Origin of the sequence: Nocardioides sp. NPDC057767 (assembly GCF_042798275.1) — a bacterium.
GTDB lineage: Bacteria > Actinomycetota > Actinomycetes > Propionibacteriales > Nocardioidaceae > Nocardioides.
This window is the reverse complement of record NZ_JBHVKJ010000003.1, coordinates 56067-169171: the sequence shown is the minus strand read 5'-3', so window position 1 is coordinate 169171 and position 113105 is coordinate 56067. Positions and strand designations below refer to the sequence as shown.

At 70.7% G+C, this 113105-nt stretch carries 106 protein-coding genes and 1 pseudogene (2 of these 107 cut by a window edge); 43 read left to right on the top strand and 64 right to left on the bottom strand.

Going from position 1 to position 113105, the window contains the following annotated elements:
• From ACFVDI_RS03155 to ACFVDI_RS03125, 7 genes are all read right to left on the bottom strand, one after another.
• Positions 1-800, bottom strand: the 5' portion of a protein-coding gene (locus tag ACFVDI_RS03155) for an AAA family ATPase (RefSeq protein WP_378900362.1). The gene continues 718 nt to the left of window position 1, outside the view; 800 of the gene's 1518 nt are visible here — the first part of the coding sequence; the start codon lies at positions 798-800; its stop codon lies beyond the left edge, outside the window.
• Entirely contained in the window at positions 797-1819 is a 1023-nt protein-coding gene (locus ACFVDI_RS03150) for a zinc-dependent alcohol dehydrogenase family protein (RefSeq protein WP_378900359.1), read from the bottom strand. Before ACFVDI_RS03150 ends, ACFVDI_RS03155 begins: the two co-directional genes overlap by 4 nt.
• A complete protein-coding gene (locus ACFVDI_RS03145) occupies positions 1819-4572 on the bottom strand; it encodes a GNAT family N-acetyltransferase (RefSeq protein ID WP_378900356.1) in 2754 nt (917 codons plus the stop codon). Before ACFVDI_RS03145 ends, ACFVDI_RS03150 begins: the two co-directional genes overlap by 1 nt.
• 126 nt (positions 4573-4698) lie before the next feature.
• Complete coding sequence (locus tag ACFVDI_RS03140; protein ID WP_378900353.1) at positions 4699-5862, bottom strand: ABC transporter permease; 1164 nt, start codon at positions 5860-5862, stop codon at positions 4699-4701.
• The gene (locus tag ACFVDI_RS03135) at positions 5859-7034 is read right to left on the bottom strand and encodes an ABC transporter permease (protein WP_378900350.1); all 1176 of its coding nucleotides are present in this window, start codon (positions 7032-7034) and stop codon (positions 5859-5861) included. Before ACFVDI_RS03135 ends, ACFVDI_RS03140 begins: the two co-directional genes overlap by 4 nt.
• Before the next feature lie 2 nt (positions 7035-7036).
• Positions 7037-8023: an ATP-binding cassette domain-containing protein gene (locus tag ACFVDI_RS03130; protein WP_378900347.1), complete on the bottom strand. Its 987-nt coding sequence runs from the start codon at positions 8021-8023 to the stop codon at positions 7037-7039.
• Entirely contained in the window at positions 8020-8913 is an 894-nt protein-coding gene (locus tag ACFVDI_RS03125) for a universal stress protein (protein WP_378900344.1), read from the bottom strand. The genes ACFVDI_RS03130 and ACFVDI_RS03125 overlap by 4 nt, the downstream gene beginning before the upstream one ends.
• Before the next feature lie 247 nt (positions 8914-9160).
• Between ACFVDI_RS03125 and ACFVDI_RS03120 the strand changes: the two genes are divergently transcribed.
• On the top strand, positions 9161-11755 hold the full coding sequence (locus tag ACFVDI_RS03120; protein WP_378900341.1) for a cation-translocating P-type ATPase: 2595 nt from the start codon (positions 9161-9163) through the stop codon (positions 11753-11755).
• Positions 11756-11777: 22 nt separating this feature from the next.
• Here ACFVDI_RS03120 and ACFVDI_RS03115 read toward each other — a convergent pair whose 3' ends face one another.
• From ACFVDI_RS03115 to ACFVDI_RS03095, 5 genes are read right to left on the bottom strand one after another with little or no spacing between them, the layout of a single operon-like run.
• Positions 11778-14267, bottom strand: coding sequence for a cation-translocating P-type ATPase (locus tag ACFVDI_RS03115; RefSeq protein ID WP_378900338.1), 2490 nt, complete (start codon positions 14265-14267; stop codon positions 11778-11780).
• A 5-nt stretch (positions 14268-14272) separates the two neighbouring features.
• Positions 14273-15172 (bottom strand): carbamate kinase, encoded by a 900-nt coding sequence (locus ACFVDI_RS03110; RefSeq protein WP_378900335.1) that lies wholly within the window; start codon positions 15170-15172, stop codon positions 14273-14275.
• 24 nt (positions 15173-15196) lie between these two features.
• The gene (argF, locus tag ACFVDI_RS03105; protein ID WP_378900447.1) at positions 15197-16198 is read right to left on the bottom strand and encodes an ornithine carbamoyltransferase; all 1002 of its coding nucleotides are present in this window, start codon (positions 16196-16198) and stop codon (positions 15197-15199) included.
• A gap of 20 nt (positions 16199-16218) precedes the next feature.
• Positions 16219-17448 carry an arginine deiminase gene (locus ACFVDI_RS03100; RefSeq protein ID WP_378900332.1) on the bottom strand — a complete coding sequence of 410 codons (1230 nt, stop codon included), beginning with the start codon at positions 17446-17448 and terminating at the stop codon, positions 16219-16221.
• Positions 17445-18935 (bottom strand): amino acid permease, encoded by a 1491-nt coding sequence (locus tag ACFVDI_RS03095; RefSeq protein ID WP_378900325.1) that lies wholly within the window; start codon positions 18933-18935, stop codon positions 17445-17447. The genes ACFVDI_RS03100 and ACFVDI_RS03095 overlap by 4 nt, the downstream gene beginning before the upstream one ends.
• Before the next feature lie 249 nt (positions 18936-19184).
• On the opposite strand from ACFVDI_RS03095, the gene ACFVDI_RS03090 reads away from it, so the two are divergent.
• The 9 genes from ACFVDI_RS03090 (at position 19185) to ACFVDI_RS03050 (ending at position 26984) form a co-directional block, all read left to right on the top strand.
• Complete coding sequence (locus tag ACFVDI_RS03090; protein WP_378900322.1) at positions 19185-19796, top strand: CBS domain-containing protein; 612 nt, start codon at positions 19185-19187, stop codon at positions 19794-19796.
• A complete protein-coding gene (locus tag ACFVDI_RS03085) occupies positions 19793-19996 on the top strand; it encodes a hypothetical protein (RefSeq protein ID WP_378900319.1) in 204 nt (67 codons plus the stop codon). Before ACFVDI_RS03090 ends, ACFVDI_RS03085 begins: the two co-directional genes overlap by 4 nt.
• The gene (locus ACFVDI_RS03080; protein WP_378900316.1) at positions 19993-20916 is read left to right on the top strand and encodes a universal stress protein; all 924 of its coding nucleotides are present in this window, start codon (positions 19993-19995) and stop codon (positions 20914-20916) included. Before ACFVDI_RS03085 ends, ACFVDI_RS03080 begins: the two co-directional genes overlap by 4 nt.
• Before the next feature lie 59 nt (positions 20917-20975).
• Positions 20976-21665: a FadR/GntR family transcriptional regulator gene (locus tag ACFVDI_RS03075; RefSeq protein ID WP_378900313.1), complete on the top strand. Its 690-nt coding sequence runs from the start codon at positions 20976-20978 to the stop codon at positions 21663-21665.
• A 17-nt stretch (positions 21666-21682) separates the two neighbouring features.
• A complete protein-coding gene (locus tag ACFVDI_RS03070) occupies positions 21683-22423 on the top strand; it encodes a creatininase family protein (RefSeq protein ID WP_378900310.1) in 741 nt (246 codons plus the stop codon).
• Positions 22424-22543: 120 nt separating this feature from the next.
• Positions 22544-23518 carry an alpha/beta hydrolase family esterase gene (locus tag ACFVDI_RS03065; RefSeq protein ID WP_378900307.1) on the top strand — a complete coding sequence of 325 codons (975 nt, stop codon included), beginning with the start codon at positions 22544-22546 and terminating at the stop codon, positions 23516-23518.
• A gap of 5 nt (positions 23519-23523) precedes the next feature.
• Positions 23524-25065 carry an AbgT family transporter gene (locus ACFVDI_RS03060; RefSeq protein WP_378900304.1) on the top strand — a complete coding sequence of 514 codons (1542 nt, stop codon included), beginning with the start codon at positions 23524-23526 and terminating at the stop codon, positions 25063-25065.
• A gap of 132 nt (positions 25066-25197) precedes the next feature.
• Entirely contained in the window at positions 25198-26019 is an 822-nt protein-coding gene (locus tag ACFVDI_RS03055) for a sulfurtransferase (RefSeq protein ID WP_378900301.1), read from the top strand.
• Between the two features lie 83 nt (positions 26020-26102).
• Complete coding sequence (locus ACFVDI_RS03050) at positions 26103-26984, top strand: NAD(P)-dependent oxidoreductase (RefSeq protein WP_378900298.1); 882 nt, start codon at positions 26103-26105, stop codon at positions 26982-26984.
• Here ACFVDI_RS03050 and ACFVDI_RS03045 read toward each other — a convergent pair.
• Together ACFVDI_RS03045 and ACFVDI_RS03040 are read right to left on the bottom strand one after the other, a co-directional pair.
• A complete protein-coding gene (locus tag ACFVDI_RS03045; protein ID WP_378900295.1) occupies positions 26973-27401 on the bottom strand; it encodes a VOC family protein in 429 nt (142 codons plus the stop codon). The genes ACFVDI_RS03050 and ACFVDI_RS03045 overlap by 12 nt on opposite strands.
• Before the next feature lie 32 nt (positions 27402-27433).
• Positions 27434-28147, bottom strand: coding sequence for a TetR/AcrR family transcriptional regulator (locus tag ACFVDI_RS03040; protein ID WP_378900292.1), 714 nt, complete (start codon positions 28145-28147; stop codon positions 27434-27436).
• Positions 28148-28528: 381 nt separating this feature from the next.
• On the opposite strand from ACFVDI_RS03040, the gene nhaA reads away from it, so the two are divergent.
• Entirely contained in the window at positions 28529-30412 is a 1884-nt protein-coding gene (nhaA, locus tag ACFVDI_RS03035; RefSeq protein WP_378900289.1) for a Na+/H+ antiporter NhaA, read from the top strand.
• A gap of 80 nt (positions 30413-30492) precedes the next feature.
• Here nhaA and ACFVDI_RS03030 read toward each other — a convergent pair whose 3' ends face one another.
• The gene (locus ACFVDI_RS03030) at positions 30493-31008 is read right to left on the bottom strand and encodes a DoxX family protein (RefSeq protein WP_378900286.1); all 516 of its coding nucleotides are present in this window, start codon (positions 31006-31008) and stop codon (positions 30493-30495) included.
• 91 nt (positions 31009-31099) lie between these two features.
• On the opposite strand from ACFVDI_RS03030, the gene ACFVDI_RS03025 reads away from it, so the two are divergent.
• On the top strand, positions 31100-31966 hold the full coding sequence (locus ACFVDI_RS03025; protein ID WP_378900283.1) for a hypothetical protein: 867 nt from the start codon (positions 31100-31102) through the stop codon (positions 31964-31966).
• Positions 31967-31969: 3 nt separating this feature from the next.
• On the opposite strand, the gene ACFVDI_RS03020 is transcribed toward ACFVDI_RS03025, so the two are convergent.
• Positions 31970-32095: a hypothetical protein gene (locus ACFVDI_RS03020; RefSeq protein WP_378900280.1), complete on the bottom strand. Its 126-nt coding sequence runs from the start codon at positions 32093-32095 to the stop codon at positions 31970-31972.
• On the opposite strand from ACFVDI_RS03020, the gene ACFVDI_RS03015 reads away from it, so the two are divergent.
• The gene (locus ACFVDI_RS03015; protein ID WP_378900277.1) at positions 32082-32294 is read left to right on the top strand and encodes a hypothetical protein; all 213 of its coding nucleotides are present in this window, start codon (positions 32082-32084) and stop codon (positions 32292-32294) included. The genes ACFVDI_RS03020 and ACFVDI_RS03015 overlap by 14 nt on opposite strands.
• A gap of 18 nt (positions 32295-32312) precedes the next feature.
• On the opposite strand, the gene ACFVDI_RS03010 is transcribed toward ACFVDI_RS03015, so the two are convergent.
• From ACFVDI_RS03010 to ACFVDI_RS03000, 3 genes are all read right to left on the bottom strand, one after another.
• Positions 32313-32564, bottom strand: a complete 252-nt coding sequence (locus ACFVDI_RS03010) for a hypothetical protein (RefSeq protein ID WP_378900274.1) — start codon at positions 32562-32564, stop codon at positions 32313-32315.
• 101 nt (positions 32565-32665) lie between these two features.
• Entirely contained in the window at positions 32666-33187 is a 522-nt protein-coding gene (locus ACFVDI_RS03005; RefSeq protein ID WP_378900271.1) for a pyridoxamine 5'-phosphate oxidase family protein, read from the bottom strand.
• A 49-nt stretch (positions 33188-33236) separates the two neighbouring features.
• Positions 33237-33749 carry an acyl-CoA thioesterase gene (locus tag ACFVDI_RS03000; protein ID WP_378900268.1) on the bottom strand — a complete coding sequence of 171 codons (513 nt, stop codon included), beginning with the start codon at positions 33747-33749 and terminating at the stop codon, positions 33237-33239.
• 127 nt (positions 33750-33876) lie between these two features.
• On the opposite strand from ACFVDI_RS03000, the gene ACFVDI_RS02995 reads away from it, so the two are divergent.
• On the top strand, positions 33877-34272 hold the full coding sequence (locus tag ACFVDI_RS02995; protein ID WP_378900265.1) for a hypothetical protein: 396 nt from the start codon (positions 33877-33879) through the stop codon (positions 34270-34272).
• A 21-nt stretch (positions 34273-34293) separates the two neighbouring features.
• On the opposite strand, the gene ACFVDI_RS02990 is transcribed toward ACFVDI_RS02995, so the two are convergent.
• The gene (locus ACFVDI_RS02990) at positions 34294-34647 is read right to left on the bottom strand and encodes a type II toxin-antitoxin system PemK/MazF family toxin (protein ID WP_378900262.1); all 354 of its coding nucleotides are present in this window, start codon (positions 34645-34647) and stop codon (positions 34294-34296) included.
• 39 nt (positions 34648-34686) lie between these two features.
• On the opposite strand from ACFVDI_RS02990, the gene ACFVDI_RS02985 reads away from it, so the two are divergent.
• Positions 34687-35256: a Uma2 family endonuclease gene (locus tag ACFVDI_RS02985; protein ID WP_378900259.1), complete on the top strand. Its 570-nt coding sequence runs from the start codon at positions 34687-34689 to the stop codon at positions 35254-35256.
• Here the strand turns inward: ACFVDI_RS02985 and betT are convergent.
• The 3 genes from betT to ACFVDI_RS02970 form a co-directional block, all read right to left on the bottom strand.
• Positions 35237-37378 carry a choline BCCT transporter BetT gene (betT, locus tag ACFVDI_RS02980; RefSeq protein ID WP_378900256.1) on the bottom strand — a complete coding sequence of 714 codons (2142 nt, stop codon included), beginning with the start codon at positions 37376-37378 and terminating at the stop codon, positions 35237-35239. The two genes, ACFVDI_RS02985 and betT, sit on opposite strands and share 20 nt — an antisense overlap.
• Before the next feature lie 70 nt (positions 37379-37448).
• On the bottom strand, positions 37449-39185 hold the full coding sequence (betA, locus tag ACFVDI_RS02975; protein ID WP_378900444.1) for a choline dehydrogenase: 1737 nt from the start codon (positions 39183-39185) through the stop codon (positions 37449-37451).
• Between the two features lie 5 nt (positions 39186-39190).
• Positions 39191-40693, bottom strand: coding sequence for an aldehyde dehydrogenase family protein (locus tag ACFVDI_RS02970; RefSeq protein WP_378900253.1), 1503 nt, complete (start codon positions 40691-40693; stop codon positions 39191-39193).
• 167 nt (positions 40694-40860) lie between these two features.
• Here ACFVDI_RS02970 and ACFVDI_RS02965 point away from each other — a divergent pair, with 167 nt between their 5' ends.
• The 5 genes from ACFVDI_RS02965 to ACFVDI_RS02945 all read left to right on the top strand — a co-directional run bounded on the left by ACFVDI_RS02965 (position 40861) and on the right by ACFVDI_RS02945 (position 46224).
• A complete protein-coding gene (locus tag ACFVDI_RS02965) occupies positions 40861-41433 on the top strand; it encodes a TetR/AcrR family transcriptional regulator (RefSeq protein ID WP_378900250.1) in 573 nt (190 codons plus the stop codon).
• A gap of 78 nt (positions 41434-41511) precedes the next feature.
• Positions 41512-43590, top strand: coding sequence for a family 20 glycosylhydrolase (locus tag ACFVDI_RS02960; protein ID WP_378900246.1), 2079 nt, complete (start codon positions 41512-41514; stop codon positions 43588-43590).
• Between the two features lie 98 nt (positions 43591-43688).
• On the top strand, positions 43689-44891 hold the full coding sequence (locus ACFVDI_RS02955; protein ID WP_378900244.1) for an NAD(P)/FAD-dependent oxidoreductase: 1203 nt from the start codon (positions 43689-43691) through the stop codon (positions 44889-44891).
• Complete coding sequence (locus ACFVDI_RS02950) at positions 44888-45259, top strand: hypothetical protein (RefSeq protein WP_378900242.1); 372 nt, start codon at positions 44888-44890, stop codon at positions 45257-45259. The genes ACFVDI_RS02955 and ACFVDI_RS02950 overlap by 4 nt, the downstream gene beginning before the upstream one ends.
• A 110-nt stretch (positions 45260-45369) precedes the next feature.
• Entirely contained in the window at positions 45370-46224 is an 855-nt protein-coding gene (locus ACFVDI_RS02945; RefSeq protein ID WP_378900240.1) for a phosphatidylinositol-specific phospholipase C/glycerophosphodiester phosphodiesterase family protein, read from the top strand.
• Between the two features lie 8 nt (positions 46225-46232).
• Here ACFVDI_RS02945 and ACFVDI_RS02940 read toward each other — a convergent pair whose 3' ends face one another.
• A complete protein-coding gene (locus ACFVDI_RS02940) occupies positions 46233-47072 on the bottom strand; it encodes an RCC1 domain-containing protein (RefSeq protein WP_378900238.1) in 840 nt (279 codons plus the stop codon).
• Positions 47073-47163: 91 nt separating this feature from the next.
• Here ACFVDI_RS02940 and ACFVDI_RS02935 point away from each other — a divergent pair, with 91 nt between their 5' ends.
• A complete protein-coding gene (locus ACFVDI_RS02935) occupies positions 47164-48111 on the top strand; it encodes an RNA polymerase sigma-70 factor (RefSeq protein WP_378900236.1) in 948 nt (315 codons plus the stop codon).
• A gap of 151 nt (positions 48112-48262) precedes the next feature.
• Here the strand turns inward: ACFVDI_RS02935 and ACFVDI_RS02930 are convergent, their stop codons facing one another.
• The 3 genes from ACFVDI_RS02930 to ACFVDI_RS02920 all read right to left on the bottom strand — a co-directional run bounded on the left by ACFVDI_RS02930 (position 48263) and on the right by ACFVDI_RS02920 (position 51329).
• The gene (locus ACFVDI_RS02930; RefSeq protein WP_378900233.1) at positions 48263-49603 is read right to left on the bottom strand and encodes an MFS transporter; all 1341 of its coding nucleotides are present in this window, start codon (positions 49601-49603) and stop codon (positions 48263-48265) included.
• A gap of 73 nt (positions 49604-49676) precedes the next feature.
• Positions 49677-50573 carry a shikimate dehydrogenase gene (locus tag ACFVDI_RS02925; protein WP_378900230.1) on the bottom strand — a complete coding sequence of 299 codons (897 nt, stop codon included), beginning with the start codon at positions 50571-50573 and terminating at the stop codon, positions 49677-49679.
• Positions 50574-50705: 132 nt separating this feature from the next.
• Positions 50706-51329: a TetR/AcrR family transcriptional regulator gene (locus ACFVDI_RS02920; protein ID WP_378900227.1), complete on the bottom strand. Its 624-nt coding sequence runs from the start codon at positions 51327-51329 to the stop codon at positions 50706-50708.
• An 82-nt stretch (positions 51330-51411) separates the two neighbouring features.
• On the opposite strand from ACFVDI_RS02920, the gene ACFVDI_RS02915 reads away from it, so the two are divergent.
• Positions 51412-53184 (top strand): bifunctional sugar phosphate isomerase/epimerase/4-hydroxyphenylpyruvate dioxygenase family protein, encoded by a 1773-nt coding sequence (locus tag ACFVDI_RS02915; RefSeq protein WP_378900224.1) that lies wholly within the window; start codon positions 51412-51414, stop codon positions 53182-53184.
• 126 nt (positions 53185-53310) lie between these two features.
• Here the strand turns inward: ACFVDI_RS02915 and hppD are convergent, their stop codons facing one another.
• Positions 53311-54516 (bottom strand): 4-hydroxyphenylpyruvate dioxygenase, encoded by a 1206-nt coding sequence (gene hppD / locus ACFVDI_RS02910; RefSeq protein ID WP_328531168.1) that lies wholly within the window; start codon positions 54514-54516, stop codon positions 53311-53313.
• A 119-nt stretch (positions 54517-54635) separates the two neighbouring features.
• Here hppD and ACFVDI_RS02905 point away from each other — a divergent pair, with 119 nt between their 5' ends.
• A complete protein-coding gene (locus ACFVDI_RS02905; protein ID WP_378900220.1) occupies positions 54636-55106 on the top strand; it encodes an Lrp/AsnC family transcriptional regulator in 471 nt (156 codons plus the stop codon).
• 11 nt (positions 55107-55117) lie between these two features.
• Here ACFVDI_RS02905 and ACFVDI_RS02900 read toward each other — a convergent pair whose 3' ends face one another.
• Positions 55118-56203: a sensor histidine kinase gene (locus ACFVDI_RS02900; protein WP_378900217.1), complete on the bottom strand. Its 1086-nt coding sequence runs from the start codon at positions 56201-56203 to the stop codon at positions 55118-55120.
• Positions 56204-56213: 10 nt separating this feature from the next.
• Entirely contained in the window at positions 56214-56879 is a 666-nt protein-coding gene (locus tag ACFVDI_RS02895) for a response regulator transcription factor (protein ID WP_378900214.1), read from the bottom strand.
• 85 nt (positions 56880-56964) lie between these two features.
• On the opposite strand from ACFVDI_RS02895, the gene ACFVDI_RS02890 reads away from it, so the two are divergent.
• Together ACFVDI_RS02890 and ACFVDI_RS02885 are read left to right on the top strand one after the other, a co-directional pair.
• Positions 56965-58110, top strand: a complete 1146-nt coding sequence (locus tag ACFVDI_RS02890) for a lipid II:glycine glycyltransferase FemX (protein WP_378900211.1) — start codon at positions 56965-56967, stop codon at positions 58108-58110.
• A gap of 28 nt (positions 58111-58138) precedes the next feature.
• Positions 58139-58714 carry a VanZ family protein gene (locus tag ACFVDI_RS02885; RefSeq protein ID WP_378900208.1) on the top strand — a complete coding sequence of 192 codons (576 nt, stop codon included), beginning with the start codon at positions 58139-58141 and terminating at the stop codon, positions 58712-58714.
• Between the two features lie 39 nt (positions 58715-58753).
• Here the strand turns inward: ACFVDI_RS02885 and ACFVDI_RS02880 are convergent, their stop codons facing one another.
• Positions 58754-59236: a DUF6194 family protein gene (locus ACFVDI_RS02880; RefSeq protein WP_378900205.1), complete on the bottom strand. Its 483-nt coding sequence runs from the start codon at positions 59234-59236 to the stop codon at positions 58754-58756.
• Between the two features lie 39 nt (positions 59237-59275).
• On the opposite strand from ACFVDI_RS02880, the gene ACFVDI_RS02875 reads away from it, so the two are divergent.
• Positions 59276-60049: a MerR family transcriptional regulator gene (locus tag ACFVDI_RS02875; RefSeq protein WP_378900202.1), complete on the top strand. Its 774-nt coding sequence runs from the start codon at positions 59276-59278 to the stop codon at positions 60047-60049.
• Here ACFVDI_RS02875 and murF read toward each other — a convergent pair.
• On the bottom strand, positions 59999-61348 hold the full coding sequence (murF, locus tag ACFVDI_RS02870; protein ID WP_378900199.1) for a UDP-N-acetylmuramoyl-tripeptide--D-alanyl-D-alanine ligase: 1350 nt from the start codon (positions 61346-61348) through the stop codon (positions 59999-60001). The two genes, ACFVDI_RS02875 and murF, sit on opposite strands and share 51 nt — an antisense overlap.
• Positions 61349-61498: 150 nt before the next feature.
• Here murF and ACFVDI_RS02865 point away from each other — a divergent pair, with 150 nt between their 5' ends.
• From ACFVDI_RS02865 to vanX, 3 genes are read left to right on the top strand one after another with little or no spacing between them, the layout of a single operon-like run.
• Positions 61499-62536 carry a D-isomer specific 2-hydroxyacid dehydrogenase family protein gene (locus ACFVDI_RS02865; protein WP_378900196.1) on the top strand — a complete coding sequence of 346 codons (1038 nt, stop codon included), beginning with the start codon at positions 61499-61501 and terminating at the stop codon, positions 62534-62536.
• Positions 62529-63593: a D-alanine--(R)-lactate ligase gene (gene vanA, locus ACFVDI_RS02860; RefSeq protein WP_378900193.1), complete on the top strand. Its 1065-nt coding sequence runs from the start codon at positions 62529-62531 to the stop codon at positions 63591-63593. The genes ACFVDI_RS02865 and vanA overlap by 8 nt, the downstream gene beginning before the upstream one ends.
• The gene (gene vanX / locus ACFVDI_RS02855; protein ID WP_378900190.1) at positions 63590-64204 is read left to right on the top strand and encodes a D-Ala-D-Ala dipeptidase VanX; all 615 of its coding nucleotides are present in this window, start codon (positions 63590-63592) and stop codon (positions 64202-64204) included. Before vanA ends, vanX begins: the two co-directional genes overlap by 4 nt.
• Here vanX and ACFVDI_RS02850 read toward each other — a convergent pair.
• Together ACFVDI_RS02850 and ACFVDI_RS02845 are read right to left on the bottom strand one after the other, a co-directional pair.
• The gene (locus ACFVDI_RS02850; RefSeq protein ID WP_378900187.1) at positions 64180-65046 is read right to left on the bottom strand and encodes a CHAD domain-containing protein; all 867 of its coding nucleotides are present in this window, start codon (positions 65044-65046) and stop codon (positions 64180-64182) included. The genes vanX and ACFVDI_RS02850 overlap by 25 nt on opposite strands.
• Before the next feature lie 10 nt (positions 65047-65056).
• On the bottom strand, positions 65057-66052 hold the full coding sequence (locus tag ACFVDI_RS02845; RefSeq protein ID WP_378900184.1) for a hypothetical protein: 996 nt from the start codon (positions 66050-66052) through the stop codon (positions 65057-65059).
• 112 nt (positions 66053-66164) lie between these two features.
• On the opposite strand from ACFVDI_RS02845, the gene ACFVDI_RS02840 reads away from it, so the two are divergent.
• The gene (locus tag ACFVDI_RS02840; RefSeq protein ID WP_378900181.1) at positions 66165-66803 is read left to right on the top strand and encodes a TetR/AcrR family transcriptional regulator; all 639 of its coding nucleotides are present in this window, start codon (positions 66165-66167) and stop codon (positions 66801-66803) included.
• Here the strand turns inward: ACFVDI_RS02840 and ACFVDI_RS02835 are convergent.
• The 6 genes from ACFVDI_RS02835 to ACFVDI_RS02810 form a co-directional block, all read right to left on the bottom strand.
• Positions 66767-67273 (bottom strand): hypothetical protein, encoded by a 507-nt coding sequence (locus ACFVDI_RS02835; protein ID WP_378900178.1) that lies wholly within the window; start codon positions 67271-67273, stop codon positions 66767-66769. The two genes, ACFVDI_RS02840 and ACFVDI_RS02835, sit on opposite strands and share 37 nt — an antisense overlap.
• The gene (gene folP / locus ACFVDI_RS02830) at positions 67270-68130 is read right to left on the bottom strand and encodes a dihydropteroate synthase (RefSeq protein ID WP_378900175.1); all 861 of its coding nucleotides are present in this window, start codon (positions 68128-68130) and stop codon (positions 67270-67272) included. The genes ACFVDI_RS02835 and folP overlap by 4 nt, the downstream gene beginning before the upstream one ends.
• A complete protein-coding gene (locus ACFVDI_RS02825; protein ID WP_378900172.1) occupies positions 68130-69047 on the bottom strand; it encodes a glucosyl-3-phosphoglycerate synthase in 918 nt (305 codons plus the stop codon). Before ACFVDI_RS02825 ends, folP begins: the two co-directional genes overlap by 1 nt.
• A gap of 66 nt (positions 69048-69113) precedes the next feature.
• Complete coding sequence (locus tag ACFVDI_RS02820; protein WP_378900169.1) at positions 69114-69626, bottom strand: DUF3830 family protein; 513 nt, start codon at positions 69624-69626, stop codon at positions 69114-69116.
• Positions 69623-71044 (bottom strand): amidase, encoded by a 1422-nt coding sequence (locus ACFVDI_RS02815; RefSeq protein WP_378900166.1) that lies wholly within the window; start codon positions 71042-71044, stop codon positions 69623-69625. The genes ACFVDI_RS02820 and ACFVDI_RS02815 overlap by 4 nt, the downstream gene beginning before the upstream one ends.
• Complete coding sequence (locus ACFVDI_RS02810; protein ID WP_378900163.1) at positions 71041-72036, bottom strand: D-2-hydroxyacid dehydrogenase; 996 nt, start codon at positions 72034-72036, stop codon at positions 71041-71043. The genes ACFVDI_RS02815 and ACFVDI_RS02810 overlap by 4 nt, the downstream gene beginning before the upstream one ends.
• A 95-nt stretch (positions 72037-72131) precedes the next feature.
• Here ACFVDI_RS02810 and ACFVDI_RS02805 point away from each other — a divergent pair, with 95 nt between their 5' ends.
• The 4 genes from ACFVDI_RS02805 to ACFVDI_RS02790 all read left to right on the top strand — a co-directional run bounded on the left by ACFVDI_RS02805 (position 72132) and on the right by ACFVDI_RS02790 (position 75921).
• Positions 72132-72842: an Asp/Glu/hydantoin racemase gene (locus ACFVDI_RS02805; protein WP_378900160.1), complete on the top strand. Its 711-nt coding sequence runs from the start codon at positions 72132-72134 to the stop codon at positions 72840-72842.
• Positions 72839-73558 (top strand): maleate cis-trans isomerase, encoded by a 720-nt coding sequence (locus tag ACFVDI_RS02800; RefSeq protein ID WP_378900157.1) that lies wholly within the window; start codon positions 72839-72841, stop codon positions 73556-73558. Before ACFVDI_RS02805 ends, ACFVDI_RS02800 begins: the two co-directional genes overlap by 4 nt.
• Before the next feature lie 170 nt (positions 73559-73728).
• Positions 73729-75099 (top strand): MFS transporter, encoded by a 1371-nt coding sequence (locus ACFVDI_RS02795; protein WP_378900154.1) that lies wholly within the window; start codon positions 73729-73731, stop codon positions 75097-75099.
• A 165-nt stretch (positions 75100-75264) separates the two neighbouring features.
• Complete coding sequence (locus ACFVDI_RS02790) at positions 75265-75921, top strand: GntR family transcriptional regulator (RefSeq protein WP_378900151.1); 657 nt, start codon at positions 75265-75267, stop codon at positions 75919-75921.
• Positions 75922-75941: 20 nt separating this feature from the next.
• On the opposite strand, the gene ACFVDI_RS02785 is transcribed toward ACFVDI_RS02790, so the two are convergent.
• On the bottom strand, positions 75942-77408 hold the full coding sequence (locus ACFVDI_RS02785) for an NAD-dependent succinate-semialdehyde dehydrogenase (RefSeq protein WP_378900148.1): 1467 nt from the start codon (positions 77406-77408) through the stop codon (positions 75942-75944).
• A gap of 107 nt (positions 77409-77515) precedes the next feature.
• Between ACFVDI_RS02785 and ACFVDI_RS02780 the strand changes: the two genes are divergently transcribed.
• Together ACFVDI_RS02780 and ACFVDI_RS02775 are read left to right on the top strand one after the other, a co-directional pair.
• On the top strand, positions 77516-78769 hold the full coding sequence (locus ACFVDI_RS02780) for an aspartate aminotransferase family protein (protein WP_378900145.1): 1254 nt from the start codon (positions 77516-77518) through the stop codon (positions 78767-78769).
• An 18-nt stretch (positions 78770-78787) separates the two neighbouring features.
• Positions 78788-78982 (top strand): hypothetical protein, encoded by a 195-nt coding sequence (locus ACFVDI_RS02775; RefSeq protein WP_378900142.1) that lies wholly within the window; start codon positions 78788-78790, stop codon positions 78980-78982.
• Positions 78983-79057: 75 nt separating this feature from the next.
• Here the strand turns inward: ACFVDI_RS02775 and ACFVDI_RS02770 are convergent, their stop codons facing one another.
• Both ACFVDI_RS02770 and ACFVDI_RS02765 read right to left on the bottom strand, forming a co-directional pair.
• Positions 79058-79810, bottom strand: coding sequence for a DoxX family protein (locus tag ACFVDI_RS02770; protein ID WP_378900139.1), 753 nt, complete (start codon positions 79808-79810; stop codon positions 79058-79060).
• Positions 79811-79841: 31 nt separating this feature from the next.
• Positions 79842-80954, bottom strand: a complete 1113-nt coding sequence (locus ACFVDI_RS02765) for an FAD-dependent oxidoreductase (RefSeq protein WP_378900136.1) — start codon at positions 80952-80954, stop codon at positions 79842-79844.
• 101 nt (positions 80955-81055) lie between these two features.
• Between ACFVDI_RS02765 and ACFVDI_RS02760 the strand changes: the two genes are divergently transcribed.
• Positions 81056-82339 carry an endo-1,4-beta-xylanase gene (locus tag ACFVDI_RS02760; RefSeq protein WP_378900133.1) on the top strand — a complete coding sequence of 428 codons (1284 nt, stop codon included), beginning with the start codon at positions 81056-81058 and terminating at the stop codon, positions 82337-82339.
• 12 nt (positions 82340-82351) lie between these two features.
• On the opposite strand, the gene ACFVDI_RS02755 is transcribed toward ACFVDI_RS02760, so the two are convergent.
• A complete protein-coding gene (locus ACFVDI_RS02755; RefSeq protein ID WP_378900130.1) occupies positions 82352-83065 on the bottom strand; it encodes a polysaccharide deacetylase family protein in 714 nt (237 codons plus the stop codon).
• 109 nt (positions 83066-83174) lie between these two features.
• On the opposite strand from ACFVDI_RS02755, the gene ACFVDI_RS02750 reads away from it, so the two are divergent.
• Positions 83175-83594, top strand: coding sequence for a hypothetical protein (locus ACFVDI_RS02750; protein ID WP_378900127.1), 420 nt, complete (start codon positions 83175-83177; stop codon positions 83592-83594).
• A gap of 35 nt (positions 83595-83629) precedes the next feature.
• Entirely contained in the window at positions 83630-84016 is a 387-nt protein-coding gene (locus ACFVDI_RS02745) for a nuclear transport factor 2 family protein (RefSeq protein ID WP_378900124.1), read from the top strand.
• Positions 84017-84031: 15 nt separating this feature from the next.
• Here the strand turns inward: ACFVDI_RS02745 and ACFVDI_RS02740 are convergent, their stop codons facing one another.
• The 10 genes and pseudogenes from ACFVDI_RS02740 to ACFVDI_RS02695 form a co-directional block, all read right to left on the bottom strand.
• Complete coding sequence (locus ACFVDI_RS02740) at positions 84032-84343, bottom strand: hypothetical protein (RefSeq protein WP_378900121.1); 312 nt, start codon at positions 84341-84343, stop codon at positions 84032-84034.
• Positions 84344-84379: 36 nt separating this feature from the next.
• Positions 84380-85639 (bottom strand): alpha/beta hydrolase family esterase, encoded by a 1260-nt coding sequence (locus ACFVDI_RS02735; RefSeq protein WP_378900118.1) that lies wholly within the window; start codon positions 85637-85639, stop codon positions 84380-84382.
• Positions 85640-85770: 131 nt separating this feature from the next.
• On the bottom strand, positions 85771-86394 hold the full coding sequence (locus ACFVDI_RS02730) for a flavin reductase family protein (RefSeq protein WP_378900115.1): 624 nt from the start codon (positions 86392-86394) through the stop codon (positions 85771-85773).
• A gap of 55 nt (positions 86395-86449) precedes the next feature.
• Positions 86450-87628 (bottom strand): DUF222 domain-containing protein, encoded by a 1179-nt coding sequence (locus ACFVDI_RS02725; RefSeq protein WP_378900112.1) that lies wholly within the window; start codon positions 87626-87628, stop codon positions 86450-86452.
• Positions 87629-88570: 942 nt separating this feature from the next.
• Positions 88571-88954, bottom strand: coding sequence for a DUF6508 domain-containing protein (locus tag ACFVDI_RS02720; RefSeq protein ID WP_378900441.1), 384 nt, complete (start codon positions 88952-88954; stop codon positions 88571-88573).
• A 39-nt stretch (positions 88955-88993) separates the two neighbouring features.
• Positions 88994-89503, bottom strand: a pseudogene (locus tag ACFVDI_RS02715) (O-acetyl-ADP-ribose deacetylase); the annotation flags it as partial.
• Positions 89500-91959: a non-ribosomal peptide synthetase gene (locus ACFVDI_RS02710; protein WP_378900109.1), complete on the bottom strand. Its 2460-nt coding sequence runs from the start codon at positions 91957-91959 to the stop codon at positions 89500-89502. The pseudogene ACFVDI_RS02715 and the gene ACFVDI_RS02710, both read right to left, overlap by 4 nt.
• The gene (locus ACFVDI_RS02705) at positions 91956-92993 is read right to left on the bottom strand and encodes an ABC transporter ATP-binding protein (protein WP_378900106.1); all 1038 of its coding nucleotides are present in this window, start codon (positions 92991-92993) and stop codon (positions 91956-91958) included. The genes ACFVDI_RS02710 and ACFVDI_RS02705 overlap by 4 nt, the downstream gene beginning before the upstream one ends.
• On the bottom strand, positions 92990-94531 hold the full coding sequence (locus ACFVDI_RS02700) for an ABC transporter permease (protein WP_378900103.1): 1542 nt from the start codon (positions 94529-94531) through the stop codon (positions 92990-92992). Before ACFVDI_RS02700 ends, ACFVDI_RS02705 begins: the two co-directional genes overlap by 4 nt.
• 5 nt (positions 94532-94536) lie before the next feature.
• Positions 94537-95547, bottom strand: a complete 1011-nt coding sequence (locus ACFVDI_RS02695; protein WP_378900100.1) for an iron ABC transporter substrate-binding protein — start codon at positions 95545-95547, stop codon at positions 94537-94539.
• Positions 95548-95748: 201 nt separating this feature from the next.
• On the opposite strand from ACFVDI_RS02695, the gene ACFVDI_RS02690 reads away from it, so the two are divergent.
• On the top strand, positions 95749-97140 hold the full coding sequence (locus tag ACFVDI_RS02690) for a purine-cytosine permease family protein (protein ID WP_378900097.1): 1392 nt from the start codon (positions 95749-95751) through the stop codon (positions 97138-97140).
• 33 nt (positions 97141-97173) lie between these two features.
• Here ACFVDI_RS02690 and ACFVDI_RS02685 read toward each other — a convergent pair whose 3' ends face one another.
• Genes ACFVDI_RS02685 through ACFVDI_RS02665 form a run of 5 tightly spaced genes read right to left on the bottom strand, consistent with a single transcriptional unit; the run spans position 97174 to position 101819 of the window.
• On the bottom strand, positions 97174-98091 hold the full coding sequence (locus ACFVDI_RS02685; RefSeq protein WP_378900094.1) for a LysR family transcriptional regulator: 918 nt from the start codon (positions 98089-98091) through the stop codon (positions 97174-97176).
• A gap of 20 nt (positions 98092-98111) precedes the next feature.
• Entirely contained in the window at positions 98112-99560 is a 1449-nt protein-coding gene (locus ACFVDI_RS02680; protein WP_378900091.1) for an aspartate ammonia-lyase, read from the bottom strand.
• Entirely contained in the window at positions 99557-100699 is a 1143-nt protein-coding gene (locus ACFVDI_RS02675) for a M20 family metallopeptidase (RefSeq protein WP_378900088.1), read from the bottom strand. The genes ACFVDI_RS02680 and ACFVDI_RS02675 overlap by 4 nt, the downstream gene beginning before the upstream one ends.
• 5 nt (positions 100700-100704) lie before the next feature.
• Complete coding sequence (locus ACFVDI_RS02670) at positions 100705-101373, bottom strand: DUF1028 domain-containing protein (RefSeq protein ID WP_378900085.1); 669 nt, start codon at positions 101371-101373, stop codon at positions 100705-100707.
• Positions 101370-101819, bottom strand: a complete 450-nt coding sequence (locus ACFVDI_RS02665; protein WP_378900082.1) for a RidA family protein — start codon at positions 101817-101819, stop codon at positions 101370-101372. The genes ACFVDI_RS02670 and ACFVDI_RS02665 overlap by 4 nt, the downstream gene beginning before the upstream one ends.
• A 169-nt stretch (positions 101820-101988) precedes the next feature.
• Between ACFVDI_RS02665 and ACFVDI_RS02660 the strand changes: the two genes are divergently transcribed.
• Complete coding sequence (locus ACFVDI_RS02660) at positions 101989-103248, top strand: flavin-containing monooxygenase (protein WP_378900079.1); 1260 nt, start codon at positions 101989-101991, stop codon at positions 103246-103248.
• Positions 103248-104366, top strand: coding sequence for a class II histone deacetylase (locus ACFVDI_RS02655; RefSeq protein WP_378900076.1), 1119 nt, complete (start codon positions 103248-103250; stop codon positions 104364-104366). Before ACFVDI_RS02660 ends, ACFVDI_RS02655 begins: the two co-directional genes overlap by 1 nt.
• A 4-nt stretch (positions 104367-104370) precedes the next feature.
• Here the strand turns inward: ACFVDI_RS02655 and ACFVDI_RS02650 are convergent, their stop codons facing one another.
• Positions 104371-105906 carry a GMC family oxidoreductase gene (locus ACFVDI_RS02650; RefSeq protein ID WP_378900073.1) on the bottom strand — a complete coding sequence of 512 codons (1536 nt, stop codon included), beginning with the start codon at positions 105904-105906 and terminating at the stop codon, positions 104371-104373.
• Positions 105903-107312, bottom strand: coding sequence for a purine-cytosine permease family protein (locus ACFVDI_RS02645; protein WP_378900070.1), 1410 nt, complete (start codon positions 107310-107312; stop codon positions 105903-105905). Before ACFVDI_RS02645 ends, ACFVDI_RS02650 begins: the two co-directional genes overlap by 4 nt.
• A 189-nt stretch (positions 107313-107501) precedes the next feature.
• Here ACFVDI_RS02645 and ACFVDI_RS02640 point away from each other — a divergent pair, with 189 nt between their 5' ends.
• Positions 107502-108308, top strand: coding sequence for an endonuclease/exonuclease/phosphatase family protein (locus ACFVDI_RS02640; RefSeq protein WP_378900067.1), 807 nt, complete (start codon positions 107502-107504; stop codon positions 108306-108308).
• On the opposite strand, the gene ACFVDI_RS02635 is transcribed toward ACFVDI_RS02640, so the two are convergent.
• The 3 genes in view from ACFVDI_RS02635 to ACFVDI_RS02625 are tightly spaced (at most 29 nt apart) and all read right to left on the bottom strand, a layout consistent with a single transcriptional unit that may run on beyond the window.
• Entirely contained in the window at positions 108292-110361 is a 2070-nt protein-coding gene (locus ACFVDI_RS02635) for an NAD(P)-binding protein (protein WP_378900064.1), read from the bottom strand. The two genes, ACFVDI_RS02640 and ACFVDI_RS02635, sit on opposite strands and share 17 nt — an antisense overlap.
• Complete coding sequence (locus tag ACFVDI_RS02630; protein WP_378900061.1) at positions 110358-111872, bottom strand: APC family permease; 1515 nt, start codon at positions 111870-111872, stop codon at positions 110358-110360. The genes ACFVDI_RS02635 and ACFVDI_RS02630 overlap by 4 nt, the downstream gene beginning before the upstream one ends.
• Positions 111873-111901: 29 nt before the next feature.
• Positions 111902-113105, bottom strand: the 3' portion of a protein-coding gene (locus ACFVDI_RS02625) for an aldehyde dehydrogenase family protein (RefSeq protein WP_378900058.1). Its footprint extends 281 nt past the window's final position; 1204 of the gene's 1485 nt are visible here — the last part of the coding sequence; the start codon falls outside the window, past its right edge — the gene reads right to left on this strand; its stop codon occupies positions 111902-111904.

Here is a 113105-nt window from a genome sequence, read left to right as displayed (position 1 = left end):
GGGTAGGTGTCCGCCCCGAACTCACGGTAGGCGGTCATCAGCTCCGCCGCGAGACCGGAGCCGCCGAGCCGCTCGAGATCCATCGCCAGGCAGGCGACGTCATCGAGGCCGTCGAGACGACGCAGGCTGTCGTCGAACTCGAGGCAGTCGAGGATGCGTGGACCGTCGGGCAGACAGAAGATGTCCTCGGCGAGGAGGTCGCCGTGGCCGTCGACGACGCGGCCGGTGCCGACCCGCTCGGCCAGCAGTGGCTCGCGGCCGTCGATGTAGCGGCTGCTGAGCAGCTCGACCTCGTCGACGAGAGCCGCGTCGAGAAGCCCGCCTCGGAACCGGGCGACCTCGTCCAGATTGTGCCGCCACCGCAACCGGAGCGCCGGCGCGCCACCCTCGGCCGCGATCTCAGGCCCTCGCTCGGCACGGGCGTGGAAGGCGGCGACGACCCGCGCGATCCTGTGCACCTCCGCCGCGACGGGCTCCCCGCGGCGCACCAGCGTGGCGAGACGCCGGTCGTCGGGCATACGCCGCATCACGATCGCAGGCTCGGAGGAACCGTCGGCCAGCGGCAGCTCGGCCAGGCCCATGTACACGTCGGCTGCGAGCCGGCGGTTGAGCTCCAGCTCCCGGCGACAGACCTGGCGCCTGACCTCCGGCTCGCGAAAGTCCAGGAACGCCAGGTCGACGGGCTTCTTCAGCTTGTACGCGGTCTGCCCGACGAACACGACGAGCCCCGAGTGGGTCTCCCGCAGCCCTCCGTACGCCTCGCCGTCGACACCCACCGGCATCGGTCCGATCTCGGTCACGACGGCACCGAGGTTCTGGTCAGGCCGTTCATCTCGAGGACCGCGACGCCTCGTACCCGGTCCTGGGCCAGGTCGGCGATCGCCTGGTCGGCGTAGCCCATCGGGTAGCGGGTGACCTCCGCGTGGAGACCCAGCCGGCCGGCGAGCCTGAAGAGCTCGACCCCGTCGGCCCGGGTGTTCGAGGTGACGCTGGTGAGCGTGCGCTCGCGAAACAGATCGTGCTCGTAGTCCAGAGGCGGGATGTCGGAGAGGTGGATACCTGCGACCGCACAGGTGCCGCCGGCTTCGAGCCCGGCGAGCGCCTCGCGTACGACCTCACCGGCGGGCGCGAACACGATCGCCGAGTCGAGCGGTGGGACGACATCACCAGGCTCGGCCGCGGTGACCGCACCGAGGTCGAGCGCGAGCCGACGCGCCTCCTCACCGCGGGTGACGACGTGCACCTCCGCGCCTTGATGGATCGCGATCTGCGCGGTCAGATGGGCACTCGCCCCGAACCCGTACAGTCCGAGCCGGCCACCGGGTGGCAGCGAGGAGCGTCGCAGCGCCCGATAGCCGATGATGCCCGCGCACAACAGCGGCGCCGCCTGGAGCGGGGTCAGCGACTCCGGGATGACATAGGTGTAGTCGATCGGTGCGACGGCGTACTCGGCATAGCCACCGTCGGCATCCCATCCGGTGTAGCGAGACTGCTCGCAGAGGTTCTCGGCTCCGCTGCGGCACCATCGGCACCGACCGCAGGTCGAGCGCAACCACGGCACTCCGACCCGGGCGCCGACCTCCGGCGCACCCACCTCGTGGTCGCCGCGGGCCAGCACCCGCCCCACGATCTCGTGTCCCGGCACCACCGGGCTGCGGTGGCGCGGAAGATCACCGTCGACGACATGCAGGTCCGTCCGGCACACGCCGCACGCCTCCACCGCGATCAGGACCTCCCCAGGAGCGGGCTCGGGAACCTGGATCTGACCTGCCGACAGGCTGCCCCCGCCGACCGTCCTCCACCCGAGCATCTTCGCCATCAGGTGTCCCCATCCGGCCCGATCGGCCCGATCGGAGGGCGCAGTCGCCTCACGTTCGGGTCGGGTGCCTGCGCGGCCGGGTGCAGCCGGATCTTCGCGTCGACGACCGAGACACCGCGCTCGTGCACGATCACGGGATTGAGGTCGATCTCGGCGACCTCCGGGAGATCGTCGGCGAGTCGACCGAGACAGACGAGGAGGTGCTCGACGGCGGCGGCGTCAGCCGGCGGCGCGCCACGGTAGCCGGCGAGCAGCGGCGCGGTGCGCAGCTCCGCGATCGCAGCGGCGGCGTCGGCACGGTTGAGCGGGGTCAGCCGGAAGCTCCGGTCCTCGATCAGCTCGGTGTACGTGCCGCCGTACCCCACCATCACCAGGGGCCCGAAGACCTTGTCCTGGGTGACGCCGGCGATCAGCTCGACGCCCGCGGGTACCTGACGCTGGACGAGGAGGCCCGGACGCTCGACCGCGATGCCGAGGAGCTCGTGCGCCGCGAGACGCACCTCGTCGGGACTCCGCAGTCCGACGCGTACGCCCCCGACGTCGGTGCGGTGCGCGACCGGGGCGGCGACCTTGACCACGACCGGGTAGCCCACCCACTCCGCGGCGTCGACCGCTTCCTCCGCACCGTCGGCCAGGACGCTCGGCAACACCCCGATCCCGTACGCAGCGAGCAGCTGCCGCGCATCCGGCTCCGGGAGCCGGCACCCCTCCGGGGCCGCCCGTAGCGTGCGCGCGACCACATCTCGAGCGGTCGCCCGGCTCCCGGCGGGCGCCTCGGCGACCGGGTTGTGGGGCTCGGCGCGCCACTCGGCGTAGCGGGCGATCGGGCCGAGGGCGCGAGCGGCGTCCTCGGGGAACGAGAACACGGGCACACGATGGTCACCGGCGCTGATCGGCCGGCTCGGGCCGTGCGGGTCGAGCATCACGGCGACGGTCGCGACCGGCGGCGCGGCCTCTTCCGGGCCGGCTCGCAACGCGGTGCGCAGCGCGCGGGTGAAGGATGCGTAGGAGAGACCGGGCAGCGGGGTGCGCAGCGCGATCAGCATGTCGATCTCGCCGCTGCGGGCGATGGCCGAGACCACCGCGGAGTAGGCCTCCCAGCCGACGTCGGAGCCGAGGTCGACGGGCATCTGCACGGAGGAGGCGTCCGGGACGATCTCCCGGATCGCGGCCATGGTCTCGGCGCTCAGCGTGGTGAGTCGCAGCCCCTCGCTCTCGCAGGCGTCGGCGGCCAGGATCGCCGGGCCGCCGGCATTGCTGACGATCCCGACCCGGTGGCCGGCGGGCAGCGGCTGGTTCACGAGCACGCTGGTGGTCTGCAGCAGCTCCTCGAGACCGTGCACGCCGATCACCCCGCACTGCCGGAAGAGCGCGTCCACCGCGTCCGCTGACGTCATCGCCGATGCGGTGTGGCCGAGCGCCCCCTGCCGGCCGCCACGGCTGCTGCCGCCGACCAGGGCGACGACCGGCTTGCGGGCGCTCAACCGCCTGGCCAGACGGGAGAACTTGCGCGGGTTGCCGAACGACTCCAGGTAGAGCGCGACCACCTCGGTGGCGTGGTCCTCGGCGGCGTACATGAGGAGGTCGTTGCAGCTGACGTCGGCCTTGTTGCCGGAGGAGATGAACGCCGACAGGCCCAGGCCGAGCTCCTCGGCGCGCTGCAGCGCCGCGATGCCCACCGCGCCGGACTGGGTCATCATCGCCACCCGTCCGCGTCCTGCGCTCATGGGCGAGAAGGTGGCGTCCAGCCGGATGTCGGGGTCGGTGTTGGCGACACCGAGGCAGTTGGGACCCACCACGCGCATGCCCGCCGCGCGGGCGATCGCCAGGACCTCGTCCTGCAGACGCCGACCCTCCGGGCCCGCTTCGGCGAAGCCGCTGGAGAGGATCACCACGTCGCGTACGCCGCCTCGAGCGCACTCCCGTACGACCTTCGGCACCTCGGCGGCCGGCACCGCGATGACCGCCAGGTCCACGGGTGCCACATCGAGGATCGAGGAGCAGCAACGCATCCCCAGCAGGTAGTCGCAGTGGGGGTTGACGGGATGGACGGTGCCGGTGAACCGCGCCCGCAGCAGGTTGCGTACGACCTGGTGGCCGGGGTGGGACTCGCGCCGGCTCGCACCGATCACGGCCACCGAGCGCGGCCGCAGCAGCAGGCTGATCGAGTCGGCGTCCGCCCGTTGTTCACGAGCGGCCATCGCTGCCAGCACGTGCTCGGTGAGCCGCACCGGGAAACGCACCTCGACGGTCTCCCGGTGCGGAGAGGAGGTGAGCTCGAACCCAGCATGGCGGAGGACGTCGAACGCCGCGGCGTTGTCAGCCATCACGTACGTCACGAGATCGGTCACGCCCGCATCGGCCGCCGCGACGGCCAGATGCTCCAGGAGCAGGGTGGCGACGCCGCGGTGGACGTACCGGTCGGCGACGACCAGCGCCAGCTCGGCCTCCCCGTCTCCTGCCGCCTTCGTGCAGCTCGCCAGTCCGGCGATGTGACCGTCGACGACCGCGACCTTCGCGACGGCCTCGCCGCCGGCCAGCCGGGGCAGCAGGCTCTCGACGAACCGGGCCGCGTCGAGGTCGCCGACGTGGAAGAACCTCTCGTAGCGATGCCGGTCGGAGAGCTCCTCGTGGAGCTGGACCAGCCGGTTGCGGTCCGCGGTCACCGCGTCGCGTACGCGGGCGATCGTGCCGTCGCGCAGGAGCACGTCCGCGCCCGTCGGCCCGGTGCCCGCCTCCGACCGTCCGATCACCCTGCCGCCTCCTGCTGTCGATCTCTCTGCTGCCGATCTCTGCGTCATGACCACCAGCCAACCGCCGGCACTCCTCGACCGTGAGAGAAGTGAGTCCGGAGGCGCGGGGCCCTTCGTCCCGGACGCTCACCCGGTGAGGATCCGGCGGCGGAGCGCCCAGGAGCCGATGCCGAAGAGGGCCGCGGCGAAGGACGCGAGCACGCCCAGCTGGGGCAGGATGTCGAGGACGGTGCCGTCGTGGCGTACCAGCGTCGCGAAGCCGTCGGCGGCCCACGCGTGCGGCGTCAGGTGGGCGATGGTGAGCATCGTGGGCGAGTAGAACTCCAGCGGCATCATCGAGCCGCCCAGGGCAGAGATGCCGAGCCCGGCGAGGAGGCCGACCGCGATGGACTGCTGGGCGTTCGTGGCGGCGGCCCCGAGCACCATGCCCGCTCCGCCGGCGACGGTCGCGAACAGCAGCATCATCAGCGCGGCGGCGATCGGGTTGCCCCACGAGACGCCGAACAGCAGGGCGGCACCGATCATGATGACGAGGCCCTGGACGACCGCGATCGCCACCCGTCCGAGGGCTTCCCCCGCCACGATCGTGGCGACCCTGGTGGGGGTGGCGAACATTCGCCGGGCCACGCCGAGCCGTCTGGTCTCGATCAGCGAGGCCGCCGTCGTCATCGAGGTGACGAAGATGAACAGCAGCAGCTGGCTGCTCGCGCCGAGATCGAAGCGGCCGAGATCCTCGGGGAGCGGCGCGGACCCGACCGTGGTGGTCGACACCGCGACGTCGGCGACCCGGCCGGCGAAGGCGTCCCCGCGGACGAGATTCGGCCGGAACTCGCCGCCCAGCTCACGCTGCAGGGTCCTGGCCACCCGGTATCGCCCCGCCTCGTCGTCGACGACGGCCCGGACGATCATGCCGATCTGCTGGGCGCTCCGGTCGGACCGCGAGAGGTACTCGACCGTGGTGTCCCGCCCGCCCTCGAGCCGGTCGTCGTACGTCGCCGGGACGACGACCGCTGCTTCGAGGCCGCCCTCCTCGACCGCTTCGACCGCCTCGGCGCGGCTCTCGAAGTGACGTACGTCGATGCCTTCGGCGTCCTCGAGGGCGGCCACCAGGTCGCCGGAGAGCGCGCCCGCGACGGGCTGCACGACCCCGACCCGGGGCTCGTAGGAGCCGCCGAAAGCGATGCCCAGCACCGTGATCATGAGCAGCGGGAAGAGCACGAAGAAGAATGCGTTGGTGCGGTCCTTCAGGGACCGGCGCAGGTTCGTCCAGGCGATCGTGATCGCGGTCATGGCGCCACCACCTTTCTGATCCGCAGCAGCGCGATCCCCATCGTGACCGCGGCCATCCCCAGCAGCGCCGCAACCGACGGGAGTGCCCGAACCGCTCCGCCACCGCCGGCGAGGTCACCCAGACCACCCAGGAACCAGGCGTGCGGCGTCACCAGGCTGAGGGTCGCGATCACCTCGCCTCCTTGCTGCACCGGGAAGAAGGATCCACCGAGAAGGCCCAGGGTGACCGCGACGACGGCCTGCCAGGTTCCCGCCTGCTCGGAGGTTCTCGCCAGCGACGCGATGACGGAGGTGATGCCGGTGCCGGCCAGCACGCCGGCGACGACCAGGAGCCCCACGCCGAGCGGGTCACCCCAGTCGGCGCCCAGCATCAGTGCGCTGGCCACCATCAGGACGGTGAGGCTGACGATGCCGAGGACGACGCTGGTGAGCAGCTTCCCGACGAGGATCGCCCACCGCGGAACCGGTGCCGCCAGCAGGCGGGCCAGGGTGCCCTCGCCCCGCTCGTCGATCAGCGAGGAGACGCCGAACTGCACCGTGAACAGCAGGAAGAAGACCGCCATAGCAGCCGCGAAGTACGTCTTGACGTCGAGCACGCGCGCGGCCGCCGAGGCATCCTCGAGCGCCACCGGCGGGACGCCGTGCACCGTCTCCTGCGCGACCCGCTCGATCTCGGCGGCGGTCAGTCCCGGCCGGGACGCTCCGACCGCAGCCACCGCCACGCGTGCCGCGTCGAGGCCTCCGACGTAGGACCGGGCGACCGAGCGCGCCACCGCGGTCGCCGTCGGCGCGTCGGCACTGCCCACCACCCGCAGCTCGGCGGGACGGGGGCTCGCGACGTCCGCGGCGAAACCCCGCGGCAGCACGAACGCCGCATCCAGGTCGCCGTCACGGACACCGGTCCTGGCCTGCTCCTCGTCGAGCTCGCTCACCTCGGCGACACCCTGCTCCTGCAAGGCGCCGAGGACCTCCTCGGTGAAGGCCAGCGAGACGGCGGTGCGGTCCTGGTCGACGACGGCGTACTCGAAGGCTCGCGGTGTCGCCGCGGGCCCGAACAGCAGACTGAAGATGGCGGCGAGCGTGAACGGCACCACGATCGCGAGCAGGAAGGCGGAGCGGTCGCGGGCGCGCTGTCTCAGGTCCTTGGCCGCGATCTGCAGGCTGGGATGCATGATCAGTCTCGCAGCCGCTTGCCGGTGAGACGGAGGAAGACCGTCTCGAGGTCAGGTTCCTCCACGGTCACCGAGCGCACCGTGCCGTGGCCGGCGGCGACCTGGATCACCCGCGGCAGCGACGACTCGGCGTCGGGCACGAGCACGTCGACCATGTCGCCCGTCCCGGTCACACCGGTGACGTCCGGCAGCTCACGCAGCGCCGCGACCGTGCGGGCCGGGTCGCCGTCGAGGGTGAGACGGATGTGCTCGGCGTCGCCGAGCTGTGCGGTCAGCTGCCTCGGCGTACCTTCGGCGATCATTCGCCCGAGATCCATGATCGCGACCCGGTCGCAGAGTCGCTCCGCCTCCTCCATGTAGTGGGTCGTGTAGAGCACCCCCATGCCTTCGGTGCTGAGCCGCTCGACGCTGCCGAGGATCGCGTTCCGGCTCTGCGGGTCGACACCCACCGTGGGCTCGTCGAGCACCAGCAGGCGGGGCCGGTGGATCAGGCCGACCGCGATGTTGAGCCGGCGCTTCATGCCGCCCGAGTACTTCTCGACGCGTTCGCCCGCGCGGTCGGTCAACCCGACGATGTCGAGGACCTCCGCGACCCGGTCGCGGGCCTGACGTCGGCCGATCCGGTACAGGGACGCGAAGAAGAGCAGGTTCTCCCGACCGGTCAGATCGGGGTAGAGCGCGACGTCCTGGGGGACGTACCCGATGGCGGCCTTGGCTCTGAGCGCACCGGGATGCATCTCCACGCCGTCGACCTCCATCGAGCCGGAGTCCGCCTCCAGCACCCCCGAGATCATCGAGATGATGGTCGTCTTCCCGGCACCGTTGGGACCGAGGAGCCCGTACGTCTCGCCGCTGCCGATCCGGAACGAGATGCCGTCGACCGCCTTGACCGATCCGAAGGACCGGCGCAGGTCGGTGCACCTCAGCACGTCGCCCGTCGCCGGTGGCGCGGTGTCGGCCGCGCGCAACGAGGAGGTCTCGACGTTCATGACGGTTCGGCGACCGGCGGGACCACCTCGACCGGGCAGCCGGACTCACGCAGCAGCGCATGGCCGGTGCCGCCCAGGCGGCGCAACGGGAACGCGTGTCCGCGTCTTCCGATGATCAGCAGGGCGGCCTCCTTCGCCGCCTCCTTGACGACGCGGGCGGGCTGACCCCGGCGGATCTCGATCCACACGTCGATCGCGGCGGCGCCGGGAACCGTCCCGCGGGCCCGTTCCAGGGTCCGCATCAGCCGGTGCCGGGCATCGGCCTCCCAGCCCGCCGCGTCGAGCTGCCCCAGCGTCGTCTCGTAATAGACGGCCGGCACCTCCCACGCGTGGACGAGCACCAGGTCGCTGGCGCGGTCACGGGCCTCTTGCAGCCCGCGGGCGACGAGCTCGGTGGAGGCATCGCAGTCCGCCACGGCGACGAACACCGTGCCCGTGTTCGGGGCAGCCTCTCGCGCGGTCGGCACGACCACGACCGGAACCGGTGCCCGAGATGCGACCCGGCCGGTCACCGAACCGGTCACGACCCGGGCCAGGCTGTGGTGGCGTTCGTCTCCCAGGACCACCAGCGTGGAGTCGCCGGCAGCGTGGACGAGCTCGGTCACCACTGCGCCGTCGCGGAGCGTCGTCGAGACGCGGTCGGCACCGATGAGCTCGGCGGCCTCCTTCTCCGCGCGGGCCAGAGCCGTCAGACCGGCCTCGCGTATCTGGTTCGCCAGGCCCGAGTAGCCGTACGGGTAGAAGACGCCCGTAGCAACGGCCAGGTCGACCACGTGGACGAGCCACAGGTCGGCGCCGCTGCGTCGGGCCTCGTCCGCGGCGTAGGCGATCGCGGCTCGACCGCCCTCTCCCCCGTCGATGCCGACCAGGATCCGCTCTTGCATGGACATGTTCTCTCCTCCGGGGACTCGGTGCGCGTCCGTGCCTCCAATCTCGCCGGGTCCGACGAGGCGCAGCAGGGCCATCGGTGCACCGAGCCGAGGACCTAGGTCCACGGACACCTGCCGGGGCGCCGGGAGCGCCCGGCGGCAGGACGGACGTCCACCCGCCGGAGGACCTATGGACCTGCGGCACGGCGACGGTGTCGGCAAGAGTCGGGCGGAGGGGCTCGAGCGAGACCCCACGAAGGAGGGGACGTTGACCGCTGGACAGGCCGAGGGTGACGTCCTGAACGAACGGGGCGGCCTCACCTCCGCGGATGCCGCGGCTCTGCTGGCCCGGTTCGGGCCGAACGAGCTGCCGCGTCCGCCGCGACGCCCGTGGTGGCGGCTCCTGGTCGCGCAGCTCACCCACTTCTTCGCCGTGCTGCTGTGGGGCGCCGCCGGGCTCGCGCTGCTCGCGGGCATGCCCACCCTGGCGCTGGCCATCGCGGTCATCGTCCTGCTCAACGGCGTCTTCGCGTACGCCCAGGAGCACCGCGCCGACCAGGCTGCCCAGAAGCTCGGCTCCCTGATGCCGGCCAACACCCGGGTCGTCCGCGACGGCCGCACGGAGGAGGTTCCGGCGAACCAGGTGGTGCCGGGTGACGTCGTCCTGCTCGAGGCCGGCGACCGGGTGCCCGCCGACGGGACGCTCCTGCGCAGCGAGGAGGTCACGGTCGACGAGTCGATGCTCACCGGCGAGAGCGTGCCGGTGCACAAGCCGGTGGGCAGTGTCGTCCGCGCCGCCACGTTCCTCGTCCAGGGCAGCGGACAGGCCCTGGTCACGGCCACGGGCGCGCGGACGGAGGTCGCCTCGGTCGCCGGCCTGATCGCCGGCGCCCATCGGCCGCCGAGCCCGCTGGACCGAGAGCTCGACCGGCTGGTCAGGATCATCGCCGCCGTCGCGCTGACGGTGGGAGTCGTCCTCGGCGTGACCTCGTTGCTGCTCGGCGGGACCGCCACCGGCGCCCTGCTGTTCGCCGTCGGCGTCAGCGTCGCCCTCGTTCCCGAGGGGCTGCTGCCGACCGTGACCCTGTCGCTGGCCCGCGGCGCGCAGCGGATGGCGGAGAGCAAGGCCCTGGTCCGGCATCTGGAGGCGGTCGAGACGCTCGGGTCGACCACGTTCATCTGCACCGACAAGACCGGAACGCTCACCCGCAACGAGATGACCGTGGTGGAGGTCTGGACCCCGGAAGGGCGTGCCGTCCCCGGCGGGGAGGGCTACGACCCCGAGGGCACCGTCTCCGGCGAGCCGGCGGCCCTGCTCGTGGCCGCCGAGGCCGCCGGCGCGGCCCGGGCCTGCGTCACCGGGCGGGCGGTCCTCCAGGACGAGGTCTGGCGGCCCGCAGGCGACCCGATGGAGGTCGCCATCGACGTCGTGGCCGCCCGGCTGGGAAGCGACACCGCGGATCCGGCGATCCGGGTCCCGTTCGTCACCGAACGACGCTTCAGCGCAGCCGTCCTCGATGATCGGAGCTACTTTCTCGGGGCTCCGGAGCGGATCCTGCCCGGGTGCGGGGAGGCCGCCGCGGACGCCATGACGGTCCTGGGCGCGTACGCCGACGAGGGCCGGCGCGTCGTCGCCGTGGCGCGATCCCGCGCCGACCGGCCGCCGGCCACGGCTGCCGAGCTCGCCGGTCTCCTCGACGAGCCCGTGGAGCTGCTGGCGCTGCTGGCCATCGAGGACCCACCCCGTGACGGCGTACGCGAGGCCTTGGAGTCGTGCCGCACCGCGGGCATCCGGGTGGCCATGATGACCGGCGACAACGCCCGGACCGCGGCCGCGATCGCCACCGAGGTCGACCTCCTGCGACCCGGCGGTGTCGTCGTCGAGGGCGACCGGCTGCCGGCCGACGACAAGACACTGGCGGACCTGCTCGACGACCCCCGCGGCGCGGTCGTCGCCCGCGTCACCCCGGCCGACAAGCTCCGCATCGCCAACGCGCTGAGGCTGCACGGCCATGTGGTCGCGATGACCGGCGACGGGGTCAACGACGCCGCCGCGCTGCGCGGCGCGGACGTCGGTGTGGCCATGGGTCTCGGCGGCAGCGACGTGGCTCGCGATGCCGCCGACCTGGTGCTGCTCGACGACCACTTCGCGACCATCGTCAAGGCGATCGAGCTGGGTCGGGCGACGTACGCCAACATCCGCCGGTTCCTGACCTTCCACCTGACCGACAACGTGGCCGAGCTGGCGCCGTTCGCCGTCTGGGCGCTCTCGGGCGGCTCGATACCGGCCGCCCTCGGGGTGCTCCAGATCCTCGCCCTGGACATCGGCACCGACATGCTTCCCGCTCTCGCGCTCGGCGCCGAGCCTCCGAACAAGCGCACGATGGACGGTCCTCGGCGACGGGAGCGGGTGGCCAGCGGCTCGGTGCTGCGCCGGGCGTTCCTGGTGCTCGGGCCCATCGAGGCCGTTGCCGCCGTCGCCGCGTTCCTCTGGGTCCTCAGCGGCGGGGGCTGGTCGATCGGCGAGACGCCGGAGGCCACCCTGCTCGCGCGCGCCTCGGGGACGGCGTTCGCGGTGATCGCGGTCGCCCAGGTCGCCAACGCATTCGCCTGCCGGAGCGAGGCACGGCCGGCATGGCGTATCGATCCCCGCCGCAACCCGCTGGTGTCGGCCGCCGTCGCGGTCGAGCTGGTGCTGCTCGCCGCCTTCCTCGGCCTGCCGTGGCTCGCCGAGATGCTCGGGGGCACCTGGCCCTCGGGCGAGGGGTGGTTGTGGGCGGTCGGCGCCGGGCTCGTCCTGCTGCTCGGCGACTGGTTCCACAAGGTCTGGCGCGGCGCCCGCGGCCCATCGACCACGAGGTGAGGAACAGCTCCCGCGGTTCCGCTCAGCCCTCGTGGCGACGTCGGGCCAGCCGCCCAGCCACTCTGCCGGCCGCGACCACGAGGCCCGGCAGACAGGCCAGCGCGAGAAGCATCAGCTGGGCGCGCGGCTCGAGGACCTCTGTCCCCAGCAGCGCCCGGAGCGGACCGAACCACACCGCGGACAGCTGCAGCAGCAGCGCGATCAGCACAGCGACCTCGATGCCACGTCCCGCCAGGGTCCAGCCCTTCCGAGGCGCCCGCAGCGCGAGGGCCAGACCGAGCTGGGCCGCGCCGAGCGTGAGGAACACCGCGGACTGCACATGCCATTCCAAACGCTGGGCCAGCAGACCCGCGGCGATGCTGACCACCGCGATGAGGAGCCCGGACGTGACGATCTGGCGGGCCAGCCCGCCGCCGAGCACCGAGCGTTCCGGGGACGGCGAGGGACGCCTCATGTCCTGCCGGTCGAGCGGCTCGCCGCCGAACGCGACGCCGGGTACGCCGTGGGTGAGCATGTTGATCCACAGGATCTGTCCGGCACCCAACGGGAACGCCAGACCGAGGAACGGCCCGAGCAGGATCACCAGCACCTCGGCCAGCCCGCCGGCGAGGCCGTAGCGCAGGAACGTACGGATGTTGGCGTACACCCGCCTGCCCTCACCCACGGCGACGACCAGGGTGCGGAGGTTGTCGTCGGCGAGGACCACGTCCGCGGCCTGCCGGGCCACCTCTGTGCCGCGCTTGCCCATCGCCACCCCGATGTCGGCGCGGCGGAGGGCCGGGCCGTCGTTGACGCCGTCGCCGGTCATCGCGACCACATGACCGCGGGCCTTCAGCGCGTCGAGGATGTCGACCTTCTGCTCCGGTCGGGTCCGGGCGTAGACGTGAACCCGGTCCACCGCCTCGCGGTGTTCGCCACGGTCCACCGCCGCGCCGTCCATCACGTCGCCGTCCATCACGTCGCCGTCCATCACCTCGCCGACGGCGAGGATGCCGACGTCTCGGGCGACGGCACCGGCGGTCGCTGGATGGTCGCCGGTGATGAGCACGGTCCGGATCCCTGCGTCACGACAGTCGGCCACCACGGCTGCGGCATCCGTACGAGGCGGGTCGGCGATGCCGACGAGTCCGACGAGCAGGAGGGTCTCCGGCCGCTCGCTCGGCGGGCGCCACGACCGGTGTGCCACCGCCAGCACCCGGAATCCCGCACCGGCCAGGTCCTCGGCGACCGCTGCTCCGCGGCTCCGCTCCAACCCCTCCGGAAGCATGCTGAGCACCACCTCCGGGGCGCCCTTGACGACCTCGAGCACCGTGCCGTCCTCAGCCCGGTCCACGGTGACCATGTGGCGGGTCTCGCTCTCGAACGGCACCTCGTCGACGCGGGTCCAGACGCGGCGCAGCTCCGCAGCCTCGACCTGCCGGTCGGCGGCGGCCAACAGGAGGGCTGCCTCCATCGGCTCACCGATCAGGGTCCGGTCGGTCTCCGGTCCGGTCAGCCGGGCGTCGTTGCACAGCACCACGTCCCTCAGCAGCGCCGCCTCGTCGACGGCCTCCGGCGTCCAGATCCGCTGCACGCTCATCCGGCCCTCGGTGAGGGTGCCGGTCTTGTCCGAGGCGAGCACCGTCACCGAGCCGAGCGTCTCGACCGCCGGCAGCCAGCGCACGATCGCAGACTGCTTCGCCATCCGGTGGGCGCCCAGCGCCAGCGCGACGGAGACGACCGCGGGCAGCGACTCGGGGATGGCGGCGACCGCCAGACTGACCGCGAGGATCAACGCCTCGCCGAACGAGACGCCCCGCAGCACGGAGAGCACCAGGACGAGGAGCGCGATGGCGGCGGTGGCCACGACCAGCTGGCGGGAGAGCCGCCGGAGCCGGGCCTGGAGGGGTGTCGGCTCGGTTCTGGTGGTCGCGATCAGCGCCGCGATCCGGCCCAGGCCGCTCTCGGAGCCGATCCTCTCGACCACGCCCCAGCCGCGTCCCTTGGTGACGACGGTTCCGGAGAGGAGCTCCTCGCCGCTCGCGCGTCCGACCGGCACGGACTCGCCCGTCATCGACGACTCGTCGACCTCGAGTCCCACCGCCTCGTCGGCCACCAGGTCGGCCGGCACGACGTCACCCGCCTCGAGACGTACGACATCGCCCTTCACCAGCCCGGCCGCCTCGATCTCGCTCACCCGGCCGTCCCTGAGCACGCGGGCTCGCGGAGCGGCCATCCTGCCCAGGGCCGCCATGGCCTGCTCGGCCCGCCGTTCCTGCACGACCCCGATGGCGGTGTTGACCAGGACCACGACCGCGATGATGCTCGCGTCCGGCACGTCTCCGAGGCCGAGGACCACCACGAACGCGGCGCCGAGCAGCAGGATCATCGGGTCCCGCAGCTGCGTCAGCACCCGGGCCGCCAGCGTGGTCGGCGGCGGCGCCGGGACGGCGTTGGGACCGCCCTGCTCCAGCCGGAGCTCCGCCTCTGTCGTGGTGAGCCCGCCGGATCCCAGACCTGTACGTGACGGCACCGGCCTCAGCTCCGCACCTGGGTGCCCGACGTGCCGGCGAGCACGCCGTTGATCTCGTCGAGGGAGCCGATCGCCGAGCGCCGGCCCGTCGCCCGGGTGAAGGCGCAGACGGCGGCCACCTTCGGCCCCATCGACCCTGCCGGGAACCGCATCGCGGACAGCTCGGCGACGCTCACCTCGCGCAGCACCTTCTCGGCGGGACCGCCGAAGTCCCGGATCACGCCCTCGACGTCGGTCAGGACGAGCAGCAGGTCGGCACCGAGCGCCTCCGCGGCCAGGGCGGCCGCGTGGTCCTTGTCGACGACCGCGTCGATGCTCCGATACCGGCGGTCGCGGTCCATGACCGGGACCCCACCGCCTCCGGCGAGCACGACCGTGACGCCGGCGTCGAGGAGACGCTCGGCCACCGGCAGCTCGACGATGTCCCGGGGAGCCGGGGAGGCCACGACCCGTCGCCAGCCGGCACCGTCGGGCCGCACGGTCCAGCCGTACCGGTCCGCGAGGCGACGGGCCGTCGGCTCGTCGTAGACCTGGCCGATGAACTTGGTCGGCTCCTGGAACGCCGGGTCCTCGGGATCGACCACCGTCTGGCTGACCAGCGTCACCACGCTGCCGACCCCCTCGTCCAGGAGCGCCTGCTGCAGCCAGAGCCCGATGAGACCCTGGGACTCGGCGACGAGGTCGGCGAGCGGATAGGGCTCGGACAGGGTGGGGTCGGCGCCGCTCTCCAGAGCGAGCAGGCCGACCTGGGGGCCGTTGCCGTGGACCACCACGACCTCGTGCTCGCGGGCAAGACCCGCGAGCCCGGCCGCGGCCGCGGCCACGTGCCGGCGCTGGGGAGCGGCGTCCGGCCGCTCCCCGCGCCGCAGCAGGGCGTTGCCGCCGATGGCGACGACGATCCTCATCTGATCTCTCCTTCTCGGCCGGGCTCAGCCGGCCAGTGTCGCGACGAGCACGGCCTTGATGGTGTGCAGACGGTTCTCCGCCTGGTCGAAGACGATCGAGCGCTCCGACTCGAACACCTCCGGGGTGACCTCGAACGACGTACGCCCGGTCCGGCTCGCCAGCTGACGGCCCAGCTCGGTGTCGGTCCCGTGCAGGGCCGGCAGGCAGTGCATGAACCGCACCTGCGGGTTGCCGGTGAGCTCGAGCAGCGCGTCGTCGACGGCGTAGGGTGCCAGCAGTGCGATCCGCCGGTCCCAGAGCTCGGGCGGCTCGCCCATGGAGACCCACACGTCGGTATGGACGAAGTCGGCGCCGGCGAGGCCACGGTCGCGGTCGCTGGTGATGTCCAGCCGCGCCCCGGTGACCGCCGCGATCCGCTCCGCGTGCTGCACCGCGTCGGCGCCCGGCGCCAGCTCCGCCGGCGAGACCATCCGGACGTCCATGCCCATCATGGCGCCGGCCACGAGGAGCGAGCGGGCGACGTTGTTGCGGGCGTCGCCGACGTACGCGACCGTGATCTGCTCGGCGGGCTTGGCCGAGTGCTCGAGCATGGTGAGCACGTCGCAGAGCGCCTGGGTCGGGTGCCAGGCGTCGGTCAGGCCGTTCCACACCGGCACGTCGGCGTACGCCGCGAGCGTCTCCACCACGGCCTGGTCGGAGCCGCGGTACTCGATGCCGTCGAAGAGGCGGCTGAGCACCCGGGCGGTGTCCGCGACCGACTCCTTGTGGCCGAGGTGCGAGCTCGCCGGGTCGAGGTAGGTCACGTGCGCACCTTCGTCGTAGGCAGCCACCTCGAACGCGCACCGGGTGCGGGTCGAGGACTTCTCGAAGAGCAGGGCGATCGAGCGGCCGGCGAGACGTGGAGCCCTGCCGGGCAGTCGCCGCGCCATCTTGAGCTCCGCGGCCAGCGCGACCAGCGAGCGCCACTCCTCGACGCTCAGGTCGACCTCCTTGAGGAAGTCGCGGCCGGCCAGCGACCTGGCCACCGTGTCGGGGACGAGCAGAGTCATGCCGACACCCCCTCTCGTTCGATGGGGCAGGTCATGCACCGGGGTCCACCGCGGCCGCGGCCGAGCTCCTCCCCGACGATGGGCACCACCTCGATGCCCTGGTCGGCCAGATAGGCGTTGGTGGTCGTGTTCCGCTCGTAGCCCACGATGACGCCGGGAGCCAGGGCGAGGAAGTTGTTGCCGTCGTCCCACTGCTCGCGCTCGGCACCCAGCCGGTCGATCGGCGCCCGCAGCACGCGCACCCGGTCCAGGCCGAGGACGTCGGCAACGGTCGGGAACAACGCGTCGTTCTCCTCGAGCTTGAACTCCCCGCCCGTCCCGACGCGGTGCAGCGAGTAGGAGCGCAGCTCGTCGGGAAGATAGGGGTAGACGGAGAACGCGTCGGCGTCGATCATCGTCATCGCGGTGTCGAGGTGCATGAACGCCCGCTCGCGGGGCAGCTCCACCACGATCACGGTGTCCACCGTGCCGCGCCGGAACAGCGCGCGGGCCAGGTTCTCGACCCCCTGCGGCGTCGACCGCTCCCCCATGCCGACCATCACGGCGCGATTGCCGATCACGGTGACGTCGCCGCCCTCCAGGGTCGCGCCGCCGTGGTCGAGGGCGTCGTGGCCGTAGAGGTAGTCGACGCCGCGGAACATCGGATGGAAGTCGTAGACGACCTTCGAGTTGATCGTCTCGCGCCGCCTCGCCGGCTTCGCCATCGGGTTGAGCGAGACGGCGTCGTACGCCCACGCCACGTTGTCGCGCTGGAAGAGGTGGTTGGGCAGCGGGGCCAGCAGGAAGTCGTCGTCGCGGAGGTACTCCAGCAGCAGGCTGCTGGCGTGCACCCGGTCGGCGACGTCCGACTTGAGCACGCCGCCGATCAGGTACGTCGCCAGCTCCCCCGCCGGGGTGGTGGCCACCAGGTCGTCGAGAGGCTGGTCCAGCGCGGGACCGAACCGGTGCGCGGTGGAGAGCTCCTCCTGGAGGAGCTCACGCGCACCCGGCTGGTCCAGCGCCTCGGTCAGCAGGTCGGCGAAGTGGTGGACCACGACCCCGTGAGCCTCGAGCGCGGCCACGAACCCGTCGTGCTCGGCCCGGGCACGCTCGGCCCACAGAACGTCGTCGAAGAGGAGCCGCTCGATGTTGCTCGGGGTCAGCCGGCTGAGCTCGAGGCCGGGCCGGTGAACAACGGCCTGACGCAGGCGCCCGACCTCGGAGTCGACGTGGAGGTTCCCGCTCACGAGTCGCTCCCTTCCGACGTCGCCGAGTCGTTGTCCGCCGAGGCCGCCTGGAGCCGGCGACGCTGGCTGAGGTAGACCGGGACCCCCAGGATCGCGGCGGCACCGGTCATGAGGAACGGGCCCCACACGACGTACCAGCTGTTGTCGGTGTTGCGGGAGTAGTAGACGAACGCGATCGACATGGCCAGCGCGACGACGGCGACCGCGAGGTCGAGGGCGAGACGCGGAGTCGGGCCGCGGCGGTGGTCCTGCCAACGCCACTTGAGCTGCGCCATCGCGGAGAAGGCGTACGGGATGGCCGCGGTGATACCGGTCATCAGCACCAGCGTCGTGAACACCGTCGCCCCGTCGGCACCGAGGTAGCTCACGACGACCGCGACCGAGGCCAGGGCGGCGGACGCGATGATGCCGATGGCCGGCACACCGCGGCGCGAGACCCGGCCGAAGACCTTCGGGAACAGGCCCTCCTTCGCGGCGGCCAGCGGCATCTCGGCACAGATCATGGTCCATCCGTTGAGGGCGCCGATCCCGGAGATGATCACGGCGGCCGCGACGATGTTGCCCGCCACGTTGCCACCGAAGACCTCGTTCGCGGCAGCGGAGTAGGAGGCCTGGTTGGCGTCCTGGGCCAGCTGCGAGGCCGGCAGGATGCCGAAGACGGCGACCAGGGAGAGCAGGTAGACCACCGCACTTCCGACGGTTCCCAGAACCGTCGCACGCGGGACGTTGCGGCCGGGATCACGGACCTGGGCGGCGGCGACGGACGCGGTCTCGAGTCCGAGGTAGCTGAACAGGCAGATCGCCATCGCACCGCCGATCGCCGAGATGCTCGTCTCGCCGCTCGTGTTCCACGGGGTGAAGTTGCCGCCCTCGATGAAGAAGAGCCCGGCGGTCGCCATCAGCGCGAGCGGGACGAACTTCAGCACCGTCGTCCACAGCTGGAAGACGCCCATGGACCGTACGCCGGTGAGGTTGATCGCCGCGGGGATCCACAGGCCGGCCAGGGCGATCACGATCGACCACCCGGTGGCGCCACCCTTGTTGAGGAACGTCTCGACGTAGAAGACCCAGCCGACGGCGATCGCGGCGTTGCCCGCCCATGCGGTGATCCAGTAGAGCCAGGCCTGGCTGAATCCCCAGCCGTTGCCGAAGGCGGCGCGCGCATAGGCGTAGGGCCCGCCGCCGGCAGGCATCCTGCGGGAGAGGGAGGAGAACACCAGCGCGAGGGCGACGGCGCCGACCGTCGCGACGGCCATCGCGACCAGGCTGATCGGGCCGTAGGACGCCACGGCGTACGGGAGGCTGAAGACGCCGACCCCGATGATCGAGCCCATCACCAGAGCAGTCGCGTGCGGGAGCCGGAGCTGACCGGCGGGGGTCTCCCCACCGGGGACCGGTCGGTCGACGGGGCGTGGTGGTGGCGTCGCCTTGCCGGTGACGCCACCGCGTGTTTCACGGTGGAACAGGGTTCTGTCGAGAAGGGACATGGCCCTCTCCTTCATCATGGGATCACGGACCGCTCCAGCACACAGCCGACCGCGATCCCGGCAGGAGTGCCGCCAGGTCCCGACCGTGACGACGTTCGTCCGTGGACAGGATGACGAAGGTCCCGCGGGGGCCGAAGGTCTCACCGGACCAGGACCTTCCACTCATGTCCGGCTCCGGGAGGCGGACGAGGCTCGTCCCATCAGTACCGAGCACCCTAGGTGGGAACGACCATGCTTGTCCGAGAGATCATGACCTCTTCACCCGTCACCGCGCGGAGAGAGACGCCCGCCAGGGAGGCGCTCGGACTGCTGCGCGACCACCACATCACCGCCTTGCCGGTGGTGACCTCAGCCGGCCGGCTCTGCGGCGTCGTCGCCGAGATCGACCTGATCCGCGACCGTGTCCTGCCGGACCCGCGCGCCCATCTGCGCCCGGCACCTCCTGTGACCGACGAGCCACCGGCGTACGTGGAGGACGTGATGAGCCCGGTGGCGGTCGCCGTGCGCGACAGCGCGGAGGTTTCCGTCGCGGTCGACATCATGGCCGAACGGGGACTGAAGAGCCTGCCCGTCCTCGACGCCGAGGATCTTCTGGTCGGCGTCATCAGCCGGAGTGACGTGGCCGACGCCCTCGCCCGCGACGACGACACCTTGGACAAGGAGCTCACCACGCTCCTGGCCAACCTCGGACATCGCGACTGGCGTGTCGTGGTCGCCAACGGGAGCGTGACGATCACCGGTCCGGCGACAGCGAAGGACCGCGCGCTGGCCGAGAGCGCCGCGGCGACGGTCGCCGGCGTCAACCGGGTGCGGGTCGCCCAGTCCGTACCTTCCAACCATCGAGGAGTGACATCATCATGAAGCGCATCCTGATTCCCGTCGTGGCGGCCGTCGCCGCCGTCGTTCTCGCCCCGTCGTCCGCCTCGGCCGGTGACGGTCGTGACTTCGGACGCCACGTCGTCCACTGCACCCAGAGCGACGGATTCGACGGAGCCCACAACCCGGGCATGCACCAGGGCCTCAGCGGCCTTCCCACCGATCACATGTGCGTGATGGCATGAGCACGCCGTCCGCGTCCACCCCCACCGCGCCGGTCCTCGTCGGGATCCAGGACCCGGAGACGGAGGGCGCCCTGCTCGACTACGCGGGGCGTCTGGCCGCGAGCAGCGGCCACCCGCTGCGACTGGTCCATGTCTTCCAGGCCAACGTGCTCTTCGGCGACCCGATCCTCGGTCTGCCAGGAGCGATGCAGCCGCGTTCGATGATCATCGACGACTCCGCGGTCGGCCGACTCGCCGAGCAACGCCTCTACGAGGCCAAGGAACGTGTCCGGGAAACCCTCGGCGACGCGGTCGAAGTGACCGGTGAGCTGCTCCGCGGCCATCCCGCCCACATCCTCGTCAAGGAGTCCCAGGAGGCCGGCCACGTCGTGATCCAGCGTCGGCAGCTCTCCCGCGTGCGCCGGGTGTTCACCGGCTCCGTCTCGGCCCGCATCGCTGCTCATGCCAACTGCCCGGTCACCGTGGTCCCCGAAGACTGGTCGGCCGAGGGACGCGCCGGCGTCGTCGTCGGCGTCAGCGGCGACAAGTCCGACGACCAGGTCCTGGCCTATGCCCTGGAGGAGGCCGACCGGCTGAACGAGCCGGTCACCGTCCTCCACGCCCTCGAGCTGATGGCCATGCACGCCGAGCTCGCCGACCATGCCACCGCACGCGACTGGACGATGCGCGCGGACGCCTACGTGGAGGACCTCATCCAGCGGGCCCGAGCACATGCTCCCGAGGCCGCCCGGACACCGCTGGAGGGCCGTGTCCTCGCGGAGGCCCCGGCGGATGCGCTGGTCGCGGCCTCCGAGGCCGCCACCCTCGTCGTGGTGGGACGGGCATCGCACCTGAACGCCTTCCCGCACCTGGGCGGCGTCACCCGGGCGCTGCTGCGCGAGGCGGCCTGCCCGGTCGAGGTCCTGCCGCTGCCCGCCTGAGCCCTGCAGGGCGCACTCGCCCTTGACGGCGAATTCAATAAGTGATTTAGTCACTTATTGTGACCAGCAACACATCATCGCTCTCTGAACGCATCGCCGACGGGATCGTCGCCATGATCGAGGCCGCCGGCCTGGAGCCGGGCGACGCCCTGGCCTCCTCGCGCGAGCTCGCCAAGCGGTTCGAGGTGACCACACCGACGATCCGGGAGGCGCTGCGCCGTCTCGAGGCCACCGACGTCATCCGCTTCCGGCACGGCTCGGGCACCTACGTGAGCGGCGGGGTCAACCGGCGGCTGCTGGTCAACCCGCATGTCTCCGAGTCGCGTAGCGAGTCGGTCCTCGAGCTCCTCGACGCCCGGATCGTGCTGGAACCGCCGGTCGCGGCCGCGGCCGCCACGCAGCGTACCGACGACGACCTGGCCGCGCTGACCCTCTCTGCCGACAACTCGCTCAAGCCGCAGTACGCCGACGAGCGGCCCGAGCTGCACTTCCACGTCGCGCTCGCCGGGGCTTCCGGCAACCTGCTGCTGCGCGAGACCATCGAGGCGCTGCTGCAGGTGCGGGCCCGCGACCAGATCGAGATCCGGCACCGCTACACCGACCGCGACCGCGACCACGCCGACCACCTCCGGATCGTCGAGGCCGTACGCGACGGCGACGCCGACGCCGCGGCCGCCCTGACCCGCGAGCACCTGCTCGCGATCCGCGACGCGATCGCCGCCACCCTCGGCCCGGAGCAGTCCCGATGACCGCGAGGCTCGCGGAGATGACCACCCTCGAGGCCGCGCAGGCGGCCGAGGGCGGGACGGTCGTGGTGATCCCCGTCGGCGCCTTCGAGCAGCACGGCGCCGGGCTCCCGCTGGCCACCGACCAGATCCGCGCCGAGGCGCTCGCCGACGCCGTCGCCGACGCGCTGCCGGGCAAGGTCGTCATCGGTCCCGGCGTGCCGGTCGGCGTCTCGCCCCACCACCAGGCCTTCGCCGGCACGGTGAGCCTGCGCCCGGCGCTGTTCGCCGCCGTCGTGCGGGAGTACGTCGAGTCGTTGGCCACCCACGGCTGGCGGCGTTTCCTGGTGATCACCGGTCACGGCGGCAACAACGCCACACTCGGCACGCTGGCCCAGGAGCTGCTGCGCGACCGCGCCGACCTGGAGCTGGCCTGGACGCCGGTGACGACGCTGGCGAAGGACTCCGTCGCCGCGATGGAGCTGAGCGCGGTGTCCGGTCACAGCGGCGAGGCCGAGACCGCCCAGATGCTGCACATCGCCCCCCACCTCGTACGCCACGACCTGCTCACCCCGGGCACGACCACGCCCGACGAGCTCGATGCGCTCGCCCGCCTGGCCCGCTCGGTGAGCCATCCCGCCGTGGCTCTCCCCTACGACCGCCTCTCACCCTCAGGGGTTCTCGGCGACCCACGCCGCGCCACCGCCGAGGACGGCCGCGCCATCCTCGCCGAGGCCACCGACCGCATCGTCGCCTTCATCAAGGAGTGGCTCGACACCTAGATCAGTCACGACGGGTGGTCTCGACAAGCTCGACCACCTTTCACCACCGGGACGCGCACCGCGTCGCCGGGCGATCCAGCACACCCGAAACGCACCGATCTGCCCCGAAGGAGCACCCCCATGTCCCCACGACAATCCCGCCTCCTGGCTCCGGCCGTCGCGGTCACGGCGGTGGCGGCGCTGTCCTTGGCCCCGACCGCCACCGCCGCCCTGAGTCGCGCCTCCGTCCAGGACCAGGAAGCCGGCCAGACCGTGTCCTGTACCAAGCCCACCGACCAGGAGTCCGACAGCAGCCAGAAGTACGAGCTGACCAGCGGCGACCTCGAGCGCAGCTACGTGCTCCGCCTCCCGGAGAACTACGACCACCGCGACGACTGGCCACTCATCGTCGCCTTCCACGGCCGCGGCAGCACCGGCGTCGAGGTCGAGGGCTACTCCGAGCTCTCCGACCTCCCGGCGGTGGTCGCCTATCCCGACGGCGCGATCGGCACCGGCTCGGGCTACCGCAAGGCATGGCAGGGCGCACCGTACGAGGCCCCCGGGGTCGACGACGTAGCCTTCACCCGCGCCCTGCTCGACGCGATCGAGGCCGACCACTGCATCGACACCACCCGCGTCTATGCCACCGGCAAGTCCAACGGCGCCGGCCTGACCGCCCTCCTCGCCTGTCAGCTGCCGAACACGTTCGCGGCCGTCGCCCCGGTCGCCCCGGCGCTCTACCCGGGCACCCGGACCGGCTGCGCGGAAGCGCCGCCGACGCCGATCCTGGAGATCCACGGGGTCGCCGACGCGACCATCCCCTACGAGGGCGACGCCGACCGCGACCTGCCCGCCATCCCCGAGTGGGTGGAGAGCTGGGCCGAGCACAACGGCTGTGCCGGCTCCACCACGCGCACGACCCGCGACGTCGAGACCACCCGCTGGGCCGGGTGCGACCGGGACGCCGAGGTCCAGCACGTCGCCGTCGACGGCGGTGGCCACGTCTGGCCGGGCGGCGACATCTACTCCGGTGGCGGCCACGTCACCCACACCATCGAGTCCGCGACGGTGATCTGGGACTTCTTCTCCCGCCACCGCCTCACCAGCGAAGGGTGACTGACATGACCAGCACCGCAACCCCGACCGGCAGCGAGAGACTGCCGTGGATCATCCGCGCCATGGGCGTGGTCGAGCGCGTCGGCAACGCCCTGCCGCACCCGTTCTGGCTCTTCTGGATCCTCGCCGCCATCCTCGCCGTGATCAGCGCGATCTGCGCCGCGGCCGGCGTCTCGGTCATCTCCCCCGGGGACGGCGAGAGGGTCGTCGTCCAGAGCCTGCTCAGCGGCGAGGGCCTGGCGATGGCCACGTCCACGATGGTCTCCAACTTCGCCGAGTTCCCACCGATGGCCACCATCGTCGTGGTCATCATGGGCGTGGCCGTCGCCGAGCGCACCGGCTTCCTCACCGCCGCGATGAAGACCGGCATCTCCCGCGTGCCGGTCGGCTGGGTCGTCTTCGCCGTCGCGTTCACCGGGACCGTCGCCCACGTGGCCTCGGCCGCTGCGTACATCATCCTGGTGCCGCTCGGCGGCCTCGCCTTCCGCGCCGTCGGCCGCTCGCCGATCCTCGGGATCGTGGTCGCCTACACCGCGATCGCCAGCGGGTACGACGCCAGTCCGATCCCGACTCCCAACGACGCGATCTTCGCCGGCATCACCACGGCCGCGGCCCAGATCGTCGACGAGAGTGCGTACGTCTCCCCCGTCAGCAACTGGTTCTTCAACATCGCCTCCTCGCTGCTGCTGGCCGCGGTGATCACCCTGATGACCAAGCTCGTGCTCTCCAAGCGGCCCGACCTGGACGCGGACGAGGATGCCGACGACGGCGACTTCGGCTCCCTCGAGCTCGACGGTCGCGAGCGTCGGGCGCTGCGCTGGTCGCTCCTCGCCCTGCTGGCCGCGATCGTGGTGATCGCAGCCGTCGTGATCCCGGGTGGATCGCCACTGCGCGGCGAGGACGGGTCGCTGACCGAGTCGCCGTTCCTCACCGGCATCGCCGCGATCGTCGCGGTGCTCTTCGGGATCGTCGGCATCGTGTACGGCTCGCTGTCGGGTTCGATCACCAAGGCCGGCGACGTGCCCGCACTGATGGGCCAGGGGATCAAGCAGATGGCGCCGGTGCTGGTGCTGTTCTTCGCGATCGCCCAGTTCCTGGCGTACTTCGACTGGACCCACCTCGGCGACGTCCTCGCGGTCAACTCCGCCGAGGCCCTGGAGACCAGCAACATCCCGGTCTGGGTGGTGTTCCTGCTCGTCCTGGCGCTGCTCAGCGTCGTCAACATCATGGTCACCAGCGGCTCGGCGATGTGGTCGATCGCCGCGCCGGTCCTCGTGCCCATGCTGATGCTGCTCTCGGTGCCGCCGGAGACCACCCAGGCGCTCTTCCGGATCGCCGACTCCGGCTCCACCGCGATCACCCCGATGAGCCCCTACTTCGTGATGGCCCTCGGCTTCCTGCAGCGCTACCGCAAGGACGCCGGCATCGGCACCCTCGCCTCCTACACGCTGCCGCTGGCCATCGCGATGAGCCTTGCCTGGACCGCCCTGTTCTTCCTGTGGTGGGCCCTCGGCATCCCGCTCGGCCCGGGCGCTCCGGTCCGCTGACCTGTTGGTTCGCCGGCCGCCGGTGCTGTGACACGTCGTTCGTAGGACTGCTCGCCCTGTCGTGACGACCGGATAGTCCTACGAACGACGTGTCACCCCCGCCGCTGCCACCCTGACTGGAACAATCGACCCGTGAACGTACTCATCAGCGCCGACGAGCTCGCCACCGAGCTCGCCTCCGACCGGCCCCCGGTCCTCCTCGACGTACGCTGGCAGCTCGGCGGCCCGCCCGGGCACGAGTCCTACCTCGAGGGCCACATCCCCGGCGCGGTCTACGTCGACCTCGACACCGAGCTGGCCCGCCACGGCGAGCCGACCGACGGACGCCACCCGCTGCCGGAGCTCGCCGACCTGCAGGCGGCCGCCCGCCGCTGGGGCATCTCCGAGGGCGACAGCGTGGTCGCCTACGACGCCGTGGGCAACACCTCCGCCGCCCGCGCCTGGTGGCTGCTCCGCTGGGCGGGCATCGCCGACGTACGTCTCCTCGACGGCGCGCTCGGCGCCTGGACCTCCGCGGGCCACCCGCTGACGACCGCCGACGTGGTGCCCGATCCCGGCACGGTGACGCTCACTCCCGGCCACCTGCCCGTGCTGCCGTTCGAGCACGTCGAGGCCTACCAGGGTGTTCTGCTCGACGCCCGCGCCGCGGAGCGTTACCGCGGCGAGGTCGAGCCGGTCGACCCGAAGGCCGGGCACATCCCCGGCGCCCTCTCCGCGCCCACCGTCGACAACCTGGCCGCCGACGGTCGCTTCCTGCCCGCGAAGGAGCTCCGGGCCCGCTTCGACGCGCTCGGTGTCGAGGCCGGTGCCCCCGTGGCCGCCTACTGCGGCTCCGGCGTCACCGCCGCCCACCAGGTCGCCGCGCTGGCGATCGCCGGCTACGACGACGCCGCACTGTTCCCGGGTTCGTGGAGCCAGTGGAGCAACCACGACCTCCCGGTCGCGACCGGCTGACCCACAGCCGCCGAATTCCCTTGACCTCAAGTCAACTTCATCTTTCAGGATGGGAACACACCACGAGAGATGGAGTTGAGACCATGACGGACATCAACGACCGCCCCGCCGTCACCGTGATCGGGATGGGCAACATGGGATCGGCGGTCGCGCGGGCATATCTCGAACGCGGCTATCGGACCACGGTCTGGAACCGGACGGCCGACAAGGCGGAGGCGCTCGCCGAGGCGGGCGCCATGGTCGCGTCCACCGCGGCGAAGGCGGTGGCGGCGAGCCCGCTGACGGTTCTCAGCCTGCTGGACAACACCGCGGTCGAGGCCGTCCTGGACTCCGTCGGCGCCGCCGCGGCCGGTCGCACCCTGGTCAGCCTGACCAGCGGCTCACCGGCACAGGCGCGGGCCAACGCGGCGTGGGCGGTCGAGCACGGGGCTGCGTACGTCGACGGGAAGGTCATGGGCGATCCGCCCGACGTCGGCACGTCCAGGGTCTCGCTGGCCTTCAGCGGTGACCGGGAGACGTTCGACGCCGTGGAGCCGGCGCTCGCCGACCTCGGCTCGCTCACCTACCACGGGCCCGACGCCGGTTTCGCGGCCGTCGAGTTCAACGCCCAGGTCGCGGTCGGCTACGAGTTCCTGATCGGATTCCTGCACACCCTCAGCCTGGTCGAGACCGAGGGCATGGACCTGGAGGCGTTCACCGAACGGGTCGCGGGATCCCTGAACGGCTACGCCGGTCTGCTGCGGATGATGGCGAGCGCGATCAAGAGCGGGACGTACGGCCCCGACCTCGGCTCCCTCGACGTGCAGGTCGCGCTGATGGACGACCTGATCGGGCACCGGGAGTCGGCCGGGGTCGAGGCGGTGCGGATGCGGGAGGTGAAGTCGCTGATGGACCGCCGGATCGCCCAGGGCCACGGGGACCAGGGGTTCTCCAGCATGTTCGAGCTGCTCCGGCTACGAGCCTGACGCCTCCTGAGCAGCCACCTCGGCCTCGGACCGCAGCACGCAGAACGGGTTGCCCTCGGGATCGGCGAAGATCACCCAGCCGCTCCCAGGGCCGTACCTCCCGCGGTGGTCGGCGACCAGCGTCGCACCCAGACCCAGGACGCGCTCGACCTCGTCGTCACGCGTGCCGGTGCGCGGGCGCAGGTCGAAATGGATCCGCTTGGCGGGCAGCTCCTCGTCGAGCACCTCGATGAACATCAGCCGGTGGCCGGTCTCCGGGTCGAGGATCACACACTCCTCGTGACCGGGGAGGTTCGGGTCATCCTCCAGGTCGACGTAGCCGAGCAGCGCCTTCCACCACTCCGAGAGCGCGTACGCGTCGTGGCAGTCGATGGTCGTGTGCGAGACGAAGAGGGCCATGCCCACATCGAAACCCACGCGTGGACCCGAGTCCACCGGGTTTCGGCGCCTCAGACCGGCTCTGCCACCTTCTCGTCGATGAACTGCGGGAGCAGGTCGATGGCGATCGGTGCGGCCGCGTCGATCTTCTCCTGCGGCACGTCGCAGATCCGCAGGCAGGTCGCAGCGATGGCCCACGCCTCACGGCACGGGATCTTGCGGTCCGGGTCCTCGGTGCGCATGTTGATCACACCCTCGACCTGCTGGATGAGCAGGTCACCCAGCTGCTTGCGGCTGACCGTCGAGCGCACCGTCTTCGAGGCGACCTCGCTGGCCAGGTCCGCGTAGTGGGCGGCCAGCTCGGCGTGCTCGTTGCGGAACTCGTCGTAGACCTCGCACTTGGCCACGTCGGGCAGCTGGTAGAGCATGCCGACGTTGTGCGGCACGTCGGCGAGGGTGCGTACGTCGACGAGGACCAGCAGGTAGAGCGCGGTCTCGAAGTCGAGCGGTGGCACGCGGTTGAGGATCTTCTCCACCTTGTCCGTGGTCGGACGGACCGACCGGCGGAGCAGCTCGCCGAGGATCTCGTCCTTTCCGGCGAAGTGGTAGTAGAGCGATGCCTGGCGGATACCGACCATGTCGGCGATCTCGCGAGTAGACGTCGCCGCGAAACCCTGGGAGACGAACAGCCGCGATGCGGCATCCAGGATCTGGTCGCGCGGTGAGGTCGTACTTGAGTCGGGAACATGCCTAGGGCGGCCGGGCCGAGAACGCCTAGTTGTCATGTTGCCCATCTAACTCCCGTCCGGACTTTCAAGGAAGACTTGAAAGGACTTTATCCTCTACAAAATATGAGTCATAGGACCTATTGGACATAGCTCGACTGGGCTACGTCCACGATGTGTGTGTTTGTGCCCGTCAACACTCGGACACGTACACCGCAAGCCCCCATGTACGGCTGAGCACCGGGTCGCGCCACTTGCTTCTGCGCTGCCATCCGGCTGTTACCCGCCGTCACAGGAGCTAACGACGATGTGGGTGACAGGTCACGCATCTGTTGGACATTCGTGTAACGCCTGTGGCGACCGCCACATGATGTTTGCCTGACCTGCGCCCGGGACTCGGTCAGGTGCGCCGGTGCACCCCGAGCCGCCTACCCTTGTTCCGTGGGGAAACAGCAGACCCAGTGCCGGCGCGACGACGACCTGACCGGACAGCTCGGCACCACGCTGCGGCACTTCATGCATCTGGAGTCGACGAGTGCCACGCTCCTGGTGATCGCCTCGCTGCTCGCGCTGGCCTGGGCCAACTCGCCGTGGTCGCACGGCTACGAGCACCTGTGGGAGACGGTCGTCTCGGTGCGGTTCGGCGACGTCGGGCTCTCGATGGACCTGCACCACTGGGTCAACGACGGCCTGATGGTGGTCTTCTTCTTCGTCGTCGGCCTGGAGGTACGCCGCGAGCTCGCCGTCGGTGAGCTCACCGACCGCCGCCGCATGGTGGTGCCGCTGATCGCCGGGGCGGGCGGACTGGCTCTGCCCGCGCTGATCTACCTGCTGCTCAACCCCTCCGGCGAGGCCGCACGCGGCTGGGGCGTCGTGATCGGCACCGACACCGCGTTCCTGCTCGGCATGCTCGCGCTGGTCGGGCCGGCGGTGTCGACGCAGCTGCGCATCTTCCTGCTCACGCTGACCGTCATCGACGACATCGTCGCCGTGAGCGTCATCGGGGTGGCCTACACCGACCACCTCGAGGTCGGACCGCTGGTCGTCGCGGGACTCGCTCTGGTCGGCATCTTCGTGCTCGACCGGGTCAAGGTGTGGCGGGCCGGGCCCTACGTACTGCTCGTCCTGATCGCCTGGGTGGCCACCCTCGGGGCCGGCCTGCACGCCTCGATCGCGGGGATGCTGGCCGGGCTGCTGGTGCCGGCCGCCGAGCCGACCCGGGCCCAGATGGAGGTCGCGACGTCGCGGTTCCGGGCGTTCCGGCAGTCGCCGCTGCCCACGCTGCAGCGCGAGACCCGCGACGAGCTGACCCGCACGATCTCGGTCAACGAGCGGCTCCAGGAGTCGCTGCACGTGCCGACGAGCTATCTCATCGTGCCGGTCTTCGCCCTCGCCAACGCCGGCGTCGACCTTCGCGACGGCGTGCTCGGGGAGGCACTGAGCTCGCCCGTGACCTGGGGTGTCGTCGCCGGCCTGGTCCTCGGCAAGACCCTCGGCATCGGTGGCGGAGCGCTGCTGGCCACCCGGCTGCGTCTCGGACGGCTGCCCCAGGGCGTCGGCGGCGGCCACGTCCTCGGCGGCGCGGCGCTGTCGGGCATCGGCTTCACCGTCGCGCTGCTGATCATCACCCTCGCCTTCGACTCCGAGACGCTGCAGCGCGACGCGGTCGTCGGCGTGCTCCTCTCCGTCGTCCTCGCCTCCGCCCTCGGATGGGTGATCTTCCAGATCTCCGCGCGCTTCCTCGGCCAGCGCGACGCGGCGCTGCCCAAGGTGCTCGCCACCCCGGTCGACCCCGAGCGCGACCACATCTACGGCGACGTGGACGCCGAGGTCACCCTGCTCGAGTACCTCGACTACGAGTGCCCCTTCTGCGCCCGCGCCACCGGCACCGCCAACGAGGTCCGCGACTACTTCGGGTCTCGGATCCGCTACGTCGTACGCCACCTCCCCCTCCCTCAGCACCCGCACGCCGAGCTGGCCGCGGTCGCCGCCGAGGCCGCCGCGCGGCAGGGCCGCTTCTGGGAGATGCACAAGCACCTCTTCGACCATCAGAACGAGCTCGAGCACAAGGATCTGGCCGGCTACGCCGGTGCCCTCGGGCTCGACGTGGAGCAGTTCCTCCGCGACCTGGAGGACCCGGCACTGGCCGAGCACGTCCGCGAGGACATGGCCTCGGCCAACGACAGCGGCGCACGCGGCACGCCGACGTTCTTCGTCGGGTCGCACCGCCACGAGGGCCGCTACGACGCCCGCACGCTCATCGCCGAGCTGGAGCGCGCCGCCACCGGCGAGTCCGCGCGGTTGGGGATGCGCTCACGCCGCTGATCAACCCACGCCGAGTCGGCTCATCCTGACCAACACCCACGCCGAGTCGGCTCGTCATGACGAGCCGACTCGGCGACCGGTCAGGCGTCGTCCGCGTGGGCGGCGTCACCCTGCGGCCGGTACGTGGCGGCGAGGAGGAGGGCGGTGCCGAGCACACCGCCGCCGAGCGCCACCGCGCCGCCGATCCAGCCGTCGTAGACGATGCCGAGAGCGGAGTCGAGCGAGATCGTCCCGGGACCGGTGACGCCGAGCACGGCCGCGACGACGGCCAGGATCATGACGTACTCCCAGCCCTCCTTGAAGACGAAGAACCCGTTGGGCCGGTGCGCGAGCAGGGCGGCGACGAGCATGACCCCGACCACCCCGGCCGCGGCGAGCGGGGTGATCAGACCCAGGATCAGCAGGACACCGGCACCGATCTCGGTCACCACGCTGGCCCAGGCCTGGAGCCTGCCGTGACGCAGGCCGAGACTCTCGAACCAGCCGGCGGTGCCGGCGATCTTGCCGCCTCCGCGCCAGTGGTTGACGCCGTGGGCGATCATCGTGCCGCCCACGGCGAGCCGGAGAAGCATCAGGGCCAGGTCCACGGGGTCCATCAGGAAGTTCCTCGCTGTTTGGGGAGATCGGTCGGCCCAGCCTAGGAGGAGGCCGGGCACGATGCACGAGGGACACCGTAGGCTCACCCGGATGCTGCTGCTCGGAGTCACCCTCGCCCTGGGCTCGGCGCTCGCCCACGCCGCCTGGAACACGGCGTCGAAGACCATCGCCCCCGCCGGCCGACCGGCGCTGTGGGCGGTGGCGATCGTGGAGTGCTGCCTGGTCGTCACGGTCACCGCTGTGGTGATGATCGTGCGCGGCCACGGCATCGCGGTCACGGGCGAGCTCCTCCTGCTCTCGCTCGGCAGCACCGCCATGCACGCACTGACCATGGGTCTGGTCCAGGTCGCCTACCAGGACTTCGACATCAGCCAGATCTACCCGCTCTCCCGCGGTCTCGCACCCGTGGTCGTGGCGCTCACCGGCATGGTCGTGCTCGGGCAGTGGCTGAGCTGGGCGCAGTGGGGCGGCGTACTCCTGATGGCGGCGGCGGTCGGGGCGCTGCTCTTCGAGACGGTCCGCACCCGCGGCTCCCTCCAGGCCAAGCCGCTGCTGTGGTCGGCGTGCATCGCCGTCTCGATCGCCGGCTACACGACCTACGACGGGTGGGCGGTCGTCGAGCGCGGCCTCGATCCGATCGCCTACTACGCGGTCGGCACGGTGATCCAGGTGGTGCTGTGGAGCGTGATCGTGCGGGGCAAGTACGCCGAGGGGCTGCGCCAGGCCAGGACCCACGCGCGAACCGTCGCCGTGCTCGCCGTACTGATCCCGACCTCGTACGTCCTCAGCCTCTACGCCACCCTGCACGCCCCGGTCTCGCTGGTGGCCGCGGTGCGCAGCTCGAGCCTGATCTGGGTCGCGCTCTCCGCGGCGCTTGTCCTGCGCGAGCCGATCGGGAGGGTACGCGTCACCGCGACGGTCCTCGCCGCCGCGGCCGTGGTGGCGATGGTGGTCTGAGCCCTAGGCGTTCGAGGGGATGAGCAGCATCGGCATCAGCCCGACGACCTGGGACCGCAGGTCCACCAACGCGCCGTCGCGGCCGCTGAGGTGGCCGAGCAGCGCCTGCTGGAAGATGCCGTCGAACATCCCGGAGACCACCGCCGTCGTCCTCCCCCGGCCAGGCGCCGCGGTCGACGTCGCCGACCTGACGGCGCACGTCAAGGAGCGGATCGGCGCGATGAAGACGCCCAAGCAGATCGAGGTCTGGCCGGACCTGCCGCGCTCGAAGGTCGGCAAGGTGCTCAAGACCGAGATCAAGAGGAGCCTTGCTCGTGGTCGGCCGTGAAGTGTGGAGCCGAAGAACTCAGCGCCAGACGACGAACAGCGAGTAGTCGTCGAACGGCGACTCGGAGCCGTCGCAGCGCCACTTCTCGATCTGACCGTCGAACCACATCTGCTGGCCGGCGGCCGCACAGTCGTCCTGCCAGTAGAAGTCGCGGCCGGTGTACTCCCAGCCGCCCTCCTCGGTCGACGCCGAGGCCGAGCTCGCCAGGGCACCCCCGGCGATCAGGGCGGCAGCGAGCGGGGCGGCAGCGGCGATTCGGATGAGCTTCATGATGATCTCCTTGGTGGGTGTTCGGATCGGACACCCACCACGCTCCGCTTCTGCGCTGTCAGAAAAGTGCCCCGTCGCTCACTGTTTTCTGTCAATAAGCATCAGTCTGCGTTCGTTTGCTCCGGAAAGGCGGCGGGATCCGAGGCATACGCCACCATCCACGTCGGCTCGATGGTGGCGTAGACGACGCCGGGTCCCTCCCAGGTCTGCGGGTCGGAGCCGTAGAACTCGGTGAAGTAGGCGTTGTGGGCCTCGAACTCGGGCCCCTCGCAGACCACGTGCGCTTGTCCGTGGGTGAAGACGCCGACGCGCTCACCGTCGACATGGGTCGCACTGACCGCCGGCCGGGCCAGCATGTGCTTGGCCTTGACCGCGGTGGGCGAGGTCCCGAACAGCCAGCGACCGTGAAGGAAGTGGCCGTCGACGCAGCTCGTCCGCGGCTCGCCGCGAGCGGTCACGGTGGCCAGCACCAGCACCTTCATGCCCGTCAGCTCGGTGACGACCTGACGGGCGTTCAGGCGCTGCTTCTCGTTGACGATGCCGGTCAGATGGCCGCTCGCGCGGCCGATCGAGGCATCCAGGAGGCGTTGCAGGTCGGCGATCTCTTCGTCTGTCTCGTGCACACGAGGAGTCTCACACCGACGGCCCTGGGCCTGCTTGACCGTTCTTGCGCTAGCTGATCGCGGTCACGATCTCCGGCGGGATCGCGGTGGTGCCCGATCCGTCGGTCGCGACGATCACGTAGACGACGGACACGGCGCAGGCGACCTCCTCGCCTCGGCGGAACTCGAACTCGAGCGTGAAGCTCTTGGTGCCGATCCGGGTGGTGCGCACCGGCACCTGGACCCGGTCGCCGAAGCCGATCCCGACCTTCCAGTCCAGGTCGGCGTGGGCGAGGTGGGCGTCGACCCCCAGCTCCTGCCAGCGGGCGTAAGGCACCCCACGGGCGTCGATGAAGTGGTTCATCGCCTCGTCGACGTAGCCGAGGTACCAGCTGTTGAACATCACCCCCTGCATGTCCACCTCGAAGTAGCGGGGGGTGAACTCGTAGACCGTCGTCATGGGCGCTCCTCGGCTGGCAGGATCCGGGCCGCTGACCTCGCCAAGGGCGATCCTGCTGCCGCTCGACGCGGGCGCGGTGGCGGTGATGGTGACCTCGTCACCATCCTCCAAGAGGGTACGCACCGACCCGTCGTCGAGCTCGAACGGCTCCTCGGATCGTACGTGACCTGGAACACTTCAACGGGGCCGAACGTCCCGACTTCGTCCGGGTACCTCCCGGGGCATACCTCCGCTCCCCTAGGCTCCGTGAATGCCCTCCGAGACCCCCGAGACCCTCTTCGTGGCGCACGCGACGGGTCGTCTCCTGCACGTCCGGGCCTGCCCCCAGCTCATCGGCCTCGACGCCCCGGTCATGGCCACTCCGGCTCAGATCGAGACCCTCGGCACGTGTGCCTGGTGCGCCAAGGAGCTCTCCGAGGACGGCCGTAGATACTTCGACTCCGTCGAGCAGGCCGTACGCACCCTCGACCCCTCCGACGAGGCCGTCCGTGCCACCGAGGCGGCTCTCGGCGACGTCGACTACGAGCTCGTCTGGGTGCCGCCCAGCTACTCGCACATCGCTGTCGGGGACAAGGAGCATGCGGTGGCCTGGATCGGGAGGGGCTGTGTGATGCACGAGGACGGGCGCCTGATCGACTTCGGCTGAGTCCCGTCCTCAGATCCCGTCTCACCCTGTGGGGTCGGCTGCGCCCTCGGGGTCGGCCAGACGGAGGGCTTCATCGATCTCGATGAGCTTCGCGGAGGACAGGGCACCCGCTCGCTCGATCAGCTCGTCCCGCGACAACGTGGTCAGCCACGTGCACGGGGTGAAGCCGGGACGCGGGAGCGCGACCCGCAGCACGCCCTCGAAAGGCAGTCCTTCCGGAGCGCCTACTGTCACTTCGACGGCCAGACCGGTGACGTCGACACCCGCCGGGGCGACGACCTGCATCACCTGGATCGCGGACAGGTCGTCTCCCGACAGCAGCACGACCGGCCGCCGCTCGTCGAACTCCACCCACCAGATCTCGCCTCGCTGCACTTGTCCTCCTGACTCAGGACGGCAGGCTATCCTCGAACCATGACCGCGCTGCCCGACTGGATGCACCCTCCGCGTGAGGAGGGTTGGTACTCCGAAGACCTCGACATGCTCGTCGAGGCACCGCGTCACACCGAACTCATCGATGGAGTCCTGGTCTTCAACATGTCACCGCAGCGCCGCTGGCACAGTCGGCTCGTCACGGCCCTCACCAACGCGCTCACGGCGCAGGCCCCCAACGGGTTCGAGGTGGATCGGGAGCTGACGGTGGTGCTCGACCGGCGCAACCGGCCGGAGCCGGACGTGCTGGTGAGCACGACCCGGATCTCCGACCAGGCCTCGTTCTACGACGCCGACTCCGTGGTTCTCGTGGTCGAGGTGGTCTCCCCGGAGTCCGAGCATCGCGACCGATCGGTGAAGCCGCAGAAGTACGCCGAGGCGGGGATCTCCCACTACTGGCGCATCGAGAACGAGGACGGCGCGCCCGCGATCCATGTCTACGAGCGCGACGACCTCACCAATGCCTACGTGGCGACCGGGATCTTCCGCGACCGCCTCGACGTGGCGGTTCCGTTCCCGGTCAAGATCGACCTCATCGATCTGCTCCGCTGAGCTTCTCCTCCGCGGCCACGTCGGCCGGCAGCTGCTCCTGCTGGACGAGGTGGAGGTAGGAGAGGTGACGCTCGTACTGGTCGAGGACGTCACCCATCAGCTGGTCGCGTGAGTAGCCGTTGACGTCGTAGCCCTGGGTGCCCTCGGCGAGGTGGACCTCGGTGCGGAAGTAGTGCTCGCCGGAGACGCGGCCGACGGCGAACGTCGGTGCAGGGCAGGGCTGCGGAGTGAGCTTGTAGACGAACGCCGGGGCGTCCTCGAGCTCGGTGTGGAGCTGGACACCGTGGACGCCGCGCACGGCCTTGGTCTCCGAGACCACCGAGGAGAGCCCGTGGGAGCAGAGCTCGGTGGCGACCTCCTCGAGGACCGGCGTCGCGACGCTCTCGATGAACCGCTCGGTGTCCCGCGCGGTCGGGTAGGTGACCGAGCGGCGCAGCCGCTGCGACAGCGAGGGACGTACGCCGCCGTCGGCCACCCCGGCCAGGCGGGCCGAGGAGATGGCGGCCGGCAGGGAGTACCGTGCGCTGTCGGTCTTGAACGACTCCAGCCGTAGCGAACGGTGGAGCCCGACGGCGACCAGGGCGAGCACGATCGAGAACGGCAGCCCCATGATGATCGTGGCGTTGGTCAGCGTCGTCAGCCATGCGTCACCGCCCGCGAACATCAGGGCGAGGGTCAGCGCTCCGATCGCGAACGACCAGAAGATCCGGACCGGGATCGAGCAGTCGGCCATCGGGTGCGGCAGGCGCGAGGTGAAGTTGCCCATCACCAGCGCACCGGAGTCGGCAGAGGTGACGTAGTAGAGGAACCCGGTCAGGGTGGCGAGGGCGACCAGCGCGATCGCGCCCGGGTAGTTGTCGAGGAAGGCGTAGAAGCCCTGGGCGTAGTCGCCGTTGGTGAGCTCCCCGAACTCGGCGTCGCCACCGCGGATCCGGCCCAGCGCGCTGTTGCCGAAGATGGTGACCCACAGCAGGATGAAGCCGAACGGGATCATCATCACGCCGACCAGGAACTGTCGGATCGTCCGACCGCGCGAGATCCGTGCCAGGAACAGCCCGACGAACGGCGACCAGGCGACCCACCAGGCCCAGAAGAAGAGCGTCCACAGGTTCTTCCAGACACCGACGTCGGGGTTCTCGGCGGTGGCGTACGGCATCGTGTCGAAGCTCATCCCCGGCAGGTGCACCAGGTAGTCGCCGAGGTTCATCACCAGCGAGTTGAGCAGGAACGCGGTGTTGTCGGAGAAGAGCACGTAGAGCATCAGAGCCAGCGAGAGCAGCACGTTGAGCTCGGAGAGCCGGCGGATGCCCTTGTCGACCCCGGAGACCGCCGAGACCGTGCCGAGCAGGACGGCGACCACGACCAGGCCGACCTGGGCGGCGCGGCCCTCGGGGATGCCGAACAGGACGTTGAGACCCGCGTTGAGCAGCGCGATCGAGATGCCGAGCGAGGTGGCGATGCCGAAGATGGTGCCGAGGACGGCGGCCAGGTCGATGCCGTCACCGAGCCGGCCGTGGACCCGCTTGCCGAAGATCGGATAGAGCGCCGACCGGATCGAGAGCGGCAGCCCGTGGCGGAAGGAGAAGTAGCCCAGCGCCATGCCCATGACGGCGTACATCGCCCAGCCGGACAGGCCGTAGTGGAACAGCGTCCAGGTGACGGCCTGCTCGGCAGCCGCGACGTTGCCGCCCTCTCCCGTGGGCGGGGTGAGGTACTGCGAGACCGGCTCGGCCACGGAGTAGAACATCAGGTCGGCGCCGATGCCGGCCGCGAAGAGCATCGCGGTCCAGGTGAACATCGAGTACTCCGGCCTGGACTCCTCCGGACCGAGCCGAACCCGCCCGTGGCGGGACAGGCAGATGAACAGCACGAACGCGATCAGTGCTGCGGCCAGCGCGAAGTACCACCAGCCGAAATAGTCCGAGATCCAGGTGACCACGTGCCCGATCGCGGTGCCCGCGGTATCAGGCGCGAGCAACGCGAAGAGCGTGAACGCGACGACCACCCCGGCGGAGCCGAAGAAGACGGTCTTGTTCAGCTCCGGCTTCGTCGTGGGGATCTCGTCTGGGGCCGTTGCGGGTTCGCCCAAGGGCGTACGCGGCGGGTCGATTGTCTCCGGCATGAGCTGTCTCCTCCGGTTCGGGTGCCCGGGAGGCTGGTCCGCCCGGCGCCGACTTGGGTCACGATGGGTTTCAGATCTGGTTGCGCGGGTCTCCCGCCGGCCACAGCGGCGAGTCGTCGCGGTGGCGGTAGTAGGGAGCGTCCGAGGGTGCCAGCGGGGTGTTGCCCGCGATCAGGTCGGCGGCCTTCTCCGCGACCATCATCACCGGGGCGTAGATGTTGCCGTTGGTGACGTACGGGAAGACGCTGGCGTCCACGACCCGCAGGCATTCGGTGCCGTGCACCTTCATCGAGGTCGGGTCGGTCACCGACATCTCGCCGGTGCCCATCGCCGCGGTGCAGGACGGGTGCAGCGCCGTCTCGGCGTCCTTGCGGACCCAGTCGAGGATCTCCTCGTCGGTCTCCACCGACGGCCCCGGGGACATCTCGCCCGCGTTGAACGGTGCGAACGCGGGCTGGTTGAGGATGGTGCGCGCCACTCGCACGGCCTCGACCCACTCGCGGCGGTCGTTGGGCGTGGAGAGGTAGTTGAACAGCATCGACGGGTGCTCGAACGGGTCGTCGGACTTGATCCGGACGTGGCCGCGGGTGTCGGCGTACATCGGGCCGATGTGCACCTGGTAGCCGTGCTGGCCCTTCTCCTGGCCGGGCGCCATCGAGCCGTCGTAGCGGATCGCGATCGGCAGGAAGTGGAACATCAGGTTGGGCCAGTCCACGTCCTCGTTGGACCGCGCGAACCCGCCGCCCTCGAAGTGGTTGGTCGCCCCCAGGCCCTTCTTGCCGAAGAGCCACTGCCAGGCGATCTTGGGCCGCTGGTGCCAGACCAGACCCGGTGCGATCGAGACCGGCTGCTTGGAGGCGTACTGGATGTAGACCTCGAGGTGGTCCTGGAGGTTCTCCCCCACCCCGGGAAGGTTGTGCACGACGTCGATGCCGTGGGAGCGCAGCAGCGACTCCTCCCCCACACCGGAGAGCTGGAGCAGCTGGGGCGTGTTGATCGCGCCACCGCAGCAGATGATCTCCTTGGCCCGGACCGAGTGAGCCTTGCGGGCGCGGCCGACGCCGCGTACGTAGTCCACGCCGGTCGCCCGCGGGACGTCGCCGGCGGTGTCGAAGCGGATCTTCGTCGCGTGCGCGAAGGTCTCGACGGTGAGGTTGGGACGGTTCATCACCGGGTGCAGATAGGCCCGGGCTGCCGACCAGCGGCGGCCGTTCTTCACGTTGCGGTCGAAGGGGGCGAAGCCCTCCTGGCGGTAGCCGTTGACGTCGTCGGTGAGCGGGTAGCCGGCCTCCTGGGCGGCCTCGAAGAACGCCGAGAAGAGCGGGTTGGAGGCGGGTCCGCGCTCGAGGTGGAGCGGCCCTGAGCCGCCGCGCCACTGGTCGGCGCCGGAGGTGCCGTCCTCGAGGAAACGGCTCTCCATCCGCTTGAAGTACGGGAGCACGTGGCGGTAGTCCCAGCTCTCCATCCCCGGGTCCGCCGCCCAGCGCTCGTAGTCCATCGGGTTGCCGCGCTGGAAGATCATCCCGTTGATCGAGCTCGAGCCGCCGAGCACCTTGCCGCGGGCGTGGTAGACCTTGCGGCCGCCCAGGTGGGGCTCGGGATCGGACTCGTAGCCCCAGTCGTAGAGCTTGGAGCCGATCGGGAACGGCAGCGCCGCCGGCATGTGGATGAACGGGTCGATCTTGAAGTCGCTGTGACCGGCCTCCAGCACCAGCACCTTGGTCGAGGGGTCGGCGCTGAGCCGGTTGGCGAGCGCCGATCCGGCCGATCCGCCGCCGATGATGACGAAGTCGTACGTCTGGGTCATCTTCTTCACTTCTCCTCTGCGGTGCCCGCGCTCGGCGCGGACGGGGCGAACCAGTGCTGCGGGCTGGGGTCGATGTTGTGCCAGATGTGCTTGGTCTCGCGGTACTCCTCCAGCCCGGCCCGGCCGAGCTCGCGACCGATGCCCGACTGCTTGTAGCCGCCCCACTCGGCCTGGGCCACGTAGGGGTGGTAGTCGTTGATCCAGACCGTGCCCATGCGCAGCCGGGCGGCGACCCGCTCCGCGCGGCCGGCGTCGCTGGTCCAGACCGCGCCGGCGAGGCCGTAGATGGAGTCGTTGGCGATCCGGACGGCGTCGTCCTCGTCGGTGAAGGTCTCCACGGTGAGGACCGGGCCGAACGACTCGTCCTGGGTCACCGACATGTCGGTGGTGCAGTCGTCGAGGATGGTCGGCAGGTAGTAGAAGCCGTCGGCGAGCGCGGGGTCGTCGGGACGCTTGCCGCCGGTGCGGAGGGTGGCGCCCTCGGCCAGCCCCTTGGCGACGTACGCCTCGACCTTGTCGCGGTGGGCGCTGCTGGTCAGCGGGCCGGTCTCGGCATGCTCGTCGAAGGGGCCGCCGAGGCGGATCTGCTCGGCACGCGCGACCAGCTCGTCGACGAAGCGGTCCTTGATCGACTCCTCGATGATCAGCCGCGCCCCGGCCGAGCAGACCTGGCCGGAGTGCAGGAAGACCGCGGTCAGCGCGAAGTCGAGGGCCGTCTCGAGGTCGGAGTCGGCGAAGACGATGTTGGGGTTCTTGCCGCCGAGCTCGAGGGCGACCTTCTTCACCGTCGCGGCGGCGTTGGCCATCAGCCGCTTCCCGGTGGCGAGGCCACCGGTGAAGGAGACCAGGTCGATGCGGGGGTCCTCGGACAGCGGTGCGCCCGCGGTCGGCCCCTCACCGAGGACCAGGTTGCCGACACCCGCCGGGAGCCCCGCCTCCTCGAGCACCTTCATCAGGTGGATCGCACTGTGCGGCGTGATCTCGCTCGGCTTGAGCACGAAGGTGTTGCCCGCGGCCAGGCACGGCGCGACCTTCCACGCCACCTGGAGCAGCGGGTAGTTCCACGGCGTGATCAGGCCGCAGACACCCACCGGCTCGTGCACGATCCTGCTCTTCACGCTCGCGTTCCCGGTGTCGATCACGCGGCCGGCGTCCTCGGTGGCGACGTGTCCGAAGTGGCGGAACACCGAGACCACGTCGGCGACGTCGTACTCGCTCTCGACCAGCCGCTTCCCGGTGTCGAGCGACTCCGCCCGGGCGATGATCGCGGTGTCCCGGTCGAGCAGGTCGGCGACCCTCAGCAGCAGGTCGCCCCGCTCCCGCGCGGGCGTCGCCGGCCACTCGCCGCTGTCGAAGGCGTTCCGTGCCGCGGCGATCGCGGCCCGGGTGTCCTCGGCTCCAGCCTCCGCAACGGTTCCGACGACCGCGCCGTCTGCGGGACAGCGGATCTCCCGCTGGTCGCCCGACTGCGCGGGCAACCAGCGCCCGTCGATGTAGATCTGGCTCATGCAACCTCCGGCGTCGGGTTGCCCGGAAGGCAACCGCGGGTGAATTGCAGATGATCCTGCGCGGACGCGAAGGGCCAGGTCAAGGGCTTGGCGGACAAAATTGTTGCAGGTGGTACAAATTTGTTGCAGGTGATACAAATGGCGTATCCAGTTGTTACAGTCGCCGCATGACGACCGCTGGCACCGCGCCCGCCAAAGATCCACAGCGCCGCGCCGCCTGGGCCGAGCTGGCGACCGACTACGTCCACGCGAACGGCCTGATCGGCCTGAGCCTGCGGCCGCTGGCGGCCGAGCTGGGCACCAGCAACCGGGTCCTGCTCTACCACTTCGGGACCAAGGACCAGCTGGTCGCCGACGTCCTCCGCACCTCCAACGAGCGGTCGGTCGCCGAGGTCGCCGCGCTCGAGCCCTCCGAGGACCTGCGGTCCGCCGTCTATGACCTCTGGGCGGTGATGGAGGGCGACCGGTGCAGCAGGATCTATGTGGAGGCGGCCGCACTGGGTCTCTTCGGCAGGGAGCCGTACGTCTCGGCGGTCCAGGAAGCCAACACGCTGTGGATCGCCGGTCTCATCGCGCATCTGACCAAGTCCGGAGTGGACCCCGCTGTCGCCGAACGAGCAGCCAACGTCATCGACGCCGCGTTCATGGGCTTCCAGCTCAGCCTGGGTCCCGACGGCAGCCACCCGGAGCGCGCCCGGTCCGTCGATGATCTGGCGGACGCCGTCGCCGCTCTGGCCTGACGATCGCTGAATTCCGCGACGCTGCGGCGCCGACGCCGTTACTCTCGATGGTTGACCGAGTTCGCCGTCGATGGAGGCATGCGCATGATTCGTTCGGGCTCTATCCAAATTCTGACAGCGGCGTTGGCAGTCGGCGTCGCCACCGTGCTCATCGCCGCGTCGACCACGTCATCCGCCACTGCTCAACCCCGGGCGGAACGCCTGGCCAAGGCTGAGACTCCAGTGCCAGGCCTGGTGCCGAGGCCGCTCCAGGTGAGCGCGAAGGGTGGGCCCGACTTCGTCCTGACCGGGCAGTCCCGCATCGTCGCCCGCGGAACGGACGCCGACGAGGTGGGCGACCTCCTGGCCGCCGAGCTGCGCCCGGCGACCGGCTTCGGCCTCCCGGTCGTCACCGGCAGGCCGACCTCTCGCGATGTCGTCCTGACGGTCGACCCCGAGGCCGGGTTCGACAAGGTCGAGGGCAACCCGGAGGCATACAAGATCTCTTCGACGGCCACGGGGGTCAGGGTCACCGGAGCGAGTCGCCACGGGCTGTTCAACGGCACCCAGACGCTTCGGCAGCTGCTGCCGGCGTTCGCCGCGTCCCACTCGCGCGTCAACACGGCCTGGACGGTGCCGGCGGTCTCGATCCTGGACGCGCCGCGATTCAGCTATCGCGGACTCATGCTCGATGTCGCCCGCTCGTTCCTCGAGGTCGACGAGGTCAAGCAGGTCATCGACGCCGCGGCGGCCGCCAAGATCTCGGTGCTGCACCTGCACCTGGCCGACGACCAGGGATGGCGGATCGACATCACCAACTCCGGCCGGGCGCCCGGTGACGACATCGACTACACGGCACTGACCCGGGTCTCGGGCGCGACCGCGGTGCTCGGCAACCCGTATCAGAGCGCCGACGGTCACACCGGGTTCTACACCCAGGACGACTATCGCTCGCTGGTGCGGTACGCCGCCGAGCGCGAGGTCGAGATCATTCCCGAGATCGACATCCCCGGCCACACCAATGCCGCCCTGGCCGCGATCCCGCAGCTCAACACCGCCGGGTCGAGCCACCCGGCGACCGAGGACGAGCCGGTGGCGCCGCACAACGGGACCATCGACGTCGGCTACTCCTACCTCGATCCGACCTCCGAGGTGACCTACACGTTCATCGAGCACGTCTTCTCGCAGCTCGCCGCGCTCACGCCGTCGGAGTTCCTGCACGTCGGCGGCGACGAGTCGCACGCGATGACGCAGCGCTATGGCCACGAGGGCTACGTGGCGTTCGTCGAGCGGGCGCTCGCGATCGTCCACGGACTCGGGAAGAAGACGATCGGCTGGAACGAGTACGCCGAGTCCGGGCTCACCCCGGGTGACGGTGTTCAGTACTGGGCAGGCACGACCGAGCACGCGAAGCGCGCCGTCCTCGAGGACGGCGCCAAGCTGCTCGTCTCGCCGGGCAACATGTCGTACCTCGACATGAAGTATCACCCGAAGACGCCCATCGGGCTCTCCTGGGCGTGCTCGGGCGACTGCGACGTCGCGCACTACTACGACTGGAGCCCGCAGGAGGTCATCGCGGGTGTCGGGGACGAGCACATCCTCGGCACCGAGGCACCGCTGTGGTCCGAGACGGTCCGGGGCGTCGACCAGGCCGAGTTCATGATCTTCCCCCGCATCCTCGCGCACGGGGAGACCGGCTGGACGGCCGAGTCGCTGCGCTCGCCGTCGGACTTCGCGGCGCGGCTCGCCTCGGTCGGTCCGCGACTGGCCGCCGCCGGCACCAACTTCTACGACGGGCCGCAGATCGCCTGGTCGACCGAGCTCGCCGGAACCGATGCCGCGGTGTCTGCCGGATCGGCCGGATCGGTGTCGGTCGGACTGCTCGCCGCCCCCGGGACCAAGACGGACGGGGCCACGGTCACCGTCGACGAGGTCGACGACGCGGACAGCACCGGTGGCTCGTCGCTGACCGCACCGCTCACGGCGACGGTCGACTTCGGCGACGGATCGGCTCCGGTCCCCGCACGGTTCACCGCGTCCGAACCCCGGGACTCGCTCCACGCTGCCGGGGTCTACGCGGTGACGGCTGCTCATGCGTACGACTCCCCGGGGACGTATCGAGGCACGATCGCCGCCTCCGACGGCTCGAGGGCGAGGTTCACCATCACGGTCTCCTGACCGAGTGGTGGTGGTGAGGCCGAGAGTGACCTGTGGCTCACTCTCGGCTTCACCACCTCCCGATGTCACAGACCTCGCTGGAGGGGTGTCTTGAGGGTATGAACAACCAAGAAGCCTTCAGCAGGAGCCGGGTCGTGGTCGTCGGCGGCGGATATGCCGGCGTGATGGCCGCCAACCGGCTCGCCAAGCGCGACGACATCGACATCACCCTGGTCAACCCGCGCGACCAGTTCGTCGAGCGGATCCGGCTGCACCAGCTGGCCGCCGGCGGGACCTCGGAGGCCGTGGTGTCCTACGCCGACGTGCTCAGCCCGCGCGTTCGGCTGGTGGTCGACACCGTGGCCGCCATCGACGCGGGCGCGCGGACCGTCGCGCTCGGGAGCGGGCAGCAGATGACGTACGACTACCTGGTCTACGCCGTCGGCAGCGCCGGCACGACCCAGGTCGCCGGCGCGGCGGAGCACGCGTTCGGGGTCTCGACCTACGAGGAGGCGACCCGGCTCAAGGCGACGCTGGAGGCGACGCCCGCCGATGCCCCGGTGATCGTCGTCGGCGGCGGACCGACCGGCATCGAGGTCTCCTCCGAGCTCGCCGAGGCGGGCCGGAACGTCACGCTGATCTGCGGGGACAGGCTCGGTCCGTGGCTGCACGAGAAGGGCCGCCTGGTCGCCGAGCGAGACCTGCGACGCCTCGGCGTCGGCATCGTCGAGGGAGCCCGGGTGGCCGAGGTGATGGAGGGCAGCGTACGCCTCGACAACGGCCGCGAGCTACCGAGCGCGGTGACGATCTGGACCGCCGGTTTCGCCGCACCGGACCTGGCCCGCACCAGCGGGCTGTCCACCGACGAGCTCGGCCGGCTGATCACCGACGAGACGCTGACCAGCGTCGACGACGACCGGATCATCGCGACCGGCGACGCCGCGGCACCATCGGGGATGGCCTACCGGATGAGCTGCCAGGCGGCCAACCAGCTCGGGCCGCTCGCCGGCGAGACAGTGCTCACACGACTGGCCGGTGGGACCCCTGAGGCCACTAGCATCGGCTTCGTGGGTCAGTGCATCAGTATCGGCCGCGAGCGCGGCCTGGTGAACCTCGCTCGTCGCGACGACTCCGCGGTCGCCGGCCGCATCCGGGGCGTACCGGCCGCGAAGATCAAGGAGCTGGTCTGCCGCAGCACGGTCTGGGCGCTGTCGATGGAGGCACGGCGCCCGGGGTCCGCCTTCGGCTTCAAGGACCGTTCGCGCGCCGGACTGGTTCAGGCGGCAGGCGTCATGCCGCTGACGAAGGGGCGGAGCCGGTGAGCCTGGCTGTCACCATCGTCGCCTGGGTCCTGGCCGCCTTCGTCATCGTCGTCGGGGTGGCCCACCTGGTCACTCCCGGCAAGGTGGAGCCGCTGGTCCCGGAGTGGTGGCCGGCGAAGCGGGCGACGGTGTACGCCTCCGGGGTCACCGAGGTGGTGATCGGGATCGGTCTGCTGGTCCCGGCAACCCGCACCTGGGCGGCCGGCGTCGCGGTGCTGATGTTCCTCGCCTACACGCTCGTCCACCTCGACGACCTCCGCCACACCTCCCGCGCCACCCGCGCCAGCGACACCACCAGCGGCGTCGTCACCCGGGGTGTGGTCAACCTCGCGTACGCCGGGCTGGCCCTCTTCGTCTGCCTCGGCTGAGGCTTGGGCAAAGCCCTTCGGGAGGAGTTCAGGCAGGGGACGTACGGCCGTCGCCACGGGATCACGCGGTCCGGCCAGGTTGAGGGCCACCCTCACCGAAGGAGATCCCGATGCGCACCTTCCTCAGCTCCCTGACCGCAGTGCTCGCGGCGGCGGCGTTCCTCTCCCCCGCCGCCGCGGCGAGCGCGACCGACTCGACGCCCACGACCGCCGAGCTCGGTACGCCGCACCCGCAGGCGCACGCGCACAACGACTACGAGCACGAGCGCCCGCTGTTCGACGCGCTCGAGCACGGCTTCACCAGCGTCGAGGCCGACGTGTGGCTGGTCGACGGCGAGCTCCTGGTGGCGCACGACGCGGTCGATCTCGATCCGGCGCGGACCCTGGAGGGTCTCTACCTCGCCCCGCTCAAGGCGCTCGTCAAGGGCAAGGGGCGCGACGTCTACCCCGGCTACGACGGCACCTTCCAGCTCCTGATCGACATCAAGAACACCGGTGAGGCGACGTACGCGGCGATCGAGAAGGAGCTCGCCGCCTACGAGGAGCTCTTCACCCGATACGAGAACGGCGTCGTCAAGGACGGTCCCGTCGAGGCCGTGATCAGCGGCGACCGGCCGCTGGAGACGATGCGGAGCGCGACCCGACGGCTCAGCTTCTACGACGGCCGGATGGGCGATCTCCGCTCCGGGATGCCGGCGTCGCTGATGCCGCTGGTCAGCGACAACTGGACCAAGGTTTTCGTCTGGCAGGGCATCGGCCCGATGCCGGAGGCCGAGCGGCGCAAGCTGCACGAGATCGTCGACCACGCCCACTCCCAGGGCTATCGGGTGCGCTTCTGGGCGACGCCGGACGCCGACGGTCCCGCGCGAGAGGCGGTCTGGACCGAGCTGCTCGCGGCCGGCGTCGACCACATCAACACCGACGACCTCGAGGACCTGGACCACTTCCTGGCCGAGAACCGGTAGCGAGGACCTCAGCGCCGGAGCGGCGGCCATCCGGTGACGTCGCACTGACCGTGCTCGTCGCTCCCGGTGGCGACGACGGACCCGTCTGCCCGTAGCCCGAGCGTGTGCCTGGAACCGGCAGCCACCGCGACGATCTCGCGCCAGTCGACGACATCGCACTGACCGGCGTCGTTGCCGCCGACGGCCGAGGCTCGGCCGTCGGCGGTGACGGCGACGGTGTGGTAGCTCCCGGCGGCCACTGCCACGACGTCGCTCCAGGCCTCGACCTCACAGGCACCACCGGTGCGGTCTCCCACCGCGAGGACGCGGCCGGCGCTGGTCAGACCGACCGTGTGAAGGTAACCGGCGGCGACGGTCGTGACGTCGGTCCACCCGCCGACGGAGCACTGTCCGCGGCGGCCGTTCCCCACGGCGATCGTCGTCCCGTCCGCCCGGAGGCCCACCGAGTGCCAGTCGCCGCACGCCAGCGCGACGATCTCCCGCCACGAGCTCACCTCGCCGGCACCTTCGGCGAGCCTTCCCGCGGCGAGCACGGTCCCGTCTGCACGTAGACCCAGTGTGCGGCGCCAACCTGCCGCGACCGCGGTCACCTCACGCCAGGAGCTGACCTCGCACTGACCCTCGTTGTTCCAGCCCGCCGCCACCACGGTGCCGTCGGACCGGAGCCCGACGCTGTGGGAGCGTCCGGTGTTGGAGGCCGTGTGTACGTTGCCCGCGGCCACGTCGATGACCTCGGTCCAGCCCGCTGTTCGGCACTCCCCCGACGCTCCCGCACCGGCGGCGACGACAGTGCCGTCCGCGGAGATCCCGAGCGAATGGCGCGGCCCGGCCGCGATCAGATGACCCACGAGAGCAGTCTGGAACCCATCCCGGCCGATGTCACAGTCCCGGGCGCTGCGTCGTCCCAGGGTGGAAGATGTGACCCGAGGGAGGACGACCGTGACACCTGAGACCGAGATCGAGTTCGAGGAGCTGCGCCCGCTGCTGTTCTCGATCGCCTACCGCATCCTCGGCAGCGTGAGCGAGGCCGAGGATGCGGTGCAGGAGACCTGGCTGCGACTGGAGTCGACCTCGACCGAGCCCGACTCGCTCAAGGCCTACCTCTCGACCGTCGTCACCCGCATCTCCCTCGACGTGCTTCGGTCCGCGCGCGTGCGGCGGGAGACGTACGTCGGGCCGTGGTTCCCCGAGCCGCTGCCGACCGACTCCCGCGTCGGCGAGCGCGAGGACCTCTACGCCAGCCCAGAGCGCGCGACCGAGCTGGCCGACTCGGTGTCGATGGCCGCACTCCTGCTGCTCGAGCGGCTCAGCCCGCTCGAGCGAGCGGTGTTCGTGCTGCGCGAGGTCTTCCACTTCGGCTTCGCCGACATCGCGGCCGCGGTCGACCGCTCCGAGGCGGCCTGCCGCCAGCTCGCCTCGCGTGCCCGCCGCCACATGGACGACGGGAAGCCGCGCTTCGAGGCGGACCGGCGCAAGCGGGCCGAGCTCTCCGACAGGTTCTTCGAGGCGTTGCGCGACGGCGACCTCGACCGGCTCCAGGCGCTGCTGGCCGCCGACGTCGAGACCGTCAATGACGGCGGTGGCATCGCCGGTGGCGTCGGTGGGCGGTTCGGAGCGGAGAAGGCGGCACGCATCCTGGTCGCCGCGGTTCCGCCGCTGCTCGCCATCGGCGCCCGCCTGGAGCAGCGCGAGCTCAACGGCGAGCCCGGCGCCATCCTCCGCGACGCCGACGGCGCCATTCTCGGCACCTGGACCCTCGACATCCTCGGCGGCCAGATCCAGCGGATCCTCTCGGTCACCAACCCGGAGAAGCTGGGCCACCTGGGTCCGGTCGCGGACCTCAAGGACGTCGTACGCCGCCGCAACCGCCACCGCCGCGAGCAGTGACGCCGCTGGTCGAGCCCGCCCCGCTGGTCGAGCCGCTGGGCGGAGGCGTGTCGAGACCAACACGGTCCCTTCGAGCGCCGATAGGACTGTGTTGGTCTCGACACGGATTCGCTCGTTCCTCACGAATCCGGCTCGACCAGCGGAGGGATCCTCAGGCGACGGCGCCCTGCGGGGTCGGCGACGTCCGCAGACCGAGGTCGGCGGTGCGTACGTCCTTGGTCTCGCGTGCGGTCAGGGCGGCGATCGACGCGACGAGGCAGACGACCGCGGTGTAGCCGGCGGTGACGACCCAGCCGCCCTCCTTCACGCCGCCGAGAGCGGTGACGATCGACGGCGTGAACCCGGCCAGCATGAAGCCGATCTGGGTGCCGATCGCGACGCCGGAGAAGCGCACCGGCGTGGAGAACATCTCCCCGTAGAACGAGGGCCAGGTGGCGTTGGCGGCCGCGTAGCCGAAGGAGAAGGTGACGATCGCGAGCGCGAAGACGAGCAGCTCGCTGCCCTGGCTCATCGAGAGCAGGTAGAAGGGCATCATCACCGCGCTGGCCACGGCGCCGTAGATGAAGACGGGCTTGCGTCCGACCCGGTCGGCGAGCCGGCCGAACATCGGCTGGGTGAACAGCGCGACCAGGTTGGCCGCGACGACCAGCCACAGCGTGATCGAGTCGACCATGCCGACCGCGACGCCGTAGGCGATGGCCAGGTTGCCGAACACCGTGGAGACGGCTGCGATGAAGGCGCAGCAGATGACCCGGAGCACGTCGACCCAGTGGTCGCGCAGCAGCACGGCGAGAGGCAGCTTGGCGACCTCGTTGTTGGCCTTGGCCTCCTCGAACTCCGGGGTCTCGTTGAGGCGGCTGCGGATGAAGAACGCCACCACGACCACGATGGCGGAGAGCCAGAACGGGATCCGCCAGCCGATGCCGTACTTGATCTCGTCCGGGAGCGCGACCACCGGGATGAAGACGAGCGCCGCCAGGATCTGGCCGCCCTGGGTGCCGGTCAACGTCCAGGAGGTGTAGAAGGAGCGCTTGTCGTCGGGGGCGTGCTCGAGCGTGAGCGAGCTGGCACCGGCCTGCTCACCCGCGGCCGAGAGCCCCTGGAGCAGGCGGCAGAAGACCAGCAGCGCGGGCGCGATCCAGCCGGCCTGGTCGAAGGACGGCAGACAGCCGATCAGGAACGTGCTGCCGCCCATCAGCAGCAGGGTGAACAGCAGCACCTTGCGGCGGCCGATCCGGTCACCGAAGTGACCGACGAAGACCGCGCCGACAGGACGGGCGACGTACGCGAAGGCGAACGTCGCGAACGACATCACCAGCGCGGCATCGCCGGCGCTGGGGAAGAAGACGTGCGGAAAGATCAGCGCCGCGGCAGAGCCGAAGACGAAGAAGTCGTAGTACTCGACCGCGCTGCCCATGAAGCTGGCCAGTGCGGCCCGGACCGGGGTCTTGCCTTCTTGGTTCTCGGTGCTGTCGATGTCAGGTCCCGCCATCGGGTCCTCCTCGGGGTCTGTCCCGCGGTCCTGACCGCGGGCTGTGGGGGGTGGTGGATGAGGTGTTCAGAGGTCAGCCGGCCGCGGCCAGCTCGCGCAGGTGGGCGAGCATCCGCTCGGCATCGGGGTCGATGCCGGTGATCAGCCGGAAGGCGTCGACGGCCTGGTAGACCGCCATCTTGCCTCCGTGGAGCGTCGGGCAGCCGACCTCACGCGCGGCCTGCAGCAGCGCGGTGTCCAGAGGCCGGTAGACGATGTCCGCCACCCACAGAGGGCGTCGGTCGCTTCGCTCCCCGCCCGCTCGCGCCTCGGGGCGGAGGAGGCTGGTGTCCAGGGGCGTGCCGGGGTGGTCGGCCATGCCCATCGGGGTGCAGTTGACCAGTCCGTCGGCGTCGGGCACGAGCGCGGCCAGCTTGTCGACGTGGCTCGCCTCGACGGCGCTGTCCGGGTGGTGGCGCCGGATCTCCTCGACCCGCGCCTGGGCACGGTCGAGGTCCATGTCGGCGATGACCAGCCTTTCCACGCCCTGGCCCACGAGCGCATGAGCGACGGCCGAGCCCGCGCCTCCCGCGCCGAGCTGCACGACGGTGCCGAGCGGCGCATCCGGCATCCCGGTACGCAGCGCGTGGCCGAACCCGGTCGTGTCGGTGTTGTAGCCCACCGCACCCTCGTCGGTGAAGACCACGGTGTTGACCGCGCCGAGCCGTGCCGCGGTCTCGTCGAGCCGGTCGAGGTGCTCGATCACGAGCTCCTTGCAGGGGTGAGTGATGTTGAGCGCGTCGAAGCCGAGGCGCCGGGCCTCCCTCATCAGGTCGCCCACGCCTTCGGCCGGGACGCCCAGCTCGGTGATGTCGAGCGTCTTGTAGGCGTACGACAACCCGTGCTCGAACCCTTCGCGCATGTGCAGCGCCGGACTCAGCGAGGGGCCGACTCCCGCGCCGATCAGGCCGACGAGAAACGAAGACTTCATCTGGGCGATCCTTAATGTACGAACTAGTACGTTACGAGAGTGAAGGGCATCACATCACACCTCGACTCGTCAACCCCCACACAGCAAAGAGCCCGTCCCCGCAGCGCGGGAACGGGCTCTTCTGGCCGGCGATCAGTGGGCGGTGAGCCAGCCGACGACGATGTCGCCGAGGATGCGGCGGTGGCGCTCGCGCACGTCAGGGGCGAGCATGTCGCGCCCGAACAGGAAGCCGAACGTGGCGCTGTTGGCGACCTGGAAGACGCAGAACGCGCTGATCATCATGTGCACGTCGACGGCGTCGACGTCGGCGCGCAGCTCGCCGGAGGCGCGACCGCGCGCGAGCACCTCGTCGAGGACGGTGGCGGCCGGAGCGCCGAGCTCGCGCAACGACTCGACCTTCTCCAGATGCCGGCCACGGTGGATGTTCTCGACGGAGACGAGGCGGATGAAGTCGGGGTGGTTGACGTGGTGGTCGAAGGTGAGCTCGGCGATCCGACGGATCGCATCCACCGGCTCGAGATCACCGGCATGCAGGCTCTGCTCGAGCTCGCGGATCCGGCGATAGGCCGCCTCGAGCACGGCCAGGAACAGCCCCTCCTTGCCGCCGAAGTAGTAGTAGATCATCCGCTTCGTGGTGCGGGTGCGCTCGGCGATCTCGTCGACCCGGGCACCCGAGTAGCCCTGCTCCGAGAACACCTCGGTCGCGACCTCGAGCAGCTCGGACCGGGTGCGTTCGGCATCACGCGACTGAACCATGCCCCGAGCCTAGAGCACGACCCGCTTCCCAACCCGCAGCAATGAATGTACCGTTTCGTACATTAGCCACGAACGGAGACCCATGCGCACCTCGATCGCCACCGTCTGCCTCAGCGGCGGCCTCGTCCAGAAGATGTACGCCGCGGCCGAAGCCGGCTTCGACGCGATCGAGATCTTCGAGCCCGACCTCATCGCCGCACCCCAGTCCCCCGAGGAGATCCGGGCGCTGGCGTCCCGACTGGGCCTGACCCTCGCCCTCTATCAGCCCTTTCGTGACGCGGAGGGCGTCGACGAGTCGGCCTTCGGCGACGTGCTGCACCGGGCCGAGGCGAAGTTCCGGCTGATGCGGCGGCTCGGGATCGACCTGATGCTGGTCTGCAGCAACGTCGGCACGGCCACCGTCGACGACGACGCGGTCTCCGCGGGGCAGCTGCGTCGGCTGGGCGATCTCGCGGCGACGTACGGGATCCGGTTGGCGTACGAGGCGCTGGCCTGGGGCCGGTTCGTCGACGACTACCGGCGCTCGTGGCGCATCGTGGAGCTCGCCGACCACCCCAACGTCGGGGTCTGCCTGGACAGCTTCCACATCCTCTCGCGCGGCCACGACCCCAAGCAGATCGAGGAGATCCCGGGCGAGAAGATCTTCTTCCTGCAGCTCGCCGACGCGCCCGCGCTCAGCATGGACGTGCTCTCCTGGAGCCGCCACCACCGGCTCTTCCCGGGCGAGGGCAGCTTCGATCTGCCGTCCTTCCTCGGCCACGTGCTCCGCGCCGGCTACACCGGCCCGCTCTCGCTGGAGGTCTTCAACGACACCTTCCGGCAGACCGAGCCGGTGCGCACCGCCCGCCAGGCCCAGAGATCGTTGCGCTGGCTCGCCGACCGCACCGCCGACCTGCTCGGCGAGGAGGCGGGTCCGCTCCCCCGGCTGCCCGAGGTCGCCGCGCCTGAGGCCTTCGACTTCGTCGAGATCAAGGCGACGGACACCTCCGGCGTCGAGGTCCTGCTCGAGCAGCTCGGCTTCGACTTCGGCGGCCGCCACCGCAGCAAGCAGGTGCGACTGTGGACCTGGGGCTCGGCTCGCGTCGTGTGCAACGACGTACCCAGCGCCTCCCCCGAGCCGCGGATCGCCGCGGTCGGCTTCGATGTCGCCGACTCCGGCGCGGCTGCCGAGCGCGCCGCGCGGCTGATGGCACCGCCGGTCCACCGCCGGACCTACGCCGGTGAGCAGGCGCTGCGCGCGTTCACCTCCCCCGACGGCACCGAGGTCTTCCTCTCGCTCGCGGAGGACTGGATCGGCGAGTTCCACGGCGGGGTGTCGGGCACCGGGCAGGGCGCCCGCATCGACCACGTCAACCTGGTCCAGCCCTGGCACAGCTTCGACGAGGCGGTCCTCTTCTACACCAGCGTGCTGTCGCTGAACCCGCAGCCGACCCAGGAGGTCGCCGGTCCCTCCGGCCTCGTACGCAGCCAGGTGATGAGCTCGCCGGCCGGCGGCGTACGGCTGCCGCTGAACCTGCTCCCGACCGAGCAGCAGGGCCAGGCACAGCACGTCGCGCTCGCCTGCCACGACATCATCGGCGTCGTCGCGGCCGCCCGCGAGCGCGGGTTGCGGCCGCTGAAGGTGCCGGGCAACTACTACGACGACCTGGTCGCCCGCTTCGCCCTGCCCGAGGACCTCGTCGCCACCCTGCGCGACCTCGACCTGCTCTACGACCGCGACGCCGACGGCGAGTACCTGCACTGCTACACCGAGACCGTCGGCGAGGTCTTCTTCGAGCTCGTCGAGCGCCGCCGGCGCTACGACGGCTACGGCGCCGGCAACGCACCGGTCCGCCTCGCCCAACAGTCCCGCTGATCCCCGCCGCCGTCGGTCGAGCCGCGAGCGCAGCGAGCGTGTCGAGACCAACACAGTCGCGTACGAACCGTGTTGGTCTCGACACGGATTCGCTCGTTCCTCACGAATCCGGCTCGACCAGCGGTATCAGAAGTTGCCGCGGCGCTCCTGCTCGCGCTCGATGGCCTCGAAGAGAGCCTTGAAGTTGCCCTTTCCGAAGCCGAGCGAGCCGTGGCGCTCGATCAGCTCGAAGAAGACCGTGGGGCGGTCGCCGATCGGCTTGGTGAAGATCTGCAGCAGGTAGCCGTCCTCGTCGCGGTCGACGAGGATGCCGCGCTTCTGCAGCTCCTCGATCGGCACGCGCACCTCACCGATCCGGGCACGCAGCTCCGGGTCCTCGTAATAGGAGTCGGGGGTGTTGAGGAACTCGATGCCGGCATCGCGCAGCGCGTCGACGGTGGCCAGGATGTCGCCGGTGGCCAGCGCCAGGTGCTGGGCGCCGGGACCCTGGTAGAACTCCAGGTATTCGTCGATCTGCGACTTCTTCTTGGCGATCGCGGGCTCGTTGAGCGGGAACTTCACCCGGTGGTTGCCGTTGGCGACGACCTTCGACATCAGCGCGGAGTAGTCGGTGGCGATGTCGTCGCCGATGAACTCGGCCATGTTGGTGAAGCCCATGACGCGGCCGTAGAAGTCGACCCACTCGTCCATCTTGCCGAGCTCGACGTTGCCGACGACGTGGTCGAGCGCCTGGAAGAGGCGCTTGGGGGCGCCCTCGGGCTTCTTCAGCGTCGAGGTGCGGGTCACGTAGCCCGGCAGGTAGGGGCCGTCGTAGCCGGAGCGGTCGACCAGGGTGTGGCGGGTCTCGCCGTAGGTCGCGATGGCGGCGATGCGTACGGTGCCGTGCTCGTCGGTCACGTCGTGGGGCTCCTCGAGCACGGTGGCGCCGGCGGAGCGAGCGTGGGCGATGCAGCGGTCGACGTCGGGCACCTCGAGGGCGATGTCGATGACGCCGTCACCGTGGCGGGCGTGGTGGGCGATGATCTCGCTCTCGGGCGCGACGCCGCCCTTGATCACGAACCGCACTCCCCCGCTGCGCAGCACGTAGGAGTGGTGGTCGCGGTTTCCGGTCTCGGGACCGGAGTAGGCGACGAGCTCCATGCCGAAGGCGCTCTGGAAGAAGTGAGCGGTCTGGGTGGCGTTGCCGACGGCCCATACGACCGCGTCCCAGCCGGTGACCGGGAACGGGTCAGAGGTGTCGTCGTAGGCCACCAGGCCGACGAGCTGCTCCAGCTCGGCCAGCCCGAGTCCGGCGAGCTTCTCTTGGTTGGTCAGGGTGTCTGCAAGCGTCATGCGGGCAAGTCAAGTGGGCCGAGTCACACCAAACAAGTTGACCACTGAGCACTGGTCAATCTGTCAGATCGGACCAGACTCTTCAGCTTGTCGCTAGACAATCTGACTACCATCGGGTCATGAAACTCGATGACCTCGACGTCACCCTCCTGGAGACCCTGCACGCCCACCCCCGCGTCGGCGACCTCGAGCTCTCCCGCGTGGCCGGCGTCGCCCGCGCCACCGTGCAGAGCCGGCTGCGCAAGCTGACCGAGGCCGGCGTGATCCGCGACTGGGCGCCGACGATCGACCCGGCCGCGGCCGGCCACGCTGTGCAGGCCTTCGTGACGCTGGAGATCTCCCAAGGCGCCCTGGAGGACGTACGCCGCGACCTCGCCGAGATCCCCGAGGTGCTGGAGGCGTACGTCACCACCGGCTCCTTCGACGTCTTCTGCAAGGTCGCGACCGGGTCGCACGCGAAGCTCCAGGAGGTGCTCGTCCGCATCGACCAGTCCCACGCCGTCGTCCGCTCGACCAGCGTGGTCGCCCTCTCCACCCTGATCGAGCCGCGCACCCTCGACCTGCTGCGCACCGGGGCCACGCCGCGCTGACCGACTCGCGGCTAGGGCAGACGGGGCAGCTCGACCGAGACCCGCAGCCCGCCACCGGGGCGGGCGAGAACGGCCAGGTTGCCGTCGTGGGCGCGGGTGATGCTCTTGACGATCGCCAGGCCCAGCCCGACACCGGCATGGTCGACGTGGATGCGCTGGGTGCCTCGCTGGAACGGCTCGGTGAGGGTCGCGACGAGCTCGCGGGAGAGCTCCTCACCGGTGTTGGCGACGGTGAGGACCACGCTCCTCTCCCGGGCGGTGACGGCGACCGACACGGACCCGTCCTCGGGCAGGTTGTGGACGACGGCGTTGTGGATCAGGTTGGTCGCCACCTGGAGCAGCAGTGCCGGGGAGCCGCTGACCGGAGCCTGGTCACCGGTGACCTCGATCCGTACGCCGCGCTGCTCGGCCAGCGGCAGCAGCGTCTCGACCGCCTCCTCGGCGACCAGGGACAGGTCGACCCGCTCACGGACGAAGGAGCGCTGGTCGGCACGGCTGAGCACGAGCAACGCCTCGGTCAGGTCGATCGCACGGGAGTTGATCAGCCGGAGACGGTCGATGAGCTGGTCGACGTCGCGGTTCGGGTCCTTGCCGGCGACGTCGAGGAGCGTCTGCGTGATCGCCAGCGGGGTGCGCAGCTCGTGGGACGCGTTGGCCGCGAACCGCTGCTGCTCGGCCACCTGCGACTCGACCTTCTCCAGCATGTTGTCGAAGGCGTCGGCGAGCTCACGGAACTCGTCACCGGGGCCGTCGAGATCGACCCGGTGCGAGAGCGATCCGGTCGCGGCCGTACGTGTGGCCTCGGTGATCCTCCTCAGCGGCGCGAGCATCCGGCCGGCGAGAATCCAGCCGCCCACCAGCCCGAACACGACCAGGAAGCCCATCATCGTGGCCGCCCGCGGCGCGAACGCACGCTCGAGGTCGGAGCGGTTGGGGACGAAGGGTGCGCCCGGTCGCCCGGCCTGCTGCGGCCATTCCAACCACACCCCGTCCGGGACGTACCGCAGCAGGAAGACCCACACCACCGCGAGGAGCAGCACCCCGGTGACCACGATGACCCCGGCGTAGCTGAGCGTCAGCTTGAGCCGGACGCTCATCCCCGGGCGTCTAGGAACCGACATCGATCCGGTATCCGACACCGGGCACGGTCGCGATGATCGCGGGGTCGCCGAGCCGCTTGCGCAGGGCGGAGACGGTGATGCGTACGGCGTTGGTGAACGGGTCGGCGTTCTCGTCCCAGGCCCGTTCCAGCAGCTCCTCGGCGCTGACCACGCCGCCCTCCGCGGCGGCGAGCACCTCGAGCACCGCGAACTGCTTGCGGGTCAGCGCCACGTAGCGGCCGTCGCGGTAGACCTCCCGGCGGAACGGGTCGACCCGCAGGCCGGCGATCTCCCGCACCGGCGGCCGGCTGTGGGCACGTCGCCGATCGAGGGCCCGCAAGCGCAGCACCAGCTCGCGCAGCTCGAACGGCTTGGTCAGGTAGTCGTCGGCACCCAGCTCGAACCCGGAGGCCTTGTCGTCGAGCCGGTCGGCCGCGGTGAGCATCAGGATCGGCATCCCGGTGCCGGAGGCGACGATCCGCTTGGCGATCTCGTCGCCGGAGGGCCCGGGGATGTCGCGGTCGAGCACGGCGATGTCGTAGGTGTTCACGCTCAACAGCTCCAGCGCGGTGTCGCCGTCGCCGGCGATGTCGGCGGCGATCGCCTCCAGCCGCAGCCCGTCCCGGATCGCCCCTGCCATCAACGGCTCGTCCTCGACCACCAGCACCCGCATGCTCCGATCCTAGGTGGACGACATATCGCCGACGTATCCGAAATGCCATACGCCCTGACGACATCGCCTCGGGTTCACTGGCACGGTGACCTTCACCGTCCGACCGATCAGCCCCGCCGAGCACCTCGAGCACATCAGGTCGCGCCGGTCGGTCAGCTTCCTGCAGACCCCGGCCTGGGCCGACGTGAAGACCGAGTGGCGCAGCGAGTCGCTGGGCTGGTACGCCGGCGACCGGCTCGCCGGGACCGGGCTGGTGCTGCACCGGCCCGTGCCGCGGCTGGGCCACACCCTGGCCTACCTGCCGTGGGGTCCGGACATCGACTGGTCCGGCGGGCTCACCGTCTGGTTCCCGCCGCTCGTCTCCTACTTGCGGTCCCAGGGTGCGTTCGCGATCCGGGTGGCGCCACCGGTGCCCACGCACACCTGGGACGCGACCCAGGTCAAGGAGGGCATCGCCGACCCCGGGGTCGCCCGGCTCACCGACCTCCCCGGCCGGCCGGACCCGGCCGGTGCCGAGGTGACGCGATATCTCCGCGACTCAGGCTGGATCCCGCAGAACCCCGAGGACGGGTTCGGGGCGGGACAGCCGCAGTTCACGTACGAGATCCCGCTGCGGCGCCCGGACGGAACCGCCCGTTCCGAGGACGAGGTGCTCCGGGGCATGAACCAGCTGTGGCGGCGCAACATCAAGAAGGCCGCCAAGGCCGGCGTCGAGGTCACCACCTCCACCGGCGGCGAGGATTTGAAGGCCTTCCACGACCTCTACGTGCACACCGCCGAGCGCGACCACTTCACGCCGCGGCCGCTGGCCTACTTCGAGAGGATGTTCACCGCGCTCTCCGCAGAGGACTCCCCTGAAGACGGGGAACGGCGGATCGCGCTCTACCTGGCCCGCCACGACGGCGACCTCGTGGCCGCGACGATCTACGTCCGCGTCGGCGGTCACGCCTGGTACGTCTACGGCGCCTCCTCGACGCAGAAGCGGGACGTACGTGGTTCCAACGCCTGTCAGTGGGCGATGATCCGCGACTCTCTGGCCGCCGGGTGCGACGTCTACGACCTGCGGGGCATCACCCCGACCCTGTCCGCCGACGACCCGCACGTGGGACTGATCCAGTTCAAGGTCGGCACCGGCGGCCGGGCGGTGAGGTACGTCGGCGAGTGGGATCTGCCGTTGCGGCCGATCCTCTACCGGGCGTTCGACCTCTACATGAGACGACGGGGGCGCTGAGCAGCATGGCGAAGGATTGGGGAATCGGATGATCGTGAACGAATCAGGCTCGCTGACCGAGACGGGGGTCGTCGTCCTGACGATGCTGGCTCTTCCGGTGGCCGTGCTGGCCGTGCCGGTGCTCGCGGTGCTACGCCGGGCACTCGGGGTGGCTTGGCCGCGGGCATGGCGCCACTCGCTGGCGGAGGTCGCCATCGTCTACGGCACCGTGCCGGGGGTGCTGCTGACCCTGTTGCCCGGCAACAACGGCATCCTGTCGGGCAACGTGAGCCTGGTTCCCTTCGAGGACATGGCGACGATGGGCCCGATCGGGCTGATCGGCAACCTGCTGATCTTCGCCGCGCTGGGCTTCTTCGGCCCCATCCGCTTCCCGGCGCTCCGCTCGGTGTGGCGGGTCCTGGTCCTGGCCGGCGCGGCGTCGGTGTCCATCGAGGTGATGCAGCACCTGTTGCCACTCGGCCGCGTCTCCTCGGTCGACGACGTCATCCTCAACGCCGGAGGCGCCACCGCCGCCGCGATCCTGTCGTGGCCGTGGTGGCGCCGCCGGCGCTCCTCGCCCCCGCCGAGCCCGGCTCCCAGCAAGGAGCTGGTGCGGTCCGTGTGACCGCCACCAGGCAGCCATGCCTTCGGCCGAGCGGGGGCGTCACGACGGAGATTCCCCCTCTCGACCGTTGCGGCGCTCCGTACGGCGCTCGGCATCCTCGTGCGCTCGGCGAAGGAGCTGGGCTACCAGCTCTCGTGTGCCGGCGGCGGGGTCGACGATCGACACCCAGCCCTGTGCCCGGTACAGCGGGTGCGGAAGCACCGTGTCGGTGAGCGTGTAGTCCTGGGGCGCCGCCTCGGCCCGAGGATGCTCGCCGACGAGCTCGATGAAGGCGTCCGTCCCGACGTGGATGTTCAGCCGCCAGCGATCGGGACGGTCGAGGTCGCACAGGGTGTCGTCAGGGTAGTTCTTCGTCACGATGGTGGCGTACGGCTGCTCGCGCTGAGGCACCCGGCCGTCGGGGGCGAAGTAGAAGAAGTGGTCGCCCCAGGCGATCTCCGGGAATCCGCTGCCCTCGGTGGGCGCGAGTTCGAGGACGCCGTCGAAAGCTCGGATCGTCTGAAGGATGTCATCCATACTCATGGTTCAAGTGTGAGCTTGAAGTGCTAATGGAGGGTTCTGGTGAACAGCGCGACCGAATCGCCCCGACCGATGAACACCGCCGCCGTCGCGGCAGCGTCCGGATACTCGGTGCAGCAGGTGCGCGACCTGGAGGCGCAGGGCGTGATCCCGGCGGCGACCAGGTCGGCCAACGGCTATCGACAGTTCTCCGCCGCGCATGTCAGCGCACTTCGTGCGTACCGCGGTCTCGCGGAGGCGATAGGGCCGGTCGACGCCCGCACCGCGATGCGGGACCTCCGCACCGTGCCGGCCGGGCAGGGGGCAGCGTTGATCTGCGGGTTCCACGCGAGGCTCGACGACGAGCGCGCGCAGGCGCTCGCGGCCCGTCACGCTCTGGAGTCCATCCGTTCCGAGGCGAGGACCGATGCGAAGCCGGTCGAGAGCGACTCGATGACCATCACGGAGCTGTCCCAGGCCCTCGGCGTCAGGGCATCGACGCTCCGCTTCTGGGAGAAGTCTGGTCTGGTGGCCCCCGAACGGGTCCCGACGCGGGCAGGCACCGCGCGCCGCTACCCGCTCACTGCCATCCGCGAAGCACGCATCACCGCTGCCCTTCGAGCAGGTGGCTACCGCATCCCGGAGGTACAGAAGGCGATCGCCGCGGTCCGAGAGCTCGACGAGGTGAGCCACACGATCACAGCCCTCGAGGCGCGACTCGCGACCATCGCACGGCGCACGCTCGCCCTCCTCCGGGCCGGAACCCTGCTGGCGGGGATCATCGAGTCAGCCCACGACGAGCGCCGCGGCGACCTGGTCGAGGCGGGCTCCGCGTGAGGCCTTGACGAGCACGACGTCGCCGGGCGCGAGGTGGCTTCGCAGCCAGTCGATCGCGGCGGCGTTGTCGGGCAGCGCCACCGCCTTCATTCCCGCCCCGTCCGCGATGACGGCGGCGGCCTCGCCGATGGTCACGACCAGGTCGGCCCGGGTGGCTGCGTACGTCCCGATCTCGTGGTGCGCGTCACGGCTGATCTCACCGAGCTCGAGCATCTCGCCGAGGACGGCGATGCGGCGTCTGGCCTCGATCGAGGCGAGGGCGTCGAGGCCGGCGCGGGTCGACTCGGGGTTGGCGTTGTAGGAGTCGTCGATCAGGGTCGCGCCGTTGGACAGGGCACGCAGCTCCATGCGCCACTTCGAGATCGACGCGGTGTCGAGCGCGGTCGCGGTCTGGCCGAGCCGGACGCCGGCGGCCAGCCCCGCCGCCGCGGCGGCCGCGGCATTGAGCGCCCAGTGGGCGCCGACGAACGGGAGCGTGACGACGACCGTGGTGCCGTCGTTCCGGAGTCTGAACGAGGGTCGGCCGAGCCGGTCCAGGGCCAGGTCCCGCACGCGTACGTCCGCCCGCTCCCCGGCCCCGAACGTGAGCACCGGGCCGGCGGTGAGGTCACTCATCGCGAGCACCCGCGGGTCGTCGGCATGGAGCACGGCCGTCCCGCCGGTGGCCATCCCGCGCACCAGCTCGCTCTTGGCGACGGCGATCGCCTCGCGCGACCCGAACTCGCCCAGGTGGGCCCGGCCGACGTTGGTCACCACGGCGATGTCGGGAGCGACCAGGCCGGTCAGCTCGGCGATGTCGCCGATGTGCCGGGCACCCATCTCGAGCACCAGGAACCTCGTCGTGGCGTCGGCGCGCAGCATCGTGAGCGGTACGCCGAGCTCGTTGTTGAACGAGCCGGAGGTCGCGACGGTCGGTGCCGCGCTCGACAGCACCGCCTCGATCATGTCCTTGGTGCTGGTCTTGCCCTGGGAGCCGGTGATCGCGACCACGGTGAGCTGATCACGCAACAGGGCCACGACGTGAGCGGCCAGTCGTTGCAGCGCGGCCTGCGCGTCGTCGACCACGACCGTCGGCAGCGCCGTCGGTCGCGACCCGAGGACAGCGACGGCGCCGGCCTCGGCGGCCTGTGGTGCGTACTCGTGGCCGTCGGCGTGCTCGCCCGCGAACGCGACGAAGAGGCCGCCCGGGTCGGCCTCGCGACCGTCGATCACGGCCGGGGCGCTCACCGTCACCGAGCCGTCGCCGATGACCTTCCCGCCGACCAACGAGGCGATTTCGTCCAAGCTGAGGGGAATCATCTCCTCAGTGTTGGAAATCCCATGTTGTCGGCGCGTATCCGCTGATCGATATGCGCACGATAACTCCGCCCGACCTCGTGCTCCACCTATCGTCGGCATATCGGAAACTCCATACGGAGCCGCAACCGCTCATTCGGTTTGCTGGCCTCGATGATCTACCACGAGCCGACCCTGACGGCGCCGACAGAGCCGACGGCGCACACCGCCGTCCCGACGACCTTCGGGATCACGGTCTACGGCTGCGCCCCTGATGAGGGCCGCCTTTTCGACTCCCTGGCGCCCGCCCACGGCGTCTCGCTGACCACCACCACCGAGCCGGTCGACGAGGACAACGTCGACCTCGCCCGCGGCCGCCGGTGCATCAGCGTCAGCCACAAGTCGCCGATATCGAACGAGACCCTTCTCGCTCTCCAAAAGCTCGGGGTCCGGTATATCTCGACGCGAAGCGTCGGTTTCAACCACGTCGATGTCGACTTCGCCGCGAGTATCGGGATAACCGTCGGAAACGTCTCCTATTCACCCGACTCGGTCGCCGACTACACCCTGATGCTGATGCTCATGGCAGTGCGCCAGGCGAAGGCGATGGTCCGGCGCACGGACGCGCACGACTATCGCCCGACGACCACACGCGGGCGCGAGCTGCGCGACCTGACCGTCGGTGTCGTCGGCACCGGGCGGATCGGCGCGGCGGTCGTCGACCGGCTGCGCGGCTTCGGCTGCGACGTGTTCGCCCACGACATCCGGCCCCGGCCCGCCGTCGACGGGGTCGAGCACGTCGACCTGGACACCCTGGTCGAGCGCAGCGACGTCGTCACGCTCCACGCGCCGCTCAGCGTGGAGTCGCACCATCTGCTCGACCGGCGCCGCATCGACCGGATGCGGCCGGGTGCGTACGTCGTCAACACCGGTCGCGGCGGCCTCATCGAGACGGCGGCGCTCGTCGCGGCGCTCGAGGAAGGCCGGCTGGGTGGCGCCGCCCTGGATGTCATCGAGGGCGAGGAGGGCATCTTCTACGCCGACCTCCGCGGCCGCGAGATCCCCAACGGCTGGCTGGCCCGGCTCCAGGAGATGCCGAACGTGCTGGTCAGCCCCCACATCGCCTACTTCACCGACCACGCCCTGATGGACACGGTCGAGAACTCCATCGTGAACTGTCGAGAATTCGAAAGCAGGTTTCCGCATGTCTAAGGTCAAGGTCGGCATCATCTTCGGTGGCGTCTTCGAGGAGCACCCCGTCTCGGTGAAGTCGGCGCAGGAGGTCGCCAGGCACCTCGACACCGACACGTACGAGGCCTACTGGATCGGCATCACCAAGAGCGGCGACTGGCGCCTGTGCGACGGGCCCGAGGCCAGCTGGGAGGACGGCGCCCACCGCCCGGTGGTGCTCTCCCCCGACCGCAGCGTCCACGGGCTGCTGGTCCTCGACCAGGACGACCGCGGCGGCAGCTACGAGACCATCCGGCTCGACGTCGTGCTCCCGGTCCTGCACGGCAAGCTCGGCGAGGACGGCGCGCCCCAGGGCCTCTTCGAGCTCTCCGGGATTCCCTACGTCGGCTGCGACGTGCAGAGCTCGGCGCTGTGCATGGACAAGTCGCTGGCCTACACGGTCGTCGCCGCGGCCGGTATCGCGACGCCGACGTGCTGGACGCTGTTCCCCGGCGACACCGTGCAGACTGTTGGCGATCCCGGCGTACTCCCCTACCCGGTCTTCGTGAAGCCGGCCCGCTCCGGGTCGTCGTTCGGGGTCAGCAAGGTGACCTCGGCCGCGGAGCTGGATGAGGCGGTGGCGACCGCGAGGCAGTACGACGAGAAGGTGCTCATCGAGGAGGGAGTCGTGGGCGAGGAGATCGGCTGCGCGGTTCTCGGCAACGGCGCAGAGCTGATCACCGGGGAGGTCGACCACGTCGTGCTCTCGCACGGCTTCTTCAAGATCCACCAGGAGGACGCCCCCGAGACCGGCTCGGAGAACGCGACATTCATCGTGCCCGCCGACATCCCGACCGAGGCGCGGGAGCTGGTCAAGACCGAGGCGCAGCGGGTCTACCGCGCGTTGGGTTGCCGCGGTCTGGCGCGGGTCGACATGTTCCTGAAGGCCGACGGCACCGTGGTCCTCAACGAGGTCAACACCCTGCCCGGGCTCACCTCCTACAGCCGCTACCCGCGGATGATGGCGGCGGCCGGGATCTCGATGACCGAGCTCCTCGACCGCGCGATCGCCCTCGCGCTGGAGGAGACGGCACGATGAGGGAGGGCTTCGCCTTCGTCGACGAGCTGGTGCCGGGCATCCGCTGGGACAGCAAGTACGCCACCTGGGACAACTTCACCGGCAAGCCGGTGGACGGCTACCTGGTCAACCGCATCGTCGGGACCCGCGAGCTGTGCGCCGCGCTCGCTGAGGCGCGGGACAAGGCCGCGGCCCTCGGCTTCGGGATCCTGCTATGGGACGGCTACCGCCCCCAGCGCGCCGTCGATGCGTTCCTGCGCTGGGCCGAGGAACCCGCTCCGGCCGACGACGAGCGCAGACGCATCCACTACCCCGCGATCACCCGTCCGGAGATGTTCGAGAAGGGGTACGTCGCCACGAAGTCCGGCCACAGCCGCGGCAGCACCGTCGACCTGACCCTCTTCTCCCTGGCCACCGGCGCGCTGCTCGACATGGGCGGAGACCACGACCTGATGGACGAGGTCTCCCACCACGGCGCGGCCGGCGTCGCGGAGGTCGCGGCACGCAACCGGTCGCACCTGTGCTCGGTGATGGAGTCGTGCGGATTCAGCCGCTACCAGTACGAGTGGTGGCACTACTCGCTGCTCGCGGAGCCCTACCCGGAGACCTACTTCGACTTCCCGGTCGGCTGATCCAGCCAGCCAATGACCTTCGAGCGGTTCGCCTTCTTCCAGACGGGGGCGAACCGCTTCTCGGCGTCGTCGGCCGCGGTCATCTCCGCATGGAGGAGCAGGTGGAGGGTGTCGTCGAGCTCCGGGAGCTCCTCGATCGCCCGGATCGTGACCACGGAGTCGTTGAGATCACCGAGGGTCGACTGGATCGACCTGGTGGCATCGGCGAGGCGCTCGGCGTCCTTGCCGAAGACCTCTCGCAGCGACTCGGCGGCATAGCGGGTGCGCTTGGCCTTCTTGCGGGCCTCGTGGAGCTGCAGGCGTCGTTCGCCGGGATCAGCGGCGCACTCGGCGGCCTCGACCGCGGACTCCAGACGCCGCCAGCTCTTGCGGACGCGCTTGCGCAGCCTCTTCTTGCCCGGGGTGCCGTCCGACCAGGGAAAGCCGTCGGTCGCGGCCAGCGCCGCGACGAGTGTGCGGTAGCGCTCGCCGTCCAGCTCCGGCAGGAGCCGGGCTCGCCCGACGGCCTGGCGCTCGGCCAGGGCAGCCCGGAGCGCGTCGACACCGGATGGTGCCGGACCGTGCTCGGCCGCCCAGCGGCGGATCCGTTTGCGGAGCACTTCGGCGTCGCGTACGTCTCCGAGGAGGGCACCCAGCCACTTCAGCTCGTCGCGGAGCGGCTCGGTCTGCTCCGGGTCGAGGAACGGGCGGTAGGTCGCCAGGACGCTGCGCATCCTGCGTACGGTCACACGCATCTGGTGGACCGAGTCCTCCTCGTCACGCAGCACGAGCCGGCCCCAGCGGTGGAGCGCGGCCACCTGGTCGCGCCACCACTCGCCGACCGGCTCGTGTGGATGACTCATCTCTCCATTACTACCGTGCCACGGCGTCCAGGTCACGCTCGGTCGGCTGGGTGCTCTCGGCCTCGGCGCTGCCCTTCTCGCGGTGCGGGAGCACGGTCAGGAGCAGGCCGACCCCGGCCCAGGAGGCCAGGACGATCAGCGGCGTGGTGGTGCCGGCGCCGTCGAAGAAGGAGAAGCCGCGCAGCGCCGACCCGGCCGCCCCCGGGGGCATCAGCTGACCGAGCCAGCCGAACGGCACCATCTCCGGCGCGGAGGTGATCCCGGAGAGCGGGTTGCCGACCAGCAGGATGAGCAGCGCGACGATGCCGACGCCCGCGGTGCCGATGAGGTGGCGCAGCCCGACGATCGGGAGCGCCACGGCGAGGATGCCGAGGGCGACGACACCGGCGTTGGCCAGGTAGCTGCCCTCCAGGGCGCCGAGCCAGCCCTGGACCACGCCGGTCATCGCGAGACCGCCACCGATCGCGATCAGGAAGGCGGCCGCGACCCGGTCACGGGTGCGGGTCAGCACCAGAGAGGTGATGGCGCCGGCCATGATGCCGCCGATCACCAGCGGCAGTGCCGAGGCACCGAAGACGACGCCGCGCGGGTCGTCCTCCGCGCTGGCCACGACATCGGTCACCTGGGGCGGGGTGCCGGTCTCGGCACCCATGGCGGTGGCCATCTGGGTGAGCTGCTGGGCCACGTTGGCGCTGGCGGCCGAGGCGACCAGTATCTCCTGGCCCGCGGGACCGACGACGATCGCGCCGTACGCCTCGCGGTCCTCGATCGCGTCCACCGCTCCCTCACGGTCGGCGACGGCGGTGATCTCGAAGGCGTCCGCCCCCGCGTTGGCGGCGAGCTGGGTCTCGATCTGGGTGACCGCGGCCTCGGGGCCGGCGACGACCAACGGCAGGGATCTCGGCTCGAGCTCGCTGGTGGGCCAGGCGAACGCGGAGATGAGCAGCGTGAGCAAGGTGACCAGACCGAGGCTGACCCCGATCACGGCTTTCACTGACTTGGACATATGGGCTCCCTCTCAAAAAACGAATGTTCATTCTCTTTGAGGAACACTCTCCTCCGCCTCGCCGGATTTATCAAGAATGAATGTTCGTTTTCTTTTGAGGTATGCTTTCGCCATGCCGAAGATCAGCGAGGAGCACCGTGCCGAGAAGCGCCAGCAGATCATCGCGGCGACGCTGCGCTGCGTGGAGCGTGACGGCTTCCACAAGACGACGATGGCCGCGGTCGTCAAGGAGTCCGGCCTGTCCGCAGGCTCGGTCTACACCTACTTCCGCGGCAAGAGCGACATCATCCGCGCGATCGCCGAGTCAGGTCTGACGACCATCGCAGAGGCGATCACCCGGTTCACCCCCGATCCGGCCTCAGGCGCGGCCGCTCCCCCGCCGGAAGTGGCGATCGAGGCCGCGACCCAGCACCTCCTCGACCTCTCCGCGGAGCTCGGCGTCGATCTCCCCAAGATCGCCCTGCAGACCTGGGCCGAGGCAGCTCGCGACCCCGAGGTCCGTGAGCTGATGGCGCCCGAGGCCCGGCGGATCCGCGCCGCCTGGCGCACCTACGCCGAGGCCGCCATCGAGGCCGGTCGCTTCCGCCCGGACGCCGACCCCGAGCGCATCGCCATGGTCCTCACCGGCCTGCTGCCCGGCTTCATCCTGCAGCGGCTCATGCTGGGCGACGTGACCCCGAAGGTCTACGCGGCCGGTCTCACCGACCTGATGGACTACCCGGCCCGAGCCGCCCAGCGGGCCACCCAGTAGCGCACCCCGTAGGGGTCGTCGTCGTAGTCGACGGCCACCGTCCCGACGCCACGCAGCAGGCCGGCCGCCTCCACGATCGGGCCGACGTCGGCCCACAGCTCCTCGGCCAGGTCGAGATCGAGCGCGCCGAGCGCCTCCGGATCGGGTGTGGCCAACGCCTTGCCGAGCACGTCGTCGAAATCGGCGGCCCGTGGGTCGAGATGGCCGGGGGCCTTCTCGCTGCGGCGGGCCGAGCCGTTGCCGACGATGAGGTAGGCAGTCTCCTCGTCCGTCACCGGCACCGCACCGACCTCGGCCAGCAGGGCAGCGGCGATGCGGGCGCCCTGCGCACCGGCGATGACGCGTACGTCCTCACCCAGCCAGGCCACCGCTGCCAGGCAGGCGGAGCGGAGCTCGTCGACGGGGTCATCGATCGAGGCGTACTCCGGCAGCAGGGCCAGGCATCCCGGGACCAGCGCCACTCGCGTCACTGCAACCCCCTGATCGCTCGCGCCGGGCGGCGGCGCCCGGCGATCGTCCAGACCATGTCGACGGTCTGCCTGGTCTCGATGACCTGGTGGACCCGGTAGACGCGCGCCCCGGCCATCGCGCAGACCGAGGTCGCGGCCAGGGTGCCGAGGAGGCGCTCACCGACCGGCAGGTCGAGGGTCTCACCCACGAAGTCCTTGTTGGAGAGCGAGACCAGCACCGGCCAGCCGGTCTCGACCATCTCTCCCAGCCGGCGGGTGATCTCGAGGGAGTGGAAGGTGTTCTTCCCGAAGTCGTGGGCCGGGTCGATCACGATGGATTCCTTGGCGACGCCGGCATCCAGGGCGCGCTGGGCGTAGGCCAGGGTGTCGTCGATCGCCGAGCGCACCACGTCGTCGTACTCGATCCGGTAGGGCCTGGTCCGCGGTGTCACGCCCCCGGTGTGAGTGCAGACGATCGCGGCGCCGTGGGCGGCGGCGACGTCGACGAGCTCGGGGTCGGCACCACCCCAGGCGTCGTTGAGCAGATCGGCGCCGGCAGCGCACACCGCGTCGCCGACCTCGGCGCGCCAGGTGTCGACCGAGATCACCAGCGCCGGGAACTCCTCACGCACCCGGGCGACGAAGTCGACCACCCGGGCCTTCTCCTCCGCGACGTCGATCTCGGCCCCGGGGGCCGCCTTGATCCCGCCGATGTCGACGATCTCTGCACCCTGGGAGGCGACGAGACGTACGCGCTCGAAGGCCGCGTCCTCGGCCCAGGTCGCTCCCTTGTCGAAGAACGAGTCCGGGGTGCGGTTGACGATCGCCATCATCAGCGCGTCGTCATCACCGAAATCGTGTCGTCCGAGGCGCAGCATCAGGCGACCATACCGCCGCCCGAGCCGTCACTCAGCGGCGGCCGCTCCAGGAGGCTCACGCTTCGGTCGAGCACCTTCGTGGAGCCGTCGATCGGGATGTACTGCCGCATCTCGACGTCGTCGCCCGCCGGGCCGGTGCCGAGGCGACGCGACATCATGCCCACGATCTGGGTCGCCATCAGGCCGAGGTCGAAGAGATCCTGGTGGCTGTGGTCCCGCTGGCCGAGGTCGACCTGGGCGATCGCGTCCATCCCACGGGTGTCCAGGGTGTCGACGAGCGCGGCCAGCTCCACTCCGTAGCCGGTCGGGACCCGCAGCCGCTCGAACAGCGAGCGGCGGATCGACCACTCCCCCGCCAGCGGCTGGATCAGGTCGCGCAGCGGCCGGCGGTGCAGGGCCAGCAACGGGCGGGCGACGAGCTCGGTGACCCGGCCACCGTCGAGGCCGTGCTCTCCCGGGCGTCGGTAGAAGCCCTTGACCAGCTCGATCGTCGGATTGTTGACAAGGGGGCCGACCAGGCCGCGTACGAAATGGGTGTCCCACTCGGTCAGGTCGGCGTCCATGAAGACGATGAGCTCGCCGGTGGTCACGAACTGCGACTTCCACATCGCCTCGCCCTTGCCGGGGTAGGAGCCGAGATCGGGCCGGATCGCAGCCGAGGCGTAGACGTCGGCGCCCGCGTCCGAGGCGATCCGCGCGGTCTCGTCGGAGGAGTCGGAGTCGATGACGACGAGCTCGTCGACCAGGTCGGAGGTCTCCATCAGGCTCGTGCGCAGCGTGGTGACCAGGTCGCCGACGGTCGCGGCCTCGTTACGCGCCGGGACCACGAGGCTGACCCGCTGCCCCTGCTTCGCCTCGACGAGCTCGGCCAGCGACCAGTCGTCCCAGTGATGGGTGTTGCGCTCCAACCAAGACATGCCCAAACCCTATCGACGGAAACCCAGACACCTGACCGATACCCGATCCGTCCGGCTCGCAGCCGCCTAAGGGGTGTCCTCGTGCGAGCGCGCGAAGGTGAGGACCTCGTCGGTCGCGCCGTTCATCCAGACGTCCTGGCAGGCCTGCGCCATCTCCTCGAGACCGTCGACGATCGTGCCGAAGACGTTGCCCGGCACCCATCCCTGGTCGCCGTTGATGAGCAGGTTGTTGCGGCCGTAGAAGAGCGCGAGGTCGACGATCTCGGCCATCCCCCCGGGCCCACGGTCCTCCGGGTAGCCGTAGGACGGGTTGCCGAGGTCGTCGGAGGAGAACGCGAAGTAGCACAGGTCTCCCGGGATCGGGGTGACGGTCGTGTTCTCCTTGCCCGGCTCCTTCGCGGCGAAGGCGGGGACCAGGTGGTAGATCTCGTTGCGGGCGTACTTGCCGTGGAAGACCTGGCCGCTGAGCGGCAGCGCGTCCCACACGGCGCCCGCGGTGCGCGGCGCCTCCTCGTCGAGCAGCCGAGCGAGGCAGGAGACCCCTCGGCGTTCCAGGGTGACGGTGATGTAGCGGCTCATCGGTCTCCTCGCGGATTGTCGACAGGTCGGGCGAACAGCTCACCGCTGGCCCGCTCGTACGCCCGCGCCGCTCGCAGCACCCGGGCGTCGTCGTGGCGGGCGCCCACGATCTGGAGGCCGACCGGCAGCCCGGCGTCGGTGGTGCCGCACGGCACGCTCGCCGCCGGCTGCTGGGTCATGTTGAAGGGGTAGGTGTAGGGCGTCCAGCTCGGCCACCATTGCGATGGCCACCCCTGCGGCGCCTGCAGGCCCCGCTCGAAGGCGGTGATCGGCATGGTCGGGGTGACCAGCAGGTCGTACGTCTCGTGGAACCGCCCCATCAGCCGGCCCAGGTCCATCCGGACGGCGGTGGCATCGAGGTAGTCGGCCGCGGTGCCGCGGCCCTTGGTCTCGATGCCTTCGCGCAGCAGCGGGTCGATCCGGTCGACCGCGCCGGCCGGGTAGGCGTCGATGACCTTGGCCGCGCCGCAGAACCAGAGCACGTCGAAGGCCTCGACCGGGTCGGCGAAGCCTGGGTCGGCCTCCTCGACGAGGGCACCCTCGGACTCCAGGACGGCGGCCGCCGCGCGGACGAGGCGTTCGACCTCCGGGTCGTTCTTCACGTACCCGAGCGTGGGCGAGAACCCGATCCGCAGCCCCTCGACTCCCCCGTCCAGGCCGGCCAGGAAGGAGGCTGTGGGTGTCGGCATCGCGGACCAGTCGCGCGAGTCGAAGCCGGCGATCACGTCGAGCAGGGCCGCGGCGTCTCTCACCGTTCTGGTCATCGGGCCGGCGTGGGAAAGGGTGCCGAACGGGCTGGCCGGGTAGAGCGGCACCAGGCCGTAGGTCGGCTTGATCGTCACGGTGCCCGTGAAGGAGGCCGGGATCCTGACCGAGCCGCCGCCATCGGTGCCGAGCGCCCAGGGACCCATGCCGAGTCCGACCGCGGCGGCGGCGCCGCCGCTGGAGCCGCCCGAGGTGAGCCCGGGGTCCCAGGGATTGCCGGTCGAGCCGTGGCGGAGCGAGTCGGTGACGCCCTTCCAGGCGAACTCCGGAGTCGTCGTCTTCCCGGTGATCACGGCACCGGCCTCACGTAGCCGCGCGACCGCGGGCGCGTCCTCCGGCCAGGGCCCGGCCTCGTCGATGAGCCAGGTGCCGCGGATTGTCGGCAATCCGGTCGTCCACAGGATGTCCTTGACCGAGGTCGGTACGCCGTCGCCACCGCCGAGCGGACGCCCGGCACGCCACCGCTCGGTGGACGCGGCCGCCTGCGCCAGCGCCCCGTCCGCGTCGACACGGACGAACGCGTTCACCGCAGGGTCGCGCTCCTCGATCGTGTCGAGGACCGACCGGGTCGCGTCGAGCGGCGTGAAGGCACCCGTGCGGTAGCCGGCCACGAGCTCGGCAGCGGTCAGGGCGCTGAGGCCGGGCTCGGTCATGCCCGCTCCCCCTTCTCCGCGACGACGAAGCCGTGCTGCTTGTCGACGACGTTGAGCAACGGCTCACCGCTCAGCCAGCGCCCGGCGTTGTCGACGAACTGACGCGCCAGCGCCTCCCGCCAGCCTTCGTAGTCGCCGGACATGTGGGCCGAGACCGCGACTCCCGGCATGGCCCAGAGGGGGCTGTCGGGCGGGAGCGGCTCGACCTCGAAGACGTCGAGCGACGCCGCCTCGAGGGGGCCGTCCCGGAGCGCCGAGACGAGCGCTTCCTCGTCGACGATCGGCCCGCGACCGACGTTGACGAGGTGGCTGCCCGGTTTCATCGCAGCGAGTACGTCCTTGCTGATCAGACGCCGGGTCTCGGCGGTCAGGGGTGCCGTCACGACGACGTGGTCCGCCCAGCCGACATGGGCCGCCAGGTCGGCGCTCGCGACGACCTCGCCGAAGTCGGGATCGCCGCTGCGGGAGGTGCGGCCGGCGCCCCGTACGTCCATCCCGACCGCGCGCAGCAGCCGGGCCGTCTCACGGCCGATCGCGCCGGTGCCGACCACGAGCGCGGTCTCGGTGCTGAGCAGCCGGGTCTCGCGGCGATGCCAGGTGCGGGCGGTTTGCAGGTCGTGGCTGCGGTGGAGGTCCTTGACCACGGCCAGGATCGAGCCGAGCACGAACTCGGCCATCGCCCGGTCGAAGATGCCGCGCGCGTTGGTGACCACGACGTCGGATTCCACCAGCTCGGGGAAGAGCAGCTTGTCGACCCCAGCGGCGGCGACGTGGATCCAGCGCAACGAGTCGGCGCTCGGCCAGGCGTCGCTGACGGCCTCGGAGAAGTAGTCCCACAGCAGGAGCGCCTCGGCTCCGCGGAGCGCGTCGGCGAGACCGGCGGCATCGGTGTAGGTGACCTCGGCGGCGGCCTCGACGCTCTCCAGCCCGGCGGGTCTTCCGCCGTCAGGCGGACAGAGGATCGTGATCGCGGGGCGCCGGGACGTCTCCAAGAAAAATCCTCCGTCGCATCGACACACCTCCGCAACAATCCGAGACTACGCTAGGAGGGCAGTTTGCAGATTGTCAACAATCCTAGCGAGGTGCGATGTCCCCGACGGTACGCATCGCCGTGGTCGTTCCCCATGACATGGTGCTCGACCACGAGCTGTGGCGCTGGGCCCCGCCCGACACCAGCCTGCTCTTCACCCGGACGCCCTTCACCGACCGTGCGGTCACCCTGGAGATGGCCGAGGAGATCAGCGAGGCCGCGGTCGTCGAGCAGGCCGTGCGCGACCTGTCGGCCGCCGAGCCCCACGTCTACGTCTACGCCTGCACCTCCGGCAGCTTCGTCCACGGCCGACACGGCGAGCGCCGGCTGACCGCAGCGATGCGCAGGGTCGGTGGCGCCCCCGCGGTCACCACCTCCGGCGCCGTGCTGGAGTCGCTCGCCGCCCTGCACGTCTTGCGGGTCGCGGTCGCCACCCCCTACGACGCCACCCTCGCCGCACGGTTCGCCAGCTTCCTCGCCGAGGCCGGGATCGCCGTGGTGAGCGCGGGCGACCTCGGGCTGGGCCACCACATCTGGGAGGTTCCCTACGAGACCACGCTCGACCTGGTGCGAGCCGCCGACACCGACGCGGCCGAGGCGGTCGTCGTCTCCTGCACCAACCTGGCGACGTACGACATCATCGGCCGGCTCGAAGCAGAGCTCGGGAAACCGGTGATCTCCGCCAACCGGGCGACCATGGAAGCCGCGCTCCGGCTGCTCGGGCGCACCCCGCCGACCACCGAGCACCTGTGGGGGCACGCCTCATGACCCGGCCGCCGGTGATCGGGCTGCTCTATCCCGGCTACGCGGCCGAGGACGACTTCCCCGCGCTCGAGAACACGCTCGGTGGCACGATCTGGCTCCCGCTGGTCCACACCTCCATGGGTCGCGACGAGCACACCGTCGAGGCCCTGCTCGACACCGGCTCCGCGGCCAGGCTCGCCCAGGGCGCCGACGCGATCGCGGTCCACTCCCCCGACGCGGTGATGTGGGCGTGCACCTCCGGCAGCTTCGTCTACGGCCGGGACGGCGCCGCGGCCCAGGCGGCCGCGATCAGCGAGCGCTTGGGCGTACCCGCCTCGTCGACCTCGATCGCGTTCGTCGAGGCGGCCCGGGCGCTCGGGCTCGGGAAGGTCGCCGTCGCCGCCTCCTATCCCGAGGATCTGGCCCGACACTTCCGCACCTTCCTGGCGGCGGGTGGGATCGAGGTCGTCTCCTTCGGCGCCAGCGGGATCTTCACCGCCGTCGACGCAGGCCGCCTGGGCCCGGATGCGGTCCTGGAGATGACCGTGGCTGTCGACGTTCCCGAGGCCGAGGCCATCCTCGTACCCGACACCGCGCTGCACACGCTGACCTGCATCGATACGTTGGAGAAAGCCGTCGGGAAACCCGTGCTGACGGCCAACCAGGTGACCGTCTGGGAGGGCCTGCGACTCGCCGGGAGGCCTCGCCCCCTGCCACGACTCGGAGCACTGTTCGGGTAGCCTCGCGGCTTTATGTAAACCTCCCGCCCCACCCTGCGTCACCATCGCCGCGCCCTAGCCAGGGCGCACAGACAGCGCTAACGTGACGAGAATTGTTGACAAACCTACTGTCGACACTGCGGGTCAAAAGCGGTCCCCAGCCATCAATCACACCGAATAGGTGAGAAGAAATGTCCGGAACCCCATCCATCCCCTCCGACGAGGCACAACCCGACAAGTCGAAGCTCCGAAGAGCCATCACGGGCTCAGCGGTCGGCAATGCGACCGAATGGTTCGACTACGGCGCCTTCGCCTATGTCGCGACAGAGATCACCGCCAACTTCTTCCCGGAGTACGGATTCGCGGGCACGGCTCTGACGTTCGCGATCTCGTTCATCCTGCGACCGCTCGGCGGCCTCTTCTGGGGCCCGCTCGGCGACCGCATCGGACGCCAGCGCGTCCTCGCGATGACGATCATCCTGATGGCGGCCGCCACCTTCCTGGTCGGCTGCCTGCCGACGTACGACTCGGTCGGCATCTGGGCCGTGGTCCTGCTCGTGCTGCTCCGGGTGATCCAGGGATTCTCGACCGGTGGCGAGTACGGCGGCGCCGCGACCTACATGGCCGAGTGCGCACCCGACAAGAAGCGCGGGTTCTACGGCAGCTTCCTCGAGTTCGGCACCATCGTCGGCTTCACCGCCGCCATCGCGGTCGTCTTCACCACCGAGTCGATCATCGGCGACGCGGCGATGACCGAGTGGGGCTGGCGTATCCCGTTCCTGATCGGTGGTCCGATCGGCCTCATCGGCCTCTACATCCGGACCAAGCTCGAGGAGACGCCAGTCTTCCAGGAGCTCGAGACGCAGGACGCCGTCGAGGGCGGCGCCGGCGCCGCGCTGAAGGATCTCTTCGCACTGTTCTGGAAGCCGATCCTCACCCTGATCGGCCTGGTCGCCGCGCTCAACATCGCCAACTACACGCTGCTGGCCTACATGGCGACCTACCTGCAGAAGGAAGCCGGCTTCAGCAGCACCGACGCCGACCTGCTGGTCATCTTCGGGCAGATCGCGATGCTGGTCTTCCTGCCGATCGCCGGAGCGCTCTCGGACAAGGTCGGCCGCAAGCCGATGTGGGGCGGCTCCTTCATCGGGCTGATCGTGCTGTCGGTCCCGATGTTCCTCCTGATCGGCCAGGGCTTCTGGCCGGCGGTCCTCGGGTTCACCGTGCTGGGCATCGTCTACGTCGCCCAACTGGCGACGATCTCGGCGACGTTCCCGGCGATGTTCCCCTCGCAGGTGCGCTACGGCGGTATGGCGATCAGTTACAACATCTCCACCGCCGCCTTCGGCGGCACGGCCCTGTACGTCAACAACGCGCTGATCGGCGCCACCGGCGACGTGCTGATGCCGGCCTACTACATGATCGCCGGATCGGTGGTCGGTCTGATCGCGCTGTTCTTCGTCGTCGAGACGGCGGGCAAGTCGATCCGGGGCACCGAGATCCCGGGTACACCGGAGTCCGAGGCCGAGCTCGCCGAGCTCGACAAGGCCCAGACCCTCTGATCGGCGACTGCTGACGAGCGGGCCGGGCGCGTCATTCGTGCCCGGCCCGCTCGGTGGTCTTTCCGCCCCGCGGTCCTGGCCACATGCAATGATTGTCAACAATCAGAACTCTTTCTCGGTGACCTATCGGAGACCACGTTGACAGCGACATCGAGCTTCGAGCCCGTGCACAGAGAGTCCACGGCCTCGGTCATCGCTCGCCAGCTGCGCACGGCGATCATGGAGCGCACCCTCCAGCCCGGAGCGCAGCTGAGCGAGACCGCGCTCTCGGCCCAGTTCGGCGTCAGCCGCGGGCCGCTGCGCGAGGCCATGCAGCGCCTGGTCCAGGAGGGCCTGCTCCGCAGCGAGCCCAACCGTGGGCTCTTCGTGATCGAGCTCGACGAAGCCGACATCCGAGACGTCTACGTGGCCCGGGCCGCCGTCGAGGGCGCCGCCGCAACGATGATCGCCCGGGCGCGGGTTCCCGCGGCCCTGCGCGAGCTGCGCGCCGCCTGCGAGGCGATGACCAAGTCCCTCGAGCTGGGTGACCCGGCGGCGCTGAGCGACGCCGACTTCCACTTCCACGACGTGCTGGTGCAGTGCTCCGGGAGCCGACGCCTGGCCCGGATGCACCAGACCCTGATCGTCGAGACCCGGATGTGCCTGACCGCGCTGGAGGGCACCTACCAGCAGCCGCTCGAGCTGGTCGAGGAGCACAACCAGATCGTCGACGCCATCGAGGCCGGCGACGTGAAGCTGACCCTCAAGCGCGTCGAGCAGCACATGGACGAGGCCCTGCGTCGCCTCATCCACGCCGAGGACAACGACGCGGGCTACGTCTAGCCGCCCGGATCAGGGTCGGGTCACATCGCGATCCCGACGTACTTGGTCTCGAGGAACTCCTCGATCCCGGTACGCCCGCCCTCCCGCCCCAGCCCCGAGGCCTTGACGCCACCGAAGGGCGCGGCGGGGTTGGAGACCACACCCTGGTTGAGCCCGACCATCCCGGACTCGAGCGCCTCGGCGACCCGCAGACCGCGGCGCAGGTCGTTGGTGAAGACGTAGTTCACCAGGCCGTACTCGGTGTCGTTGACCGCCGCGACGACCTCGTCCTCGGTGTCGAACGGGGTCAGCGGTGCGACCGGGCCGAAGATCTCCTCGCTGGCCATCCGGGCCGAGACCGGCACGCCGGTCAGCACGGTCGGCGGGTAGAAGTAGCCGGGCCCGTCCGGGGCGGTGCCTCCGGTCAGCACCCGCGCGCCACCGGCCACCGCGTCGTCGACGAGGGTCTGCACCTTCTCCCTGGCGGTCTCGTCGATGAGCGGCCCGACGCGTACGCCCTCCTCGACCCCGCGGCCGACGGGCAGCTCGGACATCGCCTTGGCGAGCCGCTCGCCGAACTCGTCGATGACCGAGCGCTGCACGAAGATCCGGTTGGCGGCCGTGCACGCCTCCCCCGTGTTGCGCATCTTCGCCGCCAGCGCACCCGCGACCGCCTCGTCGATGTCGGCGTCCTCGAAGACGACGAAGCCGGCGTTGCCGCCGAGCTCCATGGAGGTACGCAGCACCTTCTCCGCGCTCTGGGCGAGCAGCACCCGCCCGACCGCCGTGGAGCCGGTGAAGGAGAGCTTGCGGATCACGCCGGAGCTCAGCAACGGCTCGGTCAGCGCACCCGGCCGGGTCGTCGGCAGGATGTTGACGACTCCGTCGGGCACACCGGCCTCACGCAGGATCTCCCCCAGCGCCAGCATCGAGAGCGGCGTCTGCTGGGCGGGCTTGATGATGCTGGTGCAGCCGGCCGCGATCGCCGGCCCGATCTTGCGCGTCCCCATCGCCATCGGGAAGTTCCACGGTGTGATCAGCAGCGCCGGTCCGACCGGCTGCTTCGTGATCAGGAAACGGGAGCCGCCGGCGGGCGCGGTCTGGTAGTCGCCCTCGATCCGCACGGCCTCCTCGGCGAAGTGGCGGAAGAACTCCGCGGCGTACGCGATCTCGCCCTTCGCCTCGGCCACCGGCTTGCCCATCTCCAGGGTCATCAGCAGCGCGAGGTCCTCGATCCGCTCGTGCAGGAGATCGAAGGCGGCCATGAGCATGTCCGCCCGGGCCCGCGGCGCGGTCGCGGCGAACTCCTTCTGCGCGCCCGCGGCGGCATCGAGCGCGCGCCGCCCGTCCTCGGCGGTCGCGTCGGCGACCGCGCAGAGCACCTCCCCCGTCGACGGGTCGAGGACGTCGAAGGTGCCGCCGTCACCGGCATCCACCCACTGACCTGCGACAAGGAGCCCCTTCGGCACCTGTGCCACGACCCGTGCCTCGTTCGGTTCTCCGCCCATCATGCATCAGCCTCCCAGGTCGGCATCCGGCCGTCCGGCTGACAGCCGGCGGACGCTGGCCTAGTGTAGTAGCGGGTCAGATTGTCAACAATCGACAGGAGTCCACGGTGGCCAAGCTCTCCCCCATCCTCAAGCAGGCGACGCCGGTCGTGGCCGCTCGCGGCGAGGGCGTCCAGCTCTTCGACGAGGCCGACCGCCGCTATCTCGACTTCACCGCCGGCATCGGCGTGACCAGCACCGGCCACAGCCACCCGAAGGTCGTCGAGGCCACCCAGCGCCAGATCGCCAACCTGATCCACGGGCAGTACACGACCGTCCGGCACCGACCTCTCCTCGACCTGGTCGACCGGCTCGGGTCCGTGCTCCCCGAAGGCCTCGACAGCCTCTTCTTCGCCAACTCCGGCTCGGAGGCGGCCGAGGCCGCGATCCGCCTGGCCCGCCAGGCCACCGGCCGGCCCAACATCATCGTCTTCCACGGCGGCTTCCACGGCCGCACCGTCGCAGCCGCCTCGATGACCACCTCGGGCACCAAGTTCCGCGCCGGCTTCAGCCCGCTGATGGCGGGTGTGGTGGTCTCCCCCTTCCCCGACGCACCGCACTTCGGCTGGCCGCAGGAGCAGGCGACCGAGTTCGCCCTGCGCCAGCTCGACTACACGCTGCAGACCCAGAGCGCCCCGGCCGAGACGGCCGCGTTCCTCGTCGAGCCGGTCCTCGGCGAGGGCGGCTACGTACCCGCCGACCGGGCCTTCCTCGACGGGCTGCGCGAGCGTGCCGACAGGCACGGGATCCTGCTCGTCATCGACGAGGTCCAGACCGGCTTCGGCCGCACCGGCGAGTTCTGGGGACACGACCACTTCGGCTCCCGGCCCGACATCATCATGACCGCCAAGGGCCTGGCCTCCGGCTTCCCGCTGTCCGCGATCGCGGCGAGCGAGGAGCTGATGTCGAAGGCCTGGCCGGGTTCCCAGGGCGGCACCTACGGCGCCAACGCCGTCGCGTGCGCGGCGGCCCTGGCAACCCTCGACGTCATCGAGGAGGAGGGGCTGGTGAAGAACGCCGCCGAGCGTGGCGCCGAGCTCCGCTCCGCCCTGGAGCAGGTCGCGAGCAAGCACGAGGCGATCACCGACGTACGCGGCCTCGGGCTCATGCTCGGCAACGAGTTCCGCACGCCCGACGGCGAGCCCGACGGCGCCACCGCCGCCGCGGCCCAGCAGGAGGCCGCCAGGCGTGGCCTGCTGCTGCTCACCTGCGGCGCCTGGGGCCAGGTCGTGCGGTTCATCCCGGCCCTGGTGGTCGGCTCCGCGGACATCGACGAGGCCGCCGGCCTCTGGGCCCAGTCCGTCGACGCCGTCCTCGGCTGACCGCCCAGACGCCGCACGATGACAGAGGATCTCGAGCGACTGCTCCGCTGGGAGCAGGCCGGCGCGACCTGGGAGGCGATCTGGCCCCGCGCCGGCGAGGTGACGATCGTGCTGTGCACCTGCGACAGCGGCGAGGAGGTGGACCGCTACACCTCAGCGGCCGCCGACCTCCTCGACTACGTCCGGGACCCCGGCGGTGCCGAGCGGGGATGACCGACGACGGCAGCGGCATCGAGGTCAGCGGCGTGGAGCCGTGCCTGCCCCTGTTCGGCGCCGCCTGGACAAGGCTCAGCGGAGGAAGCAGAGCACGAACACGGCCACGCACAGGACCAGGGACAGCGTGGCGTTGAGGACGAGGTTGCGGCCGATGTCCCTGGCTCGGATGTGCGCGGAGACGGCGCACACGAAGTAGACGACCAGGGCCGCGCTGGTGAGCGCCCCGACGTACGGCACCCACAGCCCGGCGACCAGACCGACGGTGGCGGCGACCTTGACCCACGGCATCACCGGCCAAAGCGCGCGCGGCAGCCCGACATCGGTGAAGCACTGGGCGATGAACCCGACCGGCTTGAAGCACATCACCGCATCGCCGATCTGGATCACCGCCAGCAGCACGACCGGCCACCACGGGTCCGGCAGATCACTGACGTACGCCGACACGACCCCGCCGAGATCGTCCTGCCCCGCCGCGTAGATCCCGGTGACAAGGAGCGTCGCCGAAGCCAGCGCGAGACCGGCCCCGGCGCGACCCAGGTTCCGGTCGCCCACCCGTAGGTGCGCGCCGATGGCGAGCACGAAGAACGCCACGAACCCGGCGGCCGCGACGATCCCGACCGCCGGCACCGCCACCCCGGCCAGCAGACCGAGGAAGCCCAGCGCGTAGGACACTCCGATCGGGAAGCTCAACCACTCCAACGGCACCGAGAGCCGTTGGGCCTCGGTCACCGGGATCCGGTGTCCGGTCAGGTTGAGCACCGCCCCGCCGAGGGCGGCGACCGAGGCGATGAAGGTCAGAGCGAGATAGGTAGCCGTCATGGTCATCCAGACACCGGTCGCCCCATGCCTGTGACGGCTACCTGCCGAGCAGCCCCGCGATCGCCCCCAGCCCGGCGAGGCCGGCATCGCGGGCCGCCACGACCGGACCGTTCTCGACCTGGCCGAGCACACCGACCAGCCGGGAGGCCCGTACCAGCCGCTGGGTCGCGGGGCGCCGGGTGCGGTCGTAGGCGACCAGCGCGCCGTCGATGCGAGTGTGGCCGGCGAGCTGGGCGGCCAGGACGGCGGCGTCCTCGATGGCGGCGCAGGCGCCCTGGCCGAGGTTGGGCGTGGTCGCGTGCGCGGCGTCGCCGAGCAGCACGACGCGGCCGTGGTCGAACCGCCTCAGCGGGAGCCGAAGGTCGCAGATGTCGCCACGGATGACCGCGGCGGCCGGGGTCGCCGCCAACAGCTGCGGGATCGGGTCGTGCCAGTCGCCGACCAGAGCCGTCACGTCGGCGTGGTGATCGCTGCCGGTCTCCCCGGCGGGCCGGTTGGCGGTTGCGAACCAGTAGGTCCGACCGTCCACCAGCGGGACGTGGCCGAACCGCACCCCGGTCCCCCAGGTCTCCCCGCCGGTGGTCGAGGCTTCCCCCGGCACCGGCTCCGCGGTGACGCCGCGATAGGCGGTGTAGCCGGCATGACGTACGTCCTCCCGCTGGTGCAGCTCCTTCCGGATCACGCTGCGGATGCCGTCGGCGGCGACCACCAGGTCGGCCGGGCCACAGGGGTCGAGGTCGTCGAGGCCGGCCAGACCGGTGACGGTCACCCCGGTGCGTAGCTCGACCCCCTCGCGCTCCGCGAGCGTCGCCACCAGCGCCGAGTGCAGCCGCGCCCGGTGCACCATGACCGGGGTGCGCTCCACGGCGTCGGCACGCACCTTGGCCAGCCAACGACCGTCGGGGCGGCGCAGCCCCGCCTGGATCGCAGGCCGGGTCCCGTCGACGAGCCGGTCGGCGACCCCGAGGTCGGTCAGGATCCCCCAGGCCCGCGGCCAGATCGAGAGGCCGGCACCGACCTCGCCGAGCTCCGGCGCCCGCTCCAGGACGGTCACCTGCCACCCGGTCCGTGACAGCGCGAGCGCTGCGGTGAGCCCGCCGATCCCCGCACCGACCACCAGTGCGCTCCGGCTCCTCGTCGATCCACTCATGACGCGCAATCTAGCCGACCTCTGCCTGGGCACACCCTTGCGCTCTTCAATCGTTGTCGATAACGATTTACGCCCACGCCTCCCCACCCCGAAGGTCTTTCGTGAACCAGTCACTCTCCCCCGACCCGACCCTCCGCCATCGCTCCCACGAGGTGACGCTGACGCTGCTCCGCCCCGACGGCAGCGCGTACGCCGACACCGACCTGGTCGTCGAGCAGACCCGCCACGCCTTCGCCTTCGGCAACACCGGCTTCGACTTCATCGGTCTGGCGAACGCCGACACCGCGCAGTCGCCCGAGGCGGTCTTCGGCGGCGCCGACCCCGAGACGGCCGAGCGGCTCGTGGACCTGTGGCTGGCGATCTTCAACACCGCGACGCTCCCGTTCTACTGGTCCGGTTTCGAGCCGGTGCGAGGCGAGCCCGAGACCGAGCGGCTTCTCACTGCGGCACGCTGGTTCCGCGACCGCGGAGTGTCGCTCAAGGGGCATCCGCTGACCTGGCACACCCTTTCCCCGGCCTGGCTCCTCGACGTGCCGACCGAGAAGGTCGAGCAGGTCCTCCGCGCCCGGATCCACCGCGAGATCACCGCGTTCGACGGGCTGGTCGACACCTGGGACGCGATCAACGAGCTGGTGATCATGCCGGTCTTCGACAACGAGGACCGGCAGAACGCCGTCACCCGGCTGTGCCGGCAACTCGGCCGCATCCCGATGGCACGCCTGGCCTTCGAGGAGGCGCGGGCAGCCGACCCCGGCGTACGTCTCGTCCTCAACGACTTCGACATGTCCACGGCCTACGAGTGCCTCATCGAAGGCGTGCTCGAGGCGGGGATCCGGGTGGATGCGATCGGCCTGCAGAGCCACATGCATCAGGGCTACTGGGGTGAGGAGCGGACCCTGGAGGTCCTCGAGCGATTCGCCCGCTTCGGCCTCCCGCTCCACCTCAGCGAGACGACGCTCCTCTCCGGCGACCTGATGCCGCCCGAGATCGAGGACCTCAACGACCACCAGGTGTCCAGCTGGCCCTCGACTCCCGAGGGCGAGGAGCGGCAGGCCGACGAGCTCGTACGCCACTACCGCACCCTGCTCTCGCACCCGTCGGTCGAGGCGGTCACCTACTGGGGCCTCACGGACCTCAGGTCCTGGCTCGGCGCTCCGGCGGGGCTGGTGCGCGCCGACGGCACACCGAAACCGGCGTACGACGCGCTCCACCGCCTGGTGAAGCAGGAGTGGTGGACTGGGCCGACGCACCTACGCACCGACTCCGAGGGGCGGGTGAAGGTGCACGGCTGGGCGGGCGACTACCGGGTCAGCGTCGAGGACTCGACCGCGGCATTCGAGCTCGAGCCAGGAAGCTCGCGAACCGAGGTGACCGTCACGCGGTGACGGCCGGGCGCTCTACGGCTCCGGCGCCCAGTCCGCGTCCGGCACGCCGCCCCGAGGCAGGGTGAAGGTGTAGCCCTCGGCGAGCTTCTCCGGGAGCACCGTCGCGACCGCGCGGACGGTGTTCTCGCGGTTGCCACCGCCGTCGTGAGCCAGGGCCACCGCCCCGGGCTGCATCGCGGCACGGAGGTTGCTCGTCAGGGTCGCCTCGGACAGGTCGTTGCCGTCCCAGTCGAAGATCACGTTGCCCAGCCCGAGCGGCTGCATGCCGAGGGATGCGGCGACCTCTCCGGTGCTGCCCCAGCTGCCGTTGGGAGCCCGGAAGTACGGCACCTTCCGATCCGGGTCTCCCAGCACGTCCCGGATCGTGGCGAGGTTGTCCAGGAGATCCCGCTCGATCTGGGCGCGAGTCCAGGTGCCCATGTCGGCGTAGGAGGTGGAGTGGTTGCACAGCGTGTGGCCCTCGGCGACGATGCGCCTCAGGATCTCGGCGCCTCCTGGCGCGGTGATGTTCTGGCCGATGACGCAGAACACCGCGGTCACCTCGTGCGCCGCGAGGATGTCCAGCAAGCGATCGGTCTCGCCGGGGTTGGGGCCGTCGTCGAAGGTGAGGGCGGCCACCTTGCCCGTGCCCCTGGCCGCGGCGAGCGGCGTCGTCGTCGGACCGACCGCGCCTCCCGGCACGAACCCGGGGTCCCGGCCGGCCTGCCGGTCGCTGTTCGACTTCACCGTCGTGACCTTGGCTGCCCTCTCGGCGGCTGTCAAGCACCGAGCCGTCTCCCGGATCTGAGTACCCGCGCTCATGCACCCCGCGCCTACGATCCAGGACCCTGAAGACATGAAGCTATTCGTACGGCTGGCCGTGATGGTCGGCGGCAGCATCCTGTTCTCGGTCGCCACAGACATCCTCTTCCGCACCGAGGACGCCACCATCGGCGCAGGCCTGCTCTACTTCGCGCTGCTGCTCACCGTCTCCGGGCTCTGGGGCCTGTGGGACGGGTACCACGCGAAGCGTCTGACGCCGGTGTGCGTGCGCTGGGCGGTGATCGCCGGCGCGGTCGGCCTCAGTGGTCCGTTCCGGATCTGGTTCGAGAGGGATCGCGACTTCGGCGTGCTGTGGAGCGACTTCTGGAGCCTGACCCCGTTCCTCACCGGTCTCGTCCTCGTCCCCGCCGCGGTGGGGATCGGCATCGGCTACGCCTTCGGCAGAGGCGGCGGGACGGTTGGGAACAGCGCGCCGCAACACCCCTCCCTCTAGGCTCTCTTCCACCACAGACCCAGGAGGAGCCGCAGATGACCACCTTCCGTGAGGCCATCGAGGCCAAGGACATGGACGCCGTCGAGTCGATGCTGGCCGACGACGTCGTGTTCACCAGCCCGGTCGCGTTCAAGCCCTACCCCGGCCGGGCGATCACCGCCGCGATCCTGCGCGCGGTGGTGAAGGTGTTCGAGGACTTCACCTACGTACGCGAGATCCACGACGGCACGCACCATGCCTACGAGTTCACCGCCAAGGTCGACGGCCTCGATCTCAACGGCTGCGACTTCCTCACCTACGACGAGGAGGGGAAGATCGTCGACTTCAAGGTGATGGTCCGCCCGCTGCGGGCCGCCGAGGCCCTCGCCGCCCGGATGGGCGAGCAGTTCGAGGAGATCAAGGCCGCGGCGTCGAAGGGGTGAGCCCGGCCGAGATCGTCAGTCGGCCGCTCGCCGTTCCCGCCGCTCCTGCTGCCGCTGCTGAGCCTCGGGCAGGAACTTCAGGCACGGTGCGTCCGCATCGGAGTGCTTCTGGGTGAGGTGGAAGATCCATCGGTCCATCGCCGCCATGAAGCCGTTGTCCTCACCGGCACGGTAGGTCGCCCACTTGATCCGGTCCCGGACGACGCACTCCGTGCAGGTGACCTTGTAGACGAACTGATCCTGCGCGTCGAGGTCGATCTTCACCGTGGCGAGCGGCCCGGCCTGCGAGGCTGCCTTCCGCTCCCGAGCGGACCTGCTCGCTGTCATGCTGCACCTCGTTCTCGTCGGGAGACGAAGCCTACGTCAGCAGGTCGTGACCACGTCGAAGCGGCCGCCGGCCGACTCCTGGAGAGTCGTGACGGTGGCGTCGCCCTGGCCCATGTAGTCCTCCGAGACATCGGCGTAGTACGGGTTGTAGGGGTTGGTCCCGTAGGAGTGGGCTCGCCCGGCGGCCTGGTGCTGGGCGTTGGTCGCCGAACCGCAGTAGAGGCCGGGCTCGGTCGGCGGGTCGGTGGGCTCCTCGGTGGGCGGGTCGGTCGGCTCGGTGCTCCGATCGACGCGGCGGTTGTTGTCGAAGAAGAAGTCCGTGACGTACGCCGGGTAGTCGATCGAGTTCGTCGTGATGTAGGAGCCGCCGGGGCCGCCGCCGGCCGGCCAGTTGTGTCCCATCCCGGTGTTCTGGATCAGCGATACCCGTGGGCCGCTGCCGTCCGACCACAGCGTCCCGGAGCCGGCGGTGTTGTTGCCGGCCAGGCCCGACAACGAGAACGACGACTGCGAGGAGGCTCCGTAGATCCCGGCCATGACCTGGGCGTTGAGGGTGTTGTACCCGGGCGCGACGGTCGTGTCGTTGGAGCCGTAGATCACCGAGGTGACCTGGCTGGCGAAACCTGACGAGGCCGAGCCGGCGAAGGTCCGGCAGGTGTTGGTGACCTGCGACTGGGTCACCGCCACGGACCCGATCTGCCCCGAGGTCGTCCCCACCGACGGTCCGGCGTTGATCCCGATCCCGGCGAAGACGTCGGGCGCGAGGCACCCCATCACCATCGTCTCGCCGCCACCGGAGGACAGCCCGGTGAGATAGACCTGGTCGGGATCGATGTCCAGCGCCGGGTCGGCGAGCAGGTCGCTGACCAGCTGGAGCAGGTTGTCGTCGTGCCGGCTCGGCGAGGTCCGGGAATGATTGCTGTCGTAGTAGTCCCAGCAGCCGAGGAGTACGCCGCCGTTCGGTGCCGCGGGGACCGCCACCACCATGCCGCGGGCGTCAGCGGTCGCCGTCCAGTTGCCGCCGTCGCGCAGGTTGGCCGAGGTCTGGACGCAGCCGTGCAGATTGACCATGAGCGCCCGGCCGGTGCCGAGCGTCGGAGGGGTGCTGGGGACGTACAGCTGGGTGGTCATGCCGCCCGCCGTCCGGGCCGTCCACGTGCCCGCGGCCGCGGCGGGCTCTGCAGGGGGCGCGACCGCGATCACCGCACCACCAGCGAGCACCAGGCCGAGACCCGCGAGCGCCGCGCCGATCCGTCGTTGCCGGAACCTGGGTGAGATCCGTGACCCGAGACGCATGACCGATCCTCCTGAGCGAGACCAGCCTGCCGCCTCCCGGCAGGCAGATCGACCGTAGATGTGACGACCGACACAGGTCTATGTCGGCCCGGACCACATTCCGCCGCGCGGATGTATCGATCCGGCTCCGATCAGCGGTAGAGCTCCTCGTCGATGCTCGCCAGCCGCGACGGGTGGACCCGCTCCCCCAGCCCGTAGAACTGCTGGAAGCTCATCACCAACGGCCGCCACCGATCCGGGTCGATCCGGTTGGGATGACCCTCGAGACGTACGTCAGGCGTGACCCGCACCGCCGTCACCGCGACCTCCACGGCGAGCAGCTTCGGCTCCCCGAGCTCGTGGATCGCCGAGATGGTCCCCTCGATGTGCACCGGGCATTCTGCGACCGACGTCGGCAGCACCGTGTCCGATCCGTACGCCGTCAACCCGGCATGCCCGTACTTGTCGGCCACGTGCACATACCCACGCTCCGCCTTCGCCGCCGACATCGCCGCATTGCCCGTCGTCAGCGCCAGCCGGTCCACCTGGGTCACCAGGTCCACGCCGGGAAGGTTGAGGACGATCTCGGGCCGGTCCCTCAGGTTGCGCGCCGTCTGCGACGAGGCCCCCATCCCGAGGACCGCCGTACGTCCCAGCCAGAACACCGACGACATCGGCATCAGGTTCGTGGTGCCGTCCTCGTTGAGCGTCGAGAGCACCACCACCGGCGTGCCGAAGTAGAGGATGGCCGGATCGATGTCCACATGCGTACCCATGCCCAGAACCTAGGGCGAGCCACTGGACAGTTCCGGCGGGTTTCCGACGGAGCACTCAGGGGCGACGGGTGAACCGGATGGTGCCGTCGGGTAGTCGTTCGTGAACATAGGCAGGGTTGTGAGCCAGCCGGTGGTGGTGCAGGCACAGCAGCGCCCCGTCCTTCAGGTCGGTCATGCCGCCAGCGGCCCACGGGTCCAGGTGGTGGGCGTCACACCACTCGGGTGGCATGTCGCAACCTTCGGCCTGGCAGCACTTCTGCTGCAACCGGAGCGCTTTGCGTTGGATCGGCTGGAAGAGCCTGCTGGATCGGCCCGCGTCGAGCACCTCACCGTCACCGCCCAGCACCCACGGGATGATGGTGGCGTTGCAGGCCATCCGCCGGGCCTCGGCCGCACTGATCGTGGTGCCGTTGGTCTCGTCGTAGCCCAGGGTCGCGACCCCGAGGTCCTTGCGAAGGTCCTCGAGCGAGATCACCACGTTGATCGTGGTGGCGTCGCCGCCGTGGCGGGGCAGTGCGGCGGGGTCGATGGTCTCCAAGAGCCGGGCGAAGCCCTGGCCCATCAACCGCTCCCACCGCGGCAGCGGGCTGCCTTTGTCGAGGAGCTGTTGTTTGCGGGGCTGGGCGTAAGCCTCGACCAGCCGCTTGAACCGCATCCCAACCGAGACCGGAAGAACACCGTCGAACCCGACGGTGCCGTCACGGTTGTCCCAGATCCGCAGCGCGGTCCTCTGCTGGGCGCGTTCCTCCTCCGCCAACAGCCCCTTGGCTTCAGCGTCCTCGAACCGGGCGGGGTCGATCTCGGCCAGGATGCGTTTGCCGACGATCCGGAGCTCGTTGGCGGTGAGTCGGCCCGCGTAGTCCACCAGGAGCTTCTCGGCCAGGATCAGGTCCTCGGTGCTGGCGACCGGGTCAGCGTCGATCTTGTCGAGTGCGGTGGCGATCACCCGGGCCTTGTCCAGGGACACCACACCCTCAGCGAGCCCGGCGGCGACGCGCTCGTACTTCGCGATGCTGTTCGCGAGCTTGACCTGCGAACGGGCGACCGCCGTGTCGACGAGCAGCTCGGTCCGCATCCACCCCGAGGCGTCCTTGGCACCGCTCTCCACGGCGATGTCACCAGCCGATGCGAGCACCCGCAGCTTCAACGCCGCCTGCTGGGCCTGGAGTCTCTCCAGCCGCTCGAGGAGGTCCTTCTTCTGCCCGGTCCGCCAGTAGACGGGATCGCTGGACAACAGGTCTGGAGGGAGGATTCGATGGCGCTCAGGGCAGCGTCGATCGCGTCGCCGGGGTTGGTGCCCCAGTGGTCGATCTCGCGCCCGAGACTCATCACCGATCCTCCCTTCGAGGGTGTGCTGTGATGGGTCTGATTCTACTCCTCGAAGGCCGCAAGATCCACCCATTTTCCCAGGTCAAAGCACATTTCGCGGTCAGTGAACGGCGTCGTTCCTCTGGATGGTAAGTGGCCCAAGGGCCACCCTCCCACCGCCTCGACACCGACCCAGACAGGCAAGATTCTCGCTGCGCCACACCCGGGCCGCCGCCCCGATAGCCAGCCAAATCTTTTCTCGGCGGGCCCCGGTGTCAAGGACCGCGAAGCGGCCGGCGAAGCCGGCGGCCGCAGGCCGTCCTTTACTCCGGGGTCCGGCGAGAAGACCCTCGAGAACGGGTCGGCGGCCCAGATCCGCCACGAGGAACGGTTACGCGCAGGGTGGTCTCGACAAGCTCGACCACCGGGGCATCACTGGTCCGCGACAGCGTGGTCTCGACAAGCTCGACCACCGGGGCATCACTGGTCCGCGACAGCGTGGTCTCGACAAGCTCGAACACCGGGGCATCACTGGTCCGCGACAGCGTGGTCTCGACAAGCTCGACCACCGGGACGTCACCGCTCCGCGACACGTGGTCTCGACAAGCTCGAACACCGGGACGTCACCGCTCCGCGACACGTGGTCTCGACAAGCTCGAACACCGGGACGTCACCGCTCCGCGACACGTGGTCTCGACAAGCTCGACCACCGGGGCAACACCGTTACGCACAGGATGGTCTCGACAAGCTCGACCACCGGAACAGGCAAGCTCGACCACCGGAACAGGCACGCTCGACCAACGGAGCAGACAAGCTCGACCACCGGAGCATCACTCGAAGCGCCGCACGAAACCTTGCCCCGAGAATCTCACCGCTCGGCGTCGACCCACGTACGCAGCCGGGCGATGATCGCGTCCATGGAGCCGTCCTGGAACGCACGCCCGAAGACCCCGTCGTTGAACCGCTCGCCCCGGACATAGACGGTCGCCAGCCGCGCAGCGTCGGCGACCGGCGCAGCGGCGAGACGAGCAGGGTCGGTGCGCAGCGGGTTGCCGCTCATCCATTTCATCCAGTCGGCGTTCGCGCTCGGGAGCGCGACGTAGAGCTGCCACAGCCGGTCGCTGTACTTCGGATACGGCCACTGGATCACGCCGTCGTCGCTCTTGTCGCCGCCGCCCCAGGTGAACTCGCGGTCCTCGGCGGTGAGGCCGTCGGCCGCCTCGAAGAGCTCACGCCACTTCTGCTCCGGCACGCTCCGCAGCTCGGCCTCGACCTCGGCATCCGACGGATCGAGAGCCGCACGAGCCCGGTCGAAGGCGTCGTACGCCTTCTGGTCGAAGAGCACCAGGCGCACCTCCTCGACGGAGGTCTGCGTCCGGGCGAGGGTCCACAGCGAGACGTACGCGGCCTCCTCGAGCGGGTAACGGTAGACGCCGGTCGAGATCGCCGGGAACGCCACCGTGCGCGCCCCGAGCTCGTCGGCGACCCGGAGCGACTCGCGGAAACACGAGGTCAGCAGACCGATGTTGTCCTGGCCGTCGCTGAACACGGGGCCGACCGTGTGGATCACCCACCGCGCGGGCAGATCCCCCGCCGTCGTCGCGACCGCCTGCCCGACCGGAAGGCCGCCGTCGAGACGACCCGCCCGCAGCCGCCGGCACTCCTCGAGGATCGCCGGGCCGCCGCGCCGGTGGATCGCTCCGTCGACGCCCCCTCCGCCCAGCAAGGAGGAGTTGGCGGCGTTGACGACCGCGTCGACCGGCTGCTCGGTGATGTCCCCGCGTACGACCGTGATCCTCACGCGGTCAATCTAGCGACCCGGGCTCGAGCGACCCATGCGGCCGGCCCGAGCGCGACAGCCACCCCGGCAGCCAGGGAGGCGAGGACGCCGAGCCACCCCAGCCCGGCGGCTTCGAGCCCCGGGTAGATCTGCCAGTGGACGAGGTAGATCCACAGCGACGAGGCGGCGAGCACGGCGGTCACCCGGGACAGCGGCCAGGGCAGCAGGGCCGGCCACGGGACCAGGAGGACGAGGATGCCGAGTGCGACGGTCGCCTCGCGGACCAGATCTCCGAAGAACCCGTACGTCCCCACCACGACCATCGCCGAGACGAGGACACGCTGCCACGGCCGCTCCGCCTCGGCCGCCGCCCAACCCAACGCCACGCACCACAGGACACAGCCGATCGTGTAGCGCTCGGTCGCGCCGGCCTCGAGGCCGACCCACAGGTACCGCACCGCGAGGGTCGCGCCGACCACGACGACTGCGGCGACGAACCGGTGACGCCGCTGCCACCGGTCCAGGACGGGCACCAGGAGCAGGACCGCGAGCCCGGCGAAGGACCAGGTGATCACCTCCAGGAACCACAGCTGCCAGTCGCGGGTCCACCCGTCGCTCCCGAGCGCCTGGTTGAGTCCCAGCGCGGTCGGCCAGTGGTAGCGGTCGCTGACCAGGGCCACCGCGGCGACCCAGAGACCGGCCGGGAGGGCGACCGCCGCCGCGCCCCGGAGAAGCCGACGGGCGCGCAGAGCCCGGGTCGGAGCGGTGAGCCCGAACCGGGCGAGGTTGAAGCCGGCCACCGCGAGCAGGATGTGCGCGCCGCCGAGGAGCGTCCAGACGTCGGCGTGGCTGCCGACGATGGCCACGATGGCCGCCGCGCGCAGGAGCACCGGGATCTCGACGGGCCGCAGCCAGCGCCGCGGACTCCGCGCGCTCGCGGCGAGCTCGGTGATGCTCCGATGCTGCCAGCCGGTGGGCAGCGTGCCGAGCCGCTCGCCGAGCTGGGTCGCGATCTCGACGAAGGAGAGCGAGTCGCCGCCGAGCGAGACGAAGCTGTCGGACACGGTGGCCTCGGGCCGCCCCAGCACCGTGGCATAGACCGTACGCAGCGCGTCGGCGTCCGCACCCGCAGCCAAACCGGTGTCCGGTGGTCCGGCCGCGTCGGCCACGCTCGCCCAGGCGTTGAGGGTGGCGTAGTCGACCTTCCCGTTCGGCGTCCGCGGCACCTCGTCGATCCGGTGGACCTGGACCGACGCGCGCGGCAGCGCCACGATGCCGCCGACGCGCTCCGGCAGCCGACCCACAGACCCTGGATCGGCGGTGAACAGATGCAGGCGGCCACCCGGCGCGACCGCACGGACCGACCCAGGACCGAGCTCGGACTCGATCCGGTCGAGGTCGAGGCGCAGCCCGAGGACCTTGCCGAACCGGCTGCGCCGGCCGGTGATCTCCCACAGTCCGTCGTCGGCCTGACGGGCGAGGTCGCCGGTGCGGAGCTCGCTGAGCTCCGGACCCCGGGCGAGGTCGCCGACGCTCTCGGCGTACCCCATCATCACGTTCGGCCCGGTGTAGACCAGCTCGCCGACGCCCTCCCCCACGCCGTCGACGGGATCGAGTCGGAAGTGCCCGCCGGGGATCGGGATGCCGATCGCCTCGGGCCGGCTCGCAGCCAGGTCGGGCGGGAGGTAGGCCATCCGGGCGGTGGCCTCGGTCTGGCCGTACATCACGACCAGGTCCCAGCCACGAGACTCCCCCAGCGCCGCATAGCGACGGACCGTCTCGGGCGGCATCTTGCCGCCGGCCTGGGTGATGTAGCGCAGCGACGGCAGCGAGCGCTCGGCGAAGCCCGAGGTATCGAGCAGGTCGAAGGTGTAGGGCACCCCGGCGAACGAGGTGGCGCCGTTGCGGGCGGCGACGTCCCAGAAGCACTCGTCGGCGACCGAGAGGTCGGTGAGGATCACCGCGGCCCCGGCGCTGAGGTGGGAGTTGAGCACCGAGAGGCCGTAGCAGTAGTGCAGCGGCAGCGAGCTCATCGCCCGGTCGGCGGAGGTGAGCCCGAGATAGGCCGCGATGCTGGCCGCATTGGCGGCCAGGTTGTCCCGGGAGAGCCTGACCAGCTTCGGCGACCCGGTCGAGCCCGAGGTCGACAGCAGCAGCGCGAGGTCGGGGTGGAGCTCCGCCGAGCCCTCGAACGCGGCCCGGTAGCGCATCCGGAGCTCACCGAGGTCGCTGCCCGGCGGCGTCAGCAGCACGGGCCGGCGCGCCGCGAGCGCGGCCAGGTAGCCGATCACCGAGTCCAGGTCGTTACCGGCCTCGAGCAGCACGACCCCGTGCGAGCGGCCGTACGCAGCCACCCGGTCCGTCACCGCCTGCTCCAGCTCGGCGTAGGTCAGCGTCACCTCGGCGGTGATCACCGCCGGATCCCCCGGCCGCCCCTTCAGGAGCAGATGAGACCCAGTGGCGATCGTCGAGCTCATCGCAGGTCCCCGGGATAGCCGACCAACGGTCCGACGACCTCGAGCGAGACCGTGGCGCCGATGTCGGGGATCCCGGTGCCCGGGACCCGGGCGGTCACGCGTAGGTCATCGCTCAACCGCACCCGGATGGTGGCGTCGTGGCCGAAGAAGGAGACCTCCTCGACCACGCCCTTGGTCCCCGAGGTGGCATCGGCCGAGACCTGCACCTGCTCGGAGCGTACGACCAACGTCACCGGCCCGGAGGGCAGCGGGGCGGCGAGCCTGACCTCGCCGAGCGGCGAGTCGACGCGCCCGTCACCGAGGACCTCGCCGGGGAGCAGTGTCGCCGAGCCGAGGAAGGCGGCCACCGCGGGATGCTCGGGGGTCAGGTAGACGTCGACCGCGGAGCCGACCTGCAGGAAGCGCCCGGCGGACATCACGGCCACCTGGTCGGCCAGCGAGAGCGCCTCGCCCTGGTCGTGGGTGACCAGCAGCGCTGCCGCGCCGGCGGTACGCAGCGCCCGCACGACCGCGCGCCCGGACTCCTCCCGCAGGCCCGCGTCGAGCGAGGAGAACGGCTCGTCGAGCAGCACCAGGCGAGGCCGGGGCGCGAGCGCGCGAGCCACGGCGACCCGCTGCTGCTGACCGCCGGAGAGCTCGTGCGGATGCCGGTCGGCCAGCTCCGCGGGCAGCTCGAGCAGCCGGAGCAGCTCGGCGACCCGCTCCTGCCGCTCGGCCCGGGACACCGAGCGCCGCAGCCCGAACGCGATGTTGCCGCCCACGTCGAGGTGCGGGAAGAGCGCGCCCTCCTGCGGGACGTACCCGATCCCGCGGCGGCGCGGCGCCAGCCCCGCGACCGAGCGCCCGCCGATCCGGATCTCACCGGCGGTGGGCGTGATGAACCCCGCCACGCAGCGCAGCAACGTGGTCTTGCCGCAGCCGGAGGCGCCGAGCACGGCGGTCACACCGTCCTCGACGGTCAGGTCGAGCCCGTCGAGCACCTGGCGCCGGCCGTGTCCGGCGCGCAGCCCGCTCACCTGCAGTGCCACCGTCATCGTGCCGATCCTCTCGACGAACGTCCCAACAGCACCGTCGCCGGGATCGCGAGCAGCACCAGCGCGAGCGCGTAGGGCGCCGCGGCCCCGTAGGCGACCGCGGAGGCCTCGCTCCAGAACTCGGTGGCCAGCGTCGTGGTCCCGATCGGGGCCAGCAGCAGCGTGGCGGTCAGCTCGGTCGAGACCGCGAGCGCGACCAGCGCGGTGGCCGTGGCCAGCCCCGGCAGGAGCAGCGGCAGCGTGACCCGCCGCATCGCCCCGGCCCGGCTCTGGCCCAGGCTCAGCGCGACCTCCTCCAGCCGCGGCGGCACCAGCTCCAGCACCCCGCGCACGGCCACGAGCGCGCGCGGCAGGAACAGGATGACGTACGCGGCCACCAGCAGCGGCAGGGTCTGGTAGACCCCGGGCAGCCAGCCGATCGCGACGGTGACCAGGGCCAGCGCGACCACGACGCCCGGCAGCGCGCTGGTGGTGTACGCCGCCCGCTCGACACCCAGCGACCAGCTGGACCGGTGGCGCACCGCCTGCCAGACGACCGGCAGCGCCGCGGCTGTCGCGACCAGGCCGGCGACGGCGGCGAGGCCGATGCTGGTGCCGGTCGCCGGGAGCAGCCGGGCCAGGTCGAGCTCGGCCGAGGCGCCCCGGACCAGCCAGCGCACCAGGCTGGCCGCGGGAAGACCGACGGCCAGCGCCACGAAGAGTCCGAGCCCCACCACGACGGGCGCGGTCCAGCGGCCGAGCCGCGTCCTCGGCGCGGGGCGAGCGGTGCCGCTGCCGACCCGGGCGCGATGGGCCGGACCGCGCACCAGCATCTCCAGGGCGAGCAGCCCGAGGCAGGCCAGCAGCAGCACGCTGGCCAGCAGGGTCGCGGCGGGACCGTTGAAGGCCGTGCCGTACTGCTGCAGGATCGCGGTCGTCAGGGTCGGGTAGTTGAGCAGCTGCAGGGCGCCGTACTCGGCCAGCAGGTGCAGACCGACCAGCAGCGCACCGCCCAGGACGGCCGGCGCGAGGGTCGGCAGCACCACGCGCCAGAAGATCTCCCGCGGCCGTCGACCGAGCGCCGCCGCGACCTCCTCCAACGAGGGGTCGAGGCGGCGCAGCGCGGCCACCGTGGGCAGGTAGACCAGCGGGTAGTAGGACAGCGAGACGACGAGCACCGTCCCGGGATAGGACTGCACCGCGTGGGTGGTCGCCACCCAGGCGTAGCCGTTGACGAAGGCCGGGATGGCCAGCGGCGCACACAACGCGCCGTGCCACCACCCGGACAGGGGCAGCGAGGTCCGCTCGACCACCCACGCCCCGCTGACCCCGAACACCACGGAGAGCAGAACCCCCGCGACCACCAGCCGTCCGGTGTTCCACAGCAGCTCGCCGATCCGGGGCCGGACCAGGAAGTCGTACGCCTCGGAGGGCCCGACCGACGCGGCCGACCACAGGACGTACCCGACCGGCACCAGGCAGGCCGCGACGATCGCGCCGGCCAGCGCCGGGACCAGCCACCGCCCGTACCGGACGGTGTCCAACGTGCCGAGATGCACGCTGCTCAGAGGAAGCCCACTTCCGTCATCATGTCGACCACCGCGGCACTGTCGAGGTCGGAGACCGCCACGGCGGGCGGAGCGAGCTCGGAGAACTTCTTGACCGGCGGGTCGAGCTGGACCTCGGGGTTCAGCGGATACTCCAGCGCGTAGCTGTCGGCCAGGCCCTGCTGGCCGGTCTTGCCGGTGAGGTAGCCGACGAACTTCTCGGCGTCGGACTTGTGCTTCGCCGAGGCCAGCACACCGGCCCCGGAGACGCTCACGAAGGCGCCGGGGTCCTGGTTGCCGAAGAAGTGGAGCTCGGAGTTGTCACTGACCTCGCCGGACTCGGCCTGGTCGCGGTACCAGTAGTAGTGGTAGATGATCCCGACCGGCGACTCGCCCGCGTTGACCGACTCCAGCACGACGTTGTTGCCGTCGTAGACGGTGCCGTTGGCCTTGAGCCCCTCGAGCCACTTCCTGGTGGCCTCCTCGCCCTCGGTGGCCAGGACCCCGGCGACGATCGCCTGGAAGTCGGCTCCGGTCGGCGAGAAGGAGACCTTGCCCTTCCACTCCGGCTTCGCCAGGTCGAGCATCGAGGCGGGCAGCTCGGCCTCGGTGATCTGGTCGGTGTTGTAGACCAGCACGGTGGAGCGGGCCACGAACCCGGTCCAGGCGTTGCTCGTCGGCCGGTACTGCTCCGGGATCGGCGCGATCACGTCGTCGGGCAGGGTGGCCAGCAGGCCCTCCCGCTCGACCGCGGCCATCGCCGGCGAGTTCTCGGTGAGGAAGACGTCGGCCGGCGACTTCTCGCCCTCCGCGACGAGCTGGGCGGCGAGCTCGAGGTCCTTGCCGTTGCGCAGCTCGACGTCGATGCCGGTCTCCTTCTCGAACGCCGGCACCAGCTCCTCCATGAGCTGCTCGTGCTGAGCGTTGTAGACGACGAGGGCGTCGTCGGAGGAGCAGGAGGTGAGCGTTGCCCCGAGCAGGGCAACCGAGACCGAGACCACAACGGCGGAGAGAGGCTTCACGGCCATCCTTTCATTTGGTAAGGCTGACCTTAGAAAGGTTTACCTAAGAATGCGAGTGCCAGGGTCCCATGCCCCGCGGTTCGCGCCAGCTCTCGGGTCGACCTGCATCGATTTTGGCGATGTCTTATGCCAAAAGGATTCGTTTGCCAGAGGAATGTAAGGGTCACGACCATGGGTGGTGCGCCTCACACCCTTGGGAGAATGAACATGCCAGACCAGCCAGTCGTCGAGAAGCACACCATCGGCTACGTCCCGCCCGAGGACCGCCATGGCAAGGTGCGCGACCTCTTCACCCTGTGGTTCGGGACCAACATCGCTCCCCTGCCCGTCGTCACCGGTGCCGCTGGCGTCACCGTCTTCGGCCTCGACCTGTTCTGGTGCCTCGTCGCCATCGTGGTCGGCCACCTCGTCGGCGGTGTCTTCATGGCACTGCACTCGGCCCAGGGACCGCAGATGGGGATCCCGCAGATGATCCAGAGCCGCGGCCAGTTCGGCTCGTACGGGGCACTGATCGTCGTGGTCATCGCGGCCGTGATGTACCTGGCGTTCTTCGCCTCCAACATCGTCCTCGCCGGCCAGTCGCTGCACGGCATCGCCGAGCCGATCCCGGTCGAGGCCGGCATCGTGATCGGCGCGCTCGGCTCCGGCCTGATCGCGGTGATCGGCTACAAGGTCATCCACTCGCTCAACAAGATCGCGACCTGGGTCCTCGGCATCGGCATCGTGCTCGGCACCGTCGCCATCTTCGTCGCCGGCGTGCCCGCGGGCTTCTGGACGCAGGGCGGCTACAGCACCGCCGGCTTCCTCGCCACGGTCTCGCTGGGTGCGCTGTGGCAGATCGCCTTCGCTCCGTACGTCTCGGACTACTCGCGCTACCTGCCGGCCGGAGTCGGAGTGAAGGCGACCTTCACCGCCACCTACCTCGGCTGCACCCTCGGCTCGATCCTGCCGTTCGCCTTCGGCGCCATCGTCGCGCTGGCGATGAAGCCGGGCATCGAGGTCATGACCGGAGTCCGGGACACCACCGGGGCGTTCGGCACGCCGCTCCTGGTGCTGTTCCTGCTCTCGGTGATCAGCCACAACGCGCTCAACCTCTACGGCACCGTGCTCTCGGTGATCACCTGCGTGCAGACGTTCGTCGCCACCTGGATCCCGACCGCCCGCAGCCGGGTGGTGCTGTCGCTGATCGTGATGGCCGCCTCGACGTACTTCGCCATCGGCGTCTCCGGCAACTTCATCTCGTACTTCGTCGACATCGTGCTCGCGCTGCTCGTGGTGCTGGTCCCGTGGACCGCGATCAACCTGATCGACTTCTACCTGATCCACCGCGGCAACTACGACCTCGACTCGATCTTCGCGGCCGACGGCGGCATCTACGGCCGCTTCAACGGCCAGGCGATCCTCGCCTACGTGATCGGCATCATCGTGCAGATCCCGTTCATGGCGACGCCGCTCTACACCGGGCCGGTCGCGGACATGCTCGACGGCGCCGACCTGAGCTGGATCCTGGGCCTGGTCGCGACCGCGCCGATCTACTACCTGCTGGCACGCGGCCGCAAGCTCGCCCCGAGCGAGGTCGCGCTCGCCTCGCAGCTCTGAGCCACCCAGCACTTCCTCGGCGGGAAGGTCGCCTCACCGGCCTTCCCGCCGACGTGCTGCTCGGCCGGCGGACCGGACGAAGGCCTGGGCACGGGCGGTGAGGCGCACGCCCTTCATCGAGGCCAGCACGACCTCGAGAGGCTCGACCGGATCGCTGATCTCCAAGGTCACGATCTCGGCACCGTCGTACGTCGTGGCGCTGGCCGGGCGCTGGTTGAGCACCGACCATCCCTGGCCGTTGGCGACCATCGCGCGGACGGTCTCGAAGCCGGCGCTGCGGTGGCGGATCTCGGGGCGGAAGCCGGCCGACTCGACCAGCCGCTCGAAGTACTGGCCGCTGTGCGGCAGGTCGAGGAGCACCATCGGCTCCTTCTCGAGCTCGGCGAGCGCGACCTTCTTCCGGCGAGCGAGCCGGTGGCCCTTGCCGACGAGGACGTACGGTGCGGCGACGCCGACCCGGACGTGGTCGATGTCGTCGTCGAGGTCGTAGCCGTACATGAGCGCCAGCTCGCAGCGGCCCGAGCGCAGCGCGTGCTTGAGCGCGGCGTGCTCGTCCTCGAGGACGGAGACGTGGATGCCGGGGTGGTCCTGCTCGCAGGCGGCCAGCAGCCGCGGCAGCTCGAACGGGCCCAGTGTGGTGAAGCAGCCGATGGTGAGGTCGCCGACGAGTGCCTGGCCGGCGGAGCGGGCGACCTCGACCAGCTCGCTGGTGTGCACGAGATAGCTGCGCAGCTCGCGGTAGAACTCCTCGCCGGCGGCCGTGAGGGTCAGACCGCGCGCGTGGTGGCGCAGCAGCAGCTGGACGCCGAGCTCCTTCTCGAGCTGTGCGACGGCCGTCGAGACGGCCGACTGCGAGACCACGAGCTGCCGCGAGGCGGCGGTCATGGAGCCCAGCTCCGCAGCTGCGGCGAAGTAGCGCAGCTGGGTCAGGGTGAAGGACGGCTCGGCCATACGGGCCATCCTGCCGGAAGTCACTCCCGGTTCGCCCCGTTCACGCCGTTCACGCCGGTCGCGTCGAGGTTGGCGAGCGTCTCGGGGCGCAGCAGCGCGTCGAGGACGGCCGGGTCGAGTCCCCCGGCGGCGAGGGCGAGATCGCGCACCGCTCCGGCGCCGCTGAGCGCCTCCTTGGCGATCTCCGCGGACTTCGCGTAGCCGAGCAGCGGGGTCAGCGCGGTGGCCAGCCCGGCGTTGGTGGCGGCCGCGGCCGCGAGCTTCGTGGCGTCGACGGTGATCCCGTCGACGCACAGCTCCCGCAGCGAGTCGAAGGCGGCGGCGGTCCAGGTGAATCCCTGGAGCAGGCCGTGCGCCATCACCGGCTCGAACGCGTTGAGCTGGAGCTGGCCGCCCTCGGCCGCCATCGTGACGGTGAGGTCGTTGCCGATCACCCAGAAGGCGACCTGGTTGACCATCTCCGGGATCACGGGGTTGACCTTGCCGGGCATGATGCTCGACCCGGCCTGGCGGGCGGGAAGCCGGAGCTCGCCGAGACCGGCCTGCGGCCCCGAGCTGAGCAGCCGCAGGTCGTTGCAGATCTTGGAGGCCTTGACGACGATCCGCTTCAGCACGCTGGAGACCTGCACGAACGCGCCGGTGTCGCTGGTCGCCTCGACCAGGTCGCCCGCGCCGACCACCGGCAGGCCGGTGATCTCGGCGAGGTGCGCGACGGCGAGCCGCGGGTAGTCGGGGTGGGCGGTGATCCCGGTGCCGATCGCGGTCGCGCCGAGGTTGATCTCGCACAGCAGCACGCGGGAGTCGGCCAGCCGGGCCAGCTCCTCGCGCAGCGTGGTGGCGAAGGCACCGAGCTCCTGGCCGACCGTCATCGGGACGGCGTCCTGGAGCTGCGTACGCCCGATCTTGGGGACGGCGCGGAACTCGGCTGCCTTGCGGGCGAAGGAGTCGGCCAGGGCCTCGGTCGCCTCGGCCAGGCGGTCGATGGCGCCGACAAGGGCGAGGCGGACCGCGGTCGGGTAGATGTCGTTCGTGGACTGGCAGCGGTTGACGTGGTCGAGGGGGTGGATCTCGTCGTAGCTGCCGAACGGCAGGCCGAGGATCTCCAGGGCCCGGTTGGCGACCACCTCGTTGGCGTTCATGTTGGTCGAGGTGCCGGCGCCGCCCTGGATCACGTCGACGACGAACTGGTCGTCGAGCTTCCCGTCACGGACGTCCTGCGCGGCAGCGGCGATCGCGCCGTGGCGGCGGTCGTCGAGCAGGCCGAGGTCGTGGTTGGCCCGGGCGGCTGCGAGCTTGACCGCACCGAGCGCGGCGACGAGCGGACGGTGGCTGCCCACCGTGGTGCCGCTGACCGGGAAGTTCCGCAGCGCCCGGGCGGTGTGCACGCCCCAGTAGGCGGTTGCTGGCACCTCGAACGGGCCGAGCGAGTCGTGCTCGACGCGGGTGGGCAGGGCGTCGACCGTGGTCATCGTGCGCTCGCCTCCTCGGCGACGTCGAGCGCGGTCCAGGCCAGCGCGGTGGCGGCATCGAGGAGCGCCTTCTCGGCGTCCCCGCCGACGCAGTGCGCGGCGAACTCGGGCTGGTGGTTGAGAGCGGTCCCGGAGTTGATCCCGACATAGGGGTGGATGGCCGGAACCACCTGGGAGACGTTGCCCATGTCGGTGGAGGCCCGGTTCATCCGGCGCGCGGGCGTGCCCGGGTCGAAGACCCGGCCGATCTCCTCGGCATTGCGCCGGTACGCCGCCAGCGCGGGCGCGAACGTGCGGAACTCGGCGTACGGCTTGCTCTCCGGCTCGACCGTGAGCGTCGCGCCGGTGGCGAGGGCACCGGCCTCGAAGCAGCGCCAGACCTTCTCCTCGGTCTCGGCGAGCTGGGCGAGGCTCTCGGCGCGGACGTACCAGCGGCCCTCGGTGCGGGCGGGGATGGCGTTGGGGGCCTCTCCCCCGTTGGTCATCACACCGTGCACGCGTACGGTCGGCGGCAGCTGCTGGCGGAGCAGGCCGATCGCGACCTGGGCGACGGTGAAGGCGTCGGCGGCGTTGACGCCCTGCTCGGGGTAGGCCGCCGCGTGGGCGGCCTTGCCACGGAACTCGACGTGCGAGTGGGAGACGGCGAACGGCTCCGCCTCGGCAACGTCGACGGGCGCGGGATGGGCCATCATCGCCAGGTCGAGCCCGGCGAAGGCGCCACGCTCGAGCAGCTCGATCTTGCCGCCGCCACCCTCCTCGGCGGGGGTGCCGTAGACCTCGATGGTCAGGCCCGCCGCGTCGGCGAGCCGGGCCAGAGCGCGGGCCGCACCGACCGTGATCGCGGAGATCAGGTTGTGGCCGCAGGCGTGGCCGAGACCGGGGAGGGCGTCGTACTCGGCACAGAGACCGAGCCGGAACGGACCACTCCCGAAGGTCGCCAGGAACGCCGTCTCCAGGCCGAGATAGGCGGGCGTCACGGTGAACCCGGCCTCCTCGAGGGACTCCGCGACCCACCGCGAGGAGCGGTGCTCCTCCCAGGCGGTCTCGGGGTGGGCGTGCAGCTGCTCGGAGAGCCGGATCAGGCGCTCGCCGTCGCCGCTGACGGTGGCGGCGGCGTCCTGCTTCGCGGTGGTGGCCATCGAGGTCACTCGTCCCCGGGCACGCCGTAGGACGGTGCGGTGGTCGGGTCGAGTCCGCGGGTCACATAGTCGTCGCGCTGCGGCAGCCAGACCTTCAGCAGGTCGCGGAGCTCCTCGATCGGGCGCTCGCTCCAGTCGACGCGGAGGTCGGTGACCCGCCAGGCGACGTCGCGTACGACCGACAGGCCCGCCGAGTGCAGCGGTCCGGCCTCGCCGCCGGCGGCCAGGCCGGCCTCGAGCCCGGCGAGCAGCCGCTCCTCGAGCTCTCCGGTCGCGGCCCCGAAGCCCGCGACGACGGCGTCGACGACCTCGGTGCCGGACAGCAGGTTGCCGGCGGCGACGACCTGCGGGGCGACGACGTGGTGGTGGACACCGAGCGACCCGGACCCGCTGTACGCCGCACCGGCTCCGTCGAGCCCGAGCACGGTGAGCTGGCGGTGCTCGATGTGCTCGCGACCCTGGGTGACCGAGGCGAGCGCCGCCCGGGCGTCGAGCCCGGAGGCGAGCGCGTCGAGCAGCTCGGTGCCCAGGCGCGGGTCGGTGATGTTCTGCGAGGAGGCGCCACCGACGCCGGGGCGCAGGTGGACGCAGCGCGCGGCGACGGCTGGGCTGGAGGAGGTCACGGCGATGCCGACGGCACCCCTGCCGTCGGTGGCGAGAACGGAGAAGGTCACTTCGACGCCTCCGGGATGACGGCGATCGCGTCGACCTCGACCAGCCACTCCGGGCGGGCCAGGGCGGAGATCACCAGACCGGTCGAGATCGGGTGCACGCCCTTCGTCCAGCGGCCGATGGTGCGGTACACGACCTCGCGGTAGCGCGGGTCGACGATGTAGATGGTGAGCTTGACCAGGTGCTCCATCTCGGCACCGGCCTCCTCGAGCAGCATCTTGATGTTGGCCATCGCCCGCTCGGTCTGCGCCTCGACGTCGCCGATGCCGACCGACTCGCTGGTGTCCAGGTTCTGCCCGATCTGACCGCGCACGTAGACGGTGTTGCCCGCGACGACGGCCTGGCACAGGTCGTTGTCGAGGTTCTGCTCGGGATAGGTGACGCTGGTGTTGAACGGGCGGATCCGGGTGTGCCCGCCGACGACGATGCTGGTCTTGTTGGTCTCCACGACGCCCAGTCCACCTCGTCTCCATGTATGTGTCCAACAGATGTTTCCGACGACTGTTGTCAACGAAACAGATGCAACGGCGTCGCTGCTCCTTGCATCAGCCGATCCGATGGCTAAGGCCAACAACATCTGTTGGACATGACCAAGGACGGCGGCTGAGGATTTCGACATGGCAAACGAAGACATCGAGGTCCTCGTCGTCGGCGCAGGGCAGGCCGGGGTGGCGATGAGCGAGCACCTGAGCGACAACGGCGTACCCCACCTCGTGCTGGAACGTGACCGGATCGCCGAGCGCTGGCGCACCATGCGCTGGGACTCGCTCGTCGCGAACGGTCCCGCGTGGCACGACCGGTTCCCGGGTCTGGAGTTCCAGGACGTCGACGCGGACGCGTTCGCCACCAAGGACCAGGTCGCGGCCTACTTCGAGGCGTACGCCGAGAAGATCGCCGCGCCGATCAGGACCGGCGTCGAGGTCACCTCGGTGACCCGCAACGAGGGCCGTCCGGGCTTCCGGGTGGAGACCTCCGACGGCGTCATCGACGCGCGGTTCGTCGTCGCGGCGACCGGCCCGTTCCAGAAGCCGGTCTACCCGGCGATCGTCCCCGACGGCGCGGTGCGGCTGCAGCTGCACTCGAGCGACTACCGCAACGCCGACCAGCTCCCCGAGGGCAACGTCCTCGTCGTCGGCGCCGGGTCCTCCGGCGTCCAGATCGCCGACGAGCTGCAGCGCGCCGGTCGTCAGGTCCACCTCTCGGTCGGTCCGCACGACCGTCCCCCGCGCAGCTACCGCGGCCGCGACTTCTGCTGGTGGCTGGGCGTCCTGGGTCTGTGGGACCTGGAGACCCCGGCTGCCGGCGCGGAGCACGTCACCATCGCCGTCAGCGGCGCCCGCGGCGGCCGCACCATCGACTTCCGAGACCTCGAGGCGAGCGGGATCCAGCTCGTCGGGATGACCGACCGGTTCGACGCCGGCACGCTCACCTTCCGTGAGGATCTCGCCGAGAACATCGCCCGGGGCGACGCCAACCACCTCGCCCTCCTCGACGCCGCCGACCAGTACGTCGCCCGCAACGGCATCGAACTGCCCGAGGAGCCCTCCGCCCGAGAGCTCGGCCCCGCCCCCGCGGCAGCCACCACGCCCCTGCTCTCCCTCGACCTGGCCGAGGCCGGCATCACCACGGTGATCTGGGCGACCGGATTCGCGACCGACTACAGCTGGCTGCAGGTCGACGCGCTCGACGAGAACGGCCGCCCGGCCCACCGCCGAGGCGTCTCCAGCGAGCCCGGCGTCTACTTCGTCGGTCTCCCCTGGCTCTCCCGCCGTGGCTCGAGCTTCATCTGGGGTGTCTGGCACGACGCCAAGCACGTGGCCGGCCACATCGCGACGCAGCGCAGCTACGCGGCGTACGACCGTCAGGCGCGCGCGTGATGAACGCCGGGGGCACGGCGTTCTACCACGACGAGCGGTGCCTGTGGCACAGCACCGGTGAGGCCGTGCTGTTCCTGCCGGTCGGCGGGTGGCTCCAGCCGCTCGCGACCGGCGGACACCCGGAGTCGCCGGAGTCGAAGCGGCGGTTCAAGTCGCTGATGGACGTCTCCGGGCTCACTGCGAAGCTCGAGGTCCACAGTGCCGAGCCGGTGACGCGCGAGGACATGGAACGGGTGCACCCGGCGGCGTACCTGGACCGGTTCGAGGAGCTCAGCGCTGGCAAGGGCGGCGAGGTCGGCCAGGAGGCGCTGTTCTCGCACGGCGGCTTCGAGATCGCCGCGCTCTCCGCGGGTCTCGCGAAGCGGGCGGTCGCCGACGTGGTGACCGGCCGCTACCGCAACGCCTACGCGCTCTCCCGCCCGCCGGGGCACCACTGCCTGCCCGAGGAGGGCATGGGCTTCTGCCTGCTCGCCAACATCGCGATCGCGGTCGAGGCGGCCAAGGCCGAGCACGGTCTCGGCCGGGTGGCCGTCATCGACTGGGACGTGCACCACGGCAACGGCACCGAGGCGGTCTACTACGAGCGCGACGACGTCCTCACCGTCTCGGTCCACCAGGAGAACTGCTTCCCGGTCGACACCGGCGCGACCACCGACCGGGGCCGCGGCGCCGGCCTGGGCTTCAACCTCAACGTGCCGCTGCCGCCGGGGTCGGGCCACGAGACGTACCTGGCCGCGATGCGCGACATCGTGCTGCCCGCGGTCCGCGACTTCGCGCCCGAGCTGATCGTCATCGCCAGCGGCCTCGACGCCAACATGGTCGACCCGCTCGCCCGTCAGCTGCTCTACGCCGACAGCTTCCGGCACCTGACCGCGATGGTCATGGAGGTCGCCGACGACGTGTGCGAGGGCCGCGTGGTCGCCGTCCACGAGGGCGGGTACGCCGAGTCGGAGGTGCCCTTCTGCGGGCTGGCGATCGTCGAGACGCTGTCGGGGATCCGCACCGAGGTCGTGGACCCGTTCGAGGAGACCTTCATCGCCCAGCAGCCCTCCGCACGCACGCTCTCGCACCAGCTCGCCATCGTCGCCGAGCTGGCCGAGGAGCTGCGCGGACTCTGAGGGGTCAGCGCGCGCCGCGGATCAGGTCCGCGGCGCGCTCGGCCACCATCATGACGGTGACGACGGGGTTGGTGGCGACCAGTTGCGGGAAGACCGACGCGTCCACGACGCGCAGTCCGTCGACCCCGCGCACCCGCAGCGACGGGTCGAGCACGGCGAGCGGGTCATCGTCCGCGCCGATCGCGCAGGTGCCGCTGACGTGGTAGACGGTCTGGTGCGTGGCCCGGGCGACCTCGCTGATCTCCTCGTCGCTCTGCACCTCCGGGCCCGGGAAGACCTCGCGCACCAGCCGCGAGGCGAACGGCTCGGCCTCGGCGATCCGGCGGGCCAGGCGTACGCCGGCGACGAGGACGGCCTCGTCGCGGCCGTCGGGGTCGGTGAAGTAGCGGTAGTCGATCGACGGCGCGGTCTCCGGGTCGTCCGAGGTGATCCAGACCCGGCCGCGCGAGGCCGGCCGGGCCACGTTGGGTGCGATCGACACGATCCGCTCGGGCAGCTCGGCGCCGTACGCCTCCGCATGGACCACCCACGGCTCGACCGGGAAGTGCATGAGGACGTCGGGGCGGTTGTCTGGGTCCATGACGCTGACCAGCGCGCCGGCGTCCCAGCCGCTCGCGCAGGTCGGCGGCGGCGACTCCTTCAGCTCCCACACGACCAGGCCCTCGGCGTGGTCCATCAGATTCTCCCCCACCCCGGGCAGGTCGACGAGCACGGGGACACCGGCCGCCTCGAGGACGGCACGCGGGCCGATGCCGGACAGCTGCAGCAGGCGAGGTGTGTCGATCGCACCGGCGCAGACGATGACCTCGCGCCGCGCCGTGAGCTCGACCGGCGAACCGTCCACGCGAGCCATCACCCCGCGGGCGACCCCTCCGACGACGTCGATCCGCTCCACCCGCGCACCGAGGACGAGCCGGAGATTCCCGCGCGTGGCCCGCGCCGGATGGAGATAGTGGATCGAGGTCGAGGAGCGGAGGTTGTCCGCGGGCGTGTAGCCGACCTCGAAGAACCCCGCGCCCTCGGCGCGCTTGTCCAGACGGCCGTCGTTCCAGGCCTCATGGAGCGGGATGTCCAGCGCGGTCGCCGCGGCGGCGACCATGTCGGCCACCATCGGGTTGCGGTCCTTCGGCGCGACCGGCTGGATCGGGGTCAGCAGCCGGTCGTAGTAGGGCTGGACAGCCTCCGGCGACCAGCCGTCCGCGCCCCGCTCGACCCACTCGTCGAGATCGGCGGCCAACGTACGCCACGAGATCATCGTGTTGCCGTCCGAGCAGCCGCCGAGGATCCGCAGTCGGGCCTGGCGGATCGCCGAGTTGCCGCGCTCCTGCGGGACGCTGCGGTAGTCGAGGTCGTACTCGCCCTCGAGCATCTCCGCCCAGCGCCGCAGCTCGCGGGCGCGCGGCTCGTGCTCGTCGTCCGGGCCCCACTCGAGAAGGCCGACGGTGACGTCCGGGTCCTCGCTCAGCCGGGCGGCGAGCAGGCTGCCCGCGGTCCCGCCACCGACGACCAGGTAGTCGAAGGTCGTCTCGTCAGTCCTCACGCGACGCCACCCGCCTCGACGACCGGGCGGTGGCCGGAGAAGCGGGCGAAGCGCTTCATCCCGACCAGATAGAGCGGGCTGATCACAGCCAGGCCGACGATCCAGGAGATGTCGACGCCGCCGAGCCGCTCGGCCAGCGGGCCGACGTACATCGCGGTGCTGAGGAACGGGATCTGGACCAGGATGCCGAGGAAGTAGCAGGCGACGGCGATCAGGTTGAACCGGCCGTAGCGGCCGCCGTCGCGCTCGAAGAGCGCGTCGATGTCGTAGTCCCCGTGCTTGAGCGCGTAGTAGTCGACCAGGTTGACCGCGGTCCACGGCACCAGCACGCACAGCAGCAGGAGCATGAAGTTGGTGAAGTTCACCAGGAAGTTGTCCTTGCCGGCGAGCGCCATCACGACCGCACCGGTGAACAGGACCGCGGACACGACCGCGCGTGCCGAGGCACCGGGAACCCACCGCGGGAAGATGGTCTGGCCGACGGTGATCGTGGAGAGGGCGCCGCAGTAGAGATTCATCGCGTTGGTGCAGGCGATGCCGATGCCGAAGACGGCGATGATCAGGCCGCCGACGCCGGGGGTCAGGTCCTGCAGGCCGGTGACCGTGTCCGCCTCGGGCAGTGCGGCGCCGACGAGAGCGCCGAGGAGCATCGGGAACAGCGACCCGAGCACCGCCCCCGCGTACGTCGCCCAGAAGGCGGGCCGCACACCGGTGTCGCGCGGCATGTAGCGGGTGTAGTCGGAGACGTACGGCGCGTACGCGATCTGCCACAGCGCGGCGAGCGAGACCGTGCCCATGAAGCCGGCGAGGGTGGCGCCGTCGGTGTCGAAGGTGCCGGTCGGCAGCTGGTGGACGCCGAGCATCCAGACGAAGGCGATGGCCAGGACGATGCCCGAGACCAGGCTCATCAGACCCGTCAGCGCATGGATCATCCGGTAGCCGACGATCGCGCCGACCACGCTGACCAGGCCGATCACGATGATCGAGAGGGTCTCGTCGAGCCCGAACAGGCTGGAGACCGCCTGCCCGCCGAGGACCATGTTGGAGGCGAAGAAGCCGACGTACATGAAGATCACCAGGATGACGACCAGCAGGCTTCCGTACGACCCGAACTGCGCTCGGGTCTGCAGCATCTGCGGGACGCCCATCTGCGGGCCCTGGGCGGCGTGCAGCGCCATCACCACGCCGCCGATCCCATGGCCGAGGACGAGGGCGATCACCGCGGCCCACACCGGCAGGCCGTAGACGGCGGTCGCGACCACTCCGGTGGCGACGGTGAGCAGCATGATGTTGGAGCCGAACCAGATGGTGAACAGGTCCCGGGCACGCCCGTGTCGCTCGGTCACGGGGATGTGGTCGATCGTGCGCTTCTCCACCGTCATGGTGGTCTCGACGTCTTGCTGCATCGGAATGTCCTTCCTGAGATGCCGGCTCGGGGTGGGGCCCGAGCCCACGATTCAGATCACGGTAGGCCCGGCCGCGGGGAGCCGACCAACACCGGTTTTCGTTGCTCTGCATCGGCAGAACAGATGCCTCGGATCGTTGACATCGCCTCCGCCGGGACCTGCGGCGGCGCCCTCTGAGAGACTTCTGGCATGCGCATCGTCTCGGTCAACTCCTGGGGCGGTGCCCGCTACGACGACCTCGCGGCCTGGCTGCCTGTCGCCGGCGCCGACATCGTCTGTCTCCAGGAGGTGACTCGCACCGCGGGTCTGTCCGGCTGGACGACCTTCGCCGACGGCGAGCGGTCGCTCCCCCAGCGGGCGAACCTGCACGACGACGTACGCCGCCTGCTGCCGTCCTACGAGGGGCTGTTCCTGGCCAGCGACGCCGGGCCCGTCACCGACGACGCCGGTCGCCGCCACCAGCAGGACTTCGGCCTCGGCACGTACGTCAGCGAGGAGCTGCCCGTCATCGGCATGGCGAGCACGTTCGTGCACGGCGGCTTCGTCGACCACGACGAATGGACCGTCACCGACCGGCCCCGCGCGGTCCAGGGGCTGCGGGTCGTCGACCGCGCGGCCGGGAGGCAGGTGTGTGTCGTGCAGCTGCACGGCCTGCGCGACCCGGCCGGCAAGGGCGACACCCCGGCGCGGCGTGAGCAGGCCGAGCGGCTCGCCGCGTTCGTCGAGGCGACCCGGGCGGCCGACGACCTCGTGGTCGTGGCCGGTGACCTCAACCTGCTGCCGGACAGCGCCACCTTCGACGTACTGCGCGGGATCGGGCTGCGCGACCTGGTCGGCACGGCCAACACCCGCACGTCCTCCTACCCCAAGCCGGTGCGGCACGCGAGCTACCTGCTCGTCTCGGACCCGGAAGCCGTCGCGGGCTTCCGGGTCCGTGCGGAACCGGAGGTCTCGGACCACCGGATCCTCGAGCTCGACCTCACGCCAGCTGGGTGACCTCCCGCCGGAACGGCACCTCGTCGTTCGACGGCAGGACGGCGTCGAACTCCTCGGCCGCGCGCCGGCCGGACCACACGGCAGCCGCGATGGTGCCGGGCGCCCAGGAGTCGCCGATGCCGCGTACGGAGGCGATCTCACCGGCGTCGCGGCGGGCGAGGAGGTCGAGGTAGAGCTCCTCGCGCGGGAGCCGGGCGGTCACCATGACGACGGCGTCGCAGTCGAGGTCGCGCTCGATGCCCGCATAGACGTCCTGGACCCGGACACCGCCGGCCCCCACGGACGTCACGGCATGGTCGGTCACCCGGGTGATGCCGTTCTCGATCAGCCGCCGCTGGATCCGGTTGATCTCGAAGGTGTTGTTGGTCCACGAGGACACCTGTGAGCCGGTGGTGACGATCGAGACGTCGTAACCCTTCTGCGCGAGGAGCTCGGCGACGACGCCGCCCAGGTAGTAGTGGTCGTCGTCGTAGACGATCACCTTCTTCCCCGAAGGAAGCCGGCCGGTGAAGAGGTCGTCGGGCCCGAGCACCTGCATGCCCTCGTCGATCGGCATCGCGGTCGTGTGGAAGCGGGCGACGCCGTCCGTACGCCAGGTGGCGCCGGTCGCGGTGATGACGTGCTCGAAGCCGAACTCGACGATGTCCGCGGCGCTCATCGGGCTCTCGCGGTAGATCTCGACGTTGGGGAGGTCGGCGAGGACCGCCTCGCGGTACTCCTTGACCCGACCCCAGGCCGACAGCCCCGGCAGCGCGGACTCCTGCGTCACCCGGCCGCCGAGGTCGCGACCGGCCTCGGCCAGCACGACGTCGTAGCCCCGCAGGCCGAGGGCCCGGGCGGCCTCCAGCCCGGAAGGACCGGCGCCGACGACCAGGACGCGCGAGTCGCTCTCCTTGGCCCGGATCTTCTCCGGGTGCCAGCCGCGGCGCCACTCCTCCCCCATGCTCGGGTTCTGGGTGCAGCGGATCGGCGACATGGTGAGGTCGCCGGAGACGCAGATGTTGCAGCCGATGCACTCGCGGATCAGGTCGAGCCGGCCGTCGCGGATCTTGTTCGGCAGGAACGGGTCCGCGATCGACGGGCGCGCGGCGCCGATCAGGTCGAGGATGCCGGCCTTCACCTGACGCACCATCGCGTCGGGCGACGTGAACCGGCCGACGCCGACCACCGGCTTGCTGGTCAGCTTCTTCAGCCCGGCGACGAACTCCTCCTGGCGGCCCTCCGGCGCGAACCGGGAGGTGACCGAGTCGCCCTCCCAGCTGCCCATGGCGAAGTCCCACAGGTCCGGCAGCTCGCCGAGCTCGCGCAGCACACCCTCGATGTCCTCGCGGGTGATGCCGCCGTCGATCTCCTCCTCGACGGTGATCCGGCAGGCCACCGCCGCGCGCCCGGCGACCTCCTCGATGGTGTCCTCCAGCAGCTCCTTGAGGAGCCGCATCCGGTTCTCCAGCGAGCCGCCGTACGCATCCGTGCGGTTGTTGTAGCGCCGGGAGAGGAAGTGGTGCGGGGCACCGTAACCGTGGGCTCCGTAGACGTAGACGACGTCGTAGCCGGCCTCGAGCGATCGGCGTACGGCGTTGCGGTGCCAGCGGCGCAGGTCCTCGATGTCCCGCAGCGACATCGCGCGGGCCTGGACCGGAGCGATGGTGTCCGGGGCGACCGGCAGGTGGGCGGGGCCGAGCGGGGTCTCGCGGCTGAGCTGGTTCGGCGCGTTCATCCCGTTGTGGGCGAGCTCGATGCCGGCCAGGCCGCCGCCCTCGTGGATCGCGTCCGCGATCCGCTTGAGCGCGGGCAGGTCCTGGTCGTCCCAGATCCGCAGCTCGATGAACGGTGCGATGTCGGAGGTCGCGTGGATCTCGACCTGCTCGGTGCACACCACCGACCAGCCGCCCTCGGCCTTGATCTTGCGCATCGCCGCCTGGGCGCTGGGGTCGCGGTAGCCCATGCCGTTGCAGTGCGGCACCTGGTAGAAGCGGTTCTTGGTCGTGAACGGCCCGATCTTCACGGGCTCGAACAGGATGTCGTACGGGGCAGCCACGGGGCTCTTCGTCATCGGGTGGGCTCCTCGGTGGGAACGGACGGAACGGGTGCGCCGACCTCGGCGCGGACGCGGGCACCGCGGACGTACCCGATGCCGCACAGCAGCAGCAGGCAGCCGAGGGTGCCGAGGGTGAAGGCCTCGAAGGTCAGCTGGCTCACGCCCCAGATCTCCTCGAACGGGTACGCCTCGCCGAAAAGCCGCTCGAGCGTGCCGGGGAAGACGGCGACCCAGGAGCCGAGCAGGATCCAGGCGAAGGCCACCCAGCCGAGCAGCGCGAAGGCGCGGTCGGAGACGGGCACCCGGAACGGGCGCGGGCGGTCGGGGTAGCGGGTCCGCAGCCGGATGGCGGCCGGGATCACCAGCAGGTAGCTGAGCAGGAAGGTCGAGATCGAGATGGTGAGCACGACCCCGAAGATCGAGGCACCGTCGCCGGTGACCTGCATCGCGACCAGCAGGAAGACGGTGGCCACGACGCCGGAGAGCATGTTGACCCGCACCGGGGTGCCGAGGCCCTCGTGGAAGCGACCGAAGAAGCCACCGAAGAAGGAGCCGTCGGCGGCGGTCATCGCCTGCATCCGGTCGGAGATGATCATCCACGCGGCGCCCTGGCTCATCAGGATGTAGACGAAGACCACGGCGGTCAGCGTGAGCAGCGGCTCGGCCGCGGCTCCGTACACGGAGTAGACGGTGGCGACCGCGTCGAGGAGGCCGCCGATGCCGGTGATCTCGTCGCTGGGGACGACGAGCAGGATCGCGAAGATCGGCACCAGATAGCAGACCGCGGCGGTCGCGCAGGAGCGGAAGATCGAGACCGGTACGTCGCGGGCCGGGTTCTCCATCTCGCCGGCGGCGCTGTTGGAGGACTCGAAGCCGAGGTAGGCGAAGAGCAGGATCGGGACCGAGCCGAACAGGCCGAGCAGGGTCGGGCTGAAGTCGCTGCCGCTGATGTCGACGACACCGTTCTCGGCGGCGTAGATGATGGTGGTCAGCACGAAGAAGGCGAGCAGACCGACCTTGAGGATCGCGCCGCTGGTCGGCAGCCACTTGCCTTTGGCCAGGCTGGCGATCGCCGCGACCACGGTGATCCAGATGAAGACGATCTTGAACACGTAGTCACCGACCGAGCCGTGCTCGAGCGGCGTGATGTAGGTGCTGACGGTCTCGGCGGCGAGGAAGGCCATCGAGCCGCCGACCCACACCGGCTGGGTGATCCAGGTGAGGATCGCCGCGACCGCGGCGGCCGGTCGGCCGAAGGCGTCCCGGACCCAGGTGTAGGCCCCGCCCTCCTCGCTGAACGCCGCGCCGGTCTCGGCGAAGATCAGGCCGTACGGCACGAGGAAGAACACCGCGAGCACGAGCGCCCACGTGAACGCCTCGGCGCCGTAGAGCGAGACCTGCCCGAGGGTCTCGAGGCCGACGACGGCGGCGATGAGCAGGAAGACGATGTCGAAGCGTCGTAGCGTCTTGCGGAGATGTGACTGCTGCTCGGCCGCTAGCGCGGTCGGCTGGTTGGTCTGCGTCATGGTTGATGTCCCTGTTCGTGGCGGGCAGGTCAGTGGTTGATCCAGACGGTCTTGAGACCGACGTACTTGTCGAGGGCGTGCAGCGAGAGGTCGCGCCCGAAGCCGGAGCCCTTGAACCCGCCGAACGGGGTCCAGGCGCTGAAGGCGTCGACGCCGTTCACGGTCACGGTGCCGGCGTGGACCCGCTCGGCGAGCCGATGCGCGCGGCTCAGGCTGCCGGTCGCGACCGAGGCGGCCAGGCCGTACGCGGTGTCGTTGGCGAGCGCGACGGCCTCGTCCTCGGTGTCGAAGGGGGTGACCGCCAGGACCGGGCCGAAGACCTCCTCGCGGGCGAGGGCGGAGGCCGGGTCGACGCCGTCGAAGACGGTCGGCTGGACGTAGCAGTCGCTGCCGTCGCGCGTGATCCGCTCGCCGCCGGTGACCAGGCGCGCGCCTGACGTCTTGGCCTCGTCGACGAACTCCATGATCCGGTCGGTCTGCTCGGGCGAGACGATCGCGCCCATCCCGGCGGCGGGGTCGAGCGGGTCGCCCGGGGCGTACGCCTCCGCCTCCTTCGCGACGAGGGCGACGAACTCCTCGTGGACCTCGCGCTGGACCAGCACCCGGGAGTGCGCCGAGCAGACCGCGCCCTGGTTGAACCAGATGCCGAAGGCGGTCTGCTTGGCGGTGGCGGCGAGGTCCTCGGCGTCGGCGAAGACGACGTGCGGGCTCTTGCCGCCGCACTCGAGCCAGACCTGCTTGAGGTTCGACCGGCCGGCGTACTGCAGGAAGTACGCCCCGACCTCGGTCGAGCCGGTGAAGGCGAGCACGTCGACGTCGGGGTGCAGGCCGAGCGCCTTGCCGGTCGTCTCGCCCAGGCCGGGGACGACGTTGAGGATGCCGTCGGGGATCCCGGCCTCGGCGGCGAGCTCGGCGATCCGCAGCGCCGATGACGGTGACTGCTCGGCGGGCTTGAGGACGACGCTGTTGCCGGCGGCCATCGCCGGAGCCACCTTCCAGGCGAGCATGTCGACCGGGTAGTTCCACGGGACCACCGCCCCGACGACACCGAGCGGGACTCGGCGGATCAGCGCGGTCGTGCCCGGCGGGGTCGGCGCGACCTCGTCGTTGATCTTGTCGATGGCCTCGGCGTAGTAGCGGAACAGGTTCACCGAGAACGGCAGGTCCAGGTCGTAGGCGTCCACCACCCGCTTGCCCATGTCGAGCGAGTCCAGGACCGCGAGCTCGGCGGCG

Coding starts and splice junctions, on each gene's coding strand:
- ACFVDI_RS03150 (WP_378900359.1), bottom strand. CDS start 1,819: ATGGCGAAGATGCTCGGGTGGAGGACGGTCGGCGGGGGCAGCCTGTCG.
- ACFVDI_RS03140 (WP_378900353.1), bottom strand. CDS start 5,862: ATGACCGCGATCACGATCGCCTGGACGAACCTGCGCCGGTCCCTGAAG.
- ACFVDI_RS03135 (WP_378900350.1), bottom strand. CDS start 7,034: ATGCATCCCAGCCTGCAGATCGCGGCCAAGGACCTGAGACAGCGCGCC.
- ACFVDI_RS03130 (WP_378900347.1), bottom strand. CDS start 8,023: ATGAACGTCGAGACCTCCTCGTTGCGCGCGGCCGACACCGCGCCACCG.
- ACFVDI_RS03125 (WP_378900344.1), bottom strand. CDS start 8,913: ATGTCCATGCAAGAGCGGATCCTGGTCGGCATCGACGGGGGAGAGGGC.
- ACFVDI_RS03110 (WP_378900335.1), bottom strand. CDS start 15,172: ATGAGGATCGTCGTCGCCATCGGCGGCAACGCCCTGCTGCGGCGCGGG.
- ACFVDI_RS03095 (WP_378900325.1), bottom strand. CDS start 18,935: ATGTCCCTTCTCGACAGAACCCTGTTCCACCGTGAAACACGCGGTGGC.
- ACFVDI_RS03090 (WP_378900322.1), top strand. CDS start 19,185: ATGACCTCTTCACCCGTCACCGCGCGGAGAGAGACGCCCGCCAGGGAG.
- ACFVDI_RS03085 (WP_378900319.1), top strand. CDS start 19,793: ATGAAGCGCATCCTGATTCCCGTCGTGGCGGCCGTCGCCGCCGTCGTT.
- ACFVDI_RS03080 (WP_378900316.1), top strand. CDS start 19,993: ATGAGCACGCCGTCCGCGTCCACCCCCACCGCGCCGGTCCTCGTCGGG.
- ACFVDI_RS03070 (WP_378900310.1), top strand. CDS start 21,683: ATGACCACCCTCGAGGCCGCGCAGGCGGCCGAGGGCGGGACGGTCGTG.
- ACFVDI_RS03065 (WP_378900307.1), top strand. CDS start 22,544: ATGTCCCCACGACAATCCCGCCTCCTGGCTCCGGCCGTCGCGGTCACG.
- ACFVDI_RS03060 (WP_378900304.1), top strand. CDS start 23,524: ATGACCAGCACCGCAACCCCGACCGGCAGCGAGAGACTGCCGTGGATC.
- ACFVDI_RS03050 (WP_378900298.1), top strand. CDS start 26,103: ATGACGGACATCAACGACCGCCCCGCCGTCACCGTGATCGGGATGGGC.
- ACFVDI_RS03040 (WP_378900292.1), bottom strand. CDS start 28,147: ATGACAACTAGGCGTTCTCGGCCCGGCCGCCCTAGGCATGTTCCCGAC.
- ACFVDI_RS03030 (WP_378900286.1), bottom strand. CDS start 31,008: ATGGACCCCGTGGACCTGGCCCTGATGCTTCTCCGGCTCGCCGTGGGC.
- ACFVDI_RS03025 (WP_378900283.1), top strand. CDS start 31,100: ATGCTGCTGCTCGGAGTCACCCTCGCCCTGGGCTCGGCGCTCGCCCAC.
- ACFVDI_RS03015 (WP_378900277.1), top strand. CDS start 32,082: ATGCCGTCGAACATCCCGGAGACCACCGCCGTCGTCCTCCCCCGGCCA.
- ACFVDI_RS03020 (WP_378900280.1), bottom strand. CDS start 32,095: ATGTTCGACGGCATCTTCCAGCAGGCGCTGCTCGGCCACCTCAGCGGC.
- ACFVDI_RS03010 (WP_378900274.1), bottom strand. CDS start 32,564: ATGAAGCTCATCCGAATCGCCGCTGCCGCCCCGCTCGCTGCCGCCCTG.
- ACFVDI_RS02995 (WP_378900265.1), top strand. CDS start 33,877: ATGCCCTCCGAGACCCCCGAGACCCTCTTCGTGGCGCACGCGACGGGT.
- ACFVDI_RS02985 (WP_378900259.1), top strand. CDS start 34,687: ATGACCGCGCTGCCCGACTGGATGCACCCTCCGCGTGAGGAGGGTTGG.
- betT (WP_378900256.1), bottom strand. CDS start 37,378: ATGCCGGAGACAATCGACCCGCCGCGTACGCCCTTGGGCGAACCCGCA.
- betA (WP_378900444.1), bottom strand. CDS start 39,185: ATGACCCAGACGTACGACTTCGTCATCATCGGCGGCGGATCGGCCGGA.
- ACFVDI_RS02970 (WP_378900253.1), bottom strand. CDS start 40,693: ATGAGCCAGATCTACATCGACGGGCGCTGGTTGCCCGCGCAGTCGGGC.
- ACFVDI_RS02965 (WP_378900250.1), top strand. CDS start 40,861: ATGACGACCGCTGGCACCGCGCCCGCCAAAGATCCACAGCGCCGCGCC.
- ACFVDI_RS02960 (WP_378900246.1), top strand. CDS start 41,512: ATGCGCATGATTCGTTCGGGCTCTATCCAAATTCTGACAGCGGCGTTG.
- ACFVDI_RS02955 (WP_378900244.1), top strand. CDS start 43,689: ATGAACAACCAAGAAGCCTTCAGCAGGAGCCGGGTCGTGGTCGTCGGC.
- ACFVDI_RS02945 (WP_378900240.1), top strand. CDS start 45,370: ATGCGCACCTTCCTCAGCTCCCTGACCGCAGTGCTCGCGGCGGCGGCG.
- ACFVDI_RS02930 (WP_378900233.1), bottom strand. CDS start 49,603: ATGGCGGGACCTGACATCGACAGCACCGAGAACCAAGAAGGCAAGACC.
- ACFVDI_RS02925 (WP_378900230.1), bottom strand. CDS start 50,573: ATGAAGTCTTCGTTTCTCGTCGGCCTGATCGGCGCGGGAGTCGGCCCC.
- ACFVDI_RS02920 (WP_378900227.1), bottom strand. CDS start 51,329: ATGGTTCAGTCGCGTGATGCCGAACGCACCCGGTCCGAGCTGCTCGAG.
- ACFVDI_RS02915 (WP_378900224.1), top strand. CDS start 51,412: ATGCGCACCTCGATCGCCACCGTCTGCCTCAGCGGCGGCCTCGTCCAG.
- hppD (WP_328531168.1), bottom strand. CDS start 54,516: ATGACGCTTGCAGACACCCTGACCAACCAAGAGAAGCTCGCCGGACTC.
- ACFVDI_RS02905 (WP_378900220.1), top strand. CDS start 54,636: ATGAAACTCGATGACCTCGACGTCACCCTCCTGGAGACCCTGCACGCC.
- ACFVDI_RS02900 (WP_378900217.1), bottom strand. CDS start 56,203: ATGAGCGTCCGGCTCAAGCTGACGCTCAGCTACGCCGGGGTCATCGTG.
- ACFVDI_RS02895 (WP_378900214.1), bottom strand. CDS start 56,879: ATGCGGGTGCTGGTGGTCGAGGACGAGCCGTTGATGGCAGGGGCGATC.
- ACFVDI_RS02885 (WP_378900208.1), top strand. CDS start 58,139: ATGATCGTGAACGAATCAGGCTCGCTGACCGAGACGGGGGTCGTCGTC.
- ACFVDI_RS02880 (WP_378900205.1), bottom strand. CDS start 59,236: ATGAGTATGGATGACATCCTTCAGACGATCCGAGCTTTCGACGGCGTC.
- murF (WP_378900199.1), bottom strand. CDS start 61,348: ATGATTCCCCTCAGCTTGGACGAAATCGCCTCGTTGGTCGGCGGGAAG.
- ACFVDI_RS02865 (WP_378900196.1), top strand. CDS start 61,499: ATGATCTACCACGAGCCGACCCTGACGGCGCCGACAGAGCCGACGGCG.
- vanA (WP_378900193.1), top strand. CDS start 62,529: ATGTCTAAGGTCAAGGTCGGCATCATCTTCGGTGGCGTCTTCGAGGAG.
- vanX (WP_378900190.1), top strand. CDS start 63,590: ATGAGGGAGGGCTTCGCCTTCGTCGACGAGCTGGTGCCGGGCATCCGC.
- ACFVDI_RS02850 (WP_378900187.1), bottom strand. CDS start 65,046: ATGAGTCATCCACACGAGCCGGTCGGCGAGTGGTGGCGCGACCAGGTG.
- ACFVDI_RS02845 (WP_378900184.1), bottom strand. CDS start 66,052: ATGTCCAAGTCAGTGAAAGCCGTGATCGGGGTCAGCCTCGGTCTGGTC.
- ACFVDI_RS02840 (WP_378900181.1), top strand. CDS start 66,165: ATGCCGAAGATCAGCGAGGAGCACCGTGCCGAGAAGCGCCAGCAGATC.
- folP (WP_378900175.1), bottom strand. CDS start 68,130: ATGCTGCGCCTCGGACGACACGATTTCGGTGATGACGACGCGCTGATG.
- ACFVDI_RS02825 (WP_378900172.1), bottom strand. CDS start 69,047: ATGTCTTGGTTGGAGCGCAACACCCATCACTGGGACGACTGGTCGCTG.
- ACFVDI_RS02820 (WP_378900169.1), bottom strand. CDS start 69,626: ATGAGCCGCTACATCACCGTCACCCTGGAACGCCGAGGGGTCTCCTGC.
- ACFVDI_RS02815 (WP_378900166.1), bottom strand. CDS start 71,044: ATGACCGAGCCCGGCCTCAGCGCCCTGACCGCTGCCGAGCTCGTGGCC.
- ACFVDI_RS02805 (WP_378900160.1), top strand. CDS start 72,132: ATGTCCCCGACGGTACGCATCGCCGTGGTCGTTCCCCATGACATGGTG.
- ACFVDI_RS02800 (WP_378900157.1), top strand. CDS start 72,839: ATGACCCGGCCGCCGGTGATCGGGCTGCTCTATCCCGGCTACGCGGCC.
- ACFVDI_RS02795 (WP_378900154.1), top strand. CDS start 73,729: ATGTCCGGAACCCCATCCATCCCCTCCGACGAGGCACAACCCGACAAG.
- ACFVDI_RS02785 (WP_378900148.1), bottom strand. CDS start 77,408: ATGGGCGGAGAACCGAACGAGGCACGGGTCGTGGCACAGGTGCCGAAG.
- ACFVDI_RS02775 (WP_378900142.1), top strand. CDS start 78,788: ATGACAGAGGATCTCGAGCGACTGCTCCGCTGGGAGCAGGCCGGCGCG.
- ACFVDI_RS02770 (WP_378900139.1), bottom strand. CDS start 79,810: ATGACCATGACGGCTACCTATCTCGCTCTGACCTTCATCGCCTCGGTC.
- ACFVDI_RS02765 (WP_378900136.1), bottom strand. CDS start 80,954: ATGAGTGGATCGACGAGGAGCCGGAGCGCACTGGTGGTCGGTGCGGGG.
- ACFVDI_RS02750 (WP_378900127.1), top strand. CDS start 83,175: ATGAAGCTATTCGTACGGCTGGCCGTGATGGTCGGCGGCAGCATCCTG.
- ACFVDI_RS02745 (WP_378900124.1), top strand. CDS start 83,630: ATGACCACCTTCCGTGAGGCCATCGAGGCCAAGGACATGGACGCCGTC.
- ACFVDI_RS02740 (WP_378900121.1), bottom strand. CDS start 84,343: ATGACAGCGAGCAGGTCCGCTCGGGAGCGGAAGGCAGCCTCGCAGGCC.
- ACFVDI_RS02735 (WP_378900118.1), bottom strand. CDS start 85,639: ATGCGTCTCGGGTCACGGATCTCACCCAGGTTCCGGCAACGACGGATC.
- ACFVDI_RS02730 (WP_378900115.1), bottom strand. CDS start 86,394: ATGGGTACGCATGTGGACATCGATCCGGCCATCCTCTACTTCGGCACG.
- ACFVDI_RS02710 (WP_378900109.1), bottom strand. CDS start 91,959: ATGAGCTCGACGATCGCCACTGGGTCTCATCTGCTCCTGAAGGGGCGG.
- ACFVDI_RS02705 (WP_378900106.1), bottom strand. CDS start 92,993: ATGACGGTGGCACTGCAGGTGAGCGGGCTGCGCGCCGGACACGGCCGG.
- ACFVDI_RS02695 (WP_378900100.1), bottom strand. CDS start 95,547: ATGGCCGTGAAGCCTCTCTCCGCCGTTGTGGTCTCGGTCTCGGTTGCC.
- ACFVDI_RS02690 (WP_378900097.1), top strand. CDS start 95,749: ATGCCAGACCAGCCAGTCGTCGAGAAGCACACCATCGGCTACGTCCCG.
- ACFVDI_RS02685 (WP_378900094.1), bottom strand. CDS start 98,091: ATGGCCGAGCCGTCCTTCACCCTGACCCAGCTGCGCTACTTCGCCGCA.
- ACFVDI_RS02680 (WP_378900091.1), bottom strand. CDS start 99,560: ATGACCACGGTCGACGCCCTGCCCACCCGCGTCGAGCACGACTCGCTC.
- ACFVDI_RS02675 (WP_378900088.1), bottom strand. CDS start 100,699: ATGGCCACCACCGCGAAGCAGGACGCCGCCGCCACCGTCAGCGGCGAC.
- ACFVDI_RS02660 (WP_378900079.1), top strand. CDS start 101,989: ATGGCAAACGAAGACATCGAGGTCCTCGTCGTCGGCGCAGGGCAGGCC.
- ACFVDI_RS02655 (WP_378900076.1), top strand. CDS start 103,248: ATGAACGCCGGGGGCACGGCGTTCTACCACGACGAGCGGTGCCTGTGG.
- ACFVDI_RS02645 (WP_378900070.1), bottom strand. CDS start 107,312: ATGCAGCAAGACGTCGAGACCACCATGACGGTGGAGAAGCGCACGATC.
- ACFVDI_RS02640 (WP_378900067.1), top strand. CDS start 107,502: ATGCGCATCGTCTCGGTCAACTCCTGGGGCGGTGCCCGCTACGACGAC.
- ACFVDI_RS02635 (WP_378900064.1), bottom strand. CDS start 110,361: ATGACGAAGAGCCCCGTGGCTGCCCCGTACGACATCCTGTTCGAGCCC.
- ACFVDI_RS02630 (WP_378900061.1), bottom strand. CDS start 111,872: ATGACGCAGACCAACCAGCCGACCGCGCTAGCGGCCGAGCAGCAGTCA.